Annotated in this window: 116 protein-coding genes, 1 tRNA gene and 1 pseudogene (2 of these 118 running past the window's edge); 41 read left to right on the plus strand and 77 right to left on the minus strand. The window is 69.8% G+C overall.

All coding sequences use genetic code 11. The features are described 5' to 3' along the window. Positions 1 to 851, plus strand: partial view of an MFS transporter gene (locus ACXKZF_RS15455; RefSeq protein ID WP_488986010.1) — the 3' portion only. Its footprint begins 520 nt before the window's first position; the window shows 851 of its 1,371 coding nt (coding positions 521–1,371); the start codon falls outside the window, past its left edge; its stop codon occupies positions 849 to 851. A gap of 194 nt (positions 852 to 1,045) precedes the next feature. On the opposite strand, the gene ACXKZF_RS15460 is transcribed toward ACXKZF_RS15455, so the two are convergent. Then, the gene (locus tag ACXKZF_RS15460; RefSeq protein ID WP_488984795.1) at positions 1,046 to 1,552 is read right to left on the minus strand and encodes a MarR family winged helix-turn-helix transcriptional regulator; all 507 of its coding nucleotides are present in this window, start codon (positions 1,550 to 1,552) and stop codon (positions 1,046 to 1,048) included. 106 nt (positions 1,553 to 1,658) lie between these two features. On the opposite strand from ACXKZF_RS15460, the gene ACXKZF_RS15465 reads away from it, so the two are divergent. The 12 genes from ACXKZF_RS15465 to ACXKZF_RS15520 all read left to right on the plus strand — a co-directional run bounded on the left by ACXKZF_RS15465 (position 1,659) and on the right by ACXKZF_RS15520 (position 13,976). After that, positions 1,659 to 2,483, plus strand: a complete 825-nt coding sequence (locus tag ACXKZF_RS15465) for a hypothetical protein (protein WP_488984796.1) — start codon at positions 1,659 to 1,661, stop codon at positions 2,481 to 2,483. A gap of 223 nt (positions 2,484 to 2,706) precedes the next feature. After that, positions 2,707 to 4,422: a nitrite/sulfite reductase gene (locus ACXKZF_RS15470; protein ID WP_488986011.1), complete on the plus strand. Its 1,716-nt coding sequence runs from the start codon at positions 2,707 to 2,709 to the stop codon at positions 4,420 to 4,422. Next, the gene (locus ACXKZF_RS15475; protein ID WP_488984797.1) at positions 4,419 to 5,162 is read left to right on the plus strand and encodes a phosphoadenylyl-sulfate reductase; all 744 of its coding nucleotides are present in this window, start codon (positions 4,419 to 4,421) and stop codon (positions 5,160 to 5,162) included. Before ACXKZF_RS15470 ends, ACXKZF_RS15475 begins: the two co-directional genes overlap by 4 nt. Continuing rightward, complete coding sequence (gene cysD, locus ACXKZF_RS15480; protein ID WP_488984798.1) at positions 5,159 to 6,076, plus strand: sulfate adenylyltransferase subunit CysD; 918 nt, start codon at positions 5,159 to 5,161, stop codon at positions 6,074 to 6,076. The genes ACXKZF_RS15475 and cysD overlap by 4 nt, the downstream gene beginning before the upstream one ends. Then, complete coding sequence (locus tag ACXKZF_RS15485) at positions 6,076 to 7,407, plus strand: sulfate adenylyltransferase subunit 1 (RefSeq protein ID WP_488984799.1); 1,332 nt, start codon at positions 6,076 to 6,078, stop codon at positions 7,405 to 7,407. The genes cysD and ACXKZF_RS15485 overlap by 1 nt, the downstream gene beginning before the upstream one ends. A 113-nt stretch (positions 7,408 to 7,520) precedes the next feature. Then, positions 7,521 to 8,591 (plus strand): ABC transporter substrate-binding protein, encoded by a 1,071-nt coding sequence (locus ACXKZF_RS15490; RefSeq protein ID WP_488984800.1) that lies wholly within the window; start codon positions 7,521 to 7,523, stop codon positions 8,589 to 8,591. 1 nt (position 8,592) lies between these two features. Then, positions 8,593 to 9,372: an ABC transporter ATP-binding protein gene (locus tag ACXKZF_RS15495; RefSeq protein ID WP_055952047.1), complete on the plus strand. Its 780-nt coding sequence runs from the start codon at positions 8,593 to 8,595 to the stop codon at positions 9,370 to 9,372. After that, the gene (locus ACXKZF_RS15500) at positions 9,362 to 10,252 is read left to right on the plus strand and encodes an ABC transporter permease (protein ID WP_488984801.1); all 891 of its coding nucleotides are present in this window, start codon (positions 9,362 to 9,364) and stop codon (positions 10,250 to 10,252) included. Before ACXKZF_RS15495 ends, ACXKZF_RS15500 begins: the two co-directional genes overlap by 11 nt. Further along, positions 10,249 to 11,253, plus strand: coding sequence for a uroporphyrinogen-III C-methyltransferase (cobA, locus tag ACXKZF_RS15505; RefSeq protein WP_488984802.1), 1,005 nt, complete (start codon positions 10,249 to 10,251; stop codon positions 11,251 to 11,253). Before ACXKZF_RS15500 ends, cobA begins: the two co-directional genes overlap by 4 nt. Beyond that, a complete protein-coding gene (locus ACXKZF_RS15510; protein WP_488984803.1) occupies positions 11,250 to 12,626 on the plus strand; it encodes an FAD-dependent oxidoreductase in 1,377 nt (458 codons plus the stop codon). The genes cobA and ACXKZF_RS15510 overlap by 4 nt, the downstream gene beginning before the upstream one ends. Continuing rightward, positions 12,623 to 12,946, plus strand: a complete 324-nt coding sequence (gene fdxA / locus ACXKZF_RS15515) for a ferredoxin (RefSeq protein WP_488984804.1) — start codon at positions 12,623 to 12,625, stop codon at positions 12,944 to 12,946. The genes ACXKZF_RS15510 and fdxA overlap by 4 nt, the downstream gene beginning before the upstream one ends. Before the next feature lie 124 nt (positions 12,947 to 13,070). Further along, positions 13,071 to 13,976: an NAD(P)/FAD-dependent oxidoreductase gene (locus ACXKZF_RS15520; RefSeq protein ID WP_488986012.1), complete on the plus strand. Its 906-nt coding sequence runs from the start codon at positions 13,071 to 13,073 to the stop codon at positions 13,974 to 13,976. Positions 13,977 to 14,153: 177 nt separating this feature from the next. Here ACXKZF_RS15520 and dcd read toward each other — a convergent pair whose 3' ends face one another. Next, complete coding sequence (gene dcd, locus ACXKZF_RS15525) at positions 14,154 to 14,759, minus strand: dCTP deaminase (RefSeq protein ID WP_488984805.1); 606 nt, start codon at positions 14,757 to 14,759, stop codon at positions 14,154 to 14,156. A gap of 276 nt (positions 14,760 to 15,035) precedes the next feature. Between dcd and ACXKZF_RS15530 the strand changes: the two genes are divergently transcribed. Both ACXKZF_RS15530 and ACXKZF_RS15535 read left to right on the plus strand, forming a co-directional pair. Then, positions 15,036 to 15,106 (plus strand) — tRNA-Gly (locus ACXKZF_RS15530). A gap of 312 nt (positions 15,107 to 15,418) precedes the next feature. Continuing rightward, positions 15,419 to 15,625, plus strand: coding sequence for a hypothetical protein (locus ACXKZF_RS15535; protein WP_488984806.1), 207 nt, complete (start codon positions 15,419 to 15,421; stop codon positions 15,623 to 15,625). A 76-nt stretch (positions 15,626 to 15,701) separates the two neighbouring features. Here the strand turns inward: ACXKZF_RS15535 and ACXKZF_RS15540 are convergent, their stop codons facing one another. The 3 genes from ACXKZF_RS15540 to ACXKZF_RS15550 form a co-directional block, all read right to left on the minus strand. Further along, positions 15,702 to 16,463 (minus strand): SDR family NAD(P)-dependent oxidoreductase, encoded by a 762-nt coding sequence (locus tag ACXKZF_RS15540; protein WP_488984807.1) that lies wholly within the window; start codon positions 16,461 to 16,463, stop codon positions 15,702 to 15,704. Positions 16,464 to 16,510: 47 nt separating this feature from the next. Beyond that, positions 16,511 to 17,209: a DUF1345 domain-containing protein gene (locus ACXKZF_RS15545; protein WP_488984808.1), complete on the minus strand. Its 699-nt coding sequence runs from the start codon at positions 17,207 to 17,209 to the stop codon at positions 16,511 to 16,513. A 293-nt stretch (positions 17,210 to 17,502) separates the two neighbouring features. Next, the gene (locus ACXKZF_RS15550; protein ID WP_055952072.1) at positions 17,503 to 17,865 is read right to left on the minus strand and encodes a hypothetical protein; all 363 of its coding nucleotides are present in this window, start codon (positions 17,863 to 17,865) and stop codon (positions 17,503 to 17,505) included. 125 nt (positions 17,866 to 17,990) lie between these two features. On the opposite strand from ACXKZF_RS15550, the gene ACXKZF_RS15555 reads away from it, so the two are divergent. The 3 genes from ACXKZF_RS15555 to ACXKZF_RS15565 all read left to right on the plus strand — a co-directional run bounded on the left by ACXKZF_RS15555 (position 17,991) and on the right by ACXKZF_RS15565 (position 20,193). Then, positions 17,991 to 18,569 (plus strand): YdeI/OmpD-associated family protein, encoded by a 579-nt coding sequence (locus ACXKZF_RS15555; protein ID WP_488984809.1) that lies wholly within the window; start codon positions 17,991 to 17,993, stop codon positions 18,567 to 18,569. A 207-nt stretch (positions 18,570 to 18,776) separates the two neighbouring features. After that, entirely contained in the window at positions 18,777 to 19,481 is a 705-nt protein-coding gene (locus ACXKZF_RS15560; RefSeq protein ID WP_488984810.1) for an SGNH/GDSL hydrolase family protein, read from the plus strand. A gap of 127 nt (positions 19,482 to 19,608) precedes the next feature. Next, entirely contained in the window at positions 19,609 to 20,193 is a 585-nt protein-coding gene (locus ACXKZF_RS15565) for a dihydrofolate reductase family protein (protein WP_055952083.1), read from the plus strand. On the opposite strand, the gene ACXKZF_RS15570 is transcribed toward ACXKZF_RS15565, so the two are convergent. The 16 genes from ACXKZF_RS15570 to ACXKZF_RS15645 form a co-directional block, all read right to left on the minus strand. Continuing rightward, positions 20,150 to 20,809 carry a Pr6Pr family membrane protein gene (locus ACXKZF_RS15570; protein ID WP_488984811.1) on the minus strand — a complete coding sequence of 220 codons (660 nt, stop codon included), beginning with the start codon at positions 20,807 to 20,809 and terminating at the stop codon, positions 20,150 to 20,152. The genes ACXKZF_RS15565 and ACXKZF_RS15570 overlap by 44 nt on opposite strands. Positions 20,810 to 20,988: 179 nt before the next feature. After that, on the minus strand, positions 20,989 to 21,690 hold the full coding sequence (locus ACXKZF_RS15575; RefSeq protein ID WP_488984812.1) for an alpha/beta fold hydrolase: 702 nt from the start codon (positions 21,688 to 21,690) through the stop codon (positions 20,989 to 20,991). 22 nt (positions 21,691 to 21,712) lie between these two features. Next, positions 21,713 to 22,150, minus strand: coding sequence for a BLUF domain-containing protein (locus ACXKZF_RS15580; protein WP_488984813.1), 438 nt, complete (start codon positions 22,148 to 22,150; stop codon positions 21,713 to 21,715). Further along, entirely contained in the window at positions 22,147 to 22,434 is a 288-nt protein-coding gene (locus ACXKZF_RS15585) for a hypothetical protein (RefSeq protein WP_488984814.1), read from the minus strand. The genes ACXKZF_RS15580 and ACXKZF_RS15585 overlap by 4 nt, the downstream gene beginning before the upstream one ends. A gap of 216 nt (positions 22,435 to 22,650) precedes the next feature. Then, positions 22,651 to 23,040, minus strand: coding sequence for an ester cyclase (locus tag ACXKZF_RS15590; RefSeq protein WP_488984815.1), 390 nt, complete (start codon positions 23,038 to 23,040; stop codon positions 22,651 to 22,653). Positions 23,041 to 23,259: 219 nt separating this feature from the next. Continuing rightward, the gene (locus tag ACXKZF_RS15595; RefSeq protein ID WP_488984816.1) at positions 23,260 to 24,873 is read right to left on the minus strand and encodes a GMC oxidoreductase; all 1,614 of its coding nucleotides are present in this window, start codon (positions 24,871 to 24,873) and stop codon (positions 23,260 to 23,262) included. Between the two features lie 16 nt (positions 24,874 to 24,889). Continuing rightward, a complete protein-coding gene (locus ACXKZF_RS15600) occupies positions 24,890 to 26,389 on the minus strand; it encodes an MDR family MFS transporter (protein ID WP_488984817.1) in 1,500 nt (499 codons plus the stop codon). A gap of 210 nt (positions 26,390 to 26,599) precedes the next feature. Continuing rightward, on the minus strand, positions 26,600 to 27,958 hold the full coding sequence (locus ACXKZF_RS15605) for a hypothetical protein (RefSeq protein ID WP_488984818.1): 1,359 nt from the start codon (positions 27,956 to 27,958) through the stop codon (positions 26,600 to 26,602). Between the two features lie 441 nt (positions 27,959 to 28,399). Then, positions 28,400 to 29,371, minus strand: a complete 972-nt coding sequence (locus tag ACXKZF_RS15610; protein WP_488984819.1) for a fumarylacetoacetate hydrolase family protein — start codon at positions 29,369 to 29,371, stop codon at positions 28,400 to 28,402. Beyond that, positions 29,368 to 30,393, minus strand: coding sequence for an amidohydrolase family protein (locus tag ACXKZF_RS15615; RefSeq protein ID WP_055952111.1), 1,026 nt, complete (start codon positions 30,391 to 30,393; stop codon positions 29,368 to 29,370). Before ACXKZF_RS15615 ends, ACXKZF_RS15610 begins: the two co-directional genes overlap by 4 nt. Next, on the minus strand, positions 30,390 to 31,523 hold the full coding sequence (locus ACXKZF_RS15620; protein ID WP_055952114.1) for an FAD-dependent monooxygenase: 1,134 nt from the start codon (positions 31,521 to 31,523) through the stop codon (positions 30,390 to 30,392). The genes ACXKZF_RS15615 and ACXKZF_RS15620 overlap by 4 nt, the downstream gene beginning before the upstream one ends. 33 nt (positions 31,524 to 31,556) lie before the next feature. Next, positions 31,557 to 32,492 (minus strand): cyclase family protein, encoded by a 936-nt coding sequence (locus ACXKZF_RS15625; RefSeq protein WP_488986013.1) that lies wholly within the window; start codon positions 32,490 to 32,492, stop codon positions 31,557 to 31,559. A 113-nt stretch (positions 32,493 to 32,605) separates the two neighbouring features. Then, positions 32,606 to 33,553 (minus strand): fumarylacetoacetate hydrolase family protein, encoded by a 948-nt coding sequence (locus tag ACXKZF_RS15630; RefSeq protein ID WP_488984820.1) that lies wholly within the window; start codon positions 33,551 to 33,553, stop codon positions 32,606 to 32,608. Positions 33,554 to 33,555: 2 nt separating this feature from the next. Then, positions 33,556 to 34,572, minus strand: coding sequence for a VOC family protein (locus ACXKZF_RS15635; RefSeq protein WP_055952117.1), 1,017 nt, complete (start codon positions 34,570 to 34,572; stop codon positions 33,556 to 33,558). A gap of 105 nt (positions 34,573 to 34,677) precedes the next feature. Then, positions 34,678 to 35,412: a hypothetical protein gene (locus tag ACXKZF_RS15640; RefSeq protein WP_488984821.1), complete on the minus strand. Its 735-nt coding sequence runs from the start codon at positions 35,410 to 35,412 to the stop codon at positions 34,678 to 34,680. 4 nt (positions 35,413 to 35,416) lie between these two features. Further along, positions 35,417 to 36,454, minus strand: a complete 1,038-nt coding sequence (locus ACXKZF_RS15645) for a Gfo/Idh/MocA family protein (RefSeq protein ID WP_488984822.1) — start codon at positions 36,452 to 36,454, stop codon at positions 35,417 to 35,419. Between the two features lie 110 nt (positions 36,455 to 36,564). Here ACXKZF_RS15645 and ACXKZF_RS15650 point away from each other — a divergent pair, with 110 nt between their 5' ends. The 3 genes from ACXKZF_RS15650 (at position 36,565) to ACXKZF_RS15660 (ending at position 39,308) form a co-directional block, all read left to right on the plus strand. Beyond that, complete coding sequence (locus ACXKZF_RS15650; protein WP_488984823.1) at positions 36,565 to 37,833, plus strand: ROK family protein; 1,269 nt, start codon at positions 36,565 to 36,567, stop codon at positions 37,831 to 37,833. A gap of 84 nt (positions 37,834 to 37,917) precedes the next feature. Beyond that, on the plus strand, positions 37,918 to 38,337 hold the full coding sequence (locus ACXKZF_RS15655; RefSeq protein WP_488984824.1) for a hypothetical protein: 420 nt from the start codon (positions 37,918 to 37,920) through the stop codon (positions 38,335 to 38,337). Beyond that, positions 38,334 to 39,308, plus strand: a complete 975-nt coding sequence (locus ACXKZF_RS15660; RefSeq protein WP_488984825.1) for a restriction endonuclease subunit R — start codon at positions 38,334 to 38,336, stop codon at positions 39,306 to 39,308. Before ACXKZF_RS15655 ends, ACXKZF_RS15660 begins: the two co-directional genes overlap by 4 nt. A 91-nt stretch (positions 39,309 to 39,399) precedes the next feature. Here the strand turns inward: ACXKZF_RS15660 and ACXKZF_RS15665 are convergent, their stop codons facing one another. From ACXKZF_RS15665 to ACXKZF_RS15735, 15 genes are all read right to left on the minus strand, one after another. After that, positions 39,400 to 39,660: a type II toxin-antitoxin system RelE family toxin gene (locus tag ACXKZF_RS15665; protein ID WP_055952136.1), complete on the minus strand. Its 261-nt coding sequence runs from the start codon at positions 39,658 to 39,660 to the stop codon at positions 39,400 to 39,402. Continuing rightward, complete coding sequence (locus ACXKZF_RS15670) at positions 39,657 to 39,920, minus strand: type II toxin-antitoxin system Phd/YefM family antitoxin (RefSeq protein WP_055952139.1); 264 nt, start codon at positions 39,918 to 39,920, stop codon at positions 39,657 to 39,659. Before ACXKZF_RS15670 ends, ACXKZF_RS15665 begins: the two co-directional genes overlap by 4 nt. A gap of 85 nt (positions 39,921 to 40,005) precedes the next feature. After that, positions 40,006 to 40,878 (minus strand): ThuA domain-containing protein, encoded by an 873-nt coding sequence (locus ACXKZF_RS15675; protein ID WP_055952141.1) that lies wholly within the window; start codon positions 40,876 to 40,878, stop codon positions 40,006 to 40,008. A gap of 1 nt (position 40,879) precedes the next feature. Further along, a complete protein-coding gene (locus ACXKZF_RS15680; protein ID WP_488984826.1) occupies positions 40,880 to 41,884 on the minus strand; it encodes a sugar phosphate isomerase/epimerase family protein in 1,005 nt (334 codons plus the stop codon). Positions 41,885 to 41,898: 14 nt separating this feature from the next. Next, the gene (locus ACXKZF_RS15685) at positions 41,899 to 43,095 is read right to left on the minus strand and encodes a Gfo/Idh/MocA family protein (RefSeq protein ID WP_488984827.1); all 1,197 of its coding nucleotides are present in this window, start codon (positions 43,093 to 43,095) and stop codon (positions 41,899 to 41,901) included. After that, complete coding sequence (locus ACXKZF_RS15690; protein WP_488984828.1) at positions 43,092 to 43,508, minus strand: C-glycoside deglycosidase beta subunit domain-containing protein; 417 nt, start codon at positions 43,506 to 43,508, stop codon at positions 43,092 to 43,094. The genes ACXKZF_RS15685 and ACXKZF_RS15690 overlap by 4 nt, the downstream gene beginning before the upstream one ends. A gap of 8 nt (positions 43,509 to 43,516) precedes the next feature. Continuing rightward, positions 43,517 to 44,299: a nuclear transport factor 2 family protein gene (locus ACXKZF_RS15695; RefSeq protein ID WP_488984829.1), complete on the minus strand. Its 783-nt coding sequence runs from the start codon at positions 44,297 to 44,299 to the stop codon at positions 43,517 to 43,519. A 26-nt stretch (positions 44,300 to 44,325) separates the two neighbouring features. Continuing rightward, on the minus strand, positions 44,326 to 45,360 hold the full coding sequence (locus ACXKZF_RS15700) for a sugar phosphate isomerase/epimerase family protein (RefSeq protein WP_488984830.1): 1,035 nt from the start codon (positions 45,358 to 45,360) through the stop codon (positions 44,326 to 44,328). A gap of 12 nt (positions 45,361 to 45,372) precedes the next feature. Next, positions 45,373 to 46,494: a sugar phosphate isomerase/epimerase family protein gene (locus ACXKZF_RS15705; RefSeq protein WP_488984831.1), complete on the minus strand. Its 1,122-nt coding sequence runs from the start codon at positions 46,492 to 46,494 to the stop codon at positions 45,373 to 45,375. Beyond that, positions 46,491 to 46,898, minus strand: coding sequence for a C-glycoside deglycosidase beta subunit domain-containing protein (locus tag ACXKZF_RS15710; RefSeq protein WP_055952160.1), 408 nt, complete (start codon positions 46,896 to 46,898; stop codon positions 46,491 to 46,493). Before ACXKZF_RS15710 ends, ACXKZF_RS15705 begins: the two co-directional genes overlap by 4 nt. 88 nt (positions 46,899 to 46,986) lie before the next feature. After that, complete coding sequence (locus tag ACXKZF_RS15715; RefSeq protein ID WP_488984832.1) at positions 46,987 to 48,534, minus strand: GMC oxidoreductase; 1,548 nt, start codon at positions 48,532 to 48,534, stop codon at positions 46,987 to 46,989. After that, entirely contained in the window at positions 48,531 to 49,325 is a 795-nt protein-coding gene (locus ACXKZF_RS15720; protein WP_488984833.1) for a TIM barrel protein, read from the minus strand. Before ACXKZF_RS15720 ends, ACXKZF_RS15715 begins: the two co-directional genes overlap by 4 nt. A 118-nt stretch (positions 49,326 to 49,443) precedes the next feature. Beyond that, the gene (locus tag ACXKZF_RS15725; protein ID WP_488984834.1) at positions 49,444 to 50,280 is read right to left on the minus strand and encodes a carbohydrate ABC transporter permease; all 837 of its coding nucleotides are present in this window, start codon (positions 50,278 to 50,280) and stop codon (positions 49,444 to 49,446) included. Position 50,281: 1 nt separating this feature from the next. Continuing rightward, positions 50,282 to 51,259, minus strand: coding sequence for a carbohydrate ABC transporter permease (locus ACXKZF_RS15730; RefSeq protein WP_082484794.1), 978 nt, complete (start codon positions 51,257 to 51,259; stop codon positions 50,282 to 50,284). A 72-nt stretch (positions 51,260 to 51,331) separates the two neighbouring features. Continuing rightward, positions 51,332 to 52,624: an ABC transporter substrate-binding protein gene (locus ACXKZF_RS15735; protein ID WP_488984835.1), complete on the minus strand. Its 1,293-nt coding sequence runs from the start codon at positions 52,622 to 52,624 to the stop codon at positions 51,332 to 51,334. Between the two features lie 227 nt (positions 52,625 to 52,851). Between ACXKZF_RS15735 and ACXKZF_RS15740 the strand changes: the two genes are divergently transcribed. Beyond that, on the plus strand, positions 52,852 to 53,790 hold the full coding sequence (locus ACXKZF_RS15740; RefSeq protein ID WP_488986014.1) for a LysR family transcriptional regulator: 939 nt from the start codon (positions 52,852 to 52,854) through the stop codon (positions 53,788 to 53,790). A gap of 179 nt (positions 53,791 to 53,969) precedes the next feature. Here the strand turns inward: ACXKZF_RS15740 and ACXKZF_RS15745 are convergent, their stop codons facing one another. The 6 genes from ACXKZF_RS15745 to ACXKZF_RS15770 form a co-directional block, all read right to left on the minus strand. Then, positions 53,970 to 55,448 carry a C-glycoside deglycosidase beta subunit domain-containing protein gene (locus tag ACXKZF_RS15745; protein ID WP_488984836.1) on the minus strand — a complete coding sequence of 493 codons (1,479 nt, stop codon included), beginning with the start codon at positions 55,446 to 55,448 and terminating at the stop codon, positions 53,970 to 53,972. 86 nt (positions 55,449 to 55,534) lie between these two features. After that, positions 55,535 to 56,836: a C-glycoside deglycosidase beta subunit domain-containing protein gene (locus ACXKZF_RS15750; protein WP_055952179.1), complete on the minus strand. Its 1,302-nt coding sequence runs from the start codon at positions 56,834 to 56,836 to the stop codon at positions 55,535 to 55,537. Between the two features lie 349 nt (positions 56,837 to 57,185). After that, positions 57,186 to 58,352, minus strand: a complete 1,167-nt coding sequence (locus ACXKZF_RS15755) for a thiolase family protein (protein ID WP_488984837.1) — start codon at positions 58,350 to 58,352, stop codon at positions 57,186 to 57,188. A gap of 3 nt (positions 58,353 to 58,355) precedes the next feature. Further along, positions 58,356 to 58,994, minus strand: a complete 639-nt coding sequence (locus ACXKZF_RS15760; RefSeq protein WP_488984838.1) for a 3-oxoacid CoA-transferase subunit B — start codon at positions 58,992 to 58,994, stop codon at positions 58,356 to 58,358. Between the two features lie 76 nt (positions 58,995 to 59,070). Continuing rightward, positions 59,071 to 59,814 (minus strand): 3-oxoacid CoA-transferase subunit A, encoded by a 744-nt coding sequence (locus tag ACXKZF_RS15765; RefSeq protein ID WP_488984839.1) that lies wholly within the window; start codon positions 59,812 to 59,814, stop codon positions 59,071 to 59,073. An 85-nt stretch (positions 59,815 to 59,899) separates the two neighbouring features. Further along, positions 59,900 to 61,108, minus strand: coding sequence for an FAD-dependent monooxygenase (locus ACXKZF_RS15770; protein ID WP_488984840.1), 1,209 nt, complete (start codon positions 61,106 to 61,108; stop codon positions 59,900 to 59,902). 59 nt (positions 61,109 to 61,167) lie between these two features. Between ACXKZF_RS15770 and ACXKZF_RS15775 the strand changes: the two genes are divergently transcribed. Beyond that, complete coding sequence (locus tag ACXKZF_RS15775; protein ID WP_235561211.1) at positions 61,168 to 61,695, plus strand: MarR family winged helix-turn-helix transcriptional regulator; 528 nt, start codon at positions 61,168 to 61,170, stop codon at positions 61,693 to 61,695. A gap of 6 nt (positions 61,696 to 61,701) precedes the next feature. Here the strand turns inward: ACXKZF_RS15775 and ACXKZF_RS15780 are convergent, their stop codons facing one another. The 6 genes from ACXKZF_RS15780 to pcaH all read right to left on the minus strand — a co-directional run bounded on the left by ACXKZF_RS15780 (position 61,702) and on the right by pcaH (position 66,578). Continuing rightward, positions 61,702 to 62,469, minus strand: a complete 768-nt coding sequence (locus tag ACXKZF_RS15780; protein WP_488984841.1) for an IclR family transcriptional regulator domain-containing protein — start codon at positions 62,467 to 62,469, stop codon at positions 61,702 to 61,704. A gap of 20 nt (positions 62,470 to 62,489) precedes the next feature. Continuing rightward, the gene (gene pcaC, locus ACXKZF_RS15785; protein WP_488984842.1) at positions 62,490 to 62,957 is read right to left on the minus strand and encodes a 4-carboxymuconolactone decarboxylase; all 468 of its coding nucleotides are present in this window, start codon (positions 62,955 to 62,957) and stop codon (positions 62,490 to 62,492) included. Beyond that, positions 62,957 to 63,739, minus strand: a complete 783-nt coding sequence (locus ACXKZF_RS15790; protein WP_488984843.1) for an alpha/beta fold hydrolase — start codon at positions 63,737 to 63,739, stop codon at positions 62,957 to 62,959. Before ACXKZF_RS15790 ends, pcaC begins: the two co-directional genes overlap by 1 nt. Further along, complete coding sequence (locus ACXKZF_RS15795) at positions 63,736 to 65,157, minus strand: lyase family protein (RefSeq protein WP_488984844.1); 1,422 nt, start codon at positions 65,155 to 65,157, stop codon at positions 63,736 to 63,738. Before ACXKZF_RS15795 ends, ACXKZF_RS15790 begins: the two co-directional genes overlap by 4 nt. Continuing rightward, positions 65,147 to 65,704 carry a protocatechuate 3,4-dioxygenase subunit alpha gene (gene pcaG, locus ACXKZF_RS15800; protein WP_488984845.1) on the minus strand — a complete coding sequence of 186 codons (558 nt, stop codon included), beginning with the start codon at positions 65,702 to 65,704 and terminating at the stop codon, positions 65,147 to 65,149. The genes ACXKZF_RS15795 and pcaG overlap by 11 nt, the downstream gene beginning before the upstream one ends. 67 nt (positions 65,705 to 65,771) lie before the next feature. Then, the gene (gene pcaH / locus ACXKZF_RS15805) at positions 65,772 to 66,578 is read right to left on the minus strand and encodes a protocatechuate 3,4-dioxygenase subunit beta (protein ID WP_488984846.1); all 807 of its coding nucleotides are present in this window, start codon (positions 66,576 to 66,578) and stop codon (positions 65,772 to 65,774) included. A 90-nt stretch (positions 66,579 to 66,668) separates the two neighbouring features. Here pcaH and ACXKZF_RS15810 point away from each other — a divergent pair, with 90 nt between their 5' ends. Both ACXKZF_RS15810 and ACXKZF_RS15815 read left to right on the plus strand, forming a co-directional pair. Beyond that, complete coding sequence (locus ACXKZF_RS15810; RefSeq protein WP_488984847.1) at positions 66,669 to 67,421, plus strand: IclR family transcriptional regulator; 753 nt, start codon at positions 66,669 to 66,671, stop codon at positions 67,419 to 67,421. Between the two features lie 204 nt (positions 67,422 to 67,625). Beyond that, entirely contained in the window at positions 67,626 to 68,798 is a 1,173-nt protein-coding gene (locus ACXKZF_RS15815; protein WP_488984848.1) for a 4-hydroxybenzoate 3-monooxygenase, read from the plus strand. A gap of 300 nt (positions 68,799 to 69,098) precedes the next feature. Here ACXKZF_RS15815 and ACXKZF_RS15820 read toward each other — a convergent pair whose 3' ends face one another. From ACXKZF_RS15820 to ACXKZF_RS15840, 5 genes are all read right to left on the minus strand, one after another. After that, positions 69,099 to 70,610 (minus strand): amino acid permease, encoded by a 1,512-nt coding sequence (locus tag ACXKZF_RS15820; protein WP_488984849.1) that lies wholly within the window; start codon positions 70,608 to 70,610, stop codon positions 69,099 to 69,101. A 70-nt stretch (positions 70,611 to 70,680) separates the two neighbouring features. After that, complete coding sequence (gene corA / locus ACXKZF_RS15825; RefSeq protein WP_055952212.1) at positions 70,681 to 71,679, minus strand: magnesium/cobalt transporter CorA; 999 nt, start codon at positions 71,677 to 71,679, stop codon at positions 70,681 to 70,683. 46 nt (positions 71,680 to 71,725) lie between these two features. Continuing rightward, on the minus strand, positions 71,726 to 72,058 hold the full coding sequence (locus tag ACXKZF_RS15830) for a DUF3140 domain-containing protein (protein WP_488984850.1): 333 nt from the start codon (positions 72,056 to 72,058) through the stop codon (positions 71,726 to 71,728). A 137-nt stretch (positions 72,059 to 72,195) separates the two neighbouring features. After that, positions 72,196 to 73,104: an EamA family transporter gene (locus tag ACXKZF_RS15835; protein ID WP_055952221.1), complete on the minus strand. Its 909-nt coding sequence runs from the start codon at positions 73,102 to 73,104 to the stop codon at positions 72,196 to 72,198. Continuing rightward, positions 73,101 to 74,372: a serine hydrolase domain-containing protein gene (locus ACXKZF_RS15840; RefSeq protein WP_488984851.1), complete on the minus strand. Its 1,272-nt coding sequence runs from the start codon at positions 74,370 to 74,372 to the stop codon at positions 73,101 to 73,103. Before ACXKZF_RS15840 ends, ACXKZF_RS15835 begins: the two co-directional genes overlap by 4 nt. A 183-nt stretch (positions 74,373 to 74,555) precedes the next feature. On the opposite strand from ACXKZF_RS15840, the gene ACXKZF_RS15845 reads away from it, so the two are divergent. Beyond that, positions 74,556 to 75,209: a biliverdin-producing heme oxygenase gene (locus tag ACXKZF_RS15845; RefSeq protein ID WP_488984852.1), complete on the plus strand. Its 654-nt coding sequence runs from the start codon at positions 74,556 to 74,558 to the stop codon at positions 75,207 to 75,209. A gap of 140 nt (positions 75,210 to 75,349) precedes the next feature. Here the strand turns inward: ACXKZF_RS15845 and ACXKZF_RS15850 are convergent, their stop codons facing one another. Then, the gene (locus tag ACXKZF_RS15850; protein ID WP_488984853.1) at positions 75,350 to 76,732 is read right to left on the minus strand and encodes an ATP-dependent DNA helicase; all 1,383 of its coding nucleotides are present in this window, start codon (positions 76,730 to 76,732) and stop codon (positions 75,350 to 75,352) included. 9 nt (positions 76,733 to 76,741) lie between these two features. Continuing rightward, positions 76,742 to 77,215, minus strand: coding sequence for a MerR family transcriptional regulator (locus tag ACXKZF_RS15855; RefSeq protein ID WP_488984854.1), 474 nt, complete (start codon positions 77,213 to 77,215; stop codon positions 76,742 to 76,744). 51 nt (positions 77,216 to 77,266) lie between these two features. On the opposite strand from ACXKZF_RS15855, the gene ACXKZF_RS15860 reads away from it, so the two are divergent. Continuing rightward, a complete protein-coding gene (locus tag ACXKZF_RS15860) occupies positions 77,267 to 78,100 on the plus strand; it encodes an NAD(P)/FAD-dependent oxidoreductase (RefSeq protein WP_488984855.1) in 834 nt (277 codons plus the stop codon). Between the two features lie 91 nt (positions 78,101 to 78,191). Next, complete coding sequence (locus ACXKZF_RS15865) at positions 78,192 to 79,271, plus strand: hypothetical protein (RefSeq protein ID WP_488984856.1); 1,080 nt, start codon at positions 78,192 to 78,194, stop codon at positions 79,269 to 79,271. 191 nt (positions 79,272 to 79,462) lie between these two features. Here ACXKZF_RS15865 and ACXKZF_RS15870 read toward each other — a convergent pair whose 3' ends face one another. Continuing rightward, positions 79,463 to 81,448 carry a bifunctional copper resistance protein CopD/cytochrome c oxidase assembly protein gene (locus ACXKZF_RS15870; protein ID WP_488984857.1) on the minus strand — a complete coding sequence of 662 codons (1,986 nt, stop codon included), beginning with the start codon at positions 81,446 to 81,448 and terminating at the stop codon, positions 79,463 to 79,465. A 76-nt stretch (positions 81,449 to 81,524) separates the two neighbouring features. Beyond that, entirely contained in the window at positions 81,525 to 81,812 is a 288-nt protein-coding gene (locus ACXKZF_RS15875) for an HU family DNA-binding protein (protein WP_013584778.1), read from the minus strand. 443 nt (positions 81,813 to 82,255) lie between these two features. Here ACXKZF_RS15875 and ACXKZF_RS15880 point away from each other — a divergent pair, with 443 nt between their 5' ends. Beyond that, positions 82,256 to 83,707, plus strand: a complete 1,452-nt coding sequence (locus ACXKZF_RS15880) for a helix-turn-helix transcriptional regulator (RefSeq protein WP_488984858.1) — start codon at positions 82,256 to 82,258, stop codon at positions 83,705 to 83,707. Between the two features lie 72 nt (positions 83,708 to 83,779). Here the strand turns inward: ACXKZF_RS15880 and rpsN are convergent, their stop codons facing one another. From rpsN to ACXKZF_RS15935, 11 genes are all read right to left on the minus strand, one after another. After that, positions 83,780 to 84,085 (minus strand): 30S ribosomal protein S14, encoded by a 306-nt coding sequence (gene rpsN / locus ACXKZF_RS15885; RefSeq protein WP_013584776.1) that lies wholly within the window; start codon positions 84,083 to 84,085, stop codon positions 83,780 to 83,782. 4 nt (positions 84,086 to 84,089) lie between these two features. Beyond that, on the minus strand, positions 84,090 to 84,260 hold the full coding sequence (gene rpmG / locus ACXKZF_RS15890) for a 50S ribosomal protein L33 (RefSeq protein WP_013584775.1): 171 nt from the start codon (positions 84,258 to 84,260) through the stop codon (positions 84,090 to 84,092). Further along, the gene (rpmB, locus tag ACXKZF_RS15895; RefSeq protein ID WP_055832508.1) at positions 84,260 to 84,496 is read right to left on the minus strand and encodes a 50S ribosomal protein L28; all 237 of its coding nucleotides are present in this window, start codon (positions 84,494 to 84,496) and stop codon (positions 84,260 to 84,262) included. The genes rpmG and rpmB overlap by 1 nt, the downstream gene beginning before the upstream one ends. 357 nt (positions 84,497 to 84,853) lie before the next feature. Further along, complete coding sequence (locus ACXKZF_RS15900; protein ID WP_488984859.1) at positions 84,854 to 85,528, minus strand: DNA-3-methyladenine glycosylase; 675 nt, start codon at positions 85,526 to 85,528, stop codon at positions 84,854 to 84,856. Continuing rightward, positions 85,525 to 86,931 carry a hypothetical protein gene (locus ACXKZF_RS15905; RefSeq protein WP_488984860.1) on the minus strand — a complete coding sequence of 469 codons (1,407 nt, stop codon included), beginning with the start codon at positions 86,929 to 86,931 and terminating at the stop codon, positions 85,525 to 85,527. The genes ACXKZF_RS15900 and ACXKZF_RS15905 overlap by 4 nt, the downstream gene beginning before the upstream one ends. After that, positions 86,921 to 87,778: a TIGR03943 family putative permease subunit gene (locus ACXKZF_RS15910; RefSeq protein ID WP_488984861.1), complete on the minus strand. Its 858-nt coding sequence runs from the start codon at positions 87,776 to 87,778 to the stop codon at positions 86,921 to 86,923. Before ACXKZF_RS15910 ends, ACXKZF_RS15905 begins: the two co-directional genes overlap by 11 nt. Beyond that, on the minus strand, positions 87,771 to 88,799 hold the full coding sequence (locus ACXKZF_RS15915) for a permease (protein ID WP_488984862.1): 1,029 nt from the start codon (positions 88,797 to 88,799) through the stop codon (positions 87,771 to 87,773). The genes ACXKZF_RS15910 and ACXKZF_RS15915 overlap by 8 nt, the downstream gene beginning before the upstream one ends. Continuing rightward, positions 88,786 to 89,199 carry a Fur family transcriptional regulator gene (locus ACXKZF_RS15920; protein ID WP_055952261.1) on the minus strand — a complete coding sequence of 138 codons (414 nt, stop codon included), beginning with the start codon at positions 89,197 to 89,199 and terminating at the stop codon, positions 88,786 to 88,788. Before ACXKZF_RS15920 ends, ACXKZF_RS15915 begins: the two co-directional genes overlap by 14 nt. A gap of 110 nt (positions 89,200 to 89,309) precedes the next feature. Continuing rightward, positions 89,310 to 90,170, minus strand: a complete 861-nt coding sequence (locus tag ACXKZF_RS15925; RefSeq protein ID WP_055952263.1) for a metal ABC transporter permease — start codon at positions 90,168 to 90,170, stop codon at positions 89,310 to 89,312. Further along, positions 90,167 to 90,982 carry a metal ABC transporter ATP-binding protein gene (locus ACXKZF_RS15930; protein ID WP_243223399.1) on the minus strand — a complete coding sequence of 272 codons (816 nt, stop codon included), beginning with the start codon at positions 90,980 to 90,982 and terminating at the stop codon, positions 90,167 to 90,169. Before ACXKZF_RS15930 ends, ACXKZF_RS15925 begins: the two co-directional genes overlap by 4 nt. Further along, positions 90,979 to 92,031, minus strand: coding sequence for a metal ABC transporter solute-binding protein, Zn/Mn family (locus tag ACXKZF_RS15935; protein WP_488984863.1), 1,053 nt, complete (start codon positions 92,029 to 92,031; stop codon positions 90,979 to 90,981). The genes ACXKZF_RS15930 and ACXKZF_RS15935 overlap by 4 nt, the downstream gene beginning before the upstream one ends. 297 nt (positions 92,032 to 92,328) lie before the next feature. On the opposite strand from ACXKZF_RS15935, the gene ACXKZF_RS15940 reads away from it, so the two are divergent. Beyond that, positions 92,329 to 92,535 carry a hypothetical protein gene (locus ACXKZF_RS15940; RefSeq protein WP_268105233.1) on the plus strand — a complete coding sequence of 69 codons (207 nt, stop codon included), beginning with the start codon at positions 92,329 to 92,331 and terminating at the stop codon, positions 92,533 to 92,535. 373 nt (positions 92,536 to 92,908) lie between these two features. On the opposite strand, the gene ACXKZF_RS15945 is transcribed toward ACXKZF_RS15940, so the two are convergent. Further along, positions 92,909 to 93,898: a pentapeptide repeat-containing protein gene (locus ACXKZF_RS15945; protein WP_488984864.1), complete on the minus strand. Its 990-nt coding sequence runs from the start codon at positions 93,896 to 93,898 to the stop codon at positions 92,909 to 92,911. Between the two features lie 56 nt (positions 93,899 to 93,954). Here ACXKZF_RS15945 and ACXKZF_RS15950 point away from each other — a divergent pair. The 4 genes and pseudogenes from ACXKZF_RS15950 to ACXKZF_RS15965 form a co-directional block, all read left to right on the plus strand. Next, a pseudogene (locus tag ACXKZF_RS15950) lies at positions 93,955 to 94,314 on the plus strand (recombinase family protein); the annotation flags it as partial. 311 nt (positions 94,315 to 94,625) lie between these two features. Continuing rightward, on the plus strand, positions 94,626 to 95,099 hold the full coding sequence (locus ACXKZF_RS15955) for a hypothetical protein (protein WP_488984865.1): 474 nt from the start codon (positions 94,626 to 94,628) through the stop codon (positions 95,097 to 95,099). 469 nt (positions 95,100 to 95,568) lie between these two features. Next, a complete protein-coding gene (locus ACXKZF_RS15960; RefSeq protein WP_488984866.1) occupies positions 95,569 to 96,480 on the plus strand; it encodes a hypothetical protein in 912 nt (303 codons plus the stop codon). Positions 96,481 to 96,545: 65 nt separating this feature from the next. Continuing rightward, positions 96,546 to 97,907 (plus strand): PASTA domain-containing protein, encoded by a 1,362-nt coding sequence (locus ACXKZF_RS15965; RefSeq protein WP_488984867.1) that lies wholly within the window; start codon positions 96,546 to 96,548, stop codon positions 97,905 to 97,907. 286 nt (positions 97,908 to 98,193) lie between these two features. Here ACXKZF_RS15965 and ACXKZF_RS15970 read toward each other — a convergent pair whose 3' ends face one another. The 3 genes from ACXKZF_RS15970 to ACXKZF_RS15980 form a co-directional block, all read right to left on the minus strand. After that, on the minus strand, positions 98,194 to 98,958 hold the full coding sequence (locus tag ACXKZF_RS15970) for a DUF4839 domain-containing protein (RefSeq protein WP_488984868.1): 765 nt from the start codon (positions 98,956 to 98,958) through the stop codon (positions 98,194 to 98,196). 237 nt (positions 98,959 to 99,195) lie between these two features. Beyond that, complete coding sequence (locus ACXKZF_RS15975; RefSeq protein ID WP_488984869.1) at positions 99,196 to 100,002, minus strand: SHOCT domain-containing protein; 807 nt, start codon at positions 100,000 to 100,002, stop codon at positions 99,196 to 99,198. Positions 100,003 to 100,136: 134 nt separating this feature from the next. After that, entirely contained in the window at positions 100,137 to 100,949 is an 813-nt protein-coding gene (locus ACXKZF_RS15980; RefSeq protein WP_488984870.1) for a GIY-YIG nuclease family protein, read from the minus strand. 1,121 nt (positions 100,950 to 102,070) lie between these two features. On the opposite strand from ACXKZF_RS15980, the gene ACXKZF_RS15985 reads away from it, so the two are divergent. From ACXKZF_RS15985 to ACXKZF_RS15995, 3 genes are all read left to right on the plus strand, one after another. After that, complete coding sequence (locus tag ACXKZF_RS15985; protein ID WP_488984871.1) at positions 102,071 to 102,847, plus strand: hypothetical protein; 777 nt, start codon at positions 102,071 to 102,073, stop codon at positions 102,845 to 102,847. A gap of 105 nt (positions 102,848 to 102,952) precedes the next feature. Next, positions 102,953 to 103,444 (plus strand): hypothetical protein, encoded by a 492-nt coding sequence (locus ACXKZF_RS15990; protein ID WP_488984872.1) that lies wholly within the window; start codon positions 102,953 to 102,955, stop codon positions 103,442 to 103,444. A 75-nt stretch (positions 103,445 to 103,519) separates the two neighbouring features. After that, positions 103,520 to 103,768: a hypothetical protein gene (locus ACXKZF_RS15995; RefSeq protein WP_488984873.1), complete on the plus strand. Its 249-nt coding sequence runs from the start codon at positions 103,520 to 103,522 to the stop codon at positions 103,766 to 103,768. A gap of 99 nt (positions 103,769 to 103,867) precedes the next feature. On the opposite strand, the gene ACXKZF_RS16000 is transcribed toward ACXKZF_RS15995, so the two are convergent. Further along, positions 103,868 to 104,290, minus strand: a complete 423-nt coding sequence (locus ACXKZF_RS16000; protein WP_488984874.1) for a hypothetical protein — start codon at positions 104,288 to 104,290, stop codon at positions 103,868 to 103,870. A 118-nt stretch (positions 104,291 to 104,408) separates the two neighbouring features. Next, positions 104,409 to 105,806, minus strand: a complete 1,398-nt coding sequence (locus ACXKZF_RS16005; protein ID WP_488984875.1) for a ParB/RepB/Spo0J family partition protein — start codon at positions 105,804 to 105,806, stop codon at positions 104,409 to 104,411. Positions 105,807 to 106,332: 526 nt separating this feature from the next. Between ACXKZF_RS16005 and ACXKZF_RS16010 the strand changes: the two genes are divergently transcribed. After that, positions 106,333 to 107,787, plus strand: coding sequence for a hypothetical protein (locus ACXKZF_RS16010; protein ID WP_488984876.1), 1,455 nt, complete (start codon positions 106,333 to 106,335; stop codon positions 107,785 to 107,787). Positions 107,788 to 107,801: 14 nt separating this feature from the next. On the opposite strand, the gene ACXKZF_RS16015 is transcribed toward ACXKZF_RS16010, so the two are convergent. Next, positions 107,802 to 108,533: a single-stranded DNA-binding protein gene (locus ACXKZF_RS16015; protein ID WP_488984877.1), complete on the minus strand. Its 732-nt coding sequence runs from the start codon at positions 108,531 to 108,533 to the stop codon at positions 107,802 to 107,804. After that, positions 108,530 to 108,736, minus strand: a complete 207-nt coding sequence (locus ACXKZF_RS16020) for a thioredoxin domain-containing protein (protein WP_488984878.1) — start codon at positions 108,734 to 108,736, stop codon at positions 108,530 to 108,532. The genes ACXKZF_RS16015 and ACXKZF_RS16020 overlap by 4 nt, the downstream gene beginning before the upstream one ends. Positions 108,737 to 108,747: 11 nt before the next feature. Here ACXKZF_RS16020 and ACXKZF_RS16025 point away from each other — a divergent pair, with 11 nt between their 5' ends. Beyond that, positions 108,748 to 108,861 (plus strand): hypothetical protein, encoded by a 114-nt coding sequence (locus ACXKZF_RS16025; RefSeq protein WP_488984879.1) that lies wholly within the window; start codon positions 108,748 to 108,750, stop codon positions 108,859 to 108,861. Positions 108,862 to 108,969: 108 nt separating this feature from the next. Here ACXKZF_RS16025 and ACXKZF_RS16030 read toward each other — a convergent pair whose 3' ends face one another. Further along, the gene (locus ACXKZF_RS16030) at positions 108,970 to 109,752 is read right to left on the minus strand and encodes an alpha/beta fold hydrolase (protein WP_488984880.1); all 783 of its coding nucleotides are present in this window, start codon (positions 109,750 to 109,752) and stop codon (positions 108,970 to 108,972) included. A gap of 75 nt (positions 109,753 to 109,827) precedes the next feature. Between ACXKZF_RS16030 and ACXKZF_RS16035 the strand changes: the two genes are divergently transcribed. Both ACXKZF_RS16035 and ACXKZF_RS16040 read left to right on the plus strand, forming a co-directional pair. Continuing rightward, a complete protein-coding gene (locus tag ACXKZF_RS16035) occupies positions 109,828 to 109,935 on the plus strand; it encodes a LuxR C-terminal-related transcriptional regulator (RefSeq protein WP_440775095.1) in 108 nt (35 codons plus the stop codon). A gap of 115 nt (positions 109,936 to 110,050) precedes the next feature. Then, positions 110,051 to 111,029 carry the 5' portion of a CoA-acylating methylmalonate-semialdehyde dehydrogenase gene (locus tag ACXKZF_RS16040; RefSeq protein WP_488984881.1) on the plus strand. The gene runs 536 nt beyond the window's last position, so only the first 979 of its 1,515 coding nucleotides appear in the window; its start codon is at positions 110,051 to 110,053; the stop codon falls past the right edge of the window.

Below are 111,029 nucleotides of genomic sequence, written 5' to 3' on the forward strand. Positions count from 1 at the left end.
GCTGGGGCATGGGATACGTCGGCGGCATCGTGCTCCTGCTCCTGCTGCTGGTGCTGTTCATCCAGAGCTTCGGGAATCCGGATGCCGGGGGCCTGCTCGCCGTCACCGAGGAGGGCGGACTGAACATCCGGCTCGCCGTGCTCGCGTCCGCCCTCTGGTACGCCGTGTTCGCGATCCCGGTGCTGCTGCGCGTGCCCGAGATCCCGGCGCAGCACCGCCGGGTGCGTGTCGGCTTCCTCCGCTCCTACGTCGTGCTGTGGGGCACACTCCGCTCGCTCTGGCGCGACAGCCCGCAGGTGCTGCTGTTCCTCGTCGCCAGCGCCGTCTTCCGTGACGGTCTCGCGGGCGTGTTCACCTTCGGGGCGATCATCGCGGCGCAGGTGTTCGGATTCAGCTCCACCGAGGTGCTGTACTTCGCCGTCGCGGCGAACGTCGTCGCCGGCGTCAGCACCTTCGTCGCCGGGCGGTTCGACGACCGATTCGGGCCGAAGCGGGTGATCCTGGCGTCCCTGATCAGCCTCATCGTGCTCGGCATCGTGATGCTTTTCATCGGCACGTCGCAGACCGGCTTCTGGTTCGTGGGACTGGGCCTCGGCCTCTTCGTCGGCCCGGTGCAGTCGGCCAGTCGCTCTTTCCTGGCGCGGGTGGCCCCGGAGGGCCGCGAGGGCGAGATGTTCGGCCTCTACGCCACGACCGGCCGCGCGGTGTCGTTCCTCGCGCCGGGCCTGTTCGCGCTGTTCGTCGGTGTGACGGGTGACACGCGCCTCGGCATCCTGGGGATCGTGCTGATCCTCGCCGCGGGCCTGCTGCTCATGCTGCCGGTGAAGGCGAAGGGCGCCGTCATCCGCTGACCCCGCGCGTTTGCCGTTCGCCGACGACCGGCGCGCCGCGCCCACCGCAGAAACGGCGACGCTTAAACAGCGTTTGTGCGCAGAAACACTCCCACAGCGTGTTTATGCGCACGAACAGCGTTTATGCGTCGCTGGCCCCGCCCGGGCGCGGTCGCGGGACGGGATGACGGCCCCGAGGGACGGATGCCGCGGGCTCAGTCGTGGGGCCAGGCGTCGGCGAACTTCGCCAGCAGGCGCGCGAACTCGGCCCGCTCGTCATCGCTGAACGACTCGAGGGCGGAGCGCACGGCATCCCGCCGGCGACCGCGGAAACCCGACACGAGCCCCTGCCCCTCGGGCGTCAGCCGCACGCGGGTGCGGCGCGCGTCGTCGGGGTCGGGCTCGCGCGCCACGAGACCCAGCTCGACGGACTGCTGCACGAGGCGCGATGCGCGGGGCTGGTCGACCCCCACCGCGTCGGCGATCTCGCCGACCGACAGCGATCCGGATGCCGCGACGAGGGCGTCGAGCATGCGCAGGCGCGCGGGCCCCCCGAACCGTCCGTGGGCGGGGTCGGCCCACGGGGGTGCGCCGCGGCTCCACGGACCCCCGTGACCACCGTGCGGGTGGTGGTGCGCCTCGGGCGGGAACGGAGGACGCGGGCGCCGTCCGCGCAGGCGCGCGAGGGCTGCGGCGATCTCGTCGGCGGCATCGGTGGACATACCCGGATTTTACATGTCGCTTGACAAGCACTCGGAATACATGTCACAGTACATTCGTTGTCAGATGACATGCACCGGCGGATCGTCCGCCGACGAAAGGACCCCCATGAACACCCCCACACCTTCTGATCCCCGCGCCCTCGCGCATCGCCTCACCACGGTCGGCCACGCGCTGCACCACCGTCTGTTCGCGCAGCTGCACGACAGCGGCATCCACCCCAAGACCCTCCTGCTGCTCGGCGCCGTCGACGGACGCATCGACGCCTCCTGGGTTCTCGACCGCCTGGCACGCGGCGGCAAGCGGGTCACCGCCCTCTCCGACGGCGGCTGGATCGTGCGCGACGGCGACGGGTGGTCGCTGACCGACGAGGGCCGCGCCCTCCTCGACCGCGTGGATGCCGAGCGCTCGGCGCTACTGGCCGACGTGCCGGCCGAGCAGCTCGAGAACCTGACCGCAGCGCTCGACGCGCTCGCGGCGACCCTCGATGTCGACGACGCCGAGACGACCGGCCGCGGCCCCCGCGGCGGCTTCCGCGTCATCCCCGGCGTCGGTCGACACGGCTTCGGCCCCGACCCCCGCAGGGCCTTCGGTCCGAACGAGCACCGCGGGTTCCGCGTGGGCGAGCGCGGCGCAGGCTCCTCCACCCACCACCCGGCGCATCCCGGCGATCACCCCGCTTCCGACTCCGGTCCGGGCGAACGTGACGCGTCCGGATCGCGCGAATTCGGCCGCCCGTCACACGGGCAGGGTCGCGGCGCGCACGAGCGGTGCCACCCCGCACGCGAGCACCGCGGAGGCGAGCACGGTCGCGACGGCGGACCCCGCCACGATCACCGCCGTGGCCACGAACGCGCGTTCGAGCGCGGCTTCGACGCCGGCTTCCAGCGCGGACGCGAGGCGGGCGGCGCTGCCACCGAGCCTCAGGCATGAGTCCTGCGATGCGTCCGCGGCCGAGGCCCCCGTGCGGGACCACGGTCGCGGACCCCGAGCTACTGCGTTCCGGCTGATCACGCAACATCCGCGGTCGTACGTGACGCCCCGTGTCACTTCGCGACGCTCTGAGACGCACTCATTGGCCGGCATCCGCAGCCCGCTCTAGCGTCTGGGGGAATACCGCCGGTATGCCGCACCGGCGCAGCGAAGGAACAGTCGCATCGTGACCACCAGCCACACCCCACCGCGCGCCGCCACCCGGCCGCCGCGCCCGTCGACCAAGCCCAACGGGCAATGGAAGATCGACGGCACCACGCCTCTCAACGGAAACGAGGAGTGGAAGCAGGTCGACGACGGTCTGGCCGTGCGCGAGCGCATCGAGAACATCTACGCCGCGGGCGGCTTCACCTCCATCGACCCGACCGATCTGCACGGCCGGTTCCGCGTGTGGGGCCTGTACACCCAGCGCAAGCCCGGCATCGACGGCGGTCGCACCGCCACCCTGAGCCCCGAAGAGCTCGAAGACGAGTACTTCATGCTCCGCGTGCGCATCGACGGCGGGCAGCTCACCACCGAGCAGCTGCGCGTCATCGCCGGCATCTCGCAGGAGTTCGGCCGCGACACCGCCGATCTCACCGACCGCCAGAACGTGCAGCTGCACTGGGTCGAGGTCGAGTCGATGCCCGAGATCTGGCGCCGGCTCGAAGCGGTCGGGCTCGGCACGACCGAGGCGTGCGGCGACGTGCCGCGCGTCGTGCTCGGCTCCCCCGTCGCGGGGATCTCCGCCGAAGAGCTCATCGACCCGACGCCGCAGATCGACGAGATCACGAGCCGCTTCATCGGCGATCCGACGCTCTCGAACCTTCCGCGCAAGTTCAAGTCGGCCATCACCGGCCACCCCAACCACGACGTGGTGCACGAGATCAACGACGTCGCCTTCGTCGCCGTCGAGCACCCCGAGCTCGGCATCGGGTACGACCTGTGGGTCGGTGGCGGCCTGTCGACCACCCCGCGCCTCGGCGAGCGCCTGGGTGTCTTCGTCGCACCCGAGCGGGTCGCCGAAGCCTGGCACGGCGTCGCGCAGATCTTCCGCGACTACGGCTACCGGCGCCTCCGCAACAAGGCGCGCTTGAAGTTCCTTCTCGCCGAGTGGGGGACCGAGAAGTTCCGGCAGGTGCTGCAGGACGAATACCTCGGCTACGCCCTGCCCGACGGTCCCACGCTGCCCAAGCCCGCCGCCCCCGGTGACCACGTCGGCATCCACCGTCAGAAGGACGGCCGCTTCTACGTCGGCGCGACGCCCGTCGTCGGCCGCGTCTCGGGTACCACCCTCGCCCGTCTCGCCGACCTCATCGAGGAGCACGGATCGACGCGGCTGCGCACGACCCCGCACCAGAAGGTCGTCATCCTCGACATCCCCGAGGACCGGGTCGAGTCGCTCGTCGCCGGTCTCGACGACCTCGGCCTGCAGGCACGACCGAGTCTCATCCGCCGCGGCACCATCGCGTGCACCGGCATCGAGTTCTGCAAGCTCGCGATCGTCGAGACCAAGGTCAACGCCACCGCCGCGGTCCTCGAGCTCGAGGAGCGCCTCGCGGGCTTCGACCTGCCGCACCCCATCTCGCTGCACGTCAACGGCTGCCCCAACTCGTGCGCACGCATCCAGACCGCCGACATCGGCCTCAAGGGTCAGCTCGTCACGATCGACGGCGAGCAGGTGCCCGGCTACCAGGTGCACCTCGGCGGAGGGCTCGCCTCCCAGGACCGCGACGAGGCCGGCCTCGGTCGCACGGTCCGCGGCCTCAAGGTCGCCGCCGACGGCATCGCCGACTACGTGGACCGGGTCGTGCACCGCTTCCTCGACGACCGCGACGCCGGCATCGACGAGACCTTCGCCCAGTGGGCCCACCGCGCCGACGAGGAGGCCCTGCAGTGACCGTGTCGCTCGCCCCCCGCATCACCGCGCGCCGCGGCGCCGCCGAGCTCGAAGCCCTCGCCGAACAGGGCAACGAAGAGCTCCGCAGCCTCGCGGCCGATGAGGCGACCCCCGCCGAAGTCATCGCCTGGGTCGCCCGGCACTTCGCGCCCGAAGCCGCGGCGGTGGCGTGCTCGATGGCGGATGCCGCGCTGCCGCACCTCGTGTCCGAGCAGCTGCCGAACGTCGACGTGCTCTTCCTCGACACCGGCTATCACTTCCGCGAGACCCACTTCACGCGCGACGAGGTCGACCGCGCCCTCGACGTACGCGTCGTCGACGTGCTGCCCGAGCAGACGGTCGCCGAACAGGATGACGAGTTCGGCGCGCGCCTGTACGAGCGCGACCCCGCCTTGTGCTGCGCCCGCCGCAAGGTCGACCCCCTGCAGGGAGCGCTCGGCGGCTACGAGGTGTGGTTCACCGGCGTCCGCCGCGACGAGGCGCCCACGCGAACGAACACCCCGCTGGTCACCTGGGACGAGCGCAACGGCCTCGTCAAGGTGAACCCGGTCGCGGCGTGGAGCTTCGACGACCTCATCGGGTACGCCAACGACCAGAAGGTGCCGGTCAACCTCCTCCTCACCCACGGCTACCCCTCCATCGGGTGCGAGCCGTGCACGCGCCCGGTCGCCCCGGGCGAAGATCCCCGGTCCGGCCGCTGGGCGGGCCTGTCGAAGACCGAATGCGGGTTGCACACATGAGCGCTGTGTCCACGGCATCCACTGCCCTCTCCACCCTCGACCTGCTCGAGGCCGAGGCGATCCACGTCATCCGCGAGGTCGTCGCCGAGTTCGAGCGGCCCGTGCTGCTGTTCTCGGGCGGCAAGGACTCCGTCGTGGTGCTGCACCTCGCGACGAAGGCGTTCGCGCCGGGCCGCGTGCCCTTCCCCGTGCTGCACGTCGACACGGGCCACAACTTCCCCGAGGTGCTGGCGTTCCGCGACGAGACGGTCGAGCGCCTCGGCCTGCGCCTCGAGGTCGCGCGCGTGCAGGACTACATCGACGACGGCCGCCTGCAGGAGCGCTCCGACGGCACGCGCAACCCGCTGCAGACACTGCCGCTGCTGGATGCCATCGCCGCCGGCCGCCACGACGCCGTCTTCGGCGGGGCCCGCCGCGACGAGGACAAGGCGCGGGCGAAGGAGCGCATCATCTCGCTGCGCGACGAGTTCGGGCAGTGGGACCCGCGTAACCAGCGGCCGGAACTGTGGAGCCTGTACAACGGTCGCCACACCCCCGGCCAGCACGTGCGCGCGTTCCCGATCTCGAACTGGACCGAGCTCGACATCTGGCGCTACATCGAGCGCGAGGCCATCGCGCTGCCGCCGCTGTACTTCGCGCACGAACGCGAGGTGTATCGCCGGGGCGACATGTGGCATCCGGTCGGTCCGTTCTCCCCTCCCCGTGAGGACGAGCGGGTCGAGGTGCGCACCGTCCGCTACCGCACCGTGGGAGATATGAGCTGCACCGGAGCGGTCGAATCGGATGCCGCCGACCTCACGGCCATCGTCGCCGAGGTCGCCCGCACCACCATCACCGAACGCGGGGCCACCCGCGCCGACGACCGTCTCAGCGAGGCGGCCATGGAGGACCGCAAGAAGGACGGGTACTTCTGATGTCTCTCGACACCCTCGAGGCGCCGGTCCGGACGACCGAGCCGACGCTCTTCCGCTTCGCCACCGCGGGCTCCGTTGACGACGGCAAGTCCACGCTCGTGGGACGCCTGCTGCACGACGCGAAGGCGATCCTCGCCGACCAGCTCGAGCAGGTCGCGCGCACCTCGGCCGACCGCGGCTTCGCGCACGGCGCGTTCGATTTCGCGCTGCTGACCGACGGTCTGCGGGCCGAGCGCGAACAGGGCATCACGATCGACGTCGCCTACCGCTACTTCGCCACCGGCACGCGGTCGTTCATCCTCGCCGACTGCCCCGGGCACGTGCAGTACACGCGCAACATGGTCACGGGCTCCACCACGGCCGACGCCGTCGTCGTGCTCGTCGACGCCCGCGCCGGCGTGGTCGAGCAGACGCGTCGCCACCTCGCCGTGGTCGCGCTGCTGCGCGTGCCGCACGTGATCATCGCCGTGAACAAGATCGACCTCGTCGACTTCTCCGCCGAGGTGTTCGCCCGCGTCTCCGCCGACGCGCGAGCGGTGGCGACCGAGCTCGAGATCGACGACCTGCACGTGCTGCCCGTGTCGGCCCTCGAGGGCGACAACATCGTCGACCGCTCCACCCGCACGCCCTGGTACGACGGCCCCGCGCTGCTCGAGCTGCTCGAAACCCTCCCCTCCGCCGACGAGTCCACCCGCGCCGGCGAGCCGCTGCGCCTGCCCGTGCAGTCGGTCATCCGGCCGCAGGGCGGGCTGTCGCCGGAGCTCGCCGCCGACCCCGATACCGCCACGGCTCTGCGCGACTACCGCGCGGTCGCCGGGCGCATCTCCCGTGGCGCCGTGCGCGTGGGCGACGAGGTCGAGGTGTCGGGCTCGGGCGTTCGCACGGTGGTGCGCGGCATCCGGGTCGCGGGTGTTCCGGCCGACAGCGCCGTGGCCCCGCAGTCCGTCTCGCTCGAACTCGCCGACGACGTGGATGCCGCCCGCGGCGCCGTCATCGCCTCGGCGGGCACGCTGCCCCCGGCCCGCCGCGAGGCCGACGTCGAGCTCTTCCAGCTCGACGCGCGGCCCCTGACCCCCGGCGCGCGCGTGCTCGTGAAGCACGGCACCGCCACGGTGCAGGCGATCGTGGCATCCATCGATTCCCGGTACGACCTCGACGCCCTCACCCACGTCGACGCCGGCCGACTCGAGACGAACGACATCGGCCGCGCGCGCCTGCGCCTGGCCGCCGACCTGCCGCTGGAGCCGTACCGCGACAGCCGCCACGAGGGCTCGTTCCTCGTCATCCACCCGTCCGACGGCGCGACTCTCGCCGCCGGAATCGTGCGCTGACCGGCGCCGATCCCATCCGCGCGCCCGCACGGCGCGCCCGACCCGACCCGCCATCCAGCGGGCCCCACCGCGCCGACCGGCGCACGCCCTACTGCCTACGAAGGAGGCGAACCGTGAAGACACTGCGCACCGCGACCGCGATCACAACCCTGGGACTGATTGCGGCCATGATGGCCGGCTGCGCCACGGGGCCCGCCGCCTCGGCCGAGGGTGCCGACCAGGGCCCGGCCGCCGAACTCCGCCTCGGCTACTTCGCCAACGTCACCCACGCGCCGGCACTGGTCGGTCTGCAGGAAGGCCTGTTGCAGGAGGCCCTCGGCGATACGACGCTGTCGACCGAGGTGTTCAACGCCGGTCCCGCCGCCATCGAGGCCCTGTCGGCCGGCGCGATCGACGCGACCTACATCGGACCGAACCCCTCGATCAACACGTTCATCCAGTCGCGCGGCGAGTCGGCGCGCATCGTCGCGGGCGCCGCGACCGGCGGGGCGGCCCTCGTCGTGCGCGACGGCATCGACAGCCCGGCGGACCTGAAGGGCAAGACCCTCGCCACCCCGCAGCTCGGCAACACGCAGGACGTGGCGCTCCGGGGCTGGCTGAAGGAGCAGGGCTTCGAGACCGACACCTCGGGCGGCGGCGACGTCACCATCACCCCGACCGAGAACGCGCAGACGTTCCAGCTGTTCAAGGACGGACAGCTCGACGGCGCGTGGCTGCCGGAGCCGTGGGTGTCACGCCTGGTGATCGACGCGGGCGCGAAGGTGCTCGTCGACGAGGCCGACGAGTGGCCCGACGGGCAGTTCCCCACCACCGTGCTGCTGGTGCGCAAGGACTTCCTCGACCAGCACCCCGAGACGGTGTCGAAGCTGCTGGCCGGGCACGAGGCATCCGTGAAATGGATCGCCGACAACGCCGATGAGGCCGCCTCCGTCATCAACGCGCAGATCGCCGCCGACACGGGCAAGCCGCTCGCCGACGCCGTCATCGCGCGGGCGCTGGAGCACGTGACGTACTCGGTCGACCCGCACGCCGACACCTTCCAGACGCTGGTCGAGAACGGTGTCGCGGCGGGTACGCAGAAGGAGGGCTCGATCGAGGGCCTGTTCGACCTGCGGCTGCTCAATGCGCAGCTCGCGACCAGCGGCGCGGCGAAGGTCTCGGCCGCCGGCCTCGGCGAGGAGTGACATGACCACGGCCCGCACCGACGCACCGGCACCCGCCCTCACCACCGCTCCGGCGGTGCGCATCGACGGCGTCTCGAAGCGCTTCGGTGCGGGCCCGGTCGTCCTCGACGACATCACCCTCGACTTCGCCCCGGGCGAGTTCGTGTGCCTCCTCGGCGCATCCGGCTGCGGCAAGTCGACCCTGCTGAACCTCATCGCCGGCCTCGACCGTCCCACCGCGGGACGCATCGAGACTCCCCCCGAGGGCTCGGCGGTCATGTTCCAGGAGTCGGCCCTCATGCCCTGGCTGAGCGCGCGCCGCAACGTCGAGCTGGCCCTACGCCTGCGCGGGGTGCCGCGCGCCCGTCGGCGCGACGAGGCCCTCGCCCTGCTCGACACCGTCAACCTCGCGGATGCCGCCGACAAGCGCCCGCACGAGCTCTCGGGTGGCATGCGGCAGCGCGTGGCCCTCGCCCGCGCCCTCGCGCAGGACCGGCCCGTGCTGCTGATGGACGAGCCCTTCGCCGCCCTCGACGCCATCACCCGCGACCTGCTCCACGAGGAGCTCGAGCGGGTGTGGCGCGCGACCGGCCGCACCATCGTGTTCGTCACCCACAACGTGCGCGAGGCGGCCCGCCTCGGCGAGCGCGTCGTGCTGCTGGGCAGCCGTCCCGGCCGCGTCGTCAACGAGTGGCGCATCGAGCGCACAGAGGGCCGCCGCATCGAATCGCCCGAGGTCGCCGCCCTGTCGGTCGAGATCACCGACGAACTGCGCAAGGAGATCCGCCGCAATGCGCGCTGACACCACGGCCACGGCCGACGACCTCCGCAGCCTCGAGGCGGGCCTCGACAACCTGCAGACCACGACCGACGCGGGCGCCGGCCGCTGGCGCACGTTCTGGTCGAGCGTGCTGCCGCCGATCATCTTCGTCGTCCTTTTGGTCGCCGCGTGGCAGCTCTACATCGTCATCGCCGACCCGCGCCCCGACAAGGCCCCCAGCCCCGCCGACGTTCTCGGCGCGCTGAGCTACGCCTGGGACAGCGGCCGGCTGCAGGAGGCCGTGCTGACGAGCCTCGAACGCGGCGTCCTGGGATTCCTCATCGCCATCGTCATCGGCACCCCCATCGGTCTGCTGCTGGCCGAGGTACGCCCGATCCGTCGCGCCGTCGGCCCGATCATCTCGGGACTGCAGGTGCTGCCGTCGGTGGCGTGGGTGCCCGCCGCGATCATCTGGTTCGGATTGACGGATGCCACGGCCTACTTCGTCATCCTGATGGGCGCGATCCCCTCGATCGTCAACGGCCTCATCGCCGGTGTCGATCAGGTGCCGCCGCAGCTGCGGCGCGTCGGCACCGTGCTGGGCGCCTCGCGCTGGCAGCTCGCGACCTCGGTCATCCTCCCCGCCGCCCTCCCCGGCTATTTCGCCGGGCTCAAGCAGGGCTGGGCGTTCTCGTGGCGCTCGCTGATGGCAGCCGAGATCATCACCTCGGGCGGCACGATCGGCTTCGGTCTCGGCACGATGCTGCAGCAGACCCGCGACCTCGCCGACCTCGCCGGCGTCCTCGCCACGATCGTCGTCATCCTCGGGATCGGCATCCTGATCGAACTGGCCTTCTTCGGCCCCATCGAGCGGCGCATTTTGCGCGGTCGCGGCCTGCTGCTGTCGGGCGGGGCGCGATGAGCGGGGTGACGGAGGGGGCGGATGCCGCGGCCTCCGGCGCCGGCGCGACGATCGGGCCGGTTCCCGCCGACGCGGCGAGCGAGCGAGCGGAAGCCGCGGCACCCGATGCTGCTTCCTCGCCGACATCGACCACCGCTCGCGCGGATGCCGTCGAGCTCGGCGCCCCGGATGCCACGGAGCTCGGCGCTCCGCCGACAGCCGGGGCCGCGGCATCCGGAACCGTGTGGCTCGTCGGCGCGGGCCCGGGAGATGCGGGCCTGCTGACCCTCCGGGGGCTGCGCGCCCTCGAGTCCGCCGACGTCATCGTCGCCGACCGTCTCGGCGCCCGCGGGGTGCTCGACGGCCTCGCGGCAGACGGCGTGCACCTGACCGCCGAGGTGATCGACGTCGGCAAGCTCCCCGGCCATCACGCCGTGCCGCAGGATGCCATCAACGCCCTGCTGGTGCGCGAGGCGCAGTCCGGTCGCACCGTCGTGCGCCTCAAAGGCGGCGACCCGTACGTGTTCGGCCGCGGTGGCGAGGAACTGTTCGCGTGCCAAGAGGCCGGCATCGACGTGCGCGTGGTGCCCGGCGTCACGAGCGCCGTGTCGGTGCCCGCCCTCGCCGGCATCCCGCTCACCCACCGCGGGGTGGCGACGAGCTTCACCGTGGCGACCGCCCACGACCAGCTCCTGCCCCTCGGCGGCGGACGCGACCACACCGTCGTGCTGCTCATGGGCGTCGGCACCCTCGCGCAGTCGGCCTTGACCCTCGCCCGCGGCGAGCGCGGCGGCGACTGCCCCGTCGCGATCGTGGAGGATGGATTCGGCGCGCGCCAGCGCGTCACCGTCGGCACCCTCGCCACCATCGCGGCCCAAGCCGCGGAGCGCGGGGTGCGCTCCCCCGCCGTCGTGGTCGTCGGCGACGTCGTGCGCCTCAGTCCTTACGCGCCCGCCGCCCTGGCATCCCTCGATCTCACCTTCGACCCCCTCGCCGTTCCCCGAAAGGCCCCTTCGCTGTGACCTCGTCTTCTCTCACCTCGCTCCGTGTCGCGATCGTCGGCGCCGGCCCCGCCGGCATCTACGCGGGCAACATCCTCACGCGCGCGGTGACCGACGCCGGCGGCACGGTCGCGATCGACCTCTTCGACTCGCTGCCCGCGCCCTACGGCCTCATCCGCTACGGCGTCGCGCCCGACCACCCGCGCATCAAGGGCATCGTCGACTCGCTGCACGAGATGCTCGACGCCGGTTCCACCCGCTTCATCGGCAACGTCGAGGTGGGCCGCGACATCGCGGTCGACGAGCTGCACTCCCGCTACGACGCCGTGATCCTCGCCACCGGGGCCCTGCGCGATGCGCCGCTCGACGTCCCCGGCATCGACCTGCCCGGCTCGTACGGCGCGGCCGACTTCGTCGCCTGGTACGACGGCCACCCCGACGTTCCCCGCGACTGGCCGCTGGACGACCGCGAGGTCGCTGTGATCGGCAACGGCAACGTCGCCCTCGACGTCGCCCGCGTGCTCGCCAAGCACGCCGTCGACCTGCGATCGACCGAGATCGCCGACAACGTGCTGCACGGTCTCGAGGCCTCCGCCGTCACCGACGTGCACGTGTTCGGTCGCCGCGGACCCGCCGACATCAAGTTCACGCCCATCGAGCTGCGCGAGCTCGGCGAGGTGCCGAACGTCGACATCGTCGTGCACGACGAGGACTTCGTCGATGCCGACCCCGCCCAGGCGTCCAACAACCAGCTCAAGGTGATGCTGCGCGTCCTCAACAGCTGGCGCACGCGGGAGCAGACCGGCGCGAGCCGCCGCCTGCACCTGCACTTCTACCACTCCCCGCTCGCCGTGCTCGGCGACAAGCGCGTCGAGGGCCTGCGTTTCGAGCGCACAGAACCCGTCGGCGACGGCACCGTGCGCGGCACCGGCGAGATCCGCGAGATCGCCGTGCAGCAGGTGTACCGCGCGGTCGGATACTTCTCGAGCCCCGTGCTCGGTGCGCCGTTCGACGCCGTGCGCGGCGTCGTGCCCAACGTCGAGGGTCGGGTCGTGGAGGGCTCCGAGGTCGTATCGGGACTGTATGCGACGGGGTGGATCAAGCGCGGCCCTGTGGGTCTCATCGGGCACACGAAGTCGGATGCCATGGAGACCATCGCCCACCTGGTCTCCGACATCGAGGCCGGCGCCCTGACGGCCCCCACGGTCGACGGCGACGTGCTCGAGGCTCTAGCCGAGCGTGGCGTGCAGTTCACCACGTGGGAGGGCTGGCGCACGCTCGACGCGCACGAGCGCGCGCTCGGCGCCGCGCACGAGCACACCCGCGAGCGGGTCAAGGTCGTGTCGCGCGAGGAGCAGGTCTCCGTGTCGCGGTCGGGGGCCTTCGTCTCATGACCTACGTGATCGCCCTTCCCTGCGTGGACGTGAAGGATCGCGCCTGTATCGATGAGTGCCCCGTCGACTGCATCTACGAGGGCGAGCGGTCGCTGTACATCCACCCCGACGAGTGCGTGGACTGCGGCGCCTGCGAGCCCGTCTGCCCCGTCGAGGCGATCTACTACGAAGACGACCTCCCTGAGGAGTGGGCCGACTACTACAAGGCGAACGTCGAGTTCTTCGACGACATCGGCTCGCCCGGTGGAGCCGCCAAGGTCGGCGTGATCGCGAAAGACCACCCCGTCGTGGCGGAGCTGCCGCCGCAGGCGCATGAGTGAACAGACGGGTGGGGTGCCCTCCGTCGGGGACCGCGCGCGCGGGGCGCTAGCCCGCGGCGCCGACTCCGTCGCCGCGGCGTCCTCAGACGGACTCCCCGGCGGCGTCGCGAACGCCGATGTTCTCATCGTCGGCGGGGGGCCGGCGGGACTGTCGGCCGCGCTGAACCTGGCCCGCGCCCGCGCCTCGGTCGTGGTGGTCGACACCGGCCGGCCACGCAACGCCGCGACCCTGCGCTCGCACGGTTTCCTCACCCGCGACGGCATCTCACCGATCGAACTGCGCAAGCTCGCCCGCGACGAACTGCGCGCCTACGACGGGGTGCGCATCCTGGATCGGTCCGCCGTCGCGCGGATCGAGGCGGATGCCGACGGCTTCGTCGCGACGCTCACGGGTCGTGCCGCGGCGGCATCCCCGATTCTCGCCGCCCGCACGGTCGTGGTGGCGACGGGGCTGCGCGAGACGCTGCCCGACGTGCCGAACCTGCGGTCGTTCTACGGCATGTCGATCTTCAGCTGCGCCGCGTGCGACGGGTGGGAGTTGCAGGACCGGCCGGTGGCCCTGATCGGCGAGACGTCCGACCTCGCCGACCGTGCGCGGCTGCTCACCCGCTGGACGTCGCAGCTCACGGTGTGCACCAACGGCGCAGCGGTCATCGAGCCGGCGGACGAGGCCGAGCTGGTGGCATCCGGAATCGCTGTCGAGAGGCGCGCGATCGCCGACCTCGAGGGCGAGCGCGGACAGGTCGGCGCCGTGCGCTTCGCCGACGGTTCCTCGCTCGCGGTGGCGGGCGGTTTCGTGCGGCCGACGTGGCACGCCGCGCACGACTTCCTCGATCCGCTCACCCCCGACTGCGACGCCGACGGGCACCTCGTCACGGACCGCTCCGGCCGCACGTCGGTGCCGGGACTGTACGCGGCGGGGGATGCCGCGGCGCCCGGTCCCCAGCAGCTGATCGTCGCGGCCGGACAAGGTGGGCGGGTGGCCGCGGTGCTGGTGCAGGACCTGATGGGCGTGCGGACGGCGCACTGATGTGGGCGGGTGAGGTCGGCGGCGTGGCGTGGGGCGGGGCGGCGGCATCCGCCGGTCTCGTCCGCGAGATCACACCCGTTTCGTGAGACGACACGCGTTTGCGCGCAAACACGGGTGACCTCGGCGAAGAGGTGTGATCTCGGCGCCGGAGGGCGCCGCGTCAATAGGCGACGTCGGTCAGCCGCCGAGCGAGCCCGCGTCGGTGGAGCCGACGTCGGTGCGGTGGAAGTTCAGAGCCGAGCGAGAGGCCGTGGGGCCCCGCTGGCCCTGGTAGCGGTTGCCGTAGGGGCCCGAGCCGTAGGGGTTCTGGGCGGGCGAGGTGAGGCGGAAGTAGCAGACCTGCCCGATCTTCATGCCCGGCCAGAGCTTGATGGGCAGGGTGGCGACGTTCGACAGCTCGAGGGTGACGTGGCCCGAGAAGCCCGGGTCGATGAAGCCGGCCGTCGAGTGGGTCAGAAGGCCGAGTCGACCGAGAGACGACTTGCCCTCGAGGCGCGCGGCGACGTCGTCGGGCAGGCTGACTCGCTCATAGGTCGACCCGAGGGCGAATTCACCCGGGTGAAGAATGAACGGTTCGGTGGGATCCACCTCGATGAGGCGTGTGAGCTCGGGCTGGTCTTCGGCGGGATCGATGAAGGGGTACTTGTGGTTGTCGAACAGCCGGAAGTAGCGGTCGAGCCGCACGTCGACGCTCGACGGCTGCACCATGGCCGGGTCGTAGGGGTCGAGGCCGAGACGCTTCGCGTCGAGTTCGGCCCGGATGTCGCGATCGGAGAGCAGCACGGCCCCAGCCTAGGGCGGCGTCGGTGGCCGCGCCGCCCGCATGTCGGCGGGTGACCCGGCCGTCCACATCGGGCTCGCCGGCGGCGCGCACCGCTACGAGACTGCATCCGCCGGGCACGCCCGCCGCGAGACCGCATCCGTTTGCCGAAACCGCACGGGTTTGACGGCAATCGCATGCGGCCTCGGTGAACGGATGCGGTCTCGGCGAAGGATGTCCGGATGCCACGGGATGCGGGCCGGACGCTGTTATGCTGGCCGGGTTGCCGCAGGGCATCCGGGGCTGTAGTTCAATGGCAGAACTTCTGCTTCCCAAGCAGATAGCGCGGGTTCGATTCCCGTCAGCCCCTCAAAGCCCTCACGGGTGGCCATCGGCCGCCCGGGAGGGCTTTCATGTCACCGTGAAGCGAACCCTTGGGTGGGCCCCTGCCGCCTGAGGCTCCGCGCGCTGCGCAGCGGCGCGTGGAGGGGTGGTGGGGACGATTCCCGTCAGCCCCTCCAAAGGTCCGACATGCCGGCGCAGCCGGTGTGGCGGACCTTTCGCGTGGGTGCCGTAGGAACCGATCCGCAGCGGGTGGCACACGCCGCCGGAGGCTCCGCGCACGCCTATGTCCGTCCTGCGGTGGATGCGAACGCGGCAACCTTTTGCCTACCGTGGGGGCATGACCAAACCCGAAAACCCCTCACAGGTCGCGGTCTGGCTGTTCATCGCCGCGACCTTCGCGTTCGCATCCTCGTCCGTTTTCGGGCTCGAGGGGCTCTGGCGGTGGAACCTCGCCGCCGTGGGGTTCCTGCTCGTCATCGTGGGAGGGGTGCGCCTCGGCGTCGAAATGCGCGGGCGCCGCCCCACGGCTCCTCCCCAGGAGTGAGCGCAGACCCTCGCCGCCGGGCGCACGGGCCCTCGTGGCACGTCCGTGACGTCGCCCCGCCCGCGGTTCACACGGCTCAGGTGCGCAGGTGCGAGGCGCCGTTCAGGTCGAGGATCGCGCCCGACGCCCACTGCGAGCGGGGCGAGCTGAGGTAGGCCACGGCATCCGCCACTTCTTCCGGGGTCGCGACGCGGCCGAACGGGCTCTGATCCCGGATGCCGTCACCCGCCGCGCCGGAGAGCTTCTCCTGCTGCCTGTCGGTGCCGACGAAACCGGGCGCGACACTGGTTACGGCGATGCCGTGCGGGGCGAGGGCGACCGCGAGGGACTGGCCCATCGCGTGCAGGCCGGCTTTCGCGGCGCCGTAGGCGGGGAACTCCGGCTCTCCGCGGAATGCCCCTCGCGAACCGACGTTCACAATCGACCCGGGGAGTCCCCGTTCGATGAGGGACCGCGCGACCAGGAAGGTCACGTTCGCGGGGGCGCGCAGGTCGACGTCGACCATCTGCTCCCAGATGCGGTGCCAGGTGGCGTAGTCGACGGTGGAGATGGGATGCGAGGTCGCCGTGTTCGGCGCGATCGCGGCGTTGTTGACGAGCACGTCGATCCGCCCGAACGCCTCGAGGACGTCGCTCACGACGCGCTCCGCCGTCGCCGGGTCGGAGAGGTCGCCGCCGACGACGAGATGTCCCTCGCCATGCAGGAGCGCGAGTGTCTCGTCCGCGGCATCCCGATCGCGGCCGTAGTGGACGGCGACGCGATCCCCGCGCTCGCTGAGGGCAACGGCGATGGCCCGGCCGATACCGCGGGAAGCGCCGGTGACGAGGGAATGCAGCATGCGTCCATCCTGACAAGGTTCGCCCGGAGCCGGCGACCGTCTCGGTGTCATGCAGCGAGCAAACCTCCGAAGAGGAGAGACACCATCATCGCCACGATGACCGAGTTGAAGGCGAAGGCGAAGAGGACGTTGAGACGGACGAGAGTCCACGCCTGCCTGCTCGTCACGCGGGCGGACACCGTCGCAGCCATGGCGGACACCAGGACCGCGAACGTGAGGTAGTCCGCGAAGATCGGGTGCTCGCTCACCTCGAGGGCGATGTGGTCGCCGTCGCTCACCGACAGCCGCAAGTACTCGAGCGCGAAGGCGTAGACCATCAGCGCCCACGAGCACGACACGCACAGCAGGCCCAGAGCGACGAGAACTCCGTTGCCACGGAACTCCGGGGTCTGGGCGAGGTAGATCGTCACTCCCACCGCGACGAACGCCCCCGTCATGGTCCACGTCGATGCCCCGCCGTGACCGAACAGGCGCCGCCAGAAGCTCCGGAGCGAGCGGGTCTCGCGCTGGGCGGCCGAGCGCATGCCCCGCGGACCTTGCCGTGCGTAGGCGACGTGCGTCCACGCGAGATACACCCCGACGAACACGGGCCATGCGACCAGGAACCCCAAGAGGAGCGGGCTCTGCTCACCCGCGAACTCGCGACCGCCGTCCGGCAGCGAGAAGAGGACGACGACGCCGGCGGCGATCGCGACCACCATGCTCACGTTCGCCCGCAGGAAGTCGCTGACATACCGGCCGGCCATCTGCGTATCGTCTCACGCCCGACGAACGGCATCTGGTTCACGACACCGCCGAGCGTCCGGGCGGCGACGCGAAACGGCGACACCGCCCGGACTGTCCGGGGCTCACACGTCGGGGTGATGAACCGGTCACGCCCGCCGTGGAGCCCTCACGTTACGTCGACGCCCGCCGACCGCGGCCCGCTTGACGAGCTCCCCCGGTGGATGCGGGGTGCGATTTGGGGCGACTTCCGCTCTTCGGGGCGCGAATCCTCCACCGGAACGGCGAAACCCGCCCCAGACCAACGGACCGCGGGTCAGGCGCGGGTGAAGCCGTCGAGGTCGGGGTCCCAGAAGGCATCCGGGTTGTCGGAAGCGAGCGTCTGCTCCTGCGCGATCGCGGGCGCGTGCGGGAAACGCTGATGCTGGCGGAGCTCCTCGGCGGCCCACGCGAAGTCGGGCTCGTCGCCGGTCCAGTCGCGGGCCGGCGCACTCAGCACGTCGTTGCCGACGCCGATGACCAGCTCGGCCTGATCGGTCTCGCCCGTGGCGGTGACGATGGGGATGCTGACCGCCTGGGCATGCCCGTCGGCGGCGATCGACGCCGTCAGCTGCACGAGCGCCTCGGCGACATCGTCGGTCGTGGTCACGGTCTCACCGGCATAGGTCACAGATCGCATCCCCCCATCGTGGCGGCGGCGACGACCTGGGAGGGGCCGCTTGCCCCGCGGACCGTCGCTCGGGTAGGGCCCGGATGTCGGAGGGGTTCGCTACGGTCTCAGACACGACGTGAGGAGCGCGATCCATGGCAGACATCCCCGAACTGATCGTCGCCGACGTCGAACGCTGGCGCGCGTGGCTCGATGAGAACGAGAGCGTGAGCGACGGCGTACGCGTTGTGCTCGCGAAGAAGGGCACCACCACTCCCACGACGCTCACCTACGCCGAAGCGCTCGAAGAAGCTCTCTGCAGCGGATGGATCGACGGTCGCCGGCAGTCACGGGATGCCACGACCTTCTGGCAGCACTTCACGCCCCGCCGCTCTCGGTCGCTGTGGTCGACGCGCAACGTCGACATCGTCGCCCGCCTGGCCGATGAGGGGCGGATGCGCCCGCGCGGAGCCGACGAGATCGCGAAGGCCCAGGCCGACGGGCGGTGGGATCGCGCGTACGCCGGTCCTGCGACGATCGAGGTCCCGCCGGATCTTCAGGCGGCCCTGGATGCCGTACCTACGGCCGCGCGCGCGTTCGGCGCCCTGAACAAGACGCAGCGGTACGCGGTGCTGCACCCCGTGGTCACGGCCGCGAACGAGACCGTGCGCGCGACGCGGATCGCGCGTCAGGTCGCTCGGCTGGAAGTGGTCGGGGAGGGGCCGGGCGCATGACGTCCTCGCGGATTGCAGCGGCCCGCGACGCGTATCGCGCGACAGGTCGCTCGCTGGAGGTGGTCGGCGAAGCACCGGGGGCATGACGTCCTCACGGATTGCAGCGACCCCCGGCTCCGAGCGAGGGGCGGTGGTGCTTCCGCGGCTGAGACGCGGGCCGGGCACCGCTCGGGCCCTACCGATAATCCACGGAGCGAGAATGGGCACATGCGCGCGCGACGACTGCTGGGCCTAGGAGCCGTGGCATCCCTTCTCCTGGGCCTCGTCGCGTGTTCCACCCCGAGCCCCGAAGCTCCCTCCCCGACGCCCGTTCTCGACGCTGACGCGCCGGTCGTGGCGTTCTACGGCGACTCCTACACACGCGGGACGGGCGCGAGCTCGCCCGAGAAGCGCTGGTCGACGGTCGTGTCGGCCGAGCGCGGTTGGCGCGAGATCAACCGTTCCGAGAACGGGCTGGGTTTCGTCAACCGCCGCGCCTCGATGGGGCCCGGGCTCGACGACATCCCCGCGCTGATCATCGACGACGACCCCGACATCGTGTTCGTCACGATGGGGCTGAACGACAACTTCAGCTACGACCGCGCCCCGGATGAGATCCACACCGCCATCGACAGCGACCTCGATCGCCTGCGCGACGGGCTCCCCGACGCGCGCATCGTCGTGGTCGAACCGTTCTGGTACACCGACGACCGGCCCGCCTCGGTCGACGTCATCGCCGGGTGGGTCGAGGCCGCCGCCGAGCGCATCGACGCGGACCACATCGACGGCGCGAGCCACTGGCTCGACGGGCACTACGCCGACTCGTCCGACAGCTGGATGGCCTCCGACGGCCTGCACCCGAACGACACGGGGTACGCCTACATGGCGGAGCGGATGGATGCCGCGCTTCGCGCCCTCGACCCGCCACTGTGACCGCGGGGCAGGGAGTCGTCGAGCTCGATCGCAGGATGCACGGGAGTGGTCGGCTGGTCGAGAATCGACCGATGACCACGTCCCGGCACGCCACGAGAATCATCCCAACGCCGCGAACGGAGACCTCATGCGGGAACTGACCTACTACGTTGCAGCATCCATCGACGGCTTCATCGCCGCTCCTGACGGCACCTTCGACGCCTTCCTGGCGGAGGGGGACCACATGGCGGCCGTCGTGTCGGACTTCGCCGACGCTCTTCCGACCCATGTGCTCAACGCCCTGGGCATTCACCCCCCGAGGACCCGATTCGACACCGTCATTCAGGGGTGGAACAGCTATTCGGTGGCCCTCGACGCGGGGATTACGAACCCGTACTCCCACCTTGCGGAGTACGTCGCGACTCATCGCACGGACGAACCCTCGGGTGTTCGTTACACGAGCGATGCGCTCGCGACCGTCCGCGCCCTCAAGGCGAAGCCCGGCCTCGGAATCTACCTCTGCGGAGGAGGCTCGCTGGCCGGCAGCCTTCTGCCCGAGATCGATCGTCTGATCATCAAGAGCAACCCGGTCGTCCTCGGTGGCGGCATCCCGCTTTTCGGCGGGGTAACCGGCGCCGCCACGACATTCACCCCGCTGAGTGCGGCGACCTTCGCATCCGGCGTCACGATCACCGAGTACGTGCGGCCGACCGCCGCCACGTCCGCCGGCTGAGCGCCCACACCGCCGTCGCCGCGACCACCAGCAGCATCAGGATGCCGACGACGTGCAGCGCGAGTGACGGCAGACCCCGCTCGGGCAGGAGGAAGCCGTAGGGCACCCACCCGTCGGTCGCCCCGCGCAGTAGCACGACGGTGATCCACACGAGGGGGTAGGGCAGCACCCACCACAACTGCGTCCACGCGAGCCGCGGCCGATCCGGCGAGAAGACGATGTCGATCAGCACCAACGCTGGGAACACGACGTGCAGCGCGACGCTGACCCACACCGGGGCGGAACCCGTGCCCGGCACCAGCGCGTTGTAGACCACGGCGACGACGATCAGGCACGCCGCTCCCACACCCCAGGCCACCGAGAGCCACGGGGGAGGGCGGCGACCGTTGAGGGCGAGAGCGCCCACGGCGATGAGCACGAGCGCGGTGAGCGAGCTCGTCTGGTTTGTGAAGTATCCGAAGAAGTCGAACGGATTCGCATCGCCTACCGCGATCCGCAGAACGTACGCGTAAAACACGACGAGCAGAGCAGCGGAACCCACGACGACGCGCACGAGCGGACGGGTGCGACCGGCCGAGCGGGGTGGCTCGGGGACCGCAACGGATGCAGGGGGCATCGGGCGACGCTACCGCGCGCGGGTCACCGAACGCCCGCTCGCCCGTGGCGACCAGGCAGAAGCGGCGGGGTTCTCGGGCGCGCCCATACGCTCGGGCCCCATCGTTCGCTCCGGGTACCGCCGGTGTTCGAGCCGCTCGGTCAACAGCATCCGCGGTTCACGCTCCCGCGGGACCGGCGTCAGGAGGTCGCCGCCTCGACGCGTCGCACCGTCTCGACGATGGCATCCGCCACCTCGTCGGGGTGCGACACGTGGGGGGAGTGGCCGGATGCCACCGATACTTGCGCATCGGCGGCGTCGGCCCACTGCCGCTGCTGCTCGGGCGGGAGCGCCTTGTCTTCGGTGGCGACGACGTAGGTCACCGTCACATCGGGGCCGGGTTCGGCCGGGGCGGGCTGCGTGAACGACGCGACGCTCTGCCACCCCACGCGGGTCAGCGCGGTCTCGACGACGGCCGGGTCGACACCCGAGTAGATGGTCTCAGCGATGTCGCCGATCTTCACGGCCTTGCCGTCGGCGGAGCGCTCGTAGCCGGGCGGGAACTCGCCACCCTGCGCATCGAGGAGCGAAGCGCCCACGGGCAGGGAGAACGCGGCGATCATCACCAGTCCGCGCACGGAATCGACTGCTGCGGCTGCCGCGCGTGCCGGGACGCCGCCGTAGGAGTGCGCCGCGAGCACCACCGGGCCGTCGAGGTCGGCGACAGCCGAACGGATGGCCTCGACATCGTCGGTCAGCGAACCGATCTCGGCGGTGTCTGCGGAGCTGCTCGGCAGGTCGAGCGCGGTGGCCGACAGCCCGCGAGAGGCGAGCGCGGCGATGAGCGGCTCGAAGACCCAGGCGCCGTGCATCGCGCCGGGGATGAGGACGATCGTGGACATGGTGCTCCTTGGGTGGTGAAGGTCAGGCGCTGACGCTGGTGCGGGCGCGGAACCACACGGTCAGCTCGCGGACGGCACGGATACTGGCGCCGTCGTCGTCGGACTCGAGATCGGCGAACGTATCGCGGAATCCCTCGGGCGGCGGGGTCGTGGGGACGCCGATGGGCTCGTACCCCATCGTCCATTGCGAGAATCGACGCTCGTCGATCTGCTCGGTCAGCAGCACCCGCACCTCGGCATGCCGCGGATCACGCCTGATCGTCGCCATGAGCTCGTCGACGGCGTGCTCCGGACCTTCCAAGACCTGGAAGAAGCGCCCGCGCCGGTAGAGCAGCATGCCGGTGAGGTCGTGATCGTGGTTGGATGCCCGGCTTTGGGCGAGCAGGTCGGCGAGGGCCGCGTCGTCGAACGCATCGACGGCGGTGCTGACGTAAGAGATGGAGACCAGGGGTGAGCTCACGCGACCGCGCTCCCGTCGGCGGACGCACGGGGCGCAGGCACGCGCACCCTGTCGAGGGCGATCGGCGCGTCGAGCGGAGGCTGGCCGTTGGTGACCGCAGCTATCGCCTCGGTCAGCGCGTCGAACCGACCGACGACGCGGGAGTGCCCGTCGTGCGCCAGGAACACCCCGTCGGGCTGGCGGTCGATGTAGCCGAGGAACACGCCGCTGCGGCTGCCGACATGGAAACCCTCTTCGACGCGAGCCCAGATGACTCCCGCTCCGAGCTGATCGGGTGACCCCATGGCCGCCCTCCTTACACCCGCGATGGAACCGGGCAGGAGCGAACGTACCGGGGGCCTCCGACATCGAGCCGCCCTTGACAGATCGGGCAGCGCCGCGCCAGCGCGTTTCCGGCGCGAGACGACGCCACGCCGAGGGAACGGCCGCACGCCGCAACCGACCTAGTCGGCGAGACGCCGTCTCGCGGGTGCGGCGCGCGCGCGAGACGGCGTGCCCGTTCAGCCGATGGCCGCGCGGATCTGGGCGGCGTCGTCGGTGCCGCTCGCCTCGACGATGCGGCCCCGCTCCACCCGGTACATCGCGAACGACGCGATGCTCACGCGGCGACGGGTGGCCGCGACGTGCGCGAACGAGCCGGTGTGGGTCCCGCCGCCGCGCAGGTGCACCGCGAGCCGGTCGTCTTCGACCAGCAGCTGGATGCGCTTCCACTGCCAGTCGGGGAACCCGTGCAAGAGGTCGGCGTACTCGTCGACCCAGGCGTCGGCGCCGGCGGGCAGATGCGCCCGGCGGACGGCGGGATGCAGGAAACCCCGCAGATCCTCGAGGTCGTGCCGGTTGAGCGCGTCGAGGACGTCACCGAACCACTCGCGCGTCTCCCAGGGCTCCACTCCCCCATTATCTGCGGGTGCAGGGTGGGCCAGGGCGGGCGCCGGGCAGGGGCGGGCGGAGGTACGCCGCGGCCGATGCGACCGCCGACCACCACGGCATCCGGCGTCCGGCGTCCGGCATCCGGCATCCGGCATCCGGCCTCTCGACCCCGTCATTCCGCCGCCGACTCCGCCATGCACGACCGACCCTGGCCCGCCGGCGAGGCGCCGGACGGCCCCTTACGCCCCCACCGCCTCGGCGACCACCTCTGCCTCGGCCGTACCGCCGCCGCGCAACTCCTCGGCGAGGCGACGCGCCCCGCGCACCGCGATCGCGACACTCGTGAGCGTCGGGTTCATCGTGTTGGCGGTCGGGATGAGGCCGTTGCCACCCACGAGGAGGTTGTCGAAGCCCCACACCCGTGAGTACGGGTCGGCCACCGACGTCTCGGGGTCGGTGCCGGCGCGCATCGTGCCCATGTAGTGCAGGCTCGAACCGTTCGGCAGCAGCCGCGGGTCGGCGACGAACGTGCCGAGCGCGTGCCCGGCACGTCGCAGGCGCTCGGTGGCCTGGGCGATCTCGGCATCCTCCCGCTCGGTGAGGGCGTACTCGATCGTGAAGTTCGGCAGTCCGCGGTAGTCGAGCTCGTCGTCGCTGAACGTGACGCCGTCTTCGACCCGCGGAAACTTGCGCACGCCGAAGCCCATGTTGACGTACCCCCAGCGGTTGCCGGCTGCCGGGTGGGCGGGGTCGAGCGCGAAGGGCGGATTCTCGGCGTACATGATCTGCGCCGAGTACGGGTGATCGGGCTCGGAGAACGGGATGCGGTTGACCGCGGCGACGGGGTCGGCGGGGTTGGTCGCGCGACGGGCCAGCTCGCTCCGCAACTCGTCCTCCGTCACGAGAGCAGCCATGCGCTCGGCGTCCAGCGAGACGGTGCTGATGACGACGTGGTGCTCGGTGAGGTAGCGGCCCAGGGCCGCAGGACGGATGCCGGAGGCCCACAGCAGCTGCGGGGATCGGAAGGCGTCGGCGGCGACCACCAGGGCGTCCACCGCCACGAACGACTCCTCGCGGGTGCGCAGGTCCTCGACGACGACGCCGCGCACGTGGGTGCCGTCGAGCTCGATCCGTCGCACCAGGGTGAGGTCGCGCAGCTCGAAACGCGCAGCGACGTCGGTGCCCGGCTCGATGAGGGGTCCCAGCACCGTGTCGGCGCCGGCCCAGCGCATCGACCCGTCGGGCTGCGGATCACCCGCGACCGGCAGGGTGCTGACGCCGTAGCCCTCGGGGAGTTCGGCTCCGAACTCGCGGTCGAGAAGGGTGCGGATGGCGGCCCCCACCGGTGAGTCCGAGAAAGCGGCGCTCTGGTGGTGCAGCAGTCCCTCGGCGGTCGAGACGAGGTCCTCCCACTCGTCGTCATCGATGAAGTCGAGCTTCTCGCTGAACGCGGGACGCGGGATGGCGCACGTCCAGTGCGAGCCCTGGCCACCGACGTTGGTCGCCGCGGCCGCGGCCGGGAAGGTGGGCGCGTGCGCGGAGCCCTCGGCGCCGAAGTCGAGCAGGTGCGTGCCCTGGCGCGCGGTGAACATGCCCTCCACGACGGCGGCGGCCGGGATGCCGAGGGACTCGCGGAAGTCACCGGCCTGCGGCCCCTGCGACCGTTCGCGGGCGCGCGCTTTCTCATCGGGGTCGGCGATGTTGCGCACGCTCTCGCCCGGGCGCTCGGTGACCTGCGGTCCCGCCTCGAACATGATCACGCGCGCATGCGGGATCGACTCCAGCAGCACTCGGGCGTAAGCGGAACCGATGGGGCCACTGCCGACGACGGCGATGGTGGGGGTGTCGGACATGGTCTCTCCTTCGAGGTCAGGCGGGCTGACGGTCAGCGTCGGACGGGGTGGGAAGCGGGGCCGTCGTCTCGTCGGAGAGGCGCCCCGCGGGCAGGGAGAGGGCGATGACGACGCCGCAGGCGTAGACGATCGCGAGCCCCAGGAAGACGGGCGCGAACACGTCGTGGTAGACCGCGGCCACCTCGGCCTGCACACCCGCGGAGGCGCCGCGCACCGCCGCGGGGGTCAGGGTGTCGGCATCCACTCCACCGGGGAGGTTCGCTGCGACGCCGAACCCGACGACGCCGCCGATCACCGCGGTGCCGACGGCCGAGCCGACCTGGCGCACGAGGTTCGTGGTGGCCGTGACGGCGCCGAGGTCGGAGCGCGCGGCGGCGCTCTGGACGACGGCGAAGATGAGGTTCATGAACGACCCCGTGCCGATGCCGACGGTCGCCATGACGACCATCGGCACCCACAGGGGCGCCCCCACCGGGAGCGCGGCCATCACGCCGAGACCCACCGCACCGAGAGCGGTGCCGATGATCGGGTAGGCGCGGTAGCGGCCGGACCGGCTCACGAGCCACCCGGTGAGCAGGTTGCTCACGAGCATGCCGAGCACGGTCGCGATGGGGACCAGTCCCGACACCGTCGCGGTGGTGCGATAGGCCATCTGGACGTACGTGGGGACGTACGCCACGACCGCGAACAGCCCGGCCCCGATGATGAGCGAGAGCCCCAGGCAGGCCAGGATCGTGCGGTTGCGGAAGATCCGCGGCGGCAGGATCGGCTCGATCGCGCGCCGCTCGATGAGAACGAGGGCCAGGATGCCGACGATCGCCACCGCGGCGCAGACGAGCGCCACGGGTCGGAGCGCCTCGTCGCCGATCCAGGTCACGGCCAGCACGAGCGCGAGGAGGGCTCCGGTGAAGACCACGGAGCCGGGGATGTCGAACCGCGGGTGCGCGCCGCCGGGGAGGCGCGGAAGGGCGATCAGCGCGAGCGCGAGGGCCACGAGACCCACGGGGATGTTGATCCAGAACACCCACGACCAGCCCCAGTAATCGGTGATCAGACCGCCGACGACGGGCCCCACGACGATGGCGACGGGAAAGGCGGCGCCGATGATCGCCATGTAGCGAGGACGCTGTCGCGGGCTGGTGACGCGCGCGATGATCGTCTGCGACATGAGCTGGATGCCGGCCGAGCCGAGGCCCTGCAGGACGCGGGCGGCGATGAGCCAGCCCAGGTCGGGCGCGAAGCCGCACAGCAGAGACGCGACGAGGAAGGCCACGATCGACACGAGGAACACGCGACGCGGCCCGACGATGTCGCCGAGCTTGCCCAGCACGGGCAGCATCGCGGTCGCGGCCAGCGTGTAGCCGACCATGATCCAGCTCATGTGCTCGAGCGCGCCGAGGTCGCCGGCGATCGTGGCGAGGGAGGTCGAGACGACGGTGTGGTCGAGGGCGCCGAGGAACGACACCGTGAGCAGGGCCGCGACGAGGATGCGAACGCGGGCGGGAGAGAGAGTCATCGGCGGGGCGCCCGTACGACCGGGCGATCGACGCGACCGGATGTGCCGCTCCGGCTTCCTCACCGGGCGAACGGACCCGATGGGCCCCGACGTCGGTTCCATCATACCCGACTTATGTCGGTTTTCAACATTACGGATGCCGCGACATCAACCCGACACGCGCGGCAGCCTCCGGCCCGCGCCCGCCTCCCTGGTCACGGTCCGCCGATGTCAGGACCGGATCGTGGACCGGATGGGTGACCGGGCGTTGCTCGCTGCCCGAGAAGAATGACCGGGTACTGAGGCGTGAGCGACGTGGTCGCGACGGCGGCCTCCCGCGATCACCTCCCGCAGTCGTTGTTCGAAACCCTCGAGGTCGAACAGACCCGTCTCGTCACGGATGACGACGTGCAGGCAGTCCCGGACGGGGGCGATCTCCGCCCACACCCCCAGCGGCAGGCGCAGGTGCGCCGCCATCCCCCCGACGAAGGTGTCGTCGTCCACGCGTGGCATCAGCGTCTCGGCGACGGCGACCTCGGTCGTCGTCAGCGAGACGTGGATCTCGAGGGGCACCCGTGGCGTGGCGCCCCGCAAGCGCCGAGCGGCACCGGGATGCCGAACGGTGTTCTTCAGCGTGCTGAGCGCGGTGGCGAGCAACCAGGCGACGGGCGTCCCCGACTTGCTCACGGCCGAGATGCGCTCGGCCAGGGCGGTCGCACTCCAGTCGTCGACCAGCAGGCGCCCCATGGGCAGGGACGGCGCGAAGTTCCCCTCGACGGCGACCCCCTTCTCCACCCAGCGACGGGCGTCGACGGGGACCACCACACGGAAGTCGGCATCCTGCCGGAGGCTGTCGCGGAGGCACCGCAGAACCAGGCTCGCGGATTTCACGGACAGCGGCGGGCGCGCCGGGCGCTTTCCCTCGTCGGCCTTCTCGGGTGTGTTTGCGATCATGCGCACCAGGTCGGCGGGGAGGACCATCGACACCATCCGTGTCCGCTCGATCGACTCGGCCTTGGTCAGTGTGCGCGAGAGCTGATAGCCGGTCTCGGTCTGCGCGTTCCGCGTGCGGAAGATCTCTCGAGCGGATCGGATGCCGCTCACCCCCTGCAGCCCGAACTTCTTCATCGCCGCGCGCAGGGGCGTCTTCGCCCACGGCAGGGCGGCGCGGGTGTCCGCTCCGGGGGCGCCGAGCTTCTCCAACACCAGATTCACCACGAATGTCGCGCCGGTGCCGTCGAACAGGCTGTGCGAGAACTCCATCGCGAGCATCCCGTCCGCGACGAACAGCCGCACCGGCAACTCTCCGGGTCGGAACTGTCTCTCCAGCACGAGGGTGGCCAGGGCCGAGCGGTCGAGGGCCGGTTCCACCCGCTCGACGGAGCGCGCAGCCGCCACGAGGGCGGCGCTCTCGTCGACGCGCCGCCACCGCCGACCGCGGGTGCGTACGCGGTGCAACACCGCACCGCGGGGAGAACGCAGCACGTCCTCCAACGCGGTGAGCGCCCGCTCCGGGGTGAGGCCGACGAGGGGCCCGACCATGAAGCAATTGAGGAGGTCGTCGTACCCGAGGTTCCGCAGCCCGCTCATGCGCGTCCGCCGAGTGGTGCGACCTGCACTCCCCGCGCGACGTGGTCCCCCACGCGCGTCTCGATCGTCGATCCGAAATCCCTCACGCCTGCTCCTCATAACGGCCGCCGGTTGCGCTCGGGCGCGACGCATCGAGGCCGCATGACGAAACGGCCTCGGCGCCGTCGACGTGAGCGTCAGCGTCCGCTGAGCGATCCGCCGACGCGGCCCGGTTCTTCCCTGCCGCAGCGAACGACGGATCTTCGACTCACGGCTCAGCGAGAGTAAGCACCGGAACAGCACCTGAAGACGTCGGCGGAGGTCCCTTCTCCCGATGCTCACGGAAAACTCGGAGAACCTTGACGATGGCTTCGCATCGTCGACGCCGGAGGGTCCGGACGCAGCCGGGCGAGGCGGCACACGCCACGGGCGGGCAGTGCCTGCCGGGGAGACCGGGGGTGCTCATCGCGACCGCGCCCGCGACCGGGTGCGCGCCCGCGCGACCGGCGGTGCCGCCACGCGCGGGCCGACCACGTTGACGACCTCGCCCACACCCTCGATCACCAGGCGCACCTCGTCGCCGGGTTCGAGGGGTCGCGGGTCGAGGGCGCCGCGACGGCCCCACAGCTCGCCGAGGCAGCCCCCGTTGCCGACCGTGCCCGAGCCGAGCACGTCACCCGGGACCACGGCCGAGTTCCGAGCGGCGTAGGCGACCAGCTCAGGGAAGGGCCACCCCATGTTCGAGACGAGGTCGTGGCCGATCAGCTCGCCGTTGACGAACAGCTCGGCGCGCACGGCGAGGAAGCCCTCCTCGTCGAGGTACGGTTCGAGCTCGTCGGCCGTGACGATCCACGGCCCGAGCGTCATCGCGAAGTCCTTGCCCTTCGCCGGCCCCAGACGCACCTTCATCTCGCGCGCCTGCAGGTCGCGGGCCGACCAGTCGTTCATCACGGTGTAGCCGAAGATGTGGGATGCCGCGGTCTCGGCATCCACGTTCTCCCCGGTCGAACCGGCCGCGGCACCGATCACGACCGCGAGTTCGAGCTCGACGTCGAGGCGCTGCGTCTCGGGGATCGCCACCGCGTCACCGGTCGCCCGCACGGTGTGCGGATTGGTGAAGTAGAACGTCGGCGCCTCGTACCACTCGGGCACGACCTCGCTCTTGCCGTCGACCGACGCGCTCACGCCCTCGACGTGCTCCTCGAACGCCACGAAGTCGCGGATCGAGGCGGGCACGAGAGGCGCGAGCAGTCGGACCGCGGCAAGCGGTCGGGCCGCGGCGCGATCGCGTCGTTCGTACAGGTGCCCAGTGGCATCCAGCCCCTGCGCGAGCACCTCGGCCACCCGCAGCCCGTCGGGGAACGGCACGACGTCGTCGCCGTCGACGAACCCCTCGCCCACGTCGGCGCCGTCGACCCAGCGGGCGATCCTCACGCGTGCACCCGGGTGCGCAGCAGCTCGGCGGCGTTGGCTCCCAGGATGCCGGTCACGTGGCTCTCCGCCAGTCCCGCGCCCCGCACGAACGCGACCGGGTCGTCGAGACCCATGTCGAACGGGAAGTCGCTGCCCAGCAGAACCCGGTCGGCGCCGGCGACCTCCACGAGCCAGCGCAGGGCGCGCTCGTCGTGCACGACGGTGTCGAACCAGATCCTGGTCAGGTAGGTCGAGGGCGCATGGGCGCAGCCGCGCGCCTCGGGGCGCACCTTCCAGGCCCGGTCGGAGCGGCCGATCGCGGTCGGCAGGTACCCGCCCCCGTGCGCGGCGACGAGGCGGAGTCCGGGATGCCGGTCGAGCACGCCCGCGAAGATGAGGTGCGACAGCGCGACCGCGTTCTCGGTCGGCTGGCCGACCGTGTTCGAGAGGTAGAAGCGGTCGAGCCGCTCATCGAGCGAACAGCCGAAGGGGTGGAGGAACACCACGGCGCGCAGTTCGGCCGCCCGCGCCCAGAACGGCTCGAGACGCTCGTCGCTGAGTTCGACCTCGCCCGCGAAGGAGGAGATCTCCACGCCCGCGAGCCCTCGGCCGAGCACGGCGTCATCGAGCGCGTCGACGACGAGGTGCGGGTGCTGCAGCGGCACGACCCCGAGCCCGACGAGACGGTCGGGGGCCTGGGCGACGTGCTCGGCGATGAGGCGGTTCGCCTCCCCCGAGGCCCAGGTCGCGAGACCCTCGTTCGCCCACGGGTAGAAGTGGTTCGGCGAGGGGCTCACCCACTGGCGGTCCACGCCCTGCGCGTCCATGGCCTCGAGCCGTGCGCGCACGTCGGTCAGGCGTGGGAACCTCTCGCCGATCATGCGCCCCGAGGCCTGGAGGCTGGCCAGACCGTTGCGGCGCAGTTCGAGGTCGGCCGCGGCCTGCACCTCTTCGGGGACGCGGCGCTCCACCTCCGCGTGCAGGCCGGGCATGAGCAGGTGGGCGTGGACGTCGGTGACCTCACCCTGCGTCGGAGTGCTCATGCGCGGGCCGCCGTGAGCTGCGCGACCCCGAACATGAGTCCACCCATGTCGGCGTCGCGGACGCCGTCGAGCTGCCACTGGCCGAGCTGCACCGAGGCGTCGACGATGGCGGCCGCGCGCGCCACGCGCCGCTCGTGGAACGCGTCCCAGAGCGCCTGGTCGACGGCATCCCGGTTCACGAGGAGCTCGCTGAGCACGGCCGCGTCCTCGAGGCCCTGGGCCGCGCCCTGCGCGATGGTCGGCGGGCAGCTGTGCGCGGCGTCGCCGATGACCACGGCGCGGCCGCGGTTCCACGGGGCGTCGACGAGGTGCCGCGTGAACCAGGTGTAGTTGGCGTCGGCACCGGCCTCGATGTCGGCGCGGATGTGGTTCCACGGACCGTCGTAGGCGCGGGACTGCTCGACCATGATCCGGCGGGCCTCCTCGGACGAGACGTGCGAGCGGTCCTGGGCCGCCTCGACGAGGAACGCGTACATGGTGTCGTCGCCGGTGGGCGTGTAACCGGCGATGTACATCGGACCGCCGTAGTACAGCTCGCTGCGGTCGACGTCGGGCGGGAGCGAGACGAACGTGCGCCAGATCCCCATGCCGGTCTGCTCGGGGGTGACATGGATGCCGATCATCTCGCGCACGGCCGAGTGCAGGCCATCGGCGCCGACCAGCAGATCGAACGTGCCCGCCGGCTCGCCGTCGACCTCGATCGTGACGCCGTCGGGGGTCTCCGAGACGGCGGTGACGCGGCGGCCGAAGTGCACGCGCGCGCCGTTCGCCTCGGCTGCGGCCAGCAGGATGCGGGCGAGGTCGGGACGCGACATGCCCATCGTGGAGGGGTAGTCGGGGCCGCCGGTCTTGAGGTCGGGGAGGGCGGCGACGACGGGCGCGCCGGGGCCGGGGGCACGCAGGTTCAGCCCCTCGAAGGCTTTTCCGGCAGCGGCGACCTCGTCCCAGACCCCGAGCTCGTCGAAGACGCGCAGGGCGTTGCCCTGCAGCGTGATGCCCGAACCGCGGGTGGACAGCGCGGGCTGGGCGTCGTAGAGGTCGACCTCTACGCCGGCCTTGCTGAGGAAGATGGCGGTGGCGAGGCCTGCGACGCCGGCTCCGGCGATCGCGACTTTCTGAACGGCGGTCATGTCAGAACCTCTCTGTTCTGGGACGGGGGTGGACTAGAGCAGGGCCAGGGGGTTCACCGGCGACCCGACGGCCCCGGTGATCGGCAGCGGAGGCGCCGAGAGCAGGAAGTCCCAGCGTCGCCTGTCGATGCAGGCGTCGGCGAGCGCGTCGAGGTTCCACATCTCGCCGATCGTGAGACCCATGTTCGGGATGACGACCTGGTGCAGGGGCTGGAACGCCGGCACGTCGAACTCGTTCGGACGCACCTCGAAGCCCCAGGTGTCGGTCGCGACGGCGGCGATCTCGGTGCGGTGCAGCCATCCTGCGGTGGTGAGCGAGAGCCCCGGTGCGGGTCCGCCGGCGTAGTCGCCCCAGCCCTCGCGGTGCGCGCGCGTGTAGTGGCCGGTGCGCACGAGGACGATGTCCCCGCGCCCCACCTCCACGCCCTGTGCCGCGGCGCACGCGTCGAGGTCGTCGGCGGTGATCGCGTAGCCGTCGGCGAGCTCGCCGGACTCGGGCGCGAGGTGACGTCCGACGTCGAGCAGGACACCGCGCGAGACGACGACGTCGGCCGCGTGCTCGATGCCCGTGACGAGGTCGCCGTCGCTGGTGACGACGTCGCCCGCGCGGCGGCCGTTCCAGGCGTAGCCGTGGTCGAAGATGTGGCCGAGGCCGTCCCACTGCGTCGAGCACTGCAGGGGCATGGCGATGACGTCGTCGGCGCCGCCGATGCCGTGCGGGAAGCCCTGGTTGCCTCTCTCGGCATCCGTTCCCGTGTCGGTCATCGTGTGCACCGGGTTGGTCCGCCTCCGCCACCCCTTCTGCGGGCCGTCGGTGTCGAAGCGCTGCGAGAGCGAGATCGAGACGCCGTCGCGCACGAGCGCGGCCGCCGCCCGCCGTTTGCCGGCGTCGATGAAGTTGAGGGTGCCGAGCACGTCGTCCTCGCCCCAGCGTCCCCAGTTGCGGAACGCCTCGGCGCGCAGCGCGATCTCGGCCTCGGGGTCCTGCCGGTCGAGGTCGGCGGGGTTCTCCGACGGAACGCCTCGCTGGGCCGTGGCATCCGATCCGTGCGCCGCATCCGGCCCCTGAGCCTGTCGAAGGGTCACGACGCCGCCTCCCCCACGCACCGCACGACCTGCGTGCCGAGCGCACCGATGGTCCCGGTCATGACGTCGCCGTCGCGCAAGAACCTCTTCCAGTGCTGCCCGTTGCCGGCGGGGCTGCCGGTCAGCAGCAGGTCGCCGGGAAGCAGGGGGTGGGTCTGCGACGCCGCCGAGACGAGCGCCGGCACGTCGAACAGCAGATCGGACGTCGAGGCATCCTGCATCACCTGTCCGTTGAGTTCGAGGCGCACCGGGGTGTCGGCGGGGTCGACGAAGTGAGCGGGCACGAGCAGCGGACCGGTCGGCAGGAAGCCGGGCGCGTTCTTGGCCCGGTACCAGTCGGTGCCGATCTCCTTCATGTCTTTGCGGAAGACGAGGTCGCGCGTGGTGACGTCGTTGACCATCGTGTAGCCGGCGACGTGATCGAGCGCGGCCTCGCGCGAGACGCGGAACGCCTCGCGGCCGATGACGACGGCCAGCTCCAATTCCCAGTCGTGCACCTCGCTGTACGCCGGGAGCACCAGCGGCACGTCGTCGCCGACGACGCACGCGGTGAGCCCGATGAAGAAGTACGGCTCGCCGCTGCGGGCGCGCTCGTCCATCATGTCGGCGGCGAAGGCACGCGCCTCCTCGGGCGTGCGGTCGGTGTTCTGCGTCAGGCCCGCGGCCACCAGTTCGATCACGTGCTGGCGGTAGTTGGCGCCGGTCTGCAGCACCTGCCGCGGCTCGACGGGCGCCGTGAGGGTGACATCCGACACGGGATGCCACTCCCCCGGGGCCTCGACGAGGGCGGCGATCCGCTCCCAGTCGGGGGCGGCGAGGAAGGCGTTCAGACCGCCCCCGAGCTCGTCGGCGGTCAGCGCACGGATGCGGTCGCCGGCCACGAGACCGACGTGCACGGCATCCCCGTCGCGGAAACGGGCGAGAGCGTAGGGGGCGGTCGTCACGGTCAGCCCCGACCCTGCACGGCGTACGGGTTGAGCAGGGCGTCCTTGATCTCGTCGGGCACACCCTCTTCGGTGGCGCTGGGGCCGTCGGCGGGCGGGAACGACTCGGTCATCGACATCGGCATGGCGCCGTTGCGGTACATGTTGTTCGAGCCGAGCGAGGGCTTCCACGTGTTGGCTTCCCAGTCGGGCACGTAGTTGCGGTATCCGCCCGTGTTCAGCTCGATGCGCAGGCTCGAGGGCTCGCGGTAGTAGAGGAACGTCTGCTCGCCGATGCCGTGGATGTTGGGGCCGTACTCGATCGGCACGCCGTTCTCCATGAGCGTGTCGGCGGCGATGAGGAGCTCCTCGCGCGTGTCGACCCAGAAGGCGTAGTGGTTGATGCGGCCGGCGCGGCTCGAGCCGTCGAGCACCACGCCGAGGTCGTGCGACTTCTCGTTGGTCGTGAGCACGGAGAACACCGAGATGGGTGCCTCGTCGAGCACCGTGCGGGCCATGAAGCGGAAGCCGAGCGTGTCGACGTACCACTGCACGAACGCATCGACGTCGCGTGCCGCGACGGTGACGTGGTCGAGCTGGCGCGGGGCGCCGGCGATGGGGCTGCGCTTCTCGGGACGGTCGGGGTAGATCGAGGCGGTGTGCGGCTCAGCACGGTGACGCTCGACATCCCAGTGCAGGGTCATGTCGTGGCCCTGGGGACCGGTGAAGCGGAACGCCCGGCCGATGCCGCGGCCCTCGAACCATTCGCCCTCGATGCCGGCGGCCTGCACGCGCTTGGCCGCCTCCTCCAGGGCTTCGGCCGACGACGTCCGCCAGGCCATCGTCTCGAGGGAGGGCTCGTCGCCCTTCGCCACGACAAGGGAGTAGGCGTAGTAGTCGCCCCAGCAGCGGAGGTACACACGGTCGTCTTCGCGAGCGACCTCGGTGAGGCCCACCTGGTTGACGTAGAAGTCCACCGACGCCTCGACATCAGGAGTCGTGATCGCGACGAACGACAGATGAGAGAGAAGCTTGATCATCTTCGATCCTTTCGGTGAATCGGGTCGTTCCGACTCTTCTTCCACTATCCGACCTAAGTGGATATCAGGGAACCCGATCCTGTGGATGCCGAACATCGGCGTGACTTATCCGCCCGCGTAGACGATCCCGTCGTCTCGTGCGAGGTCCGCCAGGTCCGTCGGCTCGGCGCCCACGCGCAACGCCTCCAGGATCCGTCGCAGGGCGAGGCGTTCGGGCGACTCACGCCGGACGGGTCGGATCCGCCGCCCGTCCTCGTCGTCGAACGCCACCTCGCACAGCGGCGATGCGGAGTCCACGCGCACCTCGACGCGGCGCGCCCCGAGAGCGGTGGCGGCGAGCGCGCCGCCCACTCCGCCCCCGACCGTGCGGGTGACGCTCGCGCCGACCCCACCCGGTCCCCGCAGGGCGATCGCGGTCGCCGCCGCCGTATCGACCCGCGTGACGATCGACAGCGGGCCGGAGGCGAGCACCCGCGCCCATCCCACCGCGTCGCGGAGAAGGGCGGCGGCGTCGGTCCGCCCACCCCAGGCGTCGACCACGACGTGCCGCGGCTCGACGGGTTCGCCCCGCGCATCGTCGACGATGTCGGGGCGAACGCGGCGGCGCATCACCACGACCGGCGCGTCGAGGGCACCGAGAAGAGCGTGCATCTCGGGCGAGACGGGGTCGGGCTCGTCGATGACGTAGCCGGCGGCACCCTCGAGGCGCTCCCACCAGGCGCCGCGGCCGTCGATCACCCGCACGGCCCCGGGGCCCGCGCCCAGCCGCACTCGCGGCGCGAGCTCCGCCACCGCGGCCCGATACGCGGCCGCATCGGTCTGCACACCCCGCACGGTCATCGCGCTACCCCGACCTGACCGCCGCGGCCGCGGCATCGGCGATCGCCGTCACGAAAGCCGCGTCCGCCCGGAGCTCGTCGTACTCCATCGCCGCCTCGCCGCGCAGCAGGGCCGCGAGCGCCCGCCACTCCCTCTCGTACCCGTCGTGCCGGTCGATCGGGTAGATCGTCTGCACCCCCGCCGCGTCTCGGACGGTGGTGCGGGCGCCGCCCACGTGCACGAAGGGCGGCGGGAACTCCACCTCTATGCGCGCGCTCGCCGTGGAGACGGTGACGCGCCACAACGAATCGGCCCCCTCCGGCAGCATCACCGCCGTGAAGCGCACCAGGGCGTCGTTCGCCCGCAGCGCCAGGTCGAACCCGATCGGGGCCACCGCCCGCGCCCAGACCAGCTCGGGGGCGGAGGGGACGAGGTCGCGCACGAGCGGGAGGTCGTGCACGCCGAGTCCCGCGACGAGCTGACGCACCAGGGCGGCGCTCTGCACGGGGTCGTCGAGGTCGAGCGGCGGCCTCTTCGGGGCCGCACCGGGGGGAAGCGGCTCCCCCATCGTGAGCGCGTGGTACCGGTCGTTCGGCGAGAGGCACAGCGTCACCGTCACGGCCGAGATGCGGCCGTCCAGGTCGCTGAGGTGGTGCGTGGCCCGCGCCCAGGCGGGGTCGAAGAGGTGGTTCGTGCCAACGACCAGAAGCGCTCCGACCGCGGCGCACTCGGCGACGAGGCGTTCGGCCTCCTCCGCGGTGTCGGCGAGCGGTTTTTCGCAGAAGATCGCCCGCCGCCCCGCGGCCAGACTGGCGCGCACGTGCTCGGCGTGCAGCGACGGCGGGCTGCAGACGGCGACGACGTCGACGTCCCGGTCGGCGAGGAGCGTCTCGACCCCGGCCGATGCACGGGCGCCGAAGCGTTCCGCGATCACCGCGGCCCGACCGCTCCCGGCGTCGCTGACGTGCACCAGGCGGAAGTCGCCGTCCGTGCGCGCGAGCGTGGGCGCGTGCAGCGCCGCAACGCCCGGCCCCGATCCGATGATGCCCACGCCCCACGTCATCCCGGCCCCCTCGCCCACTTCAGCGCGAAATGCACTGAAGTCAGGAACTAATGAACCATAGACCAGACGATTCCGTCAGGGGAAGCGCGCTCTTGTGTGAAGATCAACGCATGGCCAACGTGTCCACCCTCCGCTTCGGCGCGCAGACCGACGAGGTCACGAGCCTGCTGCGCATCGTCAACATGGTTCGCCTCGGCGAGGCCGTCACGCGCCCCGAGATCGGCCGCGTCACCGGGCTCGGACGCGGGGTCGTCGCCCAGCGCGTCGACCGCGCCGTCGAGATGGGCTTCCTCGAGGACGCCGAATACGCCCCGTCGTCGGGTGGACGCGCACCCCGCACGCTGCGCTTCCGCTCCGAGCAGGGGCGCATCGTCGTGTGCGCACTCGGGGGACTGCACGTGCACGTCGGTGTCACCGACCTCGACGGGGAGATCCTCGACGAGGCCCACCGCGCGTGGGACATCGCGCGCGGACCCGAAGAGACCCTCGACGCCGCAACCGCGATGGTCGACGACCTGCTCGCCGCCGGCGACGGAAGTCCCGTGTGGGCGATCGTGGTGGGGCTGCCCGGGCCCGTCGACTTCGACACCGGTCGCCCGGTCGCCCCGCCGATCATGCCCGGGTGGAACGGGTACGACGTGCGGACCGCGTTCGAGCAGCGCTACGACGCCCCCGTCTGGGTCGACAACGACGTGAACCTCCTCGCGGCCGGCGAGCGCGCCCGCCGCCGCGACGAGGGCGTCGACCTCATCTACTGCAAGGTCGGCACCGGTATCGGTGCGGGACTCGTCTCACGCGGACGCCTGCATCGCGGCGCGAACGGCGCCGCGGGCGACATGGGCCATGTCCGGGTGCCCGGCGCGACGCAGATCTGCCGCTGCGGCAAGACCGGCTGCCTCGAGGCCGTCGCCGGGGGATGGGCGCTCGTGCGCGACGCGCGCGCCGCGATCGAGGGCGGCGCGACGGGAGCGCTCGCCGAGATCGTGGCATCCGGAAGAGACCTGACCCCCGAAGACATCGCCCGCTCCGCCGAGCGCGGCGACCCCCTCGCCATCTCGCTCGTGCGAGCCGGTGCGCGTCAGGTCGGCGAGGCCGTGGCCGCGCTGGTCAACATGTTCAACCCCAGCGTGATCGTCATCGGTGGAGCGATCGCGTCGGCCGGGGAGCTGTTCCTGGCCGAGATCCGCCACCGCGTCTACGAGCTGTCGCTGCCGCTGGCCACGCGCGACCTCGTCATCAAGACGAGCGAGAACGACACCCGCGAGCCGGTGCGCGGGGGCGTCGACCTCGCGCAGGAGCAATTGTTCGAGGTGAGCCTGCCGCGCTGGTTCAGCGAGGGTCGACCCACGGTGGCCGCGGTGCACGGCCTGAGCGGTTGACTTCTTCCTATTTCAGACATTAGTCGATAGGTTGTGAGCGGAAGCGCGCCGTGGGGTGCGCCGTGACACGAGGACGTGCCCGCCATGACTCTCTCCGCCCTGCGCGACGACGCCCTGCGCGTCACCGCCACCTCCACCGCCACCGAGGTGCGCCTCTCGCTGCCGTGGATCCGCTCGCTCCCGTTGGCGAGCCTGCTCGAGCCCGTCGTGCACCTCGACGGACGACGGCAGGAGCCCGTCGTCCTCGTCGACTCGCGGCGCGTGGCCCCCGCCGAGCTCGCCGCCGAGGACACCTGGTGGTACCTGCAGGATCGAGTGGTGCTGGAGATCCCGGATGCCGTGACCCCCGGCATCCACGAGGTGGAAGTGTCGTTCCGACTCGAGATCCCGTACCTGCCCGGAGGGCCCGATGAGCCTCTCCGCCTGCCGTTCTCGTTCCACCGAACGCTCCAGGTGGGAGCCTCGGCCGCGAGCGTCTCGCGAGACGTCCGGAGCGCAGCGTGAGCCTGCCCGCGAGCTGGACCCTCTCGGCCAGCGCCTTCAACCTCACCCCCGAGGTCATCCGTGCCGAGCGCAGCGCCCCCGACCTCGCCGCCACCCTCGTCGAGCGGGGCATCGCGTCGGCGATCGAGATCGAGCTGGGGCAGATGTGGCGCGGTTTTCCGGCCCCGCCGACCGGCCCCGTCGAGGCGTTCCGCGACGACCTCGCCGCGGCCGGCGGTCGGGTCAGCATCGTGGGCGTCAGCATCGACGAGTTCGACCGAGGTCGACGGCGGACGGATGCCGAGCGCCGGGCGTTCCTCGAACCGCAGCTGCGCGCCGCGGCCTCCGCCGGAGCGACGGGTGTACGCCTACCGATCGGTCAGGCCGGAGCACTGCTCGAGGGCTTGATGCCCCTGCTGGAGGAACTCGACATCGTGCTCTTCGAGGAGGCGCAGGGCCACGAGACGCCCACCGCGCGCCCGGCGGCCTACGACCGCATCGCCGAGCTGGGCTCTCCGCGAGTGCGGCTGTTGCTCGACATCAGCATGCTCATGCCCGCTCTGCCCGCGACCTACCTCGAGCGGCTCGAGGCCGGGGGCATCCCCGCGGATCTCCTGCGGCGCCTCCGCGACGAGTGGCGCGACCCGGCGACCCAGGACGCCGTCGTCGACCTGCTGCGCACGGGCGGGGTGCCGGGGCCGGTGCACACGCTGTACATGAACCTGCTCGTACGCTTCGGTCGCTCGGGCATCGACGATCTGGCATCCGTCCTCCCCCTGATCGGAGCGGCGCACCTGAAGTTCTGGGACCTCGACGACGCCGACGGCCGGGTCACCCGACCGATCCGCGACGTGGGGGCGGCCCTGCGCACCGCGGGCTTCACCGGCACGCTCTGCAGCGAGTGGGGCGGGCAGGAGTGGCTCGACGACGACCCGTGGCAGATGACGGAGCGGCACCTGGCGGTCGCGCGCGAGGCGCTGGCCGGCGCGTGAGCCGCCGACGATGGCGCTGCCTTCCGTCTTCCCCGTTCCGACGGCTACACCACCTTGCATGAAGCGTCGCTCGAGGCCGGATAACGGCTGTTCAGCGGTCGTAGACCTCTCGACGGTGCCCGGCCCGGACGACCGTGACGATCAGTTCGCCGTCGAGCACGTCGTAGATCACCCGGTAGTCGCCGACACGGACACGCCAGGCGCTTTGCTCGCCCACCAGCTTCTTCGCACCGGTCGGACGGGGGTCGTCCCGGAGGCCGCCGATCGCTTCCACCACCCGGTCACGCGCGGGCCGCGGCAGTTTTTTGATCTGTCGAGCGGCTGCCGTGGTGAATTCGACGCGGTAGGTCACGAAGCGAGATCGGCCCGCAGCTCATCGAGCGTTATGCGGGCACCGTCGTCGTCGTTCTTCGCCTGACGATAAGCGGCAACGTCTTGAGCCATCTCGAACTCTTCGAGGGCCTCGATATCGGCGACACTGACAACGACGGCTGCGAGCTTGCCGTTGCGCGTCACGCCGATGCGTTCACCGGCGTACATCGCACGACCGAGAACGTCGGAGAGCTGGCTGCGAAGCTCACGCGTGGAGAGCTCGGTCGTGACGGTGTCCATGTACCCATCATAGCAACAAACGTCATTGTGTACACAGTTGCCATGGCATGCCCGTGTCGCGGGCAGCGGCCGGGGTGGAAGCGCGTTACCCCTCGCCGTTGTAGTACGGCCAGGGGTTGATGCGGCGGTCGCCGCGACGGTCGGGCCCGGTCAGCGAGACCTCGCCGGTCGCCGCCCACTCGACGCCGCGCGGGAACAGGCGGATGAACTCGATGCGGCGGAACGTGTCGATGTCGTGGCCGATCGTGATCGTGAACGAACGGCCCGAGCCGTACTCGTTGATCCAGGCGAGCGGCTGTTCGGTGTTGATGCCGGGGAGCGCCGCGATGCCGCCCTCCGGGATGTCGACCGGGTAGTGCGGCATGGGCCAGATCGGTGCCCTCTCGTACGCCTCGAGGTCGTCGAAGGTCGTCAGCAGCACCTGCGCGCCCTCGTACATCTGCACACCGACGAGGATGTCGTCGCCGGTCACCGTCCACGTGGCGTTGATGCCCTCGGTGATCGGATGCCGCGGCTCGGTCGTGTGCAGCTGCGCCTCGCCCCACGGCCGGGGGCGCAGGCCCGTCTCCCACGCGCTGAGCTTGGCTCCGCGCATGACGTTGTACTCCTCGGGGTAGCCCCAGCGGTCCTCCTGCGCGGCGGAGCCGTGGAACCACACGATGCCCTTGCCCTCGTCGTGCACGAACCGCAGGATCGCGGCATCCGTCTCGGCCCCGAAACCGGTCGCCATGTCGTGGTAGCCGTCGCGGCCCTCGAAGATGACGATGAGCACGTCGTACTTGTCGATGACGCTCGCCGGGAGGCCCCGCGGGTCTTCCACCACGCGGACGGTGAAGCGTCCCGTGTCCTCCAGCAGCGTCGTGATCCATTGGTTGTGCAGGCGGAAGCTCCGGTGGGCGTTGTCGTGCTCGATGGTCATGTGCCCCGAGAGGATGAGCACGTTCAGAACGTCGGTCATGTCAGTCCTTGCGGGAGAAGGCGGCGTCGAAGAGCTGGTGGGGAGGCGTGATCTCGCCGAGCTTGCGCACGAAGGCGAGGGCCTCGGGACCCCCGATCAGGCGGTCCATCCCGGCGTCCTCCCACTCCACGCTCGTCGGGCCGTCGTAGCCGATGGCGTTGAGCGCGCGGAAGAGCGGCTCCCACGGCACATCTCCATGGCCGGTGGAGACGAACGTCCACCCGCGGCGCGGGTTGTCCCACGACAGGTGCGAGCCGAGCACGCCGTTGCGTCCGTCGAGGTTGGTCGTGGACTCCTTGCAGTGCACGTGGAAGATGTGGTCGGCGAAGTCGAGCACGAAGGCGACCGAATCCAGCTGCTGCCAGACGAAGTGCGACGGGTCGAAGTTGAAGCCGAAACTCGGGCGGTGGCCGATGGCCTCGAGGGTCTTCTTCGCCGTCCAGTAGTCGTACGCGATCTCGGAGGGGTGCACCTCGAGCGCGAAGCGCACGCCGACCTCCTCGAAGACGTCGAGGATCGGATGCCAACGGGCAGCGAAGTCCGCATACCCCCGCGCGATCATGGCGTCGGAGGCGGGCGGGAACATCGCGACGTACTTCCAGATGCTCGACCCGGTGAAGCCGGTCACGGTCTTCACCCCGAGCTTCGCGGCGAACCGCGCGGTGTCCTTGAGCTCTTCGGCCGCGCGGCTGCGCACGCCCTCGGTATCCCCGTCTCCCCACACGCGGGAGGGCACGATGTCGTGGTGCCGCTCGTCGATGGGGTCATCGCAGACGGCCTGGCCGACGAGGTGGTTGGAGATGGCCCAGACCTTCAGACCGTTCTTCTCGAGCACGTCGAGTCGCGACTGCACGTAGGCGTCGTCGTCCCACCGGGAAACATCGATGTGGTCGCCCCAGCAGGCGATCTCGAGGCCGTCATAACCCCACTCCCCAGCGAGGCGCGCCACCTCTTCGAAGGGCAGGTCGGCCCACTGGCCGGTGAACAGGGTGATGGGGCGGGCCATGACGGTGATCCTTTTCAGAGTGCGGGAACGGGGGCGCCCACGCGCGTCCACGCGGACTCGGCGGCGCTGCTGCGTTCGACGGCGTCGAGCACGCGCTGCACGCGCAGGCCCTCTTCGAACGAGGGGTGCGGGTCGGTGCCGGCGTCGATCGCGCCGACGAGGTCGACGACCTGGTGGGTGAAGCCGTGCTCGTAGCCGAGCATGTGGCCGGCGGGCCACCACGCCGAGACGTACGGATGCTGCGGCTCGGTGACGAGCACCTGGGTGAAGCCCTGGCGCCCCTCGGGAGCGGTGCGGTCGTAGAAACGCAGGCTGTTGAGATCTTCGAGGTCGAACGCGAGCGCGCCGCGGTCACCCGACACCTCGATGGTGAGCGCGTTCTTGCGGCCGGTGGCGAAACGCGTCGCCTCGAACGACGCGAGGGCGCCGTTGGCGAGACGGCCGGTGAAGATCGCGACGTCGTCGACCGTGACGGCACCCTTCTCGGACGCACCGGCGGCCTTGGCCAGGCCCATCGACCCGTCGCTCGGCAGCGGACGCTCCGTGACGATCGTGTCGACCGTGCCCGACACCCGCTCGACGCCGAGACCGGTGACGAACTGCGTCATGTCGATGATGTGCGCACCGATGTCGCCGAGCGCCCCGGAACCGGCGTGCTCCTTCTGCAGACGCCACATGAGCGGCATCTCGGGATCGACGAGCCAGTCCTGCCGGTACGCCGCGCGCACCTGCTGCACGGTGCCGACGGCACCCTCGGCGATCATGTCGCGCAGCAGCGTGACGGCCGGCACACGGCGATAGGTGAACCCCACCATCGAACGGATGCCACGCGCGCGGGCGCGTTCGGCGGCCTCGGCCATCGCCTCGGCCTCGGCCACGGTGTTGGCCAATGGCTTCTCGCAGAGCACGTGCTTACCGGCCTCGAGGGCGGCGATCGCGATCTCGGCGTGCGATTCGCCCGGCGTGACGATGTCGACGATGTCGATGTCGTCGCGCGCGACGATCTCGCGCCAGTCGGTGGCCGACTCGGCCCAGCCCCATTTTCCGGCGGCCGCGGCCACGGCATCCGCGTTCCGACCGACCACGACGGTCATCTCGACCGCGCGCGGCAGGTCGAACATGCGCGGAGCCTGGCGCCACCCCACGGAGTGGGCGGCTCCCATGAAGCCGTAGCCGATCATGGCCACGCGCAGCGGCCGGGCAGTGGTCATGCCAGGACCAGTTCGCGCTCGACCGGCACGCGGTTCGTGACGTAGCGACCGGGTCCGCCGTCGGCGCCGGGCATGATCTGCATGTAGAGCAGGCGCATGGTCAGCACGACCTCGACGGTGATCGTCTCGCCGGCGGCGGGCGGGGCGTCGAGATGGATCAGCACGTCGGGGCGATCGGCGACGAACCACAGCGTCTCGGACTGCTCGGGCAGTTCCTCGACGCGGTACTCGCGCCCCTCGAGCGAGAAGCGGATGTCGCCCTTCGGCACGGTGACGCCGTTCACGGTGACGGCGACGTCGTCGACGGCCGACAGCCAGAGGCTCCGGTACCAGGGCAGCTGCACCGAGACCGCGAGACCGTCGTCGGTGCGACGGACGTCCTTCTCGGCGAAGAGGGAGTTGTGAGTGGCCATGATGGCTCCTAGGCGAAGGTGTCGGTGAAGCGGTCGTGCGCCACGGGCGGCACGGGCTCGAGCTTCTGCGTGGTCTCGGGGCTGTAGGGGTGGTTCTTCGAGGGCACCGGCTCGTCGGCCGGCGGCATGAAGACGGGCTTGCCGTCGTCGCCGAAGTACATGAGGTCGAGGTCGAAGGCGCCCTGGTTCTTCACGCCGAAGCTCACCCAGTTCTCTTCGAACGGGGCGCGGGCGAGCTCGTAGCAGCGGAACTTCCAGAACCTCCACTCGCCGTCCTGCTTGCGGAAGTCGATGGCGTACTTGCACCAGACCCAGTGCGCCCAGACCTTCTTGCCGAGCACCTCGTCGGGCGAGTACATGTCGGGGAAGGCCTCGGCGACCCTCGGGTCGGTCAGCCCCGACTCGGTGCCGGCCATCATCCAGACGCCCTTGGCCGTCTCGCCGTCGGCGGCGACCTCGATCACCGGGGTGGTGGTGGCGTGCAGGATGAGCTTGCCCTCGGGGTGCGGGCGGCCGCGGTGGTAGTCGGTGACGCTCTGCCACGTCGTGTACTGCCCGGCGTTGGTGTAGCGGGCGCGAATCCCCTCCGTGCCCTCCTTCACCCACAACGGGATGATCTGCTCGTCTTCGAAGGCGTTGTGCAGGTACATGTAGCGGTTGAAGAGGTTCTCGACCTGCCCGCGGTCCTCGGCGCGCTGCGCGAGGGCGTGCGCGGCCTCGACCTGTTCGCGCAGGCGTGCGACCTCGGCGACGAGGTCCGAGACGGACGCGTCGGTGATGGTGTTCGACATGGCCACTCCTTCGTGATCGTGGACGCTCAGACCGGCTGCTTCGCGGCGACGGTGTCCTCGATCGCCTGACGCATGAGCGCGTGCTGCTTCTTGACGAGGTCGATCGGGTCGCTCTCGCCGAGGTCGCTGAAGGCGTGGCCCTCCCACTCGCTGGAGAGGTAGCCCTCGTAACCGCCGATCACGAACTGCTTCACGATGCGCGGGATGTCCATGGCGGGCTCTTCGCCGTCGGCGCCGATGTCGTAGAACTTCGCGTGCACGTGGAAGATCTGCGGCATGATGTCGAGCCACTCCTCGGGAGCGACGAGACCGTGCATGTTGAACGCGAGACGCGTGAAGGGCCCGAAGCGTAGGAAGTCGACGCCCTCACCCGACAGGTAGTCCTCGAACTTCTGGTTGCGCACGTGCATCGGGGTCGGCTCGTGCCAGATCTCCTTCATGACCGGGAAGTGCTTCTCGTCCATGCCCATCTGCCCGAGAGTGCGCAGCAAGGTGGGCGAAAGCGAGTGCATGGTCGACGAGAAGTCGGCGGTGAAGCCGAGGCGGTCCGACTGCAGCTCGTCGTACATCTCGCGCATCTCGAGCACCTTGGGGTCGTTCGGACCCGACGGCGCGTGGATCTCGTAGCCGAGCTTCTGGTCGTACTTCTCGGCGAGCGGGAGGAGGCTGCGCAGCAGTTCCTTGCCGTGCGAGCGGATGACGATCTTCTTGAAGCCGAGGGTGTGCGCGGCCTTGAGCTGACGGGCGAGGAAGTCGTGCTCCTCGTCGAGCGTCATGTCGCGGCTCTTGAGGCGGCCCATGTCGAGGTTGGTCCCGACGGCGCTGGCCTCGAGACCGTACTTCTCGAGCGAGTCGAACCAGAGCTTCACGAACTCCGCGTCGACATCGGGGTACGAGCGCAGCAGCTGCGCGAAGTTGAACTCCACGCCCGGGCCGATGCCCTGGTCGTGCACATCTTTGATGAGGGTCTCGGGGGTGTAGAGGCCGGCGGCGAACTCGCTCGTCATCGAGTAGAGCGTGGTGCCGAGCTTGATGCCGGTTCCGGCGATGCCGTCACTCATGGGGCTGTCCTTTCAGGCGCGCACGGCGTGCGCGAGGTGGGTGTTCAGAGCGCGGCGTGCGCTCGCTGCATCCGTGATCATTCGGGATCCGGCGGCCTCGGCCGCCGTGCGCTGGATGGCCTGCTCTCCGCGGATGATCTCGAAGGGGCTCTGCCAGTGGTTCCAGTGCCAGCCCTCGTACTCGCTCGAGACGGCGCCGCTGTAGCCGTTCTCGACGAGCAGCGTGATGAGGTCGGCGACGGGCACCGAGGGCTCGTTCCCGTTCTCGTCGATGCCGAAGAACTTGCCGTGCACGTGCTTGACCCACGGCATGATCTCGAGCCAGTCGTCCACGCGCGCCGGACCGAACAGGCCCGTGCCGTTGATGCCGAAGTCGATGCCGAGGTCGGGGCGGCCGTGCTGGTGCGCGAGGCCGATGAAGCGGCCGAAGCGCTGACCGTGATCGGCCTGGTCGGCGGGCGGGCCCTGCTCGTAGAAGTCGTCCCACAGCTGCACGACGGCGGCCAGCAGTTCCTCCGACGCGCCGCGACGGCGGTAGGCCTCGATGAGCGAGGGGGCGAAGCCCGAGACCGTCGCGCCCCAGTCCATCGTGAAGCCGAGGAAGGGCGAACCGACCTTCTCGTACCGGTCGCGGAGAGCCAGGATGCGGGGGTGCGAGGCGTACTGGTCGGCGTGCACCTCGAGCGCGAGGGTGACGCCGTACTCCTCGGCGATCGGGGCCAGGGCCTCCATCGAGTCGGGGGTGATCGAGATCTGCACGCGGGCGATGGGGAAGCCGAGCTTCGCTGCCGCCGCGATCTGCTTGCGCATGTACGCGAGGAGCTCGTCCTGGTTCATGAGCTTGTCGGGGCGCAGGCCGATGTCGGCGTTGACGGCGAGCGAGGTGCGCACGAGGCCCACCTCGTCGACGAGGTCGGAGAACCGCCCGGCGAAGTGGTCGTCGATCTCGGGGAAGCCCCGGAAGCTGGAGAATCCGATGATCTCCAGGCCCGGACCGAAGCCCTCGGCCGCGGTCTTGCGGATGAGCTGGTCGAGGTCGTACTCGCGACCGTGGAAGGCGCGGGTGAAGCTGTAGAGGGTGACGCCCTGGATGGGCGTTCCTTTGTCCGGTCCCTGAGCCTGTCGAAGGGTCATGCGCGGGCCTCCTCGACCTGGCGGACGGTCATCTTCTTGGTGTCGTGCTCCTCGATGTGCAGCACCTGGTCGTCGGCGATGATGATGTACGGGATGTAGAGCTCGAGGTCGACGCGCACCTCGTGCTCCCCGGCATCCACCGGCACCTCTCCCGACAGCACCGCCGAGTCGGTGGGGAACCACCATTGCTCGATGTTCGTCTTCATCTCGGCGAAGGTGAGCTCCTCGCCGTTCATGCCCCAGCGCAGGGAGTCGGCGGGCGCCTCGACGCCGTCGACGGTCAGCTTCGCCCCTGAGATGCAGGATGCCGGCAGCGCCCGGTACCAGGGCAGGCGCACCTCCACCGACGCGCGTCCGCCGTGGGCGGTGAGCGTCCCCTGCTCGATGATGCGATCCGGGATCACGATGACCTCCTCGTCGGTGCGGCCTTGGCCGCAGACCTCTTTGTCTTGATTCCTACACACTAATGTCTTATTCCTGCATAAGCAAGATTTAGAAGGCGACGGATGCCGTGGCGACCTGCTCTCGCGACAGCACCGCCGCGATCTTCCGCGCTCCCCGCACCGCCAGCGCGACCGACGTCAGCGTGGGATTGCACGCGGTCGAGGTCGGGATGACCCCGTTGCCGGCGACGAAGAGATCCGGGACGCCCCATACCTCGCTGTCGACATCGCACACGCTCGTCCCGTCGTCGGCGACACCCATCCGCGTCGAGCCCTGGTAGTGCAGCGACGACCCCGGCGGAAGGGTGAACGGACGACTGTCGAGCGGATCGCCGACCGCCTCACCGAGGCGCACGATCTCCTGCCGCGCCCGCTCCATGACCGCGTGATCGCGGGCGGTGAGCGTGTAGTGGATGCGCGGGGCCGGCATCCCGTAGCCGTCGACGTGCTCGTCGTCGAAGGCGACACGGTCGTCGGCCTGCAGGTCCTTCGCGCAGAAGAGACCGAGCCCCACGATCGAGCCGGGCACGACGGGGTCGTCCTCGGCGAGCGGGATGGGCGAGGCGTCGAGCTGCATGATCTGACCGTGGAAGGGCATTCCCTCGGTGAACGGCACCCAGCTCACACCGCTGTACTCGGCGAGCCCCGTCGCGGGCGCATCGGCGCCGAGGGGCGGCATGTCGCGCAAGCGCGCCGCGAACACGATCTGCGCCTGATCGTTCAGGTAGCGACCGAGCGCATGCGGACGGACGCCCGACGCCCACAACAGCTGCGGGGTGCGCAGTGCGTCGGCGGCGACCACCACGAACCGCGCCGCGACCTCGTGCTCGCCACCCGAGCGCAGGTCGCGCACGCGGACACCCGCGGCGCGGCCCGCGACGCGCAGGACCGAGGTCACGAGAGACTCGTCGATCAGCGAGAAGCCGGGGTTGTCGCGCGTCTCGTCGCCGAGCACCACGTCGGACCCCGACCACACCAGACGGCCGTCGTCGCGACGATGGGCGGCCAACGGCATCCGTTGCACCCGGGTCGCCTCGATACGGCCCTCGTCGACCGCGGCGGACAGCCGCTCGCGCACGATGGCGCCGAAGGGTGCGGCGTCGAACGCGTCGGTGCGCACGCCGAGCAGACGCTCTCCCTCGGCGAGCAGCTCGTCGAGGTCGGGCAGGAAGGTGATGCGCTCGCTGTCGTTCGGACGCGGGCACGCGCCCGTCCAGTGCGCCGACATACCGCCGACGTTGCTCGACATCGCCGCGACCGGCATCCCGTCTTCACCGTCGAAGGCGTACCCGTCCTCGAGCAGGAAGGTGCCGGGGCGCGCCCCGCGCACCCCCGCCTTCGCCGCGCCCGGGTTGGCGACCTTCGCGCCCCGCTCGCCGGGGCCCTCCGACGCCATCTGCGCGCGGGCGCGCTCGGCGGGGTCGGCGATGTTCTTCACGTGCGCGCCGGGAGGGTCCGACACCGTCGGGCCGACCTCGAACATCGCGATGGTCGCGCCGGGCGCACGCTCCGAGAGGATGCGCGCATAGGCCGCACCCGTGGGGCCGCTACCGACGATGACGACGTCGACCGAGTGCGGGTACCGCCGGGCGTTCATGCGGCGCGTGCGATCTCGACGACGTGGGCGACCGAGGCCTCCGACGCGGTGGTCGGGTAGTACTCCAGGCCCACCGGGCCGTCGTAGCCGGCGTCACGCAGCAGGCGGAAGCGCTCGGTCCAATCGAGCTCACCCGTCCCGGGCTCTCCGCGGCCGGGGGCGTCGGCCAGCTGCACGTAGTGGATGAGATCGCCGGCGCCGGCCAGCTCGGCCTCCATGTCCTCACCCTCGACGGCCGAGTGGTAGATGTCGTACAGCACCCCGAACTGCGGCGAGGCGACGCCCCGGGCGACGTAGACGGCCTCGGCCGTGCGGTCGAGCAGCGAACCGGGGTGGTCAACGCGCACGTTGACCGGCTCGAGCACGAGACCGATCCCCGACCCGTCGATCTGCGCGATCGCCTTCTGGTAGATCTCGACGAGCTTGTCGAGCTGCACCTGGCGCTTCCACCCGCCGAAGCCCGTGCCGCTTCCCACGACCAGGCGCGGGCAGCCGAGCTCGCGGGCGATCTCGACGCCCTCGTCGAGCTTGCGGAAGAACTCCGAGTGATCCCACGGCGGGATCATGAACTGCGTGCGGGGCTCAGCCAGCTGCGCGGTGAGCTGCACGCCGGTCTCCTGCAGCGCCGCCTTCAGGGCGGGGAGGTCCTTCGGCGTCGCGGGTGCGTCGGCGCCGGTCGGACCCCACATCTCCACGGCGTCGAAGCCCGCCGCCGCCGCCGCGCGCACGCGGTCGTGGTAGTCGCCGGCCTCGGTGAAGAGGAGCTCGATGTTGGGGGCGAGTTGGTACACGGGGTGTCCTTTCGTGGTGCGCGAGGCGCGACGATCGACGGATGCCGCGCTCCGCGGCATCCATCTGGGCATGGTCAGCCCGTGAGGCCGGTGGTCCGGCCTCAGTGGAACGAAGGCGTCAGCCCTTCAAGCCGCCGGCGAAGCCCTGGATGAAGCGCTTCTGGGCGAAGAGGTAGAAGGCGAGGATCGGGATCATCGAGACGATGACGATCGCGAAGATCTGGTTCCAGGCCGACACGAGAGAGCCGATGTAGTAGTACATGGCCACCGGCAGGGTCTGGTTCGCCGATCCGCCGAGGAAGATCAGCGATGTGAAGAAGTCGTTCCAGACGATGAGTCCGGCGAGGATCGCAACGGTTCCCGTCGCCGGCGACATCAGCGGCAGGACGATGCGGAAGAAGATCTGCGTGCGGCTCGCGCCGTCGATGGTCGCGGCCTCCTCGTACTCGGTGCCGAGCCCGCGGAAGAAACCCGCGTACAGGAAGATCGACAGCGGCAGCAGCATGCCGGTGTAGAGGATGATCATGCCCCACGCCGATCCGGTGAGGCCGAGCGCACGGGCACCGATGTAGAGCGGGACAGTGCCCAGCTGGGTCGGCAGCACGATGGCGACGAGGAACAGGTAGTACACCACGCGGCTCCAGCGCCGCGTGCTGCGGGCGATGACGTAGCCGGTGAGGGAGCCCAGCAGCACCATGAGCACGATGCTGCCCGCGGTGATGATGGTGCTGTTGACTAGGCCCATCACGACATTGGAGTTACCGGTCGCGGTGAGCACCTTGACGAAGTTGCCGAAGTCGGGGGCGGTGGGAGGCGCGAGCGTCGACGACGTGATGACCTCGCGGTCGGACTTCAGCGACGTGGTGACGAGGAAGTAGAACGGGAGCAGGAACACGAGCGCGGCGATCCAGAACAGGAATTCCCGCAGGCCCGTGAGCTTGGTGTAGCGGAACATGTCAGTTCTCCTCCGAGCGGCCGTTGGTCAGACGCTGCTGCACGACGGCGAAGACCAGGATGATGAGGGTCAGCAGCAGCGCGAGCGCCGCGCCGTAGCCGAAGTTGCCGAGGGCGAACGACTGCTTGTAGACCTGCGTGGCGAGGGTCTCGGTCGCCGCGGCGGGCCCCCCGCCGGTGAGTGCCATGATCTGGTCGAACACGCGCAGGCCGTTGACGAGGCCGAGCGTCGTGGCGATCGCGACGGCGGGGCGGATCGAGGGAAGAGTCACGTGCCAGAAGCGCTGGCGGAGGTTCGCGCCGTCGATCGCCGCGGCCTCCTCGATCTCGACCGGCACGGCCGCGAGTCCCGCCATGTAGATGACCATCGCGAAGCCGATGTTCTGCCACACCAGCACGACGAGGATCGTCCAGATCGCCCACGTGGGGTCGGCGATCCAGGCCCGCGCCACCGAGTCGAGGCCCATCCCCCGCAGCACGATGTTGAGCGGGCCGTTGTAGTCGAAGATGAACTTCCAGATGTAGGAGGTGGCCAGCGGGCTCAGCACCACCGGCATGAAGAAGAGGGTCCGCAGGATGTAGCGGCTCTTCAGCCCCCGATTCAGGCCCAGCGCCACGCCGAGGCCCAAGACGTTGCTGAGGATCACCGCGCCGAACGCGAGGAACAGGGTGTTCCACAGAGCGCCGATCTTGGTGGGGTCCTGGAAGATGCGCACGAAGTTGTCGAGCCCGACGAGGTCGAAGGCTCCGATGCCCGTCCAGTTCGTGAAGGAGAAGAAGCCGCCGATGCTGGTGGCGACGTAGTGGATGCCGATGACGAAGAGCACCCCGGGAAGGGCCCACCACCAGTAGCCGAACTGCAGCAGACCCTTTCGCCGCGGTGCGGGTGCGGTGCGGCGGCGGCGACCGCCGCGGCCGGGCAGGACCACGCGTTCGGTCTCGGTGGCGGCGATGTCGCCGCTTCGGAAGGTGGTGCTCATCAGATCCTCGTCATCCTCGATCGGGGTGCGGCTCCGCCGCCCGGGTCTCGACGTCCCGGGCGGCGGAATCTCTCAGTTGCCCCAGGCCGAATCCATGTTCTGAAGCACCTGGTCGATGCTGGTCTGGCCGGTCAGCAGACCCTGGACGCCCACCTGCAGCGCCTCGTAGACGGCCGGGTTGGGCCAGACGTTGTTGGGCAGCGTCGTGTACGAACCGTTCGAGATGTCGGCGACGACCTCGGAGTAGATCGTGTCGCTGAGGTCGAGGTTCTTGTACTCCGAGATGGGGAGCAGACCCGAGGCCTCGTAGTACTTCTGCTGCGCCTCGGGCGTCGCCAGCCAGTCGACGAACTTCGTCGCGGCATCCTTCTTTGTCGACTTCGCGTTGATGGAGATCGTGTAGTTCGAGCTCGCCAGCACGTAGGGCTCGCCGCCGTCGGCCGCCGGGAAGGGCTGCACCTTGAAGTCGGCCTCCGGCGGGGCCGCCGTGGCGATCTCGACCGCCGAGCCCGACGGGATGAAGCTGCCGACGGAGGTGCCCTGCGCGAGGCCGTTGGTGATGGCGTCGAAGCCGCCGCCCTCGGCACCGGGCTGGAAGCAGCCGGCGTCCTTCAGGTCGACGATGGTCTGGAGCGCGTCGGCCCAGCCCTCGCTGTCGGCGAAGGTCGTCTCGCCCGCGGCGCGCTCGGCGTTGAACTCGGGGTCGGAGGCGTACACGCGGGTCGCGGCGATGCCCTGGGCGGTCAGGCCCGCGTTGGGACCGGCGGCACCGGCGAGGGCGAGCATCGATTTGCCCTGGCCCGCGAGGGCCGCGCAGTCCGCGTAGAAGTCGTCCATGGTCGTCGGCCACTCGGTGATGCCGTTCATGCCGGCGGTCCCCATGCTGGCGACGACGGCGGCGATGGTGAAGTCGAGGGGCTGACCGTAGGTCTTGCCGTCGACCTCGAACAGCGGTTCGCTGCCGGAGGGCACGAGCGAGGTGGCCGTGTCGCCGAGGGGCTCGAGGAAGCCGGCCTCGGCGAGGGGGATGAGGCCGCGGGCGTCGCCCGATCCGGGCGTGGTCTGCACGACGTCGGAGGCGTTGCCGGCCTGGAGCTGCGTGCGGATGGTCTCGCCGTACTTGTCGTTGGGCGTGGGGTTGGTGGTGATGGTCACACCGGGGTTCGCCGCCATGTACTCCTTGGCGAGCGTCTCGTAGGGGCTCTCGAGGTTGTTGGAGGTGGCGAAGGTGAACGTGAACGATTCGGAATCGCCCTCCGCGGCGCCGCCCGTTCCCCCGCCGGAGCACCCGGCGAGGACGAGAGCGGCGGTGGCGGGAAGAGCGAGGAGACCTGCGATCCGCGTGACGCGGCGATGCTGAGTCATGGCCAGCCTTTCTGACGACGTTGTCGGCGAGCCCTTCGGTGGGAGCGCCTGTGCTGTGTGACTCAGTATCCGCGCGATGCGTAGAAAACGCACATAAGTCTTCACGATGTGGCGCATAAGGCGAGGCGCCCGCTGCCCCATCGCTCGTGGATATGCGGCCTAGCCCGGGCATAGATGCGGTTGATACGATCGGCCCACAGCTTCCCCGAGCGAAGGATCACGACGTGGTGACCGATCATGCGACGCTCTCGCGCCTTGACCTGAACCTCCTGGTCGCCCTCGACGCCCTGCTCACCGAGCGCAGCGTCACCCGCGCGGCGGAACGGCTGCACCTGAGCCAGCCCGCCCTCAGCGCATCGCTGGCGCGCCTGCGCACCCACTTCGACGATCAGATCCTGGCCCGACGCGGCAACACCTACGAACTGACGCCGTTCGCCGTCCGACTCACCGAGCACACGACGACGGCGCTCGAAGCCGCCCGCCGCGTGTTCGAGAGCCAGGCGTCGTGGTCGCCCGCGGAGTCCACCCGCGAGTTCTCGATCTACGGATCGGACTACGGCTTCGTCACCGTCGGCACGATCGTCTCGCAACTGGCCGCCGAGAGGGCGCCCGGCGTGCGGTTCCGCTACATGCTGCACAACCCCGGCATCGTCGAAGACGCGACGAACCGGCTGCGCTCAGCCGACGGCATGGTCATCCCGCACGGCCCCGTCTCGGGGCTGCCCTACCTCGACCTCTGGCAGGACGACTGGTTCGCGGTCGTCTCGGCCGACAACGGCGACGTCGGCGATGCGCTGACGATGCAGAACCTCGCCGACATGCCGTGGGTGCTCACGTTCCAGTCGCGGTCGGCCTTCACCTCGGCCGCCCGTCAGATCCAGCAGCTCGGCGTCGAACCGCACATCGAGGTGGTGCTCGAGAGCTTCCTCTCGGTCGGACACTTCGTCAGCGGAACCCGTCGCGTCGGGCTGGTGCAGTCGGCCCTCGCCCCGCACCTGCTGCGCATCGGCGGCATCCGGGTCGTGCCCCTGCCGTTCGCCGCGACGCCCCTCGTGAGTGCGCTGTGGTGGCACCCCTCGCACACCCGCGATCCTGAGCACGAGTGGATGCGCGGCCTGTTCGCCGAGGCGGGCAGACGCATCGCCGCCGGCCACGCTCCGGTGTAGCCGACGCACGGTCCCGCGGCCGCGTGCCGCGGGTCGCTCCCTCAGCGATGAGCACAACCTCCGTGGCATCCCGGCCGTTCGGGCTGAGGATGCGCGAATCGCTGACTTTGCGCGCGGCCGGGGTCGCCCCACCGACGGGGCGCGGCGAGCCCCCACGCACGCCGCACCCCGCGGTGTGCTCAGACGGCCGCCGTCACCGCCCGCATCGACGTCCGGATGAGGTCGTGCTGGCGGCGCACGAGCAGCAGGGGGTCGACCTCGCCGAGTTCGGCGAAGGCGTGGCCCTCCCATTCGCTCGACCAGAAGCCGCGGTACCCGCCCTCGACGAACACGCGCACGAGCTCGGGATAGTCGATCGCCGGCTCCTGACCGCTGTCGTCGATGTCGTAGAACTTCGCGTGCACGTGCAGGATCTGCGGCATGATGTCGGCCCACTCCCGCGGGTCGACGTGGCCGTGCATGTTGAAGGCCAGGTGCGCGAACGACCCCAGGCGACCCGGGTCGAAGTCGCGGCCGCGCAGGTAGCCGAGGAACTCCTGCTGGCGCTCGCGCATCGTGGCATCCGTCGCCCAGATCTCCTGCAGCTTCGCCACGGCCTCGTCGTCGAGACCCGCGCGCCGCACGGCCCGCAGCAGGGTCGGCGACATCGCGTGCATGGTCGAGGAGAAGTCGGCCACGAAGCCCAGCAGGGGCGAATCGAGTTCGGCGTACGTCTCACGGACCCGCAGGACGGGCTCCGCGTTCGGACCCATCGGCGCGTGGATCTCGTAGGCGAGTTTCAGCTCGAGGTCTTCCGCGAGGGGGAGCAACCGCCGCAGCAGTTCGGGCTTCGCGCTCTGGATGCGAACGAGCGGGAAGCCCAGCTTCTTCGCTCCCTCGAACATGAGCGTCGAGAAAGCGAACTCTTCGTCGGGGGTCATGTCGCGATCGCGCCGTCGCCCCATGTCGAGGTTCGCGCCGAACGAGCTTGCGACGAACCCGTGGCGGTCGAAGGCCGCGCGCCACGTGCGCACGAAGTCGTCGCCGACCACCGGGTAGGTCGGCACCATCTGGGATGCCACGATCTCGATGCCGGGGCCGATCCCCAGCTCCGCGACGCGGTCGAGCAGACCATCGAAGTCGAAGTACCCCGCGCGGAACTCGGCGCTCGCCGAGTACAGCGTCAGACCCAGCTGGAACGGGTCGTCGTCGCTCGCCGGGGACGGCGGCGTCACGTCCGACACGAGCGCGGGGGTCCCGGCATCCGCGTCGACGACGGTGAGGGTCTTCACGTCGTGCACGACGTTCGGCACGTACATCCCGGGACCGCCGTCCTGGCCGGGCGCGATCTGCATGTAGGGCAGGCGCAGCTCGCCGTGCAGCACGACATCGTGCGTCTCGCCGAGGGCGACCGGGGTAGCGCGGCGCGCGATCAGCAGCGGGTGCTCCTGCAGGAACCAGAGCCGTTCGCTCTGCTCGGGCAGATCGTCGAGCCGGTAGGAGGTGTCACCGAATGCGACCCGGAGGTCGTCGGCATCCACCTGCTCTCCGTCGACGGTGAGGGCGAGGGTCGTCACCGATGACAACCAGAGGCTGCGGTACCAGGGGATGGTCAGGCGCAGGGCGAGCCCGTCGGGGTGCGCGCGCAGGCTGTCGTCGTGGATGAGGCCGTTGGGCATGGGGGTCTCCTCAGTGCGGTGGCGCGGGTGCGGTGGCGCGGGTGCGGTGGATGCGCGTCGGGCGGGGTGGCCGGTTACAGGCCGGCTCAGATGCGATCGGCGATCTGGCGCATCAGCGAGTGCTGGCGGCGGACCTGTTCGATGCTGCGCCAGGGTTCGCGCTCTCCCTCGTACTCGCTGGAGAGGTACCCGGTGTACCCCGCGTCCTTCAGCGCCTTGAGCACGGGCTCCCAGGGGATCTGCTTGTCGTCGAGCTGCTCGTCGATGTCGTGGAACTTCGCCTGGATGAACACCACGTTCTCGATCACGTCGAAGACGTCGGCGGGGTCGACGTGGATGCCGTCGAGGAAGGCCGGGCGCTGCCCTGGCAGTTCGCCGGGCTTGAGCGGGATCGGGCGGTCCTGGAAGATGCCGGTGTCGAGCAGCAGGCCGAAGTGCTTCGTACCGGTGCGGCGGATGAGGGCGATGTAGTCGTCGACGACCTCGTGCTTGATGGGGGTCGGCGAGTGGATCTCGGGACAGATGATCACGTCGAGCTCTTCGGCCAGGGGCAGCGAGGCTTCGACGACCGCGGTCCAGATCGGGTGCGGGATGAGGTCGCTGGAGACCACACCGATCTTGGGCCGCACGAACCGGAAGCCCAGGCGCTGGGCGAGGCGCAGATCGCGTTGCAGGGCGGCCGCCCCCTCTTCCACCGTCATGTCGCGGCCGTTCGGGCCGCTGGAGTGCAGGCGGGTGTCGATCCACGAGCCGTAGTTGGTGGGCTCGAGGCCGTACTTCTCGAGGAGCGCGAACCAGTCGTCGACCCACTCCTGCGAGGGGTTCGGGTAGTTCGGCACGTGTCCCTCGCCGAGGATCTCCACGCCCGTCGCCCCGAGGTCGGCGATCGAGGCGAGCGCGGTCTCGAGGTCCATCACCGTGCCGTAGTCGCCCATGTAGCTGTACAGCGAGACGCCGTAGCGGAAGGGGGCACCGGATGCCTCGGGCGCGAGCGTGACGTACTTCGTGACGCGGTACCGGCTCGGCTGGTGCTCCTCGGGGATGTACGACATGCGCAGGCGCAGATCGATCGACAGCTCGTGCGTGCCGTCGGGCAGGCCGCCGGGCAGTGGCACGGTGATGATCGCCGCGTCCTCGAGCGGCCACCGCACGCCGTCGCCGTCCCACAGCTCGGCGAGCGTGTACTGCCGGCCCTGCAGGGTCCACAGCGGCACGTCGGATGCCACGTCGACCAGCCCCGGGATGCTCACGCCGATGCCGTCGATCAGTGAGGCCGCCATGCCCCGGTAGGACGGCATCCGCACGCGGAACTGGAAGCCGGTGATCTCGCCGCTCTCCCGGACGTTGCGGAAGCCGACGGACTGGATGAGATCTCTCTCGAGAAGCATCGTCGCTCACTCTCTGTGGTGTCGCTCCGACGCTACCCCGCTTTTGCCTCTTTCAGACATAAGAGGTTGTGATGCCGCACATCAGCCCGCCTCGACACTCGCCCCCCGGGCCTACCGAAGCCCCCTGGTCCCACTTATGCACAGTGCATGTCCCACAAGTGGCGGCTCGGAGCGCTCCCACACAGCCAAGAGTGGGACACGGTCACGGCCGGACGCAGCGGCCAGGGCACCGCCGCGGCCCCTCGTCCCACTTACACATGGAGCATGTCCCACAAGTGGCGGCTTGGAGCGCTCCCACACAGCCAAAAGTGGGACATGGCCTCATCGCCACGACCTCACCGCCGCCGCGTCAGCGCTCCAACACCACCGCGAGCCCCTGGCCCACCCCGATGCAGATCGCGGTCACGGCCACACCGCCGCCGCGGCGCTTCAGCTCGTGCGCGGCGCGCGCGATGATGCGGCCGCCCGAGGCACCGAGCGGGTGCCCGATCGCGATCGCGCCGCCGTTCTCGTTGAGCAGCGCCGGGTCGAGCTCGGTCCACAGCTTCGCGCACGCTAGCGTCTGAGACGCGAACGCCTCGTTGAGCTCGACGAACGACACATCCGCCCACGTCCGGCCCGCGCGGGCCAGCGCCCGGTTGGCCGCCTCGACGGGTGCGACGCCGAACACGTCGGGGTCGTTGCCGAACGCGGCGCGACCGGCGATGCGGGCGAGGGGCTCGGCATCCAGCGCGCCCTCGGAACCCAGCAGTACCGCCGAAGCCCCATCGTTGATGGGCGAGGAGTTGCCCGCGGTCACCGAGCCGCCCGCGCGGAACGCCGGACGCAGGCCCGAGAGCACCTCGGCGGTGGAGTCGTCGCGAATACCCTCGTCACGGGCCAGCACGTGGCCCTCGACCTGCACGATCTCGTCGTCGAATCGACCCGCGGCCCAGGCGGCGGCGGCGAGGCGGTGGCTGCGGGCGGCGAAGGCGTCCTGCTCCTCGCGCGAGATGTCGTAGATCTCGGCGAGCTTCTCGGCGCTCTCGCCGTTCGAGATCGTCCAGTCCTTCCGCAGCCGCGGGTTGGTCATGCGCCAGCCGATCGAGGTGTTCCACATCGTCTGGTTCGCCGCGGGGAAGGGCCGGGGGCTCTTCTCGACCACGAAGGGCGCGCGGGTCATCGACTCGACACCGCCGGCGAGGATCACGTCGGCGTCTCCGGCCTCGATCGCGCGCGAGCCCTGGATCACGGCATCCAGAGACGATCCGCACAGGCGGTTGATGGTCGTGCCGGGTACCGACGAAGGAAAGCCCGCGAGCAGGGCGCCGAATCGGGCGACGTTGCGGTTGTCCTCGCCGGCCTGGTTGGCGTCGCCGAAGATGACGTCCTCGATGCGCGCGGGGTCGATCCCGGTGCGTTCGACGACGGATGCCATGACGGTCGCGGCGAGATCGTCGGGGCGCACGTCGGCGAAGGCCTTGCCGTGCCGGGCGAAGGGGGTGCGGACGGCGTCGTAGACGAAGGATGCGGGCATGTCTCAGGCCTCCAGGCTCAGACCGAGCAGGGACTCGATCTCGGCGTGCGTGTTGTCGCCGAACAGCTCGCGCACGCGGAAGCCGTCGGGGGTGACGTCGAAGACGCCGTGGTCGGTGTAGACGCGGGAGACGCAGCCGACCCCGGTCAGCGGGTAGCTGCACGACTCCACGAGCTTGGGATCGCCGCCCTTGGTCAGCAGGTCGGTCATGACGTAGACGTCCTTCGCCCCGATCGCGAGGTCCATCGCCCCGCCGACCGCGGGGATCGCCCCGGGCTCGCCCGTGGACCAGTTGGCGAGGTCGCCGCCCGCCGACACCTGGAACGCCCCCAGCACGCACACGTCGAGGTGACCGCCGCGCATCATCGCGAATGAGTCGGCGTGGTGGAAGTACGCCGCTCCCGCGAGAGCGGTGACCGGCTGCTTGCCGGCGTTGATGAGGTCGGGGTCGACACGTCCGCGCTCGGGCGCGGGGCCCATGCCGAGCATGCCGTTCTCGGTGTGCAGCACGATCTCGAGCCCCTCGGGCAGGTAGTCGGCGACGAGGGTCGGGGCCCCGATGCCGAGGTTCACCACGGCGCCTTCGGGGATGTCGGATGCCACGCGGGCGGCGAGCTCGGCGCGGGAGATGCGGGTGGTCACTGCGGTGCCCCTTCGTCGGTGCGTGCGTCGGTGTCGGGCGCCGGGCCGATGGCGCGGGCCGTCTGGGCGGGGGCGCTCACGATGCGTCCTCGTCGGCGAGAGGCCGGCCCTCGATGTCGACCCCGCCCACGAACTCGCCGTCGCGCAGCCAGGGACGCTCACCGACCGCGACGACGCGGTCGACGTAGAGCCCCGGGGTGACGACGGCCTCGGGGTCGAGCCCGCCGAGCGGCACGATCTCGTCGACCTGCACGACGGTGGTCGCCGCGGCGGCGGCCATGATGGGGCCGAAGTTGCGCGCCGTCTCGCGGTAGACGAGGTTGCCCCACCGGTCGGCTGCCCGGGCGCTGATGAGCGCCACGTCGGCACGGATCGGATACTCCAGCACGTAGTCGCGCCCGTCGATGCGCCGTGTCTCCTTGCCTTCCGCCAGCTGCGTGCCGAAACCGGTGGGGGTGAAGAAGCCGCCGACACCGGCGCCCGCGGCGCGGATGCGCTCGGCGAGGTTGCCCTGCGGAACGAGCTCGAGCTCGACCTTGCCCTCGCGGTACAGCCCGTCGAACACCCACGAGTCGCTCTGGCGGGGGAACGAGCAGATCATCTTGCGCACCTGGCCGGCCGCGAGCAGGGCGGCCAGACCCGTGTCGCCGTTGCCGGCGTTGTTGTTGACCACGGTGAGGTCGCGGGCGCCCTGGGCGATGAGGGCGTCGATGAGCTCGACGGGCTGACCGGCGCGTCCGAAGCCGCCGATCATGACGGTGGCCCCGTCGCGGATGCCGGCGACGGCCGCCACGAGGTCGGGAACGGTCTTATTGATCATGGAGGCTTCCTGTGTTCGCTCTGCGAACGTCCGTTCGCTTTACGCACACTTTATCGCCGACCGCCGGCTAGGGCAAGACCCGCGATCACCCCAGGTGCGCGTAGTCCGGGAGCTCGATGGCATCCGCCGGAGGGGTGAACAGACCACTCGCGAGACGCGCGACGACGGGGGTGGATGCCACCCGCAGCACCCCGCGGAACACCCCGACGCCGAGACGCGAGGTCGGGTTCGCCAGCCGCGGGGTGCCCGGGGGAAGGCTCTGCGCCTGGGCGACGTAGGGCCGCATCACGCGCTCGTATCCGCGGAACGCGTCGCGGTGGTCGACGTGGGCTGCGAGCTCCCCCGCCAGCACGTAGGCCCCGGCGAGAGCGAGGCTCGTCCCCATGCCGCTGACCGGCGAGGCGCAGTACGCGGCGTCTCCCACCAGCGCGACCCGACCGTTCGACCAGCGGGGAGCCCGCACCTGACCGATCGCGTCGGTATACAGCTCCTCCGCGCGGTCGAAGCCGTCGAGCACGCGCGCCGCCTCCCAGCCGGCATCGGCGAAGGTCTCGCGCAAGCGGCGGCGCTGCGCGTCGACATCGCCGCGGTCCGTCCGTGGGCGCTCGCGGTCGGTGACCACCGACATCGTCGCGCGGATCGTGCCGTGCGGATCGGGCCGCAGGGTGATCGACCGGCCGCCCGGCGCGGAGTACCAACGCCACCAGTCGTCGTCCGCGGCGGTGCGGGGGATCGTGCCATAGGTCGTCTCGAGCCCCAGCGAGCGGATCTGCGGCTCATCACCGAAGACCAGCCCGCGCGTTCGCGAACCGATCCCGTCGGCGGCGACGACGAGCGTGAACCGCTCCTCGGGCGCCCGCTCGAAACGCACGACGACTCCGTCGGCATCCTGGTCCACCCCGGTGACCCGGTCACCGAAGCGGTACTCGGTGCGCCCGGCGGTGCGCTCGACGAGCAGTTCGGCGAGATCGCCGCGCAGGATCTCGAGTTCGGCGGTGGCGCCGTCGGAGTCGCCGCGTCCGGCGGGGAACGCCGCGACGGTCCGCCCGTCGCGTCCGACGAACCGTGTGCCCACCTCCCCCGTGGTCGCCGCGCGCACCGCGGACTCGAGGTCCATTCGCCGCAGCACTTCGCGTCCGGCGCCGCGCACGTCGACGTTCTGTCCGCCGGTGCGGAGGCCTCGAGCACGCTCGACGATCACCGTCTCGTAGCCGTACCGGTTCAGCCAGTACGCCAGCGCCGGGCCCGCGATGCTCGCCCCGCAGATCAGCACTCGCCCTCGGGACGTCGACATATTTCCCCGCTTCGTTGATTATCAATGATATTGGCAATCTACACGACTATCGTGGGGGTGTGCCCGCGCTCGAAGACTCCCCCGACGCACGCGACGACCGCCGCGAACGCGAACGCGCGCGTCGCACCGAAGCCCCGATGGGCGACGACGACATCCGCGCGCGCGTGCAGCGCGTCACCCTGCGCCAGCAGCAGTTCGAGCGACACGTCGCCGCCACGCTCGCCGTCGACGCCCCCGGACTCGAGGCGATGGACCACCTCATCTCCGCCGGTGCGGCCACCCCCACCGAACTGGCCCGGCGCCTGGGCATCTCGACCGCCGCGATGACGCTGGTGCTGCACCGCCTCGAGAACGCCGGGCACATCCACCGCGAACGTCACCCCCACGACGGGCGCAAGCTCGTCGTCACGGCCGTCGATCAGTCCCGCGACCGCGCGCGCGACCTCGTCGCGCCGTTGATCGACGGCGTCGAACGCGTGGTCGACGACATGGATGCCGCGGAGCGCGCCACCGTGCAGCACTTCCTCGACCGGCTCATCGGCGTGTACGACCACGCCCTCGAAGCCGCGAACCCGCCCCCGCGCTGACGGGTCTCAGACCAGGCGGAGCTCCGCGTCGATCGCCGCTGCCGCCGCAGCCAGGGGCGGCAGGCACCTGTCGCGCCACTCGTCGACGTCGCCGCGCGCGCTCGCCGACACGTTGACGGCGGCCACGACGCTCCCGTCGCGCCCGTGGACGGGCACCGCGAGCGAGCGCAGCCCCTGCTCGAGCTCCTCGTCGACGAGGGCCCATCCCTGCGCGCGGATGCGGACGAGCTCGGCCGTCAGCACGTCGACGTCGGTCCGGGTGCGCGGGGTCAGCTGCTCGGGCCGGGCCGCTCCGATGAGTTCTGCGATGCGCTCGTCGGGTTCGGCGGCCAGCAGCACGCGGCCCATGCTCGTGGCGTAGGCCGGGAAGCGCGTGCCGATCGTGATGCCCACGCTCATGATGCGCCGCGTGGGGACGCGGGCGACGTAGACGATGTCGTGGCCGTCCCGCACCGCCGCCGAGACGCTCTCGTCGATGTCCCTCGACAGCCGCTCGAGGTGCGGCTGCGCGATGGCCGGCAGCGACAGCGCTGACAGGTAGCTGAAGCCCAGCTCGAGCACCCGCGGGGTGAGGGCGAAGTCGCGCCCGTCGCTGCGTACGTAGCCGAGCGTCTGGAGGGTCTGCAGGAACCGTCGCGCCGCTGCCCGCGGCAGGTCGGCCCTTCGCGACACGTCGCTGAGGGTCAATGTCGCGTGGTCGGCGTCGAACGCCCGGATCACCGCGAGACCGCGCGCGAGCGACTGGACGAACTCCGGTCCCGCGCTCTCACTCACCGGCTCACCCTATCCGCCGGTCACCCGCCGACCTGCACGCCGCCGCCCGGCACGTCCCCGCCCGCCACGCCGCCGCCCGGCACGTCCCCGCCCTGCCCGTCCGGCACGGGGGCGTCCTGCGCGAACACCTCCGTCGCGATCCGGAACGCCGTATTCGCCGCAGGCACCCCGGAGTAGATCGCCGCCTGCAGGATCACCTCGCGGATCTCGTCGACGCTCAGACCGTTGCGCAGGGCCGCCCGCAGGTGCATCGCGAGTTCCTCGTGGTGCCCGTGCGCGATGAGCGAGCTGAGCACGGCGATCGAGCGCGACCGGCGGTCGAGACCGGGTCGCGACCAGATGTCGCCCCAGGCCACCCGGGTGATGAAGTCCTGCCAGTCGGCGGTCAGGTCGGTGGTCGCCGCGACGGCGCGGTCGACGTGGGCGTCCGACAGCACGGCGCGGCGCACGACCATGCCCTGGTCGAAGCGTTCCTGATCCGTGGGCATCAGGCGTCCTCTCGAGAAGCGGATACGAAGAACGACCGCAGCAGTGCCGCGACGGCCTCGGGTTGTTCGGCGGGGGGCAGGTGGCCCGCCTCGTCGATGCGCGCCACCCGGCCATCGCGCACCCCCTCGGCGATCTCGAGGGCCTTGGCCTCGGGCGCGACGGCGTCGAACGCCCCCCACGCGGCGAGCACCGGCACGGCGATCTCGCCCAGAGAGGAGCGCACGTCGTAGGCGGCGAGCGCCTCGCAGCAGCGGGCGTAGCTGTCGTCGTCGGCATCCTGCAACGCGTGCAGCAGGCGACCGGTCAGGTCGGGTCGTCGAGCGATCGAGTCGGGGGCGAACCAGCGCTGCGCCGAGGCGATGATGAGGCTCGACGTGCTCTGCGCCCGCGCCTGAGCGGCACGCTCGGCCCACGCGTCGGGGTCGCCGAGCTGGGCCCCGGATGCCACGATCCCCGCGGCCCGCAGCCGATCGCCGTGCCGCAGGGCGAGCTCCAACCCCGTCGCGCCGCCGAGCGAGACGCCCGCGTAGAAGAAGGTCTCGTCGGTCACCGCAGCCGCCACGGCATCCGCGAGGTCGGCGACCGAGAACGTCTCCCGAGCGACGGGGCCCGCGCCGTGACCCGGGAGGTCCCAGGCCGAGACGCGGTAGTCGTCGGCGAGCAGCGGCACGACGTCGTCCCACAGGATCGTCGAGGTGCCGAGCGAGGGCCCGAGCACGACGAGCGGCGCGCCCACCGGCCCGACCGGCGCCGTCAGCGAGATCAGCGGAAGCGCGCTCATTCGTCCACCCCGCGTCCGTTCCCGTCGGATGCCGTGCGATCTCGGTGATCGGCTTCGGCGCCGTCGGCGCCCGGCTGCGACCCCGCAGCATCCGGAGCCCCGGTGGTCGCCCGAGCCAGCCGCGGCGCGAGCCCCACGTACGAGGCGGGGTCGAGCAGCGCGTCGACGTCGAGACCGTCGGCCTCGGGCAGTGCCCGCAGTGCGACGGCGAGGTCGTCGTCGCCGGCGAGCAGGTCGGCGAAGCGCTCGGCGCCGATGAGCGGCACGAGAACACCGCGCAGGCGCTCGCTCACGAGGCGTCCGCCGGTTGCTCCGGCGTTGCGCGCGGCGGCCGCGGCGTCCACCCGCAGGTGCGCCGCGAGCGAGGAGGCGTGCCACGACGCGCCCAGCGCGAGCCGCAGAAGATCGCGCAACGTCGGCCACTCGGCGTGCCAGGCCCCATCGGGACGTTCGTCGACGGCGAGGGATGCCGCGAGGTGCAGGGTCGCGCCCAGTTGCGGCGCGCGAAGGGCCGCGGAGCGGATCAGCACCGCCTCGGCGGGGTTCTGCTTCTGCGGCATGGCCGACGAGCCACCGCCCACGCCCTCCGACACCTCGCCGATCTCGGTGCGGCTCAGCGTCGCCACGTCGGCCGCGAACTTGCCCAGCGCGTCGAGCGCCTGCACGAGCGCGTCGCCGAGCTCGGTCACCGGCCAGCGGGTGACGTGCCACGGCGCCTCGGGCACGTCGAGCGACGCTGCCCGGGCGAAGGCCGCGGGCAGAGCAGCCGCGGCATCCGCGGATCCGGTGATCTCCACGAACGAGGCGAGCGTGCCACCGGCGCCGCCGAGCTGCGCCGGGAAGACGAGCGCGTCGAGACGGGACGCCGCCCGCTCGATCCCCTGCGCCCACGTCGCCGCCCGTGCACCCACCGTCGTGGGCACCGCGTGTTGCGTGAGCGTGCGCGCGGCCGCGACGTCGTCGGCATGACGCAGGGCGAGCTGTCGCAGCCGCGGGGCCGCGTCTGCCAGGGAGCCGCGCACCTGCTCCACCGCGCGCTGCGCGACCACCATGAGGGCGGTGTCGAGAATGTCCTGACTCGTCGCCCCGCGGTGGACCCACGCGCGGTGCGCGGCGGGCACCCGTTCCTTCAGCATTCCCACGAGCGGAATGACGGGGTTCCCGCCCCCGACCGACGCCGTGACGAGCGCGTCGAGGTCGAGCGTCGCCGACGGTGACCCGCCCTTCTCGTCGAGGCCGAAGGCGTGGTCGATCGCCGTGCCCGCCTCACGCGGTGCGACACCCCGCTCGACGTAGGCCGCCACGAGGGCACCCTCGGCCCGCACGAGCGCGTCGAGCACGGAGGCGTCCGACACGAGCGCGTCGTGGCCGACCGCGACCGGCGTGAGGAGTCCTCGGTCGAGGGGCTCAGAAGGCAAGGAACACCGTCTCTCTCGCGCCCTGCAGCCGGATGTCGTGCCGCAGGTGGCCGTCGGCCGCGCGCGTCGCGATGAGAGTAGCGCGCTCCTCGGACGTCAGCGTCGACAGCAGCGGGTCGGCGGCGAGCGCCGCGTCATCCCCCGGCACGTAGATGCGCGTGTGCAGCTTGTCGGGCAGGCCCCGCGCGAAGACGACCGCCGCGTAGAACCCCGCCCGCCCCCGGATGCCACCGGGCTCGCGCGTCCAGAACTCGAAGTGCCCCTCGTCGTCGGTGAACGCGCGACCGAAGCCGGTGAAGGTGTGGTCGTCGCGGCGGAACGCGCCCCGGGCCCGCGGCACCGAGCCGTCGGCATCCGCTCCCCAGATCTCGATCAGCGCGTCGGGCACCGGTGCGCCCGCCCCGTCGTACACGGTGCCGCCGAGCACGATCGCCCCGGGCGAGTGCGGGAAGGCGACCTCATGCTGCTTCGGGTACTCCAGCCCGTAGGCGAAGAACGGCCCGACCGTCTGGCCGGGGGTCGCGCGGTGGGTCTTGGCGGGGATCACTCGTCGCCCTCCTGCTCGCCCTTCGACGGGCTCAGGGACCGGGTCGTGCGTCGATGTCGTCGTCATCTCACTCGCCCTCGGCTTCGAAGTAGGTGGCATCCGGCCCGTCGACGACGATGTCGAAGCGGTAGCCCGTCGCCCACTCGGGCGAGGTCAGATCGTGGTCGTAGACGCCGACGAGCGCGTCGCGGTCCTTCTGCCGGTGAATGGTGTTGTAGATCGGGTCGAGCGCGAACAGCGGGTCGCCCGGGAAGTACATCTGCGTCACGAGTCGCTGGGTGAACGACGAGCCGAACACCGAGAAGTGGATGTGCGCCGGACGCCACGCGTTGCGGTGGTTCTTCCAGGGGTAGGGTCCGGGTTTGATCGTGGTGAAGCGGTACTCGCCGTTCTCGTTCGTGACCGCGCGCCCGGCGCCGGTGAAGTTCGGATCGAGCGGGGCGGGGTGCTGGTCGCGCTGGTGGATGTAGCGCCCGGCGGCGTTGGCCTGCCAGATCTCGATGAGCTGGTTCGCCACCGGCCTGCCCCACGAGTCGAGCAGGCGCCCCTGCACGCTCATGCGCTCCCCCAGCGGTTCGCCGGTGTGCTGCAGCGTGAGGTCGGACTCGATCGCGGCGACGTCGCGCTGCCCGAACGCGGGCGAGAGCAGCTCGATCGTCTCGGGGTCGACGAGTTTGGGGTTCTTGGTGGGATGCCGCAGCACACTCGAGCGGTAGGCGGGGAAGTCGTGAGCGGTGGCGGCGATGTCCTCGCCGGCGGCCTCCCGCGCGTCGAGCTCGGCATGGCGGGCGCGGATCTCGTCGACGATCTGGCTCTGCGTCGCCTGGTCGGGGGCGGCGAGCAGCGTCTCGGGTGCGGCGGCGGGGTTCGACATGGGGTCTCCTTCGACGTCTCCATCGTCCGACACCGCGCGACGGTGCGGCAGATCGTTCCCGAACAATGGGAGTCGTGGCATCCTGACCCCATGGCGAACTCCCCCTCCGGCGACTCGGTCACCGATCGACTGGTGCGCATCCTCGAGACCTTCACCCCCACGCGCACCGCCCAGACGACGGCCGACATCGGCCGCCGAGCGAGCCTGCCGAGCTCGTCGGCGCACCGGATCGTGGGCGAGCTGGTGGATGCCGGGCTGCTCGAGCGCGACGACGAGCGACGGGTGCGTGTGGGGATGCGGCTCTGGGAACTGGCCACGCGCTCCTCCCACGCCCTGCGGCTGCGTCAGGCCGCGCTGCCGTACATGGAACGGGTGCAGCAGCGGGTGCGCGAACACACCCAGCTCGCGATCCTCGAGCACGACGAGGCGCTCTTCCTCGAGCGGCTCAGTGCGCCGGACTCGGGCGCGAACATCACGCGGGTCGCCGGGCGCCTGCCCGTGCACGCCTCGTCGTCGGGGCTGGTCCTGCTCGCCTTCGCCCCGCACGACCTGCAGGAGCGGGTGCTCGCGCGCCCGCTCGCCGCCGTCACCCCCGAGACCATCGTCGACCCCGCCGCACTCCGGCGCGCCCTGGCCGAGATCCGCACCCTCGGCCGAGTGGTCGCCCCCGGCACCGTCGACCAGGTCTCCACCGGTGTCGCGGTGCCCGTGCGCGATGAGACGGGCGCCGTCATCGCGGCGCTGTCGGTCGTGCTTCCACGCGATGCGGAGACGCAGTTCGCGCTCGTCGAACTGCACCGCGCGGCCCGCGACACGGAGCGAGCCCTGGGATACCGCCGGTGACCCCCCTTCCCCCCCCTCCCTCTCCCTCCGTTGAGCGTCCAGGAAACGCCGCGACATCTCGCACCGAAGCGGCGTTTCCTGGACACTCGACAGCAATGCGCACCCCGGGATGGCATGCCACGACATCCCGATCAATGAGAGTCGCGGCCTCGCGCCGAGGGCGGCAAGGCAGCATCGACCACAGCCGCCGTCGAGGGAGACGCCATGACCACCACCGTTCGCACCCGCGTCGCCATCATCGGCGCCGGCCCCGCAGGGCTGATGCTCTCGCACCTGCTGGCCCAGGCCGGCATCGAATCGGTCGTCATCGACCAGCGCACGCGCGACGAGATCGAGAGCACCATCCGCGCCGGCATCCTGGAGCAGGGCACGGTCGAACTGCTCGACACGATCGGGCCCGCCTCGCGCGCCCGCACCGTCGGGCATCGCCACGACGGCATCGAACTGCGCTTCGACGGCGAGGGTCACCGCATCGACTTCGCCGAGTCCGTCGGTCGCGCCGTCTGGCTGTACCCGCAGCACGAGGTGCTGAAAGACCTGATCGCCGCGCGCCTCGCCGCCGGGCAGGACCTCCGTTTCGGCGTCACCGCCGATGGCGTCGAAGACGGGGATCACCCCCGGGTGCACGCGCGCGATGCCGACGGGGTCCCCGTCGAGATCGAGGCGGATTTCGTCGTCGGTTCCGACGGGTCCCGCAGCGTCGCGCGGGCAGCCGTGGCAGGCTCGCGCAACGGCTCCTTCCGCGAGTACCCCTTCGCCTGGTTCGGCATCCTGTGCGAGGCCCCGCCCAGCAGCGAGGAGCTGATCTACAGCAACTCCCCCGATGGGTTCGCCCTTGTCAGCCAGCGGTCGGCGACCGTGCAGCGGATGTACTTCCAGTGCGATCCCGACACCGACACCGCCGCCTTCAGCGAGGCGCAGCTCTGGGACGAACTGCAGAAGCGCGTGCCCGGCACCACGCTGCGGGAGGGGCCGATCTTCCAGCGCGACGTGCTGCGCTTCCGCAGCTTCGTCGCCAACGAACTGCGCCGGGGCCGAGTCGCTCTCGTCGGCGACGCCGCGCACACCGTGCCGCCCACCGGCGCGAAGGGGATGAACCTCGCGATCGCCGACGTGCGCCTGCTCGCGGCCGCCCTGCGGGCGTTCCTGCTCGAGGGCGATGAGCGCCTGCTCGACGCCTACCCCGACACGGCGAGCCGCCGCATCTGGAAGGCGCAGCACTTCTCGTGGTGGATGACGAGCATGCTGCACGTGACCCCGGATGCCACCGACTTCGACCGTCGACGTCAGCTCGGCGAGCTGCGCTCCGTCGTGGAGTCGGAGCACGGCCGCGCCTACCTCGCCGAGGCGTACTGCGGCTGGCCGCTCGACGCCTGACCAGCCGTCGCCCCGGGGGCGCAGCCGGTTCGGGGCGTCATCGGCCCCTTGGGGCGGAACACCCACGCCCCGAACAGCGAAAGCTGCCCCGAATCGAAGAGGCTCCCGGCATCCGGCCACTACACCGCGCACCGCGCGGAGGCCTCCGCCCCCCTCCACCGGTTCGGGCGCAGCCGATTCGGGGCGCAATCGGGCTGTCGAGGCGGAAGGATCACGCCCCGAACGGCGGAGCCCGACCCACACCGCGGGCGAACCCCGGCGCGACCGCACGCCGTCCTGAGGGCCGGGCCGCCTGGGGACTCAGTCCTTCGCGCCGGGCGCCTTCGGGAACGGGCTCGGCACCACCGGGTGCGTACCCGTGTAGCCCTCGCGCTCGGCGGCGAGTTCGGCGATGCGCCCGCGGCAGGCGTACCAGCCGATCACGATGCCGATCACCGCGATGACGGTGGCCACCAGCGTCGCCGGGGAGTCGACGAAGACGAGCACGAGGACGCCGGCGAGGAACACCAGCGTGACCCAGTTGGTGTACGGCGCCCCGAACAGGCGGAACGACGGCCGCACGAGCTCTCCGCGGTCGGCCAGCTGCTTCAGGCGCATCTGGCAGATGATGATCGTCGCCCACGTCGAGATGATGCCGACCGACGCCACGCTCAGCACCGTCTCGAACGCCTCGGCGGGGACGAAGAAGTTCAGCACGACGCCCAGCAGCGCCACGGTCGCGGTGATCGCGATGCCGCCGTACGGCACGCCCGCCTTGTTCATGCGGGCGGCGAATCGCGGCGCGGACCCCGCGATGGCCATCGACCGGAGGATGCGCCCCGTCGAGTACAGCCCCGCGTTCAGCGACGACAGCGCCGCGGTCAACACGACCATGTTCATGATGATGTCGACTCCCGGAACGCCGATCGAGGCGAAGAACGTCACGAACGGGCTCTCACCGGCCGAGTAGGCGGTGAAGGGCAGCAGCAGAGAGAGCAGCAGCACCGAGCCGACGTAGAAAACCGCCACACGCACCACCACGGAGTTGATGGCCCGCGGCATGACCTTCTCGGGGTTCTTCGTCTCGCCGGCGGCGGTGCCGATCAGCTCGATCGACGCGTACGCGAAGACGACGCCCTGCATGAGAAGGATGGCGGGGAGGATGCCGTTCGGCAGGAACCCGCCGTTGTCGGCGATGAGCGTGAACCCGACGGGTGAGCCGTTGGGAGTGCCGAACACGACGAAGTAGATGCCCACGAGCAGGAACGCCACGAGGGCTGCGACCTTGATCAGCGCGAACCAGAACTCGAGCTCGCCGAACACCTTGACCGACACCAGGTTGACCGCGAGCACCACGACGAGCGCGATGAGCGCCCACGCCCACTGGGGCACCGCGCCGATCCACGGCACGTACTTGCCGAAGAAGTTCATGTACACCGCGGCCGCGGTGATGTCGACGATGGTCGTCATCGCCCAGTTGATCCAGTAGAACCAGCCCGAGACGAAGGCCGCCTTCTCACCGAAGAACTCGCGCGCGTACGACACGAACGACCCCGAGCTCGGCCGGTGCAGCACCAGCTCACCGAGCGCGCGCAGGATGAAGAAGGCGAACACGCCGCACACGGCGTACGAGACGACGATCGCGGGACCGGCCTCGGCGAGACGACCTCCGGCGCCCAGGAACAGCCCCGTGCCGATCGCACCGCCGATGGCGATCATCTGCACCTGACGGGACGTGAGTCCCTTGTGGTAGCCGCTGTCCTCGAGGTCGACGGTCGAGGTGTGGGTCGGCTCGGCGGCGTCGCCCGAGCGCGGTGTGGAGTCGTTCACCATCCCATCATTCGATTCGCGCACCGCCTGTCCAGCAAGCGCGCCGAGATGGGCGGCATCCGGATGCCAAGGCTCAGAGCCACTTCTTCCGCTTGAACGTCAGCCACAGTCCACCCGACACGGCCACCATGAGCGCGATCGCCATCGGATAGCCGAACTGCCATTCGAGTTCGGGCATGTTCCGGAAGTTCATCCCGTAGATCGCGCCGACCAGGGACGGTCCGAACAGGATGGCCGCCCAGCCCGAGATCTTCTTCACCTGCTCGTTCTGCTCGAGCGAGGTCTCAGTCTGCCGACGCGTGACCAGGGTGGCGTTGACGGTGAGCGCGTTGTCGAGGATCGCGCGCAGCGCCGTCAGTTTCTCGCACTGGCGAAGAACGTGGTCGAGCACGTCGCGGAGCGAGCGCTGCAGCTCGATGTCGACCCCGTACTTGTCCGCGCCGCGCAGCAGGGAGTCGAGCATGTCCCGCAGCGGCTCGGTCGCCCGCTGGAAGTGGATGACCTCGCGGGCGAGCTGATAGATCCGCTGCGTCAGGTCGGCACCGCCCGAGCTGAACAAGCCGTCCTCGATCTCGTCGACGTCGTTCTGCAGGCCCCGCGCGACGGGGTCGTACTGGTCGACCACCTCGTCGAGGATCGCGTAGAGCACGGCCTCGGGGCCGCGCGCGAGCAGGTCGGGGTTCCCTTCGAGGCGGTGACGCACGCGGGCGAGATCGGGGACCTCGGCGTGCCGCACGGTGACGACGTAGTCGGCGCCGATGAAGACGTGCAGCTCGCCGAACTCGACCGTCTCCGTCTCGTCGATGTAGCGCGCCGGGCGCAGCACCGCGAAGAGGTTGTCGCCGTAGCGTTCGAGCTTCGCCCGCTGGTGCCCCGCGAGGGCGTCCTCGACCGCGAGCGGGTGCAGCGAGAACTCGGCAGCGACGCGCTCGAGCTCCTCGGTCGAGGGGCGCAGCAGTCCGATCCACGCCATCCCCCCGTGCGCCTCCATGTATTCGAAGGTCTGGTCGAGGCTCGAGGGGTTCTCGATGCGACGACCGCTGACGTACACCGCGCTGTCGATGATGGGCATGACTCCGTTGTACCCCCGCCGCCTATGCCTGAGGCCGACGCGCGGGTTACTTCTCGGGGTCGTTGCCCCAGTTCATGAGCGAGTAGCGCCAGTCGGTGTCGGTGGTGTCGCCTTTCGGCTTCTGTGCGCTGTGGCGCTTGACGTAACCGACGACCTTCCTCATGTGGGCGTAGTCGTCGTCGGTGAGGTCGGCCTTCTTCTTCTCGAGGATGCGCACGATGTGACGCCCGCTCGCGTGACCGGTCGACTCCCCGTTTCCGTCCTTCTTCTGCCCCACAGACTTCGACTCGTCGGTGTCGAGCCACTTCTTCAGCTCGCTCGCGGTCATGTTGACCGCGTCGTCGAAGTCCTCGCGGGTCTGATCGTCGTCATCGCTCATGCCGCCATCCTCGCCATCGCCGCGCGGCCGCGACGCCCCCTTGCGTGGATGCCGCCCCGGTGGCATCCGCTCAACCGACGGTCTCGCTCAGCGGCTCGTCCGCGTCAGGTCCCGGATGCCGCCCCCGTGGCATACGTTCAGCCGACGGGCTCGCTCAGCGGCTCGTCGGCGTCGGGCCCCGGATGCCGTGCAGCCGTGCCGCGGCGGGCGGCGGCCAACACCGCGCCGATGCTCGCGGCGATGACCAGGCCGATGCCCGCGATCTCGAGCCACGACAGGTGCTGACCCAGCAGCAGGAAGCCCGCGATCGACGCCGTCGCCGGCCCCAGGCTCATCAGGATCGCGAACGCCGAGGCGGGCAGGCGCCGGAGCGCGACGAGCTCCAAGGCGTAGGGAATCGTCGACGACAGCAGCGCGACCGCCGCTCCCAGCGCGAGCAGGTCGACGCGCAGCAGCGCGGGACCTGCCTGCCAGATCCCGAAGGGCAGCGCGATGACGGCACCCACGGTCATCGCCAGCGCGAGCCCGTCGAGCCGCGGGAACTCACGGCCCACACGCGCCGACGCGAGGATGTACAACGCCCAGCTCACCGCCGCACCCAGGGCGAACACGACGCCGAGCAGGTCGAGCCGGTCCCACCCGCCGGCCCCGAGGGCGACGACGCCCGCCAGCGCGAGTCCCGCCCACAGCCAGCGCGCGATCCCCGTCGCGGTCAGGATCGACAGGGTCAGCGGCCCGAGCACCTCGATCGTGACCGTGACCCCGAGCGGCAGACGTGCCAGTGCGAGGTAGAACAGACCGTTCATGGATGCCAGCACCACACCGAACCCGACGACGGAACGCCACGCGTACCCCGTGTGCCCGCGCAGGCTCGGGCGGGCGATGAGCAGCAACAGCAGCGCCGAGAACACCAGCCGCAACATGACGATGCCGAGGGGACCCGTCTCCGGGAACAGCATCACGGCGAAGGAGGCGCCGACCTCCTGGCACGCCAGGCCCACGAGGACCAGGGCCGCGGCCGACCCCTGTCCGCCGCGTGGGGTCATCCCGCGGGGGGCGAGCAGATCGCGTTGGCGGCGATGTTCTCGCGCATCTGGTCGGCCGTCCAGGGCAGCCCCGCCTCGGGGATGGTCTGGCCCTGAGCGGCCGGCGCCTTGGAGGCGATCGCCGCGAGCTGCCACGCGAGCCAGGCTCCCGTGTTCTCGTTGCCCGCCGAGTTGTTCAGCGCGACCGCGACCGACATCCCGGTCGCGGGGTCGGCGAAGGCTCCGACGATGTAGCCGGGCGTCGAGCCGAACTGTCCGATCAGCGACCCCGCCTGGTAGGCGCCGCCCGCAGCGGTGAACCACGTGGGCTGGTCGGAAGCGACCGGCACCGGATTGGCGAAACGGTCGCTGCCGTCGGGCAGGAGCGCATCGGTGGCCAGCGCCTGCGCGTAGCGCCCGAGGTCGCGGATGCCGGTGACGGCCCCCGAGGCGGCGGCGCCGTAGCTCGCCGACATCGTCGTGAACTCACCCGGCTGCGCACAGTCGTACACGCCCTCGGCGTTCGGCTGCGACCAGTGCCCCGTGAGTGGAGCCGTGCCGGGAGCGGCGGCAGCAGACGAGGGCATCGACGTGGAGTCGAGACCGAGGGGCTGGATGACGCGCTCCGTGATGACGTCGGCGAGCGATTGACCGGTCGCCCGCTCGACGGCGAGACCTGCGACGAGGAAGTTCGTCGGCGACGACGCGAATTGCACTCCGGGGTCGTTCAATCGCGGCTTCGAAATGCCATACGCCATCAGTTCGCGAGCGTTCCAGATGCGCCCGGGATTGGTCCACGTCAGGAAGTCGAGGCTCTGCGTGTACGAGGCGAGCCCCGAGGTGCCGTCGCACAGCTGACGCAGTGTGATGGCCTCGTAGCCGGGCACGCTGCTCACCCAATCGGTGATCGAGTCGTCGAGCGACAGCTTGCCGTCTGCGGCGAGGCCGTACAGCGCGTCGCAGGTCATGGCGCCGGTGACGTCGGCCGCGCGGAACTGCAGGTCGGCGGTCACCTCCGCTCCACCGGGGCTCTGGGTACCCACGCCCGACACCCAGCTGCCACTCCAGGGCGCCCAGACGCCGACGACGGCCCCGGTGGCACCGGTGGCGGTGATGGCCGCGGCGACGGCGTCGCGCATCTCGGTCACCGTGGCATCGGGGAGGGGGGCGTCGACCTGAGCGGGGACATCGATCGACACCGTGCCCGGGCCCGTGCAACCGCTCAACAGAACGAGGAGCACTCCCGCGCCCGCCGTCGCGATGGCAGCGGAACGACGCCATCTCGCCATGTGGACCCCCAGTGTTTCCGAGCGCGACGAAGCGCGCTCCGGATGCATTCAAACACATGGCGCCTGGGCGGAACCGCCGCTTGCGCGAGCGGCCCGTCACGTCTGCATCACGACTGCGCCTTGCCGTGTAAGCGCGGGAATCTAGGGGTTAGGTAAACCTAACCGTTTGCGTATGATGGCCGCATGAACGTCGTCCTCCCGTTCTCCGCGGCCCTGCGCGAGCGCTCCAGCAGCGCGCACTCTCCGCGCGAGTGCGACGGCTTCATGACCGACCTGCTCACCGGTGCCGGCACCCGCGACGACTACATCGCGCTCATCGCCCAGCACTGGTTCCTCTACGCCGCCCTCGAAGAAGCGTCGGCGCGCATGCGCACCGACCCGGTGGCATCCGTCTTCCTCAGCGACAAGCTCTCGCGACTGCCCGCCCTTGAAGCCGACCTCTCCTTTCTGATCGGCCCGCACTGGCAGAGCGAGATCCGGCCGTTGCCCACCACCCAGGCCTACGTGTCGCGCATCCGCCGGGTGGCCGTGACGTGGCCGGGAGGGTTCGTCGCGCACCACTACACGCGCTTCCTCGGCGACCTCTCCGGCGGGCCGTCGATCGGTCGGCTGATGCAGCGCCGCTTCGGCTTCGAGACCAACGGCATCGGCTTCCTGCTGTTCGGCGACATCGCCGACCCGAAGGCGTTCAAGAGCGTCTACCGCGATCAGCTCGACGCCGCCCCCTGGGATGACGCCGAGAAGGAACGGGTCATCGCCGAGGTGCTCGTCGCGTACCGGTTCACCACGGAGCTGTTCGCCGACCTGACCCGCGCGAAGGCCGACCAGGTCGCGTGACCGATCGCGACCGCCGGGCACCGCGTCGCGCGCACGGGGCGACGTTTGATGCAGAGCAGCCGCCAGGCACCGCGCCGCGCGCACGGGACGACGTCTGATGCAGAGCAGCCGCCGCGTCCTGCCCGGTGTGCCGCGCGGGGCTACGCCTGCCGCGCTGCCGCCGCGTCCTGCCGGGTGAGCCACGCCTGTTTCATGAAGCGGCGGACGTCTTCGTCGACCCGGATGTCGCCGGGGCGCAACGGGCGCGTCAGGTAGAGGCCGTCGAGGGAGGTGAGACGGCTGAGGGCGACGTAGGTCTGCCCCGGCGCGAAAGCCCCCGAGCCCAGGTCGACGACCGCGCGGTCGTACGTCTTGCCCTGCGACTTATGGATCGTGACCGCCCACGCCAGGCGCAGGGGGAACTGGGTGAACTCGGCGACGATCTCGCGCGAGAGGTTCTTCGTACCCGGGTCGTAGGCGTAGCGGTACCTCTCCCACACCGCCGGCTCCACATCGTGCTGGATGCCGTCGACCTCGACCCGCACGCTGTCGCCGGCGATGCGGGTGACCGTACCGATCGTGCCGTTGACCCACCGAGGGGCCTCGCCGAACTGCGCGCCGTCGTTGCGGAGGAACATCACCTGCGCCCCGACCTTGAGCGTGAGTTCCATCTCGGCGGGGTAGTTCGCCTCGCCGCGGCCGAAGTCGCCCGAGATCTCGGCGGCGGCCGTCTGCGTGCGGCCGATGAGTTCCTCGAGGTGGCGACGGTTGATCGTGTTCACGCGGTCGTTGCGGGTGGCGAGCGTGATGATCGGATGCTCGCCGTCGGCCGGATGCGGGGGCGTGCGCGCTCCGGCGGTGTTCAGGATGCCGGCCATCTCGGCCGTGACGCGCCCGTAGCGCACCGCGTTGAGCAGCGTCTTGAAGCCGGGGTCGGACTGCCGGTGGATCTCGACGAGCTCGTTGACGTGCAGGTCGGCCCCGTGTCGGCCGATGTCGATGAGTCCATCGCTCGCGGCCTCACCCGACCAGACCTTCGCGTCGAAGAACCAGAACGAGCGGTAGTGGTCGGCGATGTAGCGCGCCTCGTCGCCGCGCGGCGGCACCGGCGCCAGCTGGTACGGATCGCCGAACATCACGATCTGCGTGCCACCGAACGGCTCGGAACGCCGGCCCCGAGCCTGACGGAGCGAGCGGTCGATGGCATCCATCAGGTCGGCGTTGACCATCGAGATCTCATCGATCACCAGGGTGTCGATGGCGTTGAGGAGCTTTCGAGTGGCGTCGTTCTGGTCGATGTCGCCGTTCGCGATGAGCCCGATGGGCAGGCGGAAGAGCGAGTGGATCGTCTGCCCCTCGACGTTGAGGGCGGCCACCCCCGTCGGCGCGCACACGGCGATCTGCTTCTTGGTGTTGTACGCCAGGTGCTGCAGCAGCGTGGACTTGCCCGTGCCGGCGCGGCCCGTGACGAAGACGTGCTCGCGCGTGTCCTCGATCAGCCGGAACAGCGCCTGCTGTTCGGCGGAGAGGGGCGGCGTGGTCACCGGCCCATGCTAGTTCGCGCGCTCGCCCGCGGGCAGCGTCGTACCCACGGGCGCGCCCGCGGGCTCGGTGTGCAGGAGCAGCCAGCGCGCTTCGCCCGAGAGCACGTCGGCGACGTGGCTGCGGAACCGCGGGCACTGGGTGATGTCGTGCGAGCGGCACCGCAGCGCATGCTCGGTCATCGCGCGCGCCTGCGCGATGTCGGCGGCGCGGCGGTCGAGCTCGGCGACGTGCTCCTCGAGCACCCGGTGTCGGTCGGGGGCGTCGTCGTCGAGCAGCACCCGGATCTGCTCGAGAGAGAGCCCCGCCGCCTTGTTGCGCAGGATCACCGCGATCCGCACGGCGTCGTCGTCGCCGTACCGGCGCCGGCCCGCACCGTCGCGGACGGGCCGCAGCAGACTCTCATCTTCCCAGTAGCGCAGCACGTGGGTGTCGAGCCCGAATCGCGCCGCCGCCTCGCCGATGGACTCCCCGCTTGACTTCATGTCGACATGAAGTCACACGATGGACGAGAACACAAGCGGAAGGAGTCCATCGTGTACGACGCGATCATCATCGGAGGCGGGCCCGCGGGCCTGCAGGCGGCCCTCACCCTCGGGCGTATGCACCGGCGCACCCTGCTGGTCGACTCGGGCTCGTACCGTAACGGGACCGTCCGTCACGCCCACAACCTGCTGACCAACGACGGTCGCGACCCCGCCGAGCTGCGCCGGATCGCGCGCTCCGAGATCGCGGCCTACGGCAGCGTCGAGGTCCGGGATGCCGCCGTCGCCGAGGTCGTCCGTGACGATGACGGTCTGACGGTCACCGTGGACGGCCGACGGCTCCGCACGCACGCGGTCATCCTCGCGACCGGCGTCGCCGACGAGCTCCCCCCGATCCCGGGACTCGCGGAGCACTGGGGCGACACCGTCGCCAACTGCCCGTTCTGCCACGGGCACGAGTTCGCGGGCCGACCTGTCGTCGTCGTCAACGCGTCGCCGCACGCCGCAGCTCTCGCCCTCATGCTCGAGCCGGTGGCATCCGAGGTCTCCGTCGTGGCGCCCGCCGACGTGCGGGCGGTCACGGGCACGACCGACGGACTGCGCCTGGAACTCGTCGACGGCTCCTCCCGGGAGGTGGCGGGCGCGTTCGTCGCCCCCGCGTGGACCGTGCGCGGAGAAATCGTCGACACGCTCGGCCTCGAACGCCAGGAATCGGGCGCCGTGCGCACCGATCCGTTCGGCCGCACGAGCGTCGAGGGCGTCTACGCGGTGGGCGACCTCGCCCAGCCCGATCATTTTCCCGGCCCGATGTTCTCGCTCGCGGCGGCGATCGCCGGAGGGCAGCTCGCCGCCGTCGCCGTCGTGCAGTCTCTCGTCGCCGTGTGACAACACCGCGCGGCCCGTGGGAAATCGCGGGAGTGGGGCCTCGCGGGGCGCCGCGCGGCGTCTGCGCAGGTGCGTTTCTTAGACTGGGTGCGTGAGCAACGCCGGCGGGGGCCCCGCGACGCCCGAGGGGGTCCGCGGTGCGCGTCGGCGCCGTCGGTTCGAGATCCCCGCGATGGTCCTCATCGGCATCCTGCTGGCCGCCGCCCTCGGCGCGGGCGCCGCCTCGCTCTATCGCGAGTTCTACAGCCCCCGCGCCTTCGTGCTGCACTACCTCCAGCTGCTGCAGGAGCGTCGAGCCGCCGAAGCCCTCGCCATCCCCGGCGTCGCCGTCGACTCCGCCGAGCTCGAGGCCGCGGGCCTGCCTGCCACGTCATCCGAAGCACTTCTGCGCCCCGAATCGCTCCAGGCGGTGACGGATGCCGTCATCACCGGCGAGAGCGTCGACGGCGACCGCACGCGCGTCACCGCGAGCTATTCCGTCGGGGGGTACACCGGGACGACCACGTTCGACGTGCGGCGCGACACCGGCGGCGCGCTCCTGCCCCGCTGGCGCTTCGCCCGCAGCCCGTTGTCGGTGATGGACCTGTCGGTCCAGGGGTCGATGCGTTTCGCGGTCAACGGGTTCGAGGTCGACAAACGGCAGGTGTCGATCGACGGCACCGACGTCGACCCGACCGCTCCGCTTCCCCTGCTGGTCTTCTCACCCGGGCTGTACTCCGTCGCCGTCGACACGGCCATCTCATCGACCCCCGGCGTCGCCGTGCTCGCCGACGCGCCTCTGGCCGGCATCCCCGTCGACGTGCAGGCGCAGCCGACGAAGGAGTTCCTCGGGGTCGTGCAGCAGCGGGTCGAGGACTTCCTCACGGCCTGCGCCGAACAGAAGGTTCTGCAGCCCACGGGCTGCCCGTTCGGGTTCACCGTGCGCAACCGCATCGACGACGCCCCCTCGTGGTCGATCGTGCAGCAGCCGCAGGTGACCGTCGAGCCCGACGGTGCCGGATGGCGCATCCCGTCGGCCAAGGCGGTCGCCCACATCGAGGTCGACATCCGGTCGATCTTCGACGGCAGCGTCCGCACGGTCGAAGACGACGTCGACTTCAGCGTCGACGGTCAGATCACCGTGCAGCCCGACGGTTCGGCATCCATCCTGGTCGGCGGATCGTCCGACTGACGCCTCGGACGGATGCCGCGGGTACAACCGCAGACCGCTCCCGCGTCACGCCGCCCGGCGCCACCCTCCGCACGGCGTGTCGCTCAGACGCCCCGCCGTGGTGCGCGGCGCGGCACGCCCGCTGCCGGGCGACATGACGCGACAAGCCCCACCGCAGCCCGGCAACCCCGTACCGCCCGGACAATCCTCGCTCAGGCGCGGCCGCGAGCGGCGACCCGCGCGTCGCGGTCGGCCAGTCGCGCCAGCTCTTCGTTGTACGCGTCGAGCTCGAGGTCGCCGACACGGTCGACGTGACGGTCACGGCGTTTCTGGTGCCGCTCGTCGCTGCGGCTCCACTGGATCGCCACCGTGATGGCGAGGATGAGCGTGGGGATCTCGCCCACCGACCAGGCCACGCCGCCGCCGACGTACTGGTCCTCGAGGGGCGTCGCGCCCCAGGTGCGGCCCATCGCGCCGAACCACTCCGCCACCATCAGACCGGAGTTCATCATGATCGCGATGCCGAAGAACGCGTGCATCGCCATGATCGCGATGAGCACCAGCAGGCGCATCGGATAGGCCAGGCGGAAGGGCACCGGATCGATGCCGATGAGGCTGAGCACGAACAGGTACCCGGTGACGAGGAAGTGCGCGACCATCCAGATGTGGCCGACGTGGTCGTACAACGACCACCGGAACAGGTCGGTGTAATAGAACGCCCAGAGCGAGCCGATGAACAGGCCCGCGGCGACGTACGGGTTCGTCAGCACCTTCGCGATCGGGTTGTGCACCGCCCACAGGATCCACTCGCGCCCGCCGCGGGTGCCGTCGTCGCGCTTGCGGATCGCGCGGGCGGCGAGCGAGACGGGCGCCCCGGAGACCAGCATCAGCGGGATGGCCATCGACAACAGCATGTGCCCGATCATGTGCATGCTGAACAGATAGTCCTGGTAGACGTTGATCGGACCCGACGTGACCCAGAACACCCCGAACATGCCCAGGCACCACAGCACCGTGCGGTGGATCGGCCATGAGTCGCCCCGCCGGAGGAGGCGCCAGACGCCGGCGAGGTAGAAGAACAGACCGAAGGCGACGATCAGCGCCCACAGCAGGTCGATGTTCCACGCCGTGAACCAGCGTTCGAGGGTCAGCTCGGGCGGCAGCGGTGCGCCCGTCAGCACTTCGGCCGGCGAGCTGCCGATCAGGGCCGCCTCGGTGGGCGGGGGCGTACGCGCGAGCGCCGCGGCGACACCGCTCGCGATACCCATGAAGACGAGCTCGAGGGTGATGACACCCCAGAAGCGCGCGGACCCCGGCTCGTCGGCCATGCGCGCGATGAGGCGGCGTCGGTACCAGGCGCCGAGCACCCCCATGGCGACGAGGGCGACGACCTTGACGAGCACGAGCGCGCCGTACGCCGACCACAGGTTCTGCACGTCGACCAGGCTGATCGACGCGCGCACCGTGCCCGAGACGGCGACGACGATGAAGGCGACGAGCGCGATCGAGGAGTACCGCAGCAGGGTGGTCTGCAGCTGTCCGCGCGACATCGCGGGCCTGACGACGACCAGCAGGATGAGCCCGCCGAGCCAGGCCGCTGCGGCGATGATGTGCAGAACGAGCGCGGTGACCGCGGCGTCGTGGCTGGCCTCGGTACCGGCGTGACCCTGCGTGCCCATCGGGATGAGCGAGGCGAGGGCGAGGATCGCCACGACGAGCGTCGGGATCCATGAGCGCACGGCGAAGGTGAGCACCGTGAGCACCGCCCCGGCGATCGTGGTGATCAGCCAGGCCTGCCCCGGTGGGCTCTCGACGAGGAAGCGCCCGAGCTGCTGCCCGAAGACGGCGTCGAGCGTGGGGGTGGCGTTCAGGACGTTCAGAAACGTCATGTACCCCGTCGTGGCTGCACCGACGGTGAAGACGGCGGCGCCGATCGAGGCGGTGTCGAGGGCGATCTCGAACGGCCGCTCCCCCGCGGGCAACGCGAACAGCGCCAGCACCAGCGAGCCGACCATGGTGGCCGCGGCGAGGTTGACCACCGTCGTGGCGATCGGCAGACCCCAGCGCACCACGGGGCCGGCGTCGGCCAGGCGTCCGGGGGCCGCTCCGCCGCCGAAGGCGAGACCGGAGACGACGGCGACGATCGAGACCACGACCAGGATGACGGGTCCCGCGACGCGCAGAAGTCGGGGATTCACGCGTCCAGCCTACGTCGCGCGGGAACGACGAAGGGGGATGCCGCTGGGCATCCCCCTTCGATGGTTCGGTGTCGTCTTACTTGACGGCGGCCTTGAGCTTGGAGCCCGCGGTGACCTTGACGCGCTTGCCGGCGGGGATCGAGATCTCCTCGCCCGTCTGCGGGTTGCGGCCCGTGCGAGCCGACGTGGCGACCTGCTCGAAGGCGATCCAACCGGGGATCGAGACCTTGCTGCCCTTGGCGACCGCCTCGGAGACGGTGGAGAAGAGGGAGTCGAGCACGCCCGACACGGCGGACTGGCTCTGCCCGGTCGCGCTGGCGATGCTCGCGACGAGCTCGGTCTTGGTGATGGACTTGTCGGCCATGTGGTGTCCTCCAGACGGCGGCGAAAGCCGTCTCTCGTTACTCGGACGAGGAGGAATCCTCCTCGGTGGTCGGGAGACCGCCTCGACAGTATCAACCGAACCGCGGAATTACGCGGATTCTGACCGATTTCGACCCGTTCTCCACCGCGTGTCGTGGTGCGCACGGTGCGGATGGGGCCGAAGCGACCCCTGATCCGTCACGTGCATCGCCGCGACGGTCACCGGGCGCACGGCCCGAGTGCACGGTCGGCGCACCGCACCGACCGGGTTAAGGCGGAGGGGTCGGCGGGCGATTCTGGACGGAGTCCCCCGGGCGTTCTCCACACCTCTGCTCTCGCCGATTCTTGACGCAACACAACAGAACTATGATGTGCCGCACCAGTTCGAGGGCACCCGAAGCCCGAAAGAACTCACCCGCTGACGGTATTCACCTAGGAGGGGCCATGCCGGGAACGCCCGCCTCGATAGAGGCACGCGCCGCGCTTCGCAGCGCCGCAGCGACGACGGCACTCCGACTGCTCCCCGGCCACGGTGTGCCCGCCGCTCGCCACCTCGCCCTGCTCTCCGAGGCGGAGCTCCCCGAGGCGCCGGTGGTGTGGACCGACACGACGGCTCTGTCTCTCGCGGCGCTCCTGGCAGCACGCGCCCGGCGCGACGCCCTCTCGGAGGGGGTCGCCGTCGTCGCCCGCTACTTCGACGACGTTCGACTGAATAGGCCGGCCTCGCTGTCGTCCGGGGCGCGGTCGCAGCTCTGCGCGAGCGTCGGCGAGTACTGCAACGCGATCGGCTGGCCCCAGGCGGGCGCGCGGTTCGGCGCCGAGGCGCTCCTGTTCGCCGACACCGACGAGACGCGTTATCGGGCCCTGTCGGTGAGCGCCCTCGGCCACGCCCTCAACGGCGAATACATCACGGCCGAGACCGCCCGCGCCGCGGCCACAGAGCTGTTCGGCGCCCGTGGCTGGGAGGCACCCGAGACCGCTTACCTGCTCCTGCTCGCAGAGGCGCTCATCGCCTCCTCCCGGCTCGACGTCGGACGCCTGCTCGACGCCGCATCGGAGATGCGCCGCGTACAGCCCGACGATCCGTACTGGGGGTACTCCGCGCGCGCGATCGAGGTGATGGCGATGATGTTCCGCCGCGATCTCGGAGCGGGTCGCGCCGAGGGCCGACGGCTTCTGCACGGCAGTCGACGACTCAGTAGTCACCGCATGATGCGGCACTTCCTGGTGAGCGTCGTGTCCGACATCCTTGTCGCGCAGGGCGAGTACCGCGAGGCTCTGTCGACCCTCGAACCCTGCGAGACCCCGGAGGGCCACGGCATCTGCTTCTCGATGCAGCGCTCCGCCGCCCTGCTGCGCCTCGGGCGCGATCGCGAGCTGCTGCTCGAGACTGACGCGTGCGTGGCATCCGAAGCCGATCACTGCCTGCGGACCCTGACTCCTCTGCTCGTGCGACGCGCTCTCGCGTTGAACCGTATGGGGTTCACCCGGCGGGCGCACCAGAGCATGGAGACCGCGCTCCGCCTCATCGTGCGCACCGGCTGCTCGGCGACGCCATTCCTCATGCTCCCGCACGAGGAGACCCGGGCACTCATGGACACCGCCGCCCTCGAGGACCCCGAGCTCGCCGACGTCCTGCCGTACCTGCACGCGGCGCTCGCGCGCGTGGCGACACCGGATGCCGAGGCGCGCTCTCCGCTCACGGTGGCCCGACTGACTCCGACCGAGAATGCCACCGCCGAACTGCTGCTGCGGCCGCTGAGCCTCACGGACATCGCCCGCGAACGCGGCGTCTCGCTCAACACCGTCAAGTCCCAGGTGCGCTCGATCTACCACAAGCTCGGTGTCGCCGGCCGCGCCGAGGCGATGGAGATGCTCGCCGACGCTGACGCCTGAGACGCCCCGAGAACGCCGAAGGGGCGGGGACCCCTTTCGGAATCCCCGCCCCTTCGTACGGACGTCTGGTGCTTACCAGCTCGACTTGGTCACACCGGGCAGCTCGCCACGGTGAGCCATGTCACGGAAGCGGACGCGCGAGACGCCGAACTTCGTGAGGACACCACGGGGGCGACCGTCGATGACGTCGCGGCTGCGCACGCGGGCGGGCGAGGCGTTGCGGGGGAGCTTCTGCAGCCCCACGCGGGCGGCCTCGCGGGCCTCGTCGGTCGCGGTCGGGTCGACCAGGGTCTTCTTCAGCTCGGCGCGCTTCGCGGCGTAGCGCTCGACGACGACCTTGCGCTGCTCGTTGCGCGCGATCTTGCTCTTCTTAGCCATGTGCTTAGCGCTCCTCTCGGAAGTCGACGTGCTTGCGGACCACGGGGTCGTACTTCTTCAGCACGATGCGGTCGGGGTTGTTGCGGCGGTTCTTGCGCGTCACGTAGGTGTACCCCGTGCCCGCGGTCGAACGCAGCTTGATGATCGGACGTACGTCCTGAGCCTTCTTCGCCATTACAGCTTCACGCCCTTCGCCTGCAGGTCACGGACGACGGACTCGATGCCGCGAGCGTCGATGACCTTGATGCCCTTCGCCGAAACGTTGAGCTTGATGTTGCGACCCAGCGACGGAACGAAGTAGGTCTTCTTCTGCACGTTCGGGTCGAAGCGGCGCTTCGTCCGGCGGTGCGAGTGCGAGATGTTGTGACCGAAGCCGGGAACCGCTCCAGTCACCTGGCACACTGCTGCCATGGTGATGTCTCCTTCTGTACCGTGACACCGGACGGTGCCACCCAAGATCCCTTGTCTGCACCCCGTCTGAGCACGGCGAAAGGCCACGATCAGGAGATGGGGTGCGAACTGCGTGCTGGAGTGCGCGCAGACAAGGGGTAAGTCTAGCACGGAGGGCGTGTCGCACCCTTCGCCCGCGCTGCCCCTCCCCCCGTGCAGACCATGTCCCATTCATTGCAGACCATGTCCCACTTTGTGCGGCCTGCAGGCGGCGCAACCCGCACATTCTGGGACATGCATGCCGCGGCGGAATCTCCGTGGAGACGGCCCTCAGCTCTCACCACCACAACGCCCCGACGCGCTCAGCCCCCGACGCGCTCAGCGCCCCGCAGCCTCCGCCGCACCGCGGCCCCAACGGAACGGCGAGACCGTGGCCTCCCCCTCGATCCAGAAGCGCCACGGGAATGCAGCGGTCCCCGCTACCCCGGCGACGCCCACCCGCGGCCCCGTCGCCACGACGGTGGGGGGAGTCTCGGGCAGCAGCAGCCGCGCGCGGCCACCGGCCCGCTCCTCACCCGTGATCGCGTCGATCCCGTCGTGCACCGGATGCCGCAGTCCCACCGCGTCGCCGAATCGCCCCGGCCCGCGCGCGAGGTCGCGCTGCGACCGCACGGCACCGCGCCGCTCGAGTCGCCGCCGCTCGGCGATGTCGGCCCCCTCGGTGATCTCGCCGCCGCGCAGCAGCACACCGCCGGCGACACCCTCGGGCCCGCAGACGACGTTGACGCAGGAGTGGATGCCATGACTGAGGTACACGTACAGGTGCCCCGGCTCGCCCCACATGCTGGCGTTGCGCACGGTCGGGCCCATGCGCGCGTGCGAGCCGGGGTCGGGCCGGTCGCCCGTGCCGCGCCCGTGATAAGCCTCGACCTCGGTCAGTCGCGCGACCACGCGTTCGCCGCCCACGACGGTCTCCAGCAGTGCGCCCAGCAGCCGCGGTGCGACCTCGACGGGCAGCCCCGACAGGTCGTCGCGCGTCGCCGGACGCGTCACTGCGGGGGCACCTGGCACCACGACAGGTCGAAGCCCTGGAGGGCGACGACCTCCTGACCGGTGTCGACCTCCACCAGATGGGTCAGCAGCCGTTCGGGGAGGGGCAGTTGATAACGGTCGAAGGGGTTGTCGACCGCCCGCGGGGCGATGAGCACCGCCGCGTACCGGCCGCTCGGCGAGACGCACGTCTGCAGCACCGTGTCGGAGCCGGGGACCTCGAGCATCGGTCGCACCGCACCGCCGGTGTCGACGTGCGCCACGGTCGTCGAGCGCGAGACTCCGTCGGCGCTGATGTCGGCGAACGAGCGGATCGTGCCCGCATCCGTTCCGGGCACCGGGGTGGCTCGCCCGGCGAGGCCAGGCGGATCGACGGGTTGCACGAGGGGCCGTTCCGACCCGTCGGTCAGGTCGACCTCGCGCAGGCCCTCGAGGCGCTCGACGATCGCGACCGACGAGCCGCGGGCGATGCCGTCGATCGACACCGCGCTGCCGAGCGGCGCCGCGTTGCCGCCCTCGGCGTCGGTGAGGAGCAGGCGCGAATCGAACGTGAGCACCAGCATGCTGTCGGTGTCGGGCACGAACCGGTAGTCGGCGATGCGTGCGTCGCCGCCGTTCAAGCCCACGTCGGTGGGGGGCGCGTCGTCGGCGGCCGACATCGTGAACAGTCGACTCTCGCGCCCTCCGGCGGCCCCCAGGTCGGCATCCGAGAAGGTGAATCCGACGCGCTCTCCGCGGTCGGCCGACTGCAGGTTGCTGACGAAACCGGGGCCGGGGAGTGCGACGTCACGGGCGTTCTGCCCGTCGGAATCGGTGACGATCACCCGGGCGGTGTCGCCGTCGCGCACCGAGATCACGAGGTGGTTCGCGGTGGCGCGGAAATCTTCGATGTGCGGATGCACGAAGACCGGCAACCCCGCCTCGCCCTGCAGGTCGGTGCGGAAGATCGTGTCGCCCTCGGGGGTGCCGCGCTGCATCAGGTACGCCTGCAACGGCGGCGTGCGGAAGGTCTCGGTCAGTGTCGACGAGGGCCCGGCGCCCAGGCCGCTCACCCCGTCGACCGTGATGCGGTAGTCGGTGTCGTCACGCAGCGGCAGGGTGAAGCGAACGCCGACGCTTCGCCCCGCGGTGTCGACGGTGAACGGCGTCGCCGGCTCCACCGACACCTGCGAGGCGTCGACGGTCTCGAGCGACTGCGTGGTGGTCAGGATCACGCGGGATCCGGATGCCGCGACCGCGGCCGCGGGATCGACCTGCACGTCGGTGACGCGGGGCCCCTGCGCCACCGCGACGACCCCGCCGATCCCGCCGACGACCACGAGGCCGACGAGCACGGCGGCGAAGGCGACCGCGAACCCCCGACCGCGGCGCGCGCGCGAACGCGATCGGCGCGAGTCAGTACTCATAGGGGTCCGCCGGTTCGTCGATGGATGCCACCTGCTCGGCCTGCACCTCGAGCCTGCCGTCGCCGCTCGAGCGCACCGTGCCCGTGACGGTCACCCACTGGCCCGTCGCGGGGGCGTCGACCGATGCGGCGATCGGGAGGCGCGCCGTCTGCGCGTCGATCACGCAGTGGGTGATGACGAGGCGGGTGAGGTCGAAGCTCGCGCCGTCGCCGCCCGGGGTGATGAATCCGGTGAGCGTCACGGGCTTGCCGTCGAAGGTCTCGGGGTTGGTGGCGTGGGCGAATACGGCCGACCAGTCCCCGATGCCGAACTGCGTGGTGTCTCCGGAAGCCGCAAGCGTGATGACGTCGGAACCCGCGAACAAGGGCGGCGCCCCCACGTCGCGCGAGACGGCGAGTTCGGTCGACAGCGACGCCGCCGGCGTCAGCAGCACCGCGATCACGGCACCCGAGGCGAGCACACCGCCGGTGAAGGCCGCGATGCCGCCCGGTGTCAGGCGCGGACGCGCGGCGAGCTGGTCGTGCGCTGCGTGATCGTGGTCGTCGAACGGATCGGCGTGCTCGTGATCGGCGTGCGCGAACGCCTCACGGCGGGCGGATGCCGCGGCGGGGGCGTGCCCGTGCTCGTGATCGTGCCCGTGGTCGGCCTCGGCCCCCAGCGGCAGTGCGAACGAGGCGACGGCCCCGACGAGCGCGACGATCGACATCCCGACGGCGAACCACGCCGAGTCGGGGTTGATGTACAGCGACATGCGACCCGTGACCCACAGCGTGATCGTGGTGATCGACAGGCACGTCGCCAGTCCCACGCCGAGCCAGCGCGTGGCGAGGGCACCCGTTCTAGACAAGGAGGTTCACCACCGTTCCGAGTGCGAAGGCGAACAACACGACGACCACCGTCATCCCGGCGAGGACCCGTGTGGTGAAGGTCGTGCGCAGCAGCGCCATCATCTTCAGGTCGATGATGGGTCCGACCACGAGGAAGGCGACGATCGAGCCGGGCGTGAAGGTCGAGGCGAACGACAGCGCGAAGAAGGCGTCGACGTTCGAGCAGAGCGACACCACGATCGCCAGCAGCATCATGGCGGCGATCGAGAGCGCGGGATCGGAGCCGATCGCCAGCAGCGCGCTGCGCGGGACGAGCACCTGCACCGCCCCCGCCAGCAGCGACCCGATGATGAGCGCCGGCATCACCGACCGCAGTTCCACGACGAACTGCGCGAGCGTGCGCCGACCGCGGTTGCCGCGCTCCTGCACGACGATCTCGCAGGTGGCGAGGAAGCGCTCGGTGAGCAGTCTGTCGGGATCCGGATGCCGGCTGTACAGCCACCCGATGAGGTTGGCGACGAGGTAGCCGCCGATCAGGCGCGCGACCAGGATGCCGTCACTGAACCCGAACGCCGCGTGCGTGGAGATGATGACGATCGGGTTCACGATGGGAGCGGCGACAAGGAACGTCAGGGTGTCGGACACGCCGAAGCCGCGCATGAGCAGACCCCGGGCGAAGGGCACGTTGCCGCACTCGCACACGGGGATGAACATCCCCAGCAGCGACAGCACCGCTCGGCGCGCCCATGGCGCGCGCGGCATCCATCTCTCGATCGCCCCCGGCGGCACCCACACCTGCACGATGATCGACAGCAGGACGCCCAGCACCACGAACGGCAGCGACTCGATGAGCACGCTGAGGGCGAGGGTCAGACCGTCTTGCGCGCGGGTGGGCAGCGGCTGCGCGAAGAACGTAGGAGCGAACGCGTCGACGAGGAACAGCGCGGTGACCACGACGACACCCAGGCCGAGCGCGACGAGGGTGCGGGAGGCGCCCGTGCGCGGAGGCGAGGGCGCCGCGGTACGACTACTCGTCGCCACGCTCGCGAGCCCGGGCGCGGGCGCAATCGGTGCAGATGCCGAAGATGTCGACGACGTGCTCGGCTTCGCTGAAGCCGTGCTGGGCGGCGGTACGCTTCGCCCAGTCCTCGACGTCTGTCGCGGCGATCTCGACCGCCTTGCCGCACGAGCGGCAGATCAAGTGGTGGTGGTGTCCGCGGGTCTCGCACGCGCGGAAGAGGTTCTCACCCTCGGGGCTCTGCAGGGAGTCGGCGTCGCCCTTGGCCGCGAGGCCGGCGAGCGTGCGGTACACGGTGGCCAGGCCGATGCCGGTGTTCTCGTCGCGCAGGGTGGCATGCAGCGCCTGCGCGCTGACGAAGCCGCCGGCTCCCGACAGGGCTTCGCGAACGCGCTCGCGCTGCCACGTGTTGCGCTGGACCATGCCGGCGAGTCTAGCGAGGCGATCGGTGAATCGGCTGGGGGTCGGGCGAGGCGTTACGGCGCGAGGGGTCGCGCCCGACCGCGCCGTGGGACGCGCCCCGGCGGGCATTGTCAGAGCGCGCGAGTGGTGCGATCGCGCCGCGCGCCGACCACCCGGCAGACCAGGTAGATCGCGAACGAGATGGTCGTGATGTAGGGGCTCACCGGCAGCGTCCCGGCGACGGCGAGAAGCACCCCGCCCACCGCCGAGACGAAGCCGAACAGCGCCGCGAGCAGGGGCACCGACAGCGGGCCGGATGCCACGCGCATCGCCGCGGCGGCGGGGGTCACGAGCAACGCCATCACGAGAAGTGCGCCGATGATGTGCACGGCCACGGCGACGATCAGCCCGAGCAGAAGCATGAACGCCAACGAGACCGCGGTCGTGGGCACGCCTCGAGCGGCCGCGGACTGCGGGTCGAGCGAGTCGAAGCGCAGCGGGCGCCAGATCAGCAGGAGGGCGGCGAGCACCGCGACACCGATGACGACGAGCCAGCCGAGCTGTTCGCTCTGCACCGAGACGATCTGGCCGGTCAGCAGGCTGAAACGGGTGGCGCTGCGGCCGTTGTACAGCGACAGGCACAGGATGCCGACACCCAGACCGAACGGCATGAGCACGCCGATGATGGAGTTGCGGTCCCGCGCCCGCGCCCCGAGCACCCCGATGAGGGCCGCGGCGATGAGCGAACCGACGATCGAGCCCGACACGACGTCGACGCCGATGAGCAGCGCCACCGCGGCGCCCGCGAACGAGAGCTCGCTGATGCCGTGCACGGCGAAGGCCATGTCGCGCTGCATCACGAAGACGCCGATGAGTCCGCCCACCAGGCCCAGCACGGCACCGGCGTAGACGGAGTTCTGCACGAGTTCGAGGATGGCGCCGTACTGGCTCACCCCGCCGAAGAGGGCGTCGCCGACGTCGGACCAGTTCATGCGTCGTCCTCGTCGTGGTGATGGTGGTGGGACTCGTCGGCATCCGGTGCTCCGACGACGATGAGCTGGCCGCCGGCGCGCACGACGTAGACGGGAGCGCCGTACAGGGCGCTCAGCGTCTCGGTGGTCAGCACCTCGTCGGGGGTGCCGAGGGTGAAGCGGCCGTTCGCGATGTAGAGGATGCGGTCCACGCGCGAGAGCACCGGGTTGATGTCGTGCGTCACCAGCAGCACCGCGGCGTCGCGCTCGCGTCGGTGCCGGTCGATGAGACGGACGACGGCCTGCTGGTTGGCCAGGTCGAGGCTCGTCAGCGGCTCGTCGCACAGCAGCAGGGCGGGGTCGTCGGCGAGGGCCTGGCCCACGCGGAGCCGCTGCTGCTCCCCGCCCGAGAGCAGGCCGACCGGCCGGTCGCCGAACTCCGTGGCGCCCACGGCCTCGAGGAGGTCGTCGATGCGCGCGCGGTCCTTCTTGCGCGACAGCGGCAGGCCGAGCCGATGTCCGTCGACGCCGAGGCCGACGATGTCGCGTCCACGCAGCGGCGTCTCGCGGGGCAGCGGTCGTTGCTGGGGGATGTAGCCGATGCGGCGGTTGCCGGCGCGGCGGACGGGGGTGCCGAGCGCCTCGATCGATCCGGCGCTCAGGCGCTCGAGGCCGAGGATGGCCCGCAGCAGCGTCGTCTTGCCCGAGCCGCTGGGCCCGAGCACCGCGACGAGCTCGCCGGGGGCGACCTCGAGGTCGAGCCCCGACCACAGCACCTCGCCGCCCCGCTCCAGGGCAGCGCCGCGGATGCGCAGCGGTGCCGCTGCGCTCACGCCGTCAGCGCGTCGGACAGCGCCGTGATGTTGCTCTGCATCCACGAGATGTAAGTCTGACCCTCGGGCAGCGTTTCGGTGAACTCGATCACCGGAATGTTCTTCGCCTTCGCCTCGTCTTCGACCTGCGTGGTCTCGGCGCCGCCGGTCTGCGGGTTGACGATCATGAGCGCGATGTCACCCGAATCGATCAGCTGCAGCGATTCGAGCAGGGTCGCGGGCGGCACGTCCTGGCCCTCTTCGACCGACTCGCTGAACTGGTTCGGCGTCGCGTTGTCGAGACCGGCCGCCTCGATGAGGTACACCGGCACCGGCTCGGTCACGAACACCTTGGCCCCGGCATCCTTCGCCTCGATCTGGCCGAGGGAGTCCTCGAGGCCGGCGATCTGGCCCACGAAGGCGTCGGCGTTGGCCGTGAAGTCGGCCGCGTGGTCGGGGGCGAGCTCGCCCAGGTGCTCGGCGATGTCTGCCGCAAGGTCTTCCATGGTGTGCGGGTCGTACCAGACGTGCTCGTTGAAGCCCTCGATGTGGTCGTGCCCGTCGCCCTCGGCGTGGGTCTCGCCCTCGGCGTGGTCGTGGTCGTCGCCCTCGGCCTGGGCGTCAGCGCTCTCGGTGGGGGCTGCGCTTGCGTCGTCGGCGTGCGCCTCGTCGTGCGACGCGGCCCCGGGGTAGTCGTGGCTGAAGTCGACGGCGGTGAGGACGGGGGCGGTGGTGCCGCTGGCCTCGACGAGCGATTCCATGAACGAGTCGTACCCCCCGCCGTTCTCGATCACGAGGCCGGCGTTCTTCAGCGTGAGCTGATCTTGCGCGCTCGCCTCGTACTCGTGCGGGTCCTGCGACGACGAGGTGATGATCGACTGCACGTCGACGAAGTCGCCGCCGATCGCCTGGGCGATCGAGCCGTAGACGTCGGTGGATGCCACGACCGCGACCTTGTCACCGGTTGCTCCGCCGGAGCCGGTGGAGGCGGGGGCACCGCCGGCGCAACCGGCGAGCGCGAGGACGGAGGCGGCACCGAGGACGACGGGGGTGAGCAGGCGACGGGTCATGTCTCCAGACTAACGGTGCTGATAATCGTTCTCAAACTGAGGTTCTGGCCTCGGCCATCTTCGCGTGGGTCGTGGGGTGGGGACGGACCTGGCGACGCCGGGCCGACCGTGGTGCATAAAGGTGCGCGTCACTTTCGCACCGAGCTAGATTTTGCACGGGGGTTTCGCATCGCGAGGAGCCGCAGGATTCCGGCGCGTGGCCCACGGGCCTCGTCGTGGTGCGAAACCGATCGGTTTTGCGCCGATCTACGTCGTGAGGGGGAGGCTCATCGCTGAGTGCGCTTGTAGCGTCGGAGCATGGTTGCGAACGAGAAAAGTCCCGCATCAACGACGGTTTGGTACTTCGTGGGTGCGACGTTTGTTTTCGCGCTGCCGATGATGCTGTTTCCCGGCATGCCGTGGTGGGCGCGCGTGGCTACGATCGCGTTTGGGGGTGCATTTATTGCCGCCGGCTTGTGGCAGCTACGGCGCGAGGCGAGAGGCAAGAGCGATCGACAGGAGTAGTGCAAAACCGATCGGTTTTGCACCACCCGCCGTCGGCCTCGGCGGGGAACGTGGGCGGCCGCCGGTGTGATGCCTGGCGGCAGTTGATGTCGTGCGGCGCTCAGCGTCTCGCCCGCCGGCACCGCGAAACGAATCCCTGGCTTGAATCTCCCGGCCGCTCCGAGATCGCCGGGCACGCGGATGCCGTCCTCCACCTGCGCGGCGACGACACATAGCTCACATCGGGGAGGACGTCGGCGAGCGCTTCCGAGCGGGGTCCGGAGGTCTTGACCACTGTGCGTGTGTGTCGCACCTGCACCCACTCTTCGTCGAAGTTTCGACGAAGGCGTGCGGTGGTCTCGTGGGCTGGCCGCATGCCAAGAACTCACGCTCCTTACGGGAGCTCCCACTTGTGTCCGCGGACCGGTGGCCACGCCAGCCCTTCTCTCGCGCGCCAGATCATATCGGCCTGACCTTTTGGCCCCGGGGATGCCCACCCGCTAGCTACGTCTGCGCCGAGCGCGCGTACCTCGGCAATAAACTCTTCTCCCTGCACCTTCACCCAGTCGAGATTGGCCTTCTCAAACGTTGCTCCCTTTATTTCGGCGCCAACAAGGTTTGCACCGACGACGTTAGCGTCCCTGAAAACTGCGTTGGTCAGATCCGCGCATGTGAGATTGGCGTCGCTAAGGTCGGCGCCGGTGAGGTCGGCGCCGGCGAGATTCACGCGCCTGAGATCGGCTTCGGATAGATTCGCGCGGGTGAGGTTGGCGCCTGAGAGATCGACGCGCGCGAAACCAGCTCGACGAACATCCACGCCCGTCAAATCGCATCGCGCCAAATCGATTTCGTGCGGCGACGGCAGGTTTTGGCTGATGCGAGCCAACACGAGTGCGGCGGCCGCTAGGTCGACAGACATCTCTCGGCTTACGCCGGAGCCGTCGTCAGTATCTTCTCGCCGTGAGTTGACCCGGAGGTACGCCGCCAGAACATCGAGAATCGTGATCCGATCCCTGTAGGAGTCTCGCGCGATTCGCTCCAATGCGTACACGCCGCCGAGACGAATCGCTATCGAAGATTCATCACCGAGCTGCTTGACGGCTTCTGTATAGCGATTGGTGTAGTTGGCGTCCCGGTCTACCGCGACGCTAGATTTTGCAATCGAATCTCGTCGCCACGTAAATGCGAGCGTGATGATCGCCAACGTGCCGCCGCCGATCCAAAGGATCGACTGGCGGATCGAAGCGAGATCCTGCACCCGCGCCGCTTCCCCGGTTATTTCATCGCTCTGCACAACCCATTCAGGCAAGAGCCAAGCAGCTAAGGTGAACGCTGCCACGACGGCCGCCAGGAGCGCCACGGTACCGATTAATCGAATCTTCATATGCCGAATTCTGACGGATAGCAGAGCGTCTGGCGCAATCCATACCCCCGCGCGAACTGGGGCGCTCGATGCAGAACATGCTGGCGTTTGCCGACGAGCTCCGCGGCCGCTGCGCCGGCCTTCGGGTCCTCAACCTCGGTGGCGGCGACGTCGACACCTCCACGCCCATGGGGTCGATGCTGTTCACGATCGTGGCCGCCCTCGCACAGATGGAGCACGAGATAAACGAGAGCGCGTCGTCGACTCCATCGCCAAGAGACGCGCCGCCGGCCACCACCTCGGCGGACGCCCCAACGCATTACGGACAGCCAGATCAGGAGTCGCTGCGACTCCTCGCCGCGGGCACACCCGTTGTGCAGGTCGTCCGAGACCTCGGAGTGTCACGCGCCACGTTCTACCGACGATCGCGCGCCCTCACCGCGGAGAGACCGCACGACATTCATCTCCACCGGAAATGCGCCAATAAGCGTCGCGGTTCACACGCCACCTGGTCGGCCGGTCCCCCGGACGTGCAAAACCGATCGGTTTTGCACCTCGATGACACGACCACCGCCGAGTCAACGGGCACAGGTACCGCCCCATGAGCTCTACTCCACTTGGGCGGAACGCGGCTACTCTCCAGAAGAGAATGTTCTCCACAGAGCTTGCAGAACTCTTAAAAGTGCTGCAAACTGCATTTATGCGCACTGAGCGCACACAGAGAACTTATAGAGAGTAGAAGATGGTCATGAACACGTCAACCGGGTCCGCTGAGGGCTTTCACTACGTCGCCGTACCGGCCGAGCATGTTCCCGCGGTCTACCGTTTGCTGGCCGAGCTGGCAGAGAAGGTGCCCGTCGCACCGACCGTGGCACTCACGTCTGAGGAGGCGAAGTGGAGCGCGGAGGATCTCGCACGGTTTGCTGCCGGCTCCACTAAGACGACCGAGCTCGCCGGCCTCATCTTCGACGTCCTGACCGACGTTCGGGAGGCCGATGCACTGACCCTCGACGAGCTTGCCGAGCGCACTGACCTGCCCCGCAGCCAGGTGAAGATCCTATGGACGCACGTTTCGCGCCACCTCTCGAAGCACTACTCGACCAGCCGACCCCCGATCAGCACCAAGTGGGGAGCGGACTTCACTCCGCCTCGAGAGAACGTCGTCTACTACTACATGACACCCAACCAGGCGCAGGCCTGGGAGGCAGCGCGCGCAGCGTGACTCGCCTGCAGCAACACAGGTAACGGGGTCGGCCCTTCCGATCCCGTTACCTGTGTTGCTGGACAAACCAGGAGAAAACGGCTCAGCACGGATCGAACATGACGGCGCACGAGGATCTCGCACCATTCGAATCGGAGTTTCCACAGGTGACGGAAGCCGCACTGTTGCCATGGTTCGGATTCACCTCGCATAATCGCAGGATTATGGGGCGCCGGCAGGAGCGGAGACACCGAATTCGCCACGCAGTGAAGTGCGACCGGTCCGGCATGGTTAGTTTCGCTGTCACCCACAGCGCGGCAGGACTCGATACGGTCGCCTCATGCAGACGGCTACCGAGTTCGCCGCCGGGCGAGGACACCCGGACTACCCGCTTCTGACGGCAAGGCAGAGCCCTAGCTCGCGGGTGCCGTGCACAGATTTCAGCCCTTGGTTACGCGAACGTCTCGCCGCTGGAGACACGGACGCCGCCGTGATTTACCTGCTGCAAATCATCGAGGCGAATCCCGGTATAGCCGTAGGGGTCGACGTCGGCACCGGGCAGGTGTCGCGCCTCGGCCGTGATGCGCCGGCCTGGATGCAAACCTGGAGGAAGGAAGCGAGCGACGTTCTCGACATCAAGTTCACCAGTCTGTGCGCGACGACACCGGGCTGGCAGCTGGATCTACGCACCATCCTCGTGATGATGAAGGCGACGCAGAGTCCATTCGACGCCACCGCGATGGCGGATGAAGCAGCGTGCGCGACGACACTTGCCTCATCGATGGCCTGCCACGACGTCCGCCTCGTCGACCCGACCGCGGTCGTCAGCGCGACGAACGCGAACCTTGGCGCCTGGACGGAGGGCTTCGATCACCTCGACTGGTCGGAGGTGACTGCGGAAGAGATCTCACCGCCGCCGCCGGTCGGCGTCCCCCAGGTCCTTTACGACCTTCCGCTCGGTACCCGGTCGCACCTGTTCGATATCAGTCAGCGACGCCAGGATGGCCACAGCACCGCGTCGGGGTTCTCCACCTTCTACCGCACCAGGGAGGTCGGATGCGCCGATGAGGAGAGCATCGACTTGCTCATCCGCCACGGGGTGCTGCGGCCCGTGGACGAACCGGACGTCGTGTGGCGGGCGAACGCGCAGAAGCTGACGATCGCGCAACTCCGCGAGATGCTCGCAGGCGCTGGCATCACGCTCGCGAAAAGCGCAAAGAAGGCGGCCGTCATTGAGGCGACCCACCCCATCAGAGACGCTGTCATCCTCGCCGCGGGAAACGAGCGCGTGCTCGAGCGCACCCAGGAGGGAGAGCGAGTCATCTCGTGGGTGGGGGATCGCGTGGTCGCCACCCGGAAGATGTGGGCGGCGTGGGGCGCAAGCCATCAGCGCAAGTTATGAGGAGTCGTGTTGGGCCGTTTGATCTATCAGGATCGTCAAGCGACACCCAGCCTTATGATGGGCCCGTGAACCACCGGGAGCCCATCGGGGTGGCTCAAACACAGGATGCCCTTTCGCCAGGGTCCACTCCAGGTCAGGGCTTTGCGGTCGCTGCGCTCATCGTGGGAGTTGTCGCTTTCCTCATCGGCTGGATCCCCATCATTGGTGCCGCCGCTGGCGCGGCGGCGATGGTCCTCGGGGTTGTCGCTGCACGACGAAAGCGCGCCCCTGGCAAGTGGGTGTCGGGTCTTACCATGGGCTCTCTCGCTGTGGTGGCATCCATTGCGATGACCGCGGCTGTCGTCACTATCGGGCCTGCTCTCCCCCGTTCACCCGCCGCCGCGCTCACGCCGCAGCCCTCGACCGCCGAACAGGCGGATGAGCCCAAGCCCGCGGAACAGACACCGGAGCCTGAATCGCCCGCCGCCAAACCTGCTGAAGTCAAGGAATTCTGGCCGCTACGCAATGACCTCCGCCTACCCCAGTTCGTCGGGATGAACCTTGCTGACGCTCGCGACGAAGCCAAGCGCCTGGGGGTACGCCTGAGCGAAGACGACGACCGAGACAACCGGATCATATGGATGGCGTCAAACTGGACAGTCGTGTCTCAGAACGAGCCCGCCGGCAAGGACGCCGACGAGGGCGCAGTCATCCGGGTCACAGTCCTCAAACATGACGAAGTTAACCAAGCGCGAATCGCCGCGGACACAGTTGACCAGCACCGCGACGAGCGCATCTTCACCGGCCGCGTCACCGGCTATCCGCGCGCGGAGAACAACGACACCGCGGCGGTGTCGGTGGATGGCGCTGAGTTGTCCGTCGCCATGGTCAGCCCCCTCGCACCCGGATGTGGCAGCCCCACCAACGCCGGGCTAGAAGCCGCCTCCGCTGAGCTCGAAAAAAACCTCCCCATCGGTCAGCGTGTGCTCGTCATCATGAGCAATCAGCGTGGAAACGACGCGTTCCTGCACGTGCTTAGTGAGACGAGCAACGAGCCTGCCGTGACCCCGCCCGGCGATTCCGTGAATGAACGTCTCGTGCGCTCGGGATGGTGGGTGCCTCACCTTGCGTCCGGCGGTGTCGGCATGACCGGTTACATGGAAACCGCTGTCGCCTTCACCCCATACCGCGTCTCCGTCGATGAGGGAACGCAAGGAGCCGCATACGCGCCTCTAATTGAAGCCGCCGGCAACGAGACGGCTACCAACTACGTCGGCACGGTCGGTGGGTGTCACCGCGCGGCCGAAACCGAGCTAGAGGCGGAACGCATCAGCTGGGCGGAAAACGAACGCGAACGTGAGCGGCATATGGCAGAGGCGGAGTGGCGCGCCCGCCAGCCGGTCTATTGCATCGACGGGGACGGCGACGGCATTTGCTTCGAGCGATGACCCACGTCTTCTAGGGGGTCGGCAGCCCTATGGCGTTCAGGTATTCCATGAAGAGAAAAGTTTCTGACCGCCGCCGAGAACGACGCCATCATCACCCTGCCGCCCGAGGCCGCCTCCGCCGTCCTGCGGCAATGACAGACGCGCGGCTTGTGGCAAAGTAACCCCTCACGCGTGCAGTCGAGGTAAAGCACCCAGCGCAACAGGCGCATCCAGACGCCAGCCATGGCGCGGAACCGAGAGCTTTCTCACCACCCGAAATGCGCATAACCGGCTGGCGCAGCCGTGCTCATCGAGCCGCTGTGGTGACCGGCTCTAGCAAGAGAAGACACGTGGACTCCTCGTACTCAACGATTTCGGCTAGCACGTGAAGGTTGTCTCCTACCCCCACAGTGTCGAATTGCTCGTCGGTCCAGTGGAGATCGTATGTCGTGTTGACATCCCGGTACTGAAACGCGGGGCCCGCCGAGGAAGTCTCGCTGTAGTCCCCTGCTGTGAGAAGGATGTCGTAGCGCGTGCGCGCGCCGTCATGACTGGTCAGCGCGCCCACGCTGCCATCGAACTCGATTGTCTCGCCCGTGTGAGCTGAGGCGAACGTGGCGATTTGCGGCGAACAGTAGTCGGAGAGCCCGAGGAGGGCCGCGAACTCGGCGCTATTGTTCGCTGAGAGAACGACCGGTCCCGTGTCCGTCGGGGTGCCTGAGGGCGATGCGGAAGGCTGAGGCGATGGTGCGGTGGACACAACGCTTGGGAGCGCCGAGGGTTCGGCCGTGGCAATGGAGTCCGGGGCATCTTCGGCTTCGCCTGCTCCCGTCAGGTTGACAGTTACCAGGATGACAGCCAGCACGACGACGACCCCTCCCAGGGCGGCAAGAGGGATCCATGGCGTCTTGGGTTTCGGGCGACGCAGGGTGAGTTCGGTAGTGAGCTTGCCTGCCACTTGAGCAGTGACCTCCCAGCCTTGGGACTCCCACTTGGCCGCGGTTCGCGATTCCATACCTCGGACGGCTTTCACGGTCCGGGTCTCGTACTTCGGCGTAGTTTCCGTAGACATCTGTTCCCTTCGGGTTTGCTCTCACCATGAGTAGCAGGATGCGGGGCACCAGACCGGCCGCGGCGCTGTACTGTCAGGCGATGCCCTTTGGTGAGGCTGCAAGCCCACCCTTCCACCTCGCAACCGGTGTGCTTACCTTCTCTCCGGCCTACGCACCACACCCGCGGCAGCTTAGATTCGCCAATGGTGCGAAACCGATCGGTTTCGCACCACCCCGCCGCGATCATGTGGCCGGGATTAGAGGTTGGAAAGGAGTTGGGTTTTTTGCGTCTGGAACTCGTCTTCGCTGAGGATGCCTTTATCGCGTAGCTCGGCCAGACGCTCGATCTGCGCGATCGGGTCGGCCGCGGGGACCACAGGGGGACGTTCTTCCGCCGGCTGAGCTTTGAGCTCACGAAACTTCCGAACGATCCCGTCGCCTTGGCCGTGGCCCAGCGTCGTGATCGTCGCGGAGGTCCCGGAGTGGGTGATGGTCAGTGTCTCGCCGCCCATCTTCTTCCCGAGAGAAAGGGCGCCAATCGAGGGAAGTGAGAACTCAACGAGATTCTCGCTGCCGATGCTTTTTTCCAGGAACAACAGCCGGCGGTCTGTGAGCGCGACGATTCCCATCTTGCCGCTGAGGTTTCCGACGCCGATTGCGGAGACGAACTCGCCCCGATCGAGGACGTTCGCCAGGTGGCGAATCTCCCGGCGTCCGAAGAGCTTGAGCGCGAGCTTGGAGACGGCTTCCGGGATGCCGTGGTCGTCCAACGCCCCCTCTGGCATTCCCTCCGCGATCGCCACCATGTGCTCGTAGTGCTTGGTGCCGAGCCCGTCGATCGTCCATTCGATGTCGGTGTTGCCGTCGCGTGGGGAGAGCACGCCGGTGATGGTCGCGGCCCACCGGTTTTTCATCATTGCCCGCGGGACGTCGATCACGATCGACGTCGGTGTCGATGAGGTCACGCTGAAATCGGTGGGCTCGACCGCGGCTTGAAGGAGCGCGATTGGGTCGCCGGCATGAGGAAGCACGGTCCAGTGAACGGTGCGGAGGATGGTCGCCATTCCGCCACCCTAGCGATGCCCGTCATATCAGAAACGATCGGTTCCGCGCCGCACGGGGCCACTCGAGTCAGAGCGCCCGCTTGCACTGCCACCTCAGGGTCGTTCCATCGCTCGATGCTCGACCGGCCGTGGTCTTAGTTGCGGTTCAGGCCGTGCCGCATGGAGTCCAGCGCAACTTTGAAGTGGCTCTCGGCGGCGTTGATATCCCGAGTCGGGGTGGCCGGGTCGAAGACGCGCAGCAACGAGAAACGGAAGCTCGATGGGTCGAGCGTCTTCAGCTCAACGTTGCCGCCGTGGCCGTTGGTCGCATAGGCGTTCCATCGTTGCCGGATGCTCTCTTCACCATCGGCCTTGCCGACGTAGTGCCGGCCGTTTCGCGTGTCGGTGATCAGGTAGATCCCCACGACGGAGGAGAGGGCCGTTCTCCATGAGGCGTAGCGGTGCTCGCGCATGACGGCTTGCAGTTGTACGTGGCTCAGGATGAGCCGGTCGAACCCCGGGAACGGGATTGGCTCGGCATCCGCGATCCCCATCACGGGGTAGGCGCCGGCCGCGGCGCCGCTCATGCGCCAGGTGCGAGGGGACTTCCACCCGATGACTAGCCGCCCGCGTAGGTCGGTCATGTGCTCGGTCTCCGAGATATCGAACGTCCGGCGTATGTCGTCGCGGGCGATCTCGCCGCGGTTCTCCACCACGGACCACAGGCGGGCTTGGTCGCCGCCTTCCTTGATGAAGACCACCCAGAAGCGCGGCGGCGTGGCAGGGAACCGCCTGCTGACGGAAGATTGCGTCGCCGTGTACGCCAGAATTTCCGCGTGGGTCGAGTCAGCGTGCAGCCCCGTCAGGCCACTCTCCTCGGGCTCGGTCACGAAGGCATGACGAATGACGAGAGTCTGCGCCGGGTCGACACCCTCGTCGAGCAACAGCGGGGTGAGGGTGAGGGGCATAGCGGTTCTCGTCTCTGGTGCGCACCTCACGGTACCGGCGCCCGGCGGGGGGAGAACCTCTAAGAGCGGGATGGTGCGAAGCAGATCGGTGTTGCACCACCGGGGGCCGCGCGGTTCACGGTGTTGAGCATCGACGATCCGTCGACGCGCGCAGAATGGTATGGCTCCGGGGTCGCGTTCATCCCCGTGAGACAATAGAGGGGACGAGGTAGACGCGTGGTACCAAGTCACGGGTGAAGCAAAGAACCCCAACCGCGCCAACGGTTGGGGTTTGGATCTTTGCCTAAGCCGGGTGGCTGGCGGGGAAGTCGAATTTCCCAGGTACTTCTACCGGAAATTCTACGCCGTGATTAGCAGTGGCGCAAACGGCCCGACCAGTTCTGGTACGTGCCCCTCAGGTCTCGGCAGCTTCAACGTCAGTCATCTCTTGTATCGGCCGCGCCCGACGAGAGTAGGTCTCAACCAATGACTAGCGATAAGCCGGTTAAACGTGGCTCCTCACAGGTCTGGGGGTGGGTTCGCCTCGGTGGTTACGCCGTGGTGAAGTTCATCTTCTGGATGCTGGGGGAGGGAGGCTAACCCCCTCCCGGCCCTCCAGCGTCACGCTGGGGGGCCGTACCAATCCCGGTAGTAGCCAATGCGAAGACTCCAGCTAGGACACCGGGGTCGACGTTCGCGCATCGCCACCGCAGGAGCTCGCGTCGAGCTGTAAGCCGGGGGCGGCTACGCGCCGCCCCCGGCTTAGCTACCAGGGCTCGATCGTGATGGTGATCCCGGATACAGTCATCGTGACAGTGATGCGGAAGCCTGAGCTCATCGGGTCCTCCCTTCTCTCGGGATGCCCCCTCTGGTCTTGGCGGACGAGGGGGCATCTGCGTGGAATCACTCTGACCCTTGCCTGCGCGGGACTCAACCTCCGGTGGCTCCGTGTTCAGCGGAGAGATACCCCGTCTTGAGCGCGATCGCAGGCATTTTTCAGCAGGGTGAAACGACGCTTTCAGCAGGTTTAGACTGCTGGCGCGGCGGAATCTATAAGGGATATCAGTACCCCAGGGACGTCGAGGACCCCCGGAGTGCATGTCACTCCGCTGAAAACGTCGCCAACTTCTTGGGAGGGCTCTGTGGACGTTCCGTCTGAGGCGATGGAGGCGATGGATCGCGCCACTAAGAGATCGCGGCGGACGAGCACCGTGTCGTTTCCCATCTCGTATGTGAAGCGGGGAGACAAGACCCCCACCGCGGCCTGGTTACTGCAGTCCCATGAGGTGCGTCTCAAGCTGCACATGACGCTTGCCATGCAGGCGACCAGAGCGCCGCGCACTCTGCCCGACCGCCCGACGCAGTCTTTGGCGAAGCTCATGAATCTCGACTCGGAGACGGGTGTGAGGCGCGCCAAGGAGGCGAGAAGGTGGCTGGAGTCGAAGAAGCTCATAACCCCCACGCCTCTTGAGGGTGGAAGGCGCGGACTACTCCTGCTGCACCCCGACGGTTCAGGGGACCAGTGGGAAGGCAACGGCTCAAGGTACGTAGGTGTGCCCTTCGCGCTGTGGGACAACTACTGGATCCTCCGTCTTAGCGGGAGGGCGATCGCCGTGCTCTTGGCTCTCCTGGAGCTCAACGGCGGGTCAGAAGAACCTGACGGGGAACTCATGGACGGCTACCGCAAAATGCAGTACGGGCTGTCCGATGACACGTGGACTCGAGCCACGAAGGAGCTCGAGCACTTCGGCCTGCTGCGCACTAAGACCGTCTACTGGGGCGACGACGACCGCGAGACTCGTCGTAGGAAGCGCTACCTGGTTCTAGAGGAAGGTTTCGCCGCGGCACCTACCTGGGACGAATGGCCGGGTGAAAAGAACCCATCTGCGTCGCGTTCGACTGAGGTTCGCTCTACGTAAGAGCTCGCCGAGAACATCGGCCACGGCGTCGCAGAGCAGCGCGTCAAGCGGTGGAGGTGCAGATCAACCGATCGTGCACCACTCGTACGTCGTTACAGTCAGAACGTGACCGCGAGCGACGCACCGACCGCTGCCGGTGGGCACCCGCAGATCGGGATTGAGCACAAGAACGGCGATCGCATGTTCGGCATTGCAAATCTGTCCGCTCGGACGCTGGCTGAGCGCGGGACGCCGCAGGCGTCGAGCCTGTACCGCTCGACGGTGACGGAGCTCGTTCGCGCGGTGCGTGTGGGGGATGCGCTGCGCGTGGAGTGGGAAGGTGCGCATTGGTGGGCATCGTCGCCCGCCGGCGTTGTTGGGCGGCTCGGTTGGCACAAGGGCCTTCGCACGGCAACGGCCTACGCGCCCGGTGAAAAGAGTCCCTACGATTTCGACGCGGGAACCCTCCATGTGCAGAGCGTCACGATCGACACGGCGGGAGCCGTGGTCGACTGCGGCGGGTACGTCGTCCCTGACGCACAAGAACCGGAGGGCGACGTCGCCTCGTCGCCTCACCGGGGGTCGTTCCTGACTCGCCTGTTCGGTCGCGACCGCTGACGAGCCACCGTCGACGCGCACTTGGGGGGTCTGCAACCCGTAGACGCACACAGCCTCCGATGAAATGGTGAGCGCATGTCGAAGCCTCGGACGAAGCTGGCGCAAGCAGCGCTGATATCCAACGGCATGGTCTGGTTCGGGGCGTCGCTGATGCTCCTTGCGATCGCCACCGAGCAGACCTATGCGGTGTTCAACGGGACGTGGCTCAACGTCCTCGGTTGGGCAATCATCCTCCTGGTGGCCGCTGGCTTCGCGGTCGTCGGCGTCATCGAGAACGTCAACATTCGGGCGGGGAAGAGGCATAAGCCGCGCCCGCGCAGCTGACCGCGCTCGATCGGGGAACCCGCGACCCGCGTTGGAGGGGGGTCGAGGGGGTCTCCCCCTCGTGCGGGCCGGCCCTTTCGGGTCGGCCCGCCACCATGCTCAGAGCACGAGCGTGTGCAGCGCGGTCGCCGCGGTGCCGGTGGGCGTGCCGTAGTCCGTAGCGTGCAACGTCGCGGCGCGGTTCGTGATGAGGTCGAGCGCGACTAACTCTTGTTCGGACTCGTCGGTCATGTCGCCGGGTTCGTCCTCCCATGCGCGCAGCACGCGCCCGTCGATGTCGACCACGCGGCACAGCCCCCACAGGTGAGCGAAGGGGCCGGTGCGTTCGTACTTGAACACCAGGGCCGTCGCGGTGGGCCAGCTGTGCGCGGCCGCGGCGACGATGAGCGCGTGCGCGGCCGCGGCGATCTGTTCGACGTGGCCGGATGCGGTGGCGGCGTCGACGGCGGCTTCCGCCTCGCGCAGTGCCGCGGTGTACCCCCACTCGTCGATGTCGACGGCGGGTGTCGTGGTGGTGGTCATGGTGCGCCTTTCTGCAGCGGGGCGGGGGGTGATGCCAGAGGGTGACGAAATGGGGTGATGCGGCGGGGTGACGCCGGGGGTGACGGGGACCGGCGGATGCCGGTCCCCGTCCGGTTAGTCAGGCGATGCGTGCGGCTTCGGCGGGGGTGGTGTCGCCGGTGACGATCTGCTCGACCGGGGAGAGGGTGTATCCCCACGCGGCGAGCTGGCGGAAGAACGCGGCGGCGCGCTCGTCGCCGCGTCGCCACGATTCCTTGCTGGTGTTGGACTCGGCACCGGCGAGAACGATCGCCAGGGCTACCAGGCGGGCCTTGCCGGGGTTGGCCTCCACCAGCGCGGCCAGACCGTCCATGTGGTAGCCGGAGGGCCGCTCGACGCCGAGGATCGTGTGCGCGAGGTCGTTGCCGTGGCTCATCGCGGACGACACCGAGAACCGGTGGGCGGTCAGGCCGAGCGCGATCACCCGGTCCGCGTCCTTGGGGAGCGTCTTGCGGGAGAGGAACGTCGCGAGCCATTCGCGGCGCACCGTCTCGGCGGCGGTCCACGCCTTGTTGTTGGCGATGAGCGCCTTCCGCTCAGCGGACTTTTCGACGCGCTCTTCCTCGATCTGCTCCGCCGTCAGCGGCTCGGCGGGAACGTCGCTGGGGTAAGCGAACGCGAAACCGTTCTCCGTGGGCTCCTGGACGAAGTAGGTCACGTCGATGTCGCCGCCCCACCGGGTGTCGAGCAGCGCGCCGCGCATCGGCACGGTGGCGATGTGCTCAGCGGTCACCCTCTCCCCGTCCGCGGTGTGGAGCTTGCGGAGGATCACCCACGGGGTGCCCTCCCCGTATGCCTCGGCGCGGGTGAGCACCTGGAACCCGTTCGCGATCTGCTCCTGTTCGACGGCGGCGAAGCGGGCCTTTTCCGCGGCGTCGTCGCGGATGCTCTGCGCGGTGTAGTCGAACTGGGTCGGGTCGGTGGTGGCGACTTCGATCAGGTGCGCGCGGGCGTCGGCGTCGTCCTCGAACTCCAACAGGACCGCGGCCTGGTCGAGCGTCAGCGCGTGCTCGTGCAGAGCGGACGTGACGGTGGCGGACTCCGCGACCGCGATGCCCTTCTTCACCGCGTCGGTCTTGGTGCCGGTGCGCTTGGCGATCTGCGCGGCGCTGATGCCCTCAAACGCGAGCTGCGCCCATGCGGCGGTGCGATCCGCGGTGCTGAGGTCGGCGCGCTGGTCGTTCTCGATGATCTGCTGAATGATGCGGTCCGCGGTGGTGTCGTCGCCTCCCACGACGTAGACGGGGACGGTGGTCACCTCGGCCTCGCGGGCGGCGAGGGTGCGGCGCTGGCCTGCGCGGACGATGACGTTTCCGTGCTCGTCGCGGCGGGCGAGGATCGGGGTGATGACGCCGTTCTCGCGGATCGACGCGATGAAATCCTTGGTCACGGGGGCGCTGGTGCGCACGTTCGCCTCGATGACGAAGGTGGTCGGGTCGATGTGCTCGATGGTCCCGGTTCCGGTGGTGATGCTCACGATGGTTCTCCTTGATCGGTGTGCGATCATGAAGGCGACGGGTCCCGTGGTACTTCCATTACTACGGGGCTTTTGTCGTCTTCCAGATCGTTTTTCTTTGCCTCTCCGGCGAGTGAAAACCAACTGAGCGCAGGCGCCGAAGTGACGGGGTTTCCGGGCGAAATAAGGGAGCTTGCGACCGCGTCCGGAAAGCCCGGCACGTAGGCGTTGGAGCGAAGTAGGTTGAAACCGCGGAGAGGTGAAGAAAACGCAGGAATCCTGCCGCGTAGCGGCTCGCTCCGGCGGTGCTCCGTCACCGCTGCGCGGGCGGAGATCGCGCCCCGCCGAAGGCGGAACACCGGGGAGCGCGAGGGGGTCACCCCTCGTGGCCGGCCCGTCGGCCCTCCCGCTCAAGGCACCAATGTCTGCGCCGGGTGCGAAGAGCACCGATGCGGGCGCTCGGCGTCGAACATGTTTTGCGTGGCGCCGAGAAGGTCTATGGGCTGGGACTGGGAATTGCCGCCCGTTCTTGCCCCACAATCGTGCTGTGGAGAAGCACCAGAGCAGCAGCGTCGACAGCCCGGGCCCTACGGTCAAGAAGGTCCGGTGGTGGAGTCGGTTTGGGGTGCGCATCACTGCTGGTGTGGTTCTCTATGTCATCGTCGGTGGCATTGTTCTCCTCACAGTCCCTGACCTCCTGCTGAGAAACTGGTTTCCAGAGCTCACTGCTCAGCGACGCGCCGCATTCCTCGGGCCGGCGACAACCACCGTTCTGTTCGCACTCGGCGGGACCATCGCGCTAGTCGGCGTTGGCCTCAGCCTCTCTCGTCACCGACAGGAGCTTGAAGCAGCGGAGCGCGACCGTGAACGGCTTCACGACGATCGGGAACGAGAGCGGGCGCGACGCGACGAGGTCGATGCGCAGCGGCGCATTGAGACAGAGCGAGCCCTGCGGGAACGGTTTGTCACAACCGTCAAACTCCTCAGCGACCCGGCACCCGTCAACCGTCAGGCCGCCCTATTTGCCCTTGGCGCTCTCGCAGACGACTGGGATGCGTTCGGGAACCCCGACGAGGTGCAGGTGTGCATCGAAGTTCTCACCGGCTACCTCCGCGCGCCCCGCTCCGACGAGATGCGCATTCCCCTCCCCCAGAAAGAGATCGACAAGCTCGACCCCTCCGACCGCCGCGATACTCAACGAACCACCCCGCAGGAAATATCCGTCAAACAAGCTGGCTACACGGTCGTCGGAAGGCATCTCAAACCCGATGCCCCCGCCCATTGGCACGATCGCGATCTCTATCTCGCTGGTGCGTACATCGACTTCCACGTGGACCTCAGCGACGCGACCATCACCAACGGCGGAACCATTGACCTCAATGGCGCGACCATCATCACCGACAGCGGGTACGTAGCCCTCGACACCGCAACCTTCACCGAAACCGGGTACTTAACCCTCAACGACGCGACCATCGCCGACAGCGGGACCATAAGCCTCAACGGAGCGACGATCGCCAACCATGGGAGCGTGGAACTCTTCGGCGCGACCGTTATTAACGGGGGGGTCGTGAACTTTTACGGCTCGACCATCACCGACAGGGGGTCCCTGAACCTCCACAGCGCAACCATCACTAACCGTGGATCCGCCGTAGCTCTCGTCAACGCAACCATCTCCAACAGCGGAACCGTGACCTTCGACAACGCGACTGTTTCCGATAGCGGGTTAGTAGACATCAGCGGCGCGACCATCACCAGCCGCGGGACCCTAGACCTCGACGGCGCGGCCATCACCGACAGCGGGATGGTGAGCTGTCGACGCGTGACGATCACCGATAGCGGGGTGGTCACCCTAGACGACACGCTGATCACTGACAACGGAGCGGTAAGTCTCCAGGACGCAAACATCGCGGACAACGTGTCTGCGGATCTCCTCACCATGGTGGTCTGCGTCGGCGGGTCGATAACTCTCCCAGACGGGACGGACCATCCTTCCACGGCCTAGTCGAGTTCCCTTGCCTACGTGAGGTGCTGCTTCTCGGCTGCGCCGTTACGCCTTGGCGCCACCTGCGACCGGGAGGTGACGGCGGTCGCGCGAGATAGGTCGGGGCCGATTGCGTCGGCTTCGAGGACGCGGCCGTGGCGGCGGTCGTCCCCCTCACCCCAGGCCACGGTGCGCTCGTATCCGACGACGATCACCGCGTCACCCTTGTGCAGCGACGCGACCACGTGCTCGCCGAGTTCGAACTTTGTTTCCACGAAATGCGTTGTCGGGGCCTCGTGCGGGGTCCACTCGCCGCCGCGGTATTCGCCGGTGTTCTCGATGACGCGCAGCTTGACGATCTGCACGCGACCCGCCTGCACGGCCTCGGGGTCGGTGGCGAGGTTCCCGGTGATGGTCCTGGTGCTCATCTGTCGTCTCCTGCTCGTGCGGTTCGTGGGTCCCGTCGACGTCGACGGGAGCGTGCTCGGGGCGTCAGCCTCAGCGGTGTCGGTAGGGGGCATTTCAAGGCCCCAGGACGCGAGTGCGTCGCGGCGGGTGATTTCGACGGGCGGCTCCGACAGCGATCGGCGCTGCTCGAGCTCGGCGCGGGTGACGTAGTGCCCGGGGATGCGGCGTTCCTCGCCGTAAGCGGCGCGGTAGAGCCGGTCGGCATCGTTCTCCAACCGGTCCACCTCGCCCTGTCGGTCGGTGTATCCGGCGAGGTATCCGGCTCGGTAGTCGTCGCTGGTGGTGTCGTGCTCGCTCATGCGGCGTGCTTGTCGATGAGGTCGGGGCGGAATCCCGACCAATGGTCTTGATCGCTTGCCACGACGACGGGGGCGGCGGAGTATCCCAGCTCGTCCATGACGTACTTGAGCGCTGCCGGGTTGGTGGAGAGGTCCACGACGGTGCACTCGATGCCCTTCCATTGCTCGCGAGCTCCCGCTCCCACTGACGTCCGTTCGATCACCTCACAAGAAGATGGGCGCCGAAGCTGTTCACCTGCTCCTCGACCGCATTCTCGGCAAGGACACCGCTTCGCGTACCCTCGCGCCGACGCTCATCGTCCGGGAGAGCAGCCACGGGACGCACTAACTACGCAGACCTCGTTGTGAAGTCGCGAGCTTCATGGCGGTGTTCTGTGATCGCTCGGCGGCGCGCGCTCAGTTCCCGATGACGAGGACGAAAAGGAGTTCGAAGGCGTCAGTTCGTGTTGTCGAGGATGAGTTTCGTCGCTTCGCGGGGAACGTCCCATTGCGGAAAATGGCCGCATTTGTCGAACCAGTGCAGCGAGGCGTCGGGGAACCGCTGAGTGGCGCGCATTGCTTGTTTGGGCACGGTCACCAGGTCGCGCCGCCCCCACCCGATGGTGACCCGGCCGGGTACCGTGCCCGCTGGGGCACCCTGCTGCGGGGGGCCTTTGGTGAGGGCGTCCATGGCGGCTCCGGTCGCCGGGGAATCCGCCAGCCCACGCACGTCCGGCAACACGGTTTTCTGCGAGAGGGCCCAGGGTCGCGCCGACAGTTGCGCCAGGAGCAACGTCCGTCCGACGGGGGTTCCGAGCAGGGCTGGCAGCATGCCGCGCAGCGCTCGGACCAGTACGATCGACGGCCGCAGCGTGGCGGCGAAAACGGCGAGCTCGCGCGAACTCCAGAACCCGCCGGGGTCCAGAGCGACGGCGTCCCCGCCGACTCCCCTCCGCGCGAGCTCGAGCACGATCCGGCCGCCCATCGACTGTCCGACGGTCGAGACACCGTCTAGGCCCTGGTCGCGGATGAAGTCCACGACGGAGTCGGTCAGCGTGGCGATCGAGACGTCGCCCGACAGTGGCGGGGTGTCACCGAACCCGGGCAGGTCGACGGCGATGACCTCACGTTGCCGCGCCTGGTCGTCGAGGATCGGAGTCCAGGATCGCCAGCCGGCGCCCAGTCCGTGCACCAGCAGCAAGGGGGTGCCGTTCCCGCGTCGAACATAATTCAGGGTCATATCCGCAACGCTAACCCGCGCTGCTCTCGTGAGGGCCGGCTCGGACGAAAGCGTCGCCGTGACCGTTGAGTCGCGATTCGCAAGGCGGCGTCACGCAGAACGGTCGACTTCCACGTGGGCAACATCGTCCGCCGTCTTGGCCTCGGGCACCGACGCGAGATCACTCGCGTACTGCGCCCATGACCCGACAGCATGAAGCACGGCCGCACACGCCCGCCCGACGATCTGGCCCGCCCCCGCTCCCTACCTGGCCATTCTGTCGGCAGCGGTCGCGGCATCCGCGCCGTTTACTGGACCCATGACCGACAACGACCTCCCCGTCATCGCGCACTGGTTCGACGGCGCCGCGGCGCCCTCGACGTCGGGCCGCACCGCGCCCGTCTACAACCCCGCCACCGGGGCCGTGCAGGCGCACGTCGCCCTGGCCGACGAGGCGGAGGTCGACGCGGCCATCGCGTCGGCCGAGCGGGGGTTCGCGGTGTGGAGCCAGTACTCCATCGCCAAGCGGCAGGGGGTGCTGTTCGCGTTCCGCGAGCTGCTGAACTCCCGCAAGGGCGAGCTGGCCGACATCCTCACGTCGGAGCACGGGAAGGTGCGATCGGATGCCCTGGGCGAGATCGCCCGCGGTCAGGAGGTCGTGGAGCTCGCGACCGGGTTCCCCCACCTCATCAAGGGCGCCTTCAGCGAGAACGCCTCGAACGGCGTCGACGTCTACTCGTTGAAGCAGCCGCTCGGAGTGGTCGGTGTCATCAGCCCGTTCAACTTCCCGGCGATGGTGCCGATGTGGTTCTTCCCCATCGCCCTTGCCGCCGGCAACGCGGTCGTGCTCAAGCCCAGCGAGAAAGACCCCTCTGCATCCCTCTGGCTCGCGCAGCTGTGGAAGGAGGCGGGTCTTCCCGAAGGCGCGTTTACGGTGCTGCAGGGCGACAAGGTCGCCGTCGACGGGCTGTTGAACAGCCCCGTCGTGCAGTCGATCTCGTTCGTCGGCTCGACCCCCATCGCGCAGTACATCTACGAGACCGCCGCGAAGAACGGCAAGCGCGTGCAGGCCCTCGGCGGGGCGAAGAACCACATGCTGGTGCTCCCGGATGCCGACCTCGACCTCGTCGCCGACTCGGCCGTCAACGCCGGCTTCGGCGCCGCAGGCGAGCGCTGCATGGCCATCAGCGTGGTCCTGGCCGTCGAGCCCGTCGCCGACGAGCTCATCGCGAAGGTCACCGAGCGCATCCAGAAGCTGCGCATCGGCAATGGCGCCGCCACCGACGAACCCGACATGG

This window comes from Microbacterium sp. ABR10 (assembly GCF_057812175.1).

Excerpts from the sequence above, each read along its gene's own strand:
- ACXKZF_RS15460 (WP_488984795.1), bottom strand. The coding sequence starts at position 1,552 with ATGTCCACCGATGCCGCCGACGAGATCGCCGCAGCCCTCGCGCGCCTG.
- ACXKZF_RS15465 (WP_488984796.1), top strand. The coding sequence starts at position 1,659 with ATGAACACCCCCACACCTTCTGATCCCCGCGCCCTCGCGCATCGCCTC.
- cysD (WP_488984798.1), top strand. The coding sequence starts at position 5,159 with ATGAGCGCTGTGTCCACGGCATCCACTGCCCTCTCCACCCTCGACCTG.
- ACXKZF_RS15485 (WP_488984799.1), top strand. The coding sequence starts at position 6,076 with ATGTCTCTCGACACCCTCGAGGCGCCGGTCCGGACGACCGAGCCGACG.
- ACXKZF_RS15495 (WP_055952047.1), top strand. The coding sequence starts at position 8,593 with ATGACCACGGCCCGCACCGACGCACCGGCACCCGCCCTCACCACCGCT.
- ACXKZF_RS15500 (WP_488984801.1), top strand. The coding sequence starts at position 9,362 with ATGCGCGCTGACACCACGGCCACGGCCGACGACCTCCGCAGCCTCGAG.
- cobA (WP_488984802.1), top strand. The coding sequence starts at position 10,249 with ATGAGCGGGGTGACGGAGGGGGCGGATGCCGCGGCCTCCGGCGCCGGC.
- fdxA (WP_488984804.1), top strand. The coding sequence starts at position 12,623 with ATGACCTACGTGATCGCCCTTCCCTGCGTGGACGTGAAGGATCGCGCC.
- ACXKZF_RS15535 (WP_488984806.1), top strand. The coding sequence starts at position 15,419 with ATGACCAAACCCGAAAACCCCTCACAGGTCGCGGTCTGGCTGTTCATC.
- ACXKZF_RS15540 (WP_488984807.1), bottom strand. The coding sequence starts at position 16,463 with ATGCTGCATTCCCTCGTCACCGGCGCTTCCCGCGGTATCGGCCGGGCC.
- ACXKZF_RS15545 (WP_488984808.1), bottom strand. The coding sequence starts at position 17,209 with ATGGCCGGCCGGTATGTCAGCGACTTCCTGCGGGCGAACGTGAGCATG.
- ACXKZF_RS15550 (WP_055952072.1), bottom strand. The coding sequence starts at position 17,865 with ATGCGATCTGTGACCTATGCCGGTGAGACCGTGACCACGACCGACGAT.
- ACXKZF_RS15555 (WP_488984809.1), top strand. The coding sequence starts at position 17,991 with ATGGCAGACATCCCCGAACTGATCGTCGCCGACGTCGAACGCTGGCGC.
- ACXKZF_RS15560 (WP_488984810.1), top strand. The coding sequence starts at position 18,777 with ATGCGCGCGCGACGACTGCTGGGCCTAGGAGCCGTGGCATCCCTTCTC.
- ACXKZF_RS15565 (WP_055952083.1), top strand. The coding sequence starts at position 19,609 with ATGCGGGAACTGACCTACTACGTTGCAGCATCCATCGACGGCTTCATC.
- ACXKZF_RS15570 (WP_488984811.1), bottom strand. The coding sequence starts at position 20,809 with ATGCCCCCTGCATCCGTTGCGGTCCCCGAGCCACCCCGCTCGGCCGGT.
- ACXKZF_RS15575 (WP_488984812.1), bottom strand. The coding sequence starts at position 21,690 with ATGTCCACGATCGTCCTCATCCCCGGCGCGATGCACGGCGCCTGGGTC.
- ACXKZF_RS15585 (WP_488984814.1), bottom strand. The coding sequence starts at position 22,434 with ATGGGGTCACCCGATCAGCTCGGAGCGGGAGTCATCTGGGCTCGCGTC.
- ACXKZF_RS15595 (WP_488984816.1), bottom strand. The coding sequence starts at position 24,873 with ATGTCCGACACCCCCACCATCGCCGTCGTCGGCAGTGGCCCCATCGGT.
- ACXKZF_RS15600 (WP_488984817.1), bottom strand. The coding sequence starts at position 26,389 with ATGACTCTCTCTCCCGCCCGCGTTCGCATCCTCGTCGCGGCCCTGCTC.
- ACXKZF_RS15605 (WP_488984818.1), bottom strand. The coding sequence starts at position 27,958 with ATGAGCGGGCTGCGGAACCTCGGGTACGACGACCTCCTCAATTGCTTC.
- ACXKZF_RS15615 (WP_055952111.1), bottom strand. The coding sequence starts at position 30,393 with ATGAGCACTCCGACGCAGGGTGAGGTCACCGACGTCCACGCCCACCTG.
- ACXKZF_RS15620 (WP_055952114.1), bottom strand. The coding sequence starts at position 31,523 with ATGACCGCCGTTCAGAAAGTCGCGATCGCCGGAGCCGGCGTCGCAGGC.
- ACXKZF_RS15635 (WP_055952117.1), bottom strand. The coding sequence starts at position 34,572 with ATGATCAAGCTTCTCTCTCATCTGTCGTTCGTCGCGATCACGACTCCT.
- ACXKZF_RS15640 (WP_488984821.1), bottom strand. The coding sequence starts at position 35,412 with ATGACCGTGCGGGGTGTGCAGACCGATGCGGCCGCGTATCGGGCCGCG.
- ACXKZF_RS15645 (WP_488984822.1), bottom strand. The coding sequence starts at position 36,454 with ATGACGTGGGGCGTGGGCATCATCGGATCGGGGCCGGGCGTTGCGGCG.
- ACXKZF_RS15650 (WP_488984823.1), top strand. The coding sequence starts at position 36,565 with ATGGCCAACGTGTCCACCCTCCGCTTCGGCGCGCAGACCGACGAGGTC.
- ACXKZF_RS15655 (WP_488984824.1), top strand. The coding sequence starts at position 37,918 with ATGACTCTCTCCGCCCTGCGCGACGACGCCCTGCGCGTCACCGCCACC.
- ACXKZF_RS15670 (WP_055952139.1), bottom strand. The coding sequence starts at position 39,920 with ATGGACACCGTCACGACCGAGCTCTCCACGCGTGAGCTTCGCAGCCAG.
- ACXKZF_RS15675 (WP_055952141.1), bottom strand. The coding sequence starts at position 40,878 with ATGACCGACGTTCTGAACGTGCTCATCCTCTCGGGGCACATGACCATC.
- ACXKZF_RS15680 (WP_488984826.1), bottom strand. The coding sequence starts at position 41,884 with ATGGCCCGCCCCATCACCCTGTTCACCGGCCAGTGGGCCGACCTGCCC.
- ACXKZF_RS15685 (WP_488984827.1), bottom strand. The coding sequence starts at position 43,095 with ATGACCACTGCCCGGCCGCTGCGCGTGGCCATGATCGGCTACGGCTTC.
- ACXKZF_RS15690 (WP_488984828.1), bottom strand. The coding sequence starts at position 43,508 with ATGGCCACTCACAACTCCCTCTTCGCCGAGAAGGACGTCCGTCGCACC.
- ACXKZF_RS15695 (WP_488984829.1), bottom strand. The coding sequence starts at position 44,299 with ATGTCGAACACCATCACCGACGCGTCCGTCTCGGACCTCGTCGCCGAG.
- ACXKZF_RS15700 (WP_488984830.1), bottom strand. The coding sequence starts at position 45,360 with ATGAGTGACGGCATCGCCGGAACCGGCATCAAGCTCGGCACCACGCTC.
- ACXKZF_RS15705 (WP_488984831.1), bottom strand. The coding sequence starts at position 46,494 with ATGACCCTTCGACAGGCTCAGGGACCGGACAAAGGAACGCCCATCCAG.
- ACXKZF_RS15715 (WP_488984832.1), bottom strand. The coding sequence starts at position 48,534 with ATGAACGCCCGGCGGTACCCGCACTCGGTCGACGTCGTCATCGTCGGT.
- ACXKZF_RS15725 (WP_488984834.1), bottom strand. The coding sequence starts at position 50,280 with ATGTTCCGCTACACCAAGCTCACGGGCCTGCGGGAATTCCTGTTCTGG.
- ACXKZF_RS15730 (WP_082484794.1), bottom strand. The coding sequence starts at position 51,259 with ATGAGCACCACCTTCCGAAGCGGCGACATCGCCGCCACCGAGACCGAA.
- ACXKZF_RS15735 (WP_488984835.1), bottom strand. The coding sequence starts at position 52,624 with ATGACTCAGCATCGCCGCGTCACGCGGATCGCAGGTCTCCTCGCTCTT.
- ACXKZF_RS15745 (WP_488984836.1), bottom strand. The coding sequence starts at position 55,448 with ATGCCCAACGGCCTCATCCACGACGACAGCCTGCGCGCGCACCCCGAC.
- ACXKZF_RS15750 (WP_055952179.1), bottom strand. The coding sequence starts at position 56,836 with ATGCTTCTCGAGAGAGATCTCATCCAGTCCGTCGGCTTCCGCAACGTC.
- ACXKZF_RS15755 (WP_488984837.1), bottom strand. The coding sequence starts at position 58,352 with ATGCCCGCATCCTTCGTCTACGACGCCGTCCGCACCCCCTTCGCCCGG.
- ACXKZF_RS15765 (WP_488984839.1), bottom strand. The coding sequence starts at position 59,814 with ATGATCAATAAGACCGTTCCCGACCTCGTGGCGGCCGTCGCCGGCATC.
- ACXKZF_RS15770 (WP_488984840.1), bottom strand. The coding sequence starts at position 61,108 with ATGTCGACGTCCCGAGGGCGAGTGCTGATCTGCGGGGCGAGCATCGCG.
- pcaC (WP_488984842.1), bottom strand. The coding sequence starts at position 62,957 with ATGCCCACGGATCAGGAACGCTTCGACCAGGGCATGGTCGTGCGCCGC.
- ACXKZF_RS15790 (WP_488984843.1), bottom strand. The coding sequence starts at position 63,739 with ATGAGCGCGCTTCCGCTGATCTCGCTGACGGCGCCGGTCGGGCCGGTG.
- pcaH (WP_488984846.1), bottom strand. The coding sequence starts at position 66,578 with ATGTCGAACCCCGCCGCCGCACCCGAGACGCTGCTCGCCGCCCCCGAC.
- ACXKZF_RS15810 (WP_488984847.1), top strand. The coding sequence starts at position 66,669 with ATGGCGAACTCCCCCTCCGGCGACTCGGTCACCGATCGACTGGTGCGC.
- ACXKZF_RS15815 (WP_488984848.1), top strand. The coding sequence starts at position 67,626 with ATGACCACCACCGTTCGCACCCGCGTCGCCATCATCGGCGCCGGCCCC.
- ACXKZF_RS15820 (WP_488984849.1), bottom strand. The coding sequence starts at position 70,610 with ATGGTGAACGACTCCACACCGCGCTCGGGCGACGCCGCCGAGCCGACC.
- corA (WP_055952212.1), bottom strand. The coding sequence starts at position 71,679 with ATGCCCATCATCGACAGCGCGGTGTACGTCAGCGGTCGTCGCATCGAG.
- ACXKZF_RS15830 (WP_488984850.1), bottom strand. The coding sequence starts at position 72,058 with ATGAGCGATGACGACGATCAGACCCGCGAGGACTTCGACGACGCGGTC.
- ACXKZF_RS15835 (WP_055952221.1), bottom strand. The coding sequence starts at position 73,104 with ATGACCCCACGCGGCGGACAGGGGTCGGCCGCGGCCCTGGTCCTCGTG.
- ACXKZF_RS15840 (WP_488984851.1), bottom strand. The coding sequence starts at position 74,372 with ATGGCGAGATGGCGTCGTTCCGCTGCCATCGCGACGGCGGGCGCGGGA.
- ACXKZF_RS15845 (WP_488984852.1), top strand. The coding sequence starts at position 74,556 with ATGAACGTCGTCCTCCCGTTCTCCGCGGCCCTGCGCGAGCGCTCCAGC.
- ACXKZF_RS15855 (WP_488984854.1), bottom strand. The coding sequence starts at position 77,215 with ATGAAGTCAAGCGGGGAGTCCATCGGCGAGGCGGCGGCGCGATTCGGG.
- ACXKZF_RS15875 (WP_013584778.1), bottom strand. The coding sequence starts at position 81,812 with ATGGCCGACAAGTCCATCACCAAGACCGAGCTCGTCGCGAGCATCGCC.
- ACXKZF_RS15880 (WP_488984858.1), top strand. The coding sequence starts at position 82,256 with ATGCCGGGAACGCCCGCCTCGATAGAGGCACGCGCCGCGCTTCGCAGC.
- rpsN (WP_013584776.1), bottom strand. The coding sequence starts at position 84,085 with ATGGCTAAGAAGAGCAAGATCGCGCGCAACGAGCAGCGCAAGGTCGTC.
- rpmG (WP_013584775.1), bottom strand. The coding sequence starts at position 84,260 with ATGGCGAAGAAGGCTCAGGACGTACGTCCGATCATCAAGCTGCGTTCG.
- rpmB (WP_055832508.1), bottom strand. The coding sequence starts at position 84,496 with ATGGCAGCAGTGTGCCAGGTGACTGGAGCGGTTCCCGGCTTCGGTCAC.
- ACXKZF_RS15905 (WP_488984860.1), bottom strand. The coding sequence starts at position 86,931 with ATGAGTACTGACTCGCGCCGATCGCGTTCGCGCGCGCGCCGCGGTCGG.
- ACXKZF_RS15920 (WP_055952261.1), bottom strand. The coding sequence starts at position 89,199 with ATGGTCCAGCGCAACACGTGGCAGCGCGAGCGCGTTCGCGAAGCCCTG.
- ACXKZF_RS15925 (WP_055952263.1), bottom strand. The coding sequence starts at position 90,170 with ATGAACTGGTCCGACGTCGGCGACGCCCTCTTCGGCGGGGTGAGCCAG.
- ACXKZF_RS15935 (WP_488984863.1), bottom strand. The coding sequence starts at position 92,031 with ATGACCCGTCGCCTGCTCACCCCCGTCGTCCTCGGTGCCGCCTCCGTC.
- ACXKZF_RS15940 (WP_268105233.1), top strand. The coding sequence starts at position 92,329 with ATGGTTGCGAACGAGAAAAGTCCCGCATCAACGACGGTTTGGTACTTC.
- ACXKZF_RS15945 (WP_488984864.1), bottom strand. The coding sequence starts at position 93,898 with ATGAAGATTCGATTAATCGGTACCGTGGCGCTCCTGGCGGCCGTCGTG.
- ACXKZF_RS15955 (WP_488984865.1), top strand. The coding sequence starts at position 94,626 with ATGAACACGTCAACCGGGTCCGCTGAGGGCTTTCACTACGTCGCCGTA.
- ACXKZF_RS15970 (WP_488984868.1), bottom strand. The coding sequence starts at position 98,958 with ATGTCTACGGAAACTACGCCGAAGTACGAGACCCGGACCGTGAAAGCC.
- ACXKZF_RS15975 (WP_488984869.1), bottom strand. The coding sequence starts at position 100,002 with ATGGCGACCATCCTCCGCACCGTTCACTGGACCGTGCTTCCTCATGCC.
- ACXKZF_RS15980 (WP_488984870.1), bottom strand. The coding sequence starts at position 100,949 with ATGCCCCTCACCCTCACCCCGCTGTTGCTCGACGAGGGTGTCGACCCG.
- ACXKZF_RS15995 (WP_488984873.1), top strand. The coding sequence starts at position 103,520 with ATGTCGAAGCCTCGGACGAAGCTGGCGCAAGCAGCGCTGATATCCAAC.
- ACXKZF_RS16000 (WP_488984874.1), bottom strand. The coding sequence starts at position 104,290 with ATGACCACCACCACGACACCCGCCGTCGACATCGACGAGTGGGGGTAC.
- ACXKZF_RS16015 (WP_488984877.1), bottom strand. The coding sequence starts at position 108,533 with ATGAGCGAGCACGACACCACCAGCGACGACTACCGAGCCGGATACCTC.
- ACXKZF_RS16025 (WP_488984879.1), top strand. The coding sequence starts at position 108,748 with ATGGGCGCCGAAGCTGTTCACCTGCTCCTCGACCGCATTCTCGGCAAG.
- ACXKZF_RS16030 (WP_488984880.1), bottom strand. The coding sequence starts at position 109,752 with ATGACCCTGAATTATGTTCGACGCGGGAACGGCACCCCCTTGCTGCTG.